The organism is Erwinia endophytica (assembly GCF_009295515.1).
GTDB lineage: Bacteria > Pseudomonadota > Gammaproteobacteria > Enterobacterales > Enterobacteriaceae > Erwinia > Erwinia endophytica.
Genome location: NZ_RQVV01000053.1, coordinates 1 through 115343, shown reverse-complemented (window position 1 = coordinate 115343; position 115343 = coordinate 1). Strand labels below are relative to the sequence as shown.

At 52.2% G+C, this 115343-nt stretch carries 101 protein-coding genes, 1 tRNA gene, 3 pseudogenes and 1 riboswitch (1 of these 106 running past the window's edge); of the genes and pseudogenes, 47 read left to right on the top strand and 58 right to left on the bottom strand.

The annotated features are described in order from the left end of the window. The 6 genes from EH228_RS15210 to wbaP form a co-directional block, all read right to left on the bottom strand. Positions 1–883, bottom strand: the 5' portion of a protein-coding gene (locus EH228_RS15210; RefSeq protein WP_152322468.1) for an EpsG family protein. 242 nt of this gene lie to the left of the window's left edge; 883 of the gene's 1125 nt are visible here — the first part of the coding sequence; it begins with the start codon at positions 881–883; its stop codon lies beyond the left edge, outside the window. A 42-nt stretch (positions 884–925) separates the two neighbouring features. After that, on the bottom strand, positions 926–1825 hold the full coding sequence (locus EH228_RS15205) for a glycosyltransferase family 2 protein (RefSeq protein WP_152322467.1): 900 nt from the start codon (positions 1823–1825) through the stop codon (positions 926–928). Between the two features lie 105 nt (positions 1826–1930). Next, positions 1931–4114, bottom strand: a complete 2184-nt coding sequence (wzc, locus tag EH228_RS15200; protein ID WP_152322466.1) for a tyrosine-protein kinase Wzc — start codon at positions 4112–4114, stop codon at positions 1931–1933. Between the two features lie 12 nt (positions 4115–4126). Continuing rightward, complete coding sequence (locus EH228_RS15195; protein WP_152322699.1) at positions 4127–4561, bottom strand: arsenate reductase/protein-tyrosine-phosphatase family protein; 435 nt, start codon at positions 4559–4561, stop codon at positions 4127–4129. A gap of 15 nt (positions 4562–4576) precedes the next feature. Beyond that, positions 4577–5710 (bottom strand): polysaccharide export protein, encoded by a 1134-nt coding sequence (locus EH228_RS15190; RefSeq protein ID WP_152322465.1) that lies wholly within the window; start codon positions 5708–5710, stop codon positions 4577–4579. 279 nt (positions 5711–5989) lie between these two features. Continuing rightward, positions 5990–7423, bottom strand: a complete 1434-nt coding sequence (gene wbaP, locus EH228_RS15185) for an undecaprenyl-phosphate galactose phosphotransferase WbaP (protein WP_152322464.1) — start codon at positions 7421–7423, stop codon at positions 5990–5992. A 916-nt stretch (positions 7424–8339) separates the two neighbouring features. On the opposite strand from wbaP, the gene EH228_RS15180 reads away from it, so the two are divergent. Further along, a complete protein-coding gene (locus EH228_RS15180; RefSeq protein ID WP_152322463.1) occupies positions 8340–9920 on the top strand; it encodes a TerC family protein in 1581 nt (526 codons plus the stop codon). 21 nt (positions 9921–9941) lie between these two features. On the opposite strand, the gene asmA is transcribed toward EH228_RS15180, so the two are convergent. The 3 genes from asmA to udk form a co-directional block, all read right to left on the bottom strand. Further along, a complete protein-coding gene (gene asmA / locus EH228_RS15175) occupies positions 9942–11783 on the bottom strand; it encodes an outer membrane assembly protein AsmA (RefSeq protein ID WP_152322462.1) in 1842 nt (613 codons plus the stop codon). Positions 11784–11884: 101 nt separating this feature from the next. Beyond that, positions 11885–12466 (bottom strand): dCTP deaminase, encoded by a 582-nt coding sequence (dcd, locus tag EH228_RS15170; protein ID WP_152322461.1) that lies wholly within the window; start codon positions 12464–12466, stop codon positions 11885–11887. A 100-nt stretch (positions 12467–12566) separates the two neighbouring features. Beyond that, positions 12567–13208, bottom strand: a complete 642-nt coding sequence (gene udk / locus EH228_RS15165; RefSeq protein ID WP_152322460.1) for a uridine kinase — start codon at positions 13206–13208, stop codon at positions 12567–12569. A 197-nt stretch (positions 13209–13405) separates the two neighbouring features. Between udk and EH228_RS15160 the strand changes: the two genes are divergently transcribed. Beyond that, positions 13406–14035 (top strand): phosphatase PAP2 family protein, encoded by a 630-nt coding sequence (locus EH228_RS15160; protein WP_240116305.1) that lies wholly within the window; start codon positions 13406–13408, stop codon positions 14033–14035. A gap of 187 nt (positions 14036–14222) precedes the next feature. Further along, on the top strand, positions 14223–15575 hold the full coding sequence (gene yegD / locus EH228_RS15155; protein WP_152322459.1) for a molecular chaperone: 1353 nt from the start codon (positions 14223–14225) through the stop codon (positions 15573–15575). Here yegD and EH228_RS15150 read toward each other — a convergent pair. Beyond that, positions 15572–16563: pseudogene (locus tag EH228_RS15150) on the bottom strand (sugar kinase). The gene yegD and the pseudogene EH228_RS15150 overlap by 4 nt on opposite strands. A 10-nt stretch (positions 16564–16573) precedes the next feature. Further along, the gene (locus EH228_RS15145; RefSeq protein WP_152322458.1) at positions 16574–17407 is read right to left on the bottom strand and encodes a DeoR/GlpR family DNA-binding transcription regulator; all 834 of its coding nucleotides are present in this window, start codon (positions 17405–17407) and stop codon (positions 16574–16576) included. A 337-nt stretch (positions 17408–17744) separates the two neighbouring features. Here EH228_RS15145 and EH228_RS15140 point away from each other — a divergent pair, with 337 nt between their 5' ends. The 4 genes from EH228_RS15140 to EH228_RS15125 are packed head-to-tail and all read left to right on the top strand — an operon-like array spanning position 17745 to position 21788. Beyond that, complete coding sequence (locus tag EH228_RS15140; RefSeq protein WP_152322457.1) at positions 17745–18599, top strand: tagatose bisphosphate family class II aldolase; 855 nt, start codon at positions 17745–17747, stop codon at positions 18597–18599. Positions 18600–18609: 10 nt separating this feature from the next. Beyond that, positions 18610–19524, top strand: coding sequence for a 1-phosphofructokinase (gene pfkB, locus EH228_RS15135; RefSeq protein ID WP_152322456.1), 915 nt, complete (start codon positions 18610–18612; stop codon positions 19522–19524). 22 nt (positions 19525–19546) lie between these two features. Next, positions 19547–20995: a PTS fructose transporter subunit IIC gene (locus tag EH228_RS15130; RefSeq protein ID WP_152322455.1), complete on the top strand. Its 1449-nt coding sequence runs from the start codon at positions 19547–19549 to the stop codon at positions 20993–20995. Beyond that, positions 20982–21788 (top strand): HPr family phosphocarrier protein, encoded by an 807-nt coding sequence (locus tag EH228_RS15125; RefSeq protein ID WP_152322454.1) that lies wholly within the window; start codon positions 20982–20984, stop codon positions 21786–21788. Before EH228_RS15130 ends, EH228_RS15125 begins: the two co-directional genes overlap by 14 nt. A 91-nt stretch (positions 21789–21879) precedes the next feature. Here EH228_RS15125 and EH228_RS15120 read toward each other — a convergent pair whose 3' ends face one another. After that, a complete protein-coding gene (locus EH228_RS15120; RefSeq protein WP_152322453.1) occupies positions 21880–22842 on the bottom strand; it encodes an aldo/keto reductase in 963 nt (320 codons plus the stop codon). A gap of 244 nt (positions 22843–23086) precedes the next feature. Here EH228_RS15120 and EH228_RS15115 point away from each other — a divergent pair, with 244 nt between their 5' ends. From EH228_RS15115 to EH228_RS15060, 12 genes are all read left to right on the top strand, one after another. Further along, complete coding sequence (locus EH228_RS15115) at positions 23087–24325, top strand: MdtA/MuxA family multidrug efflux RND transporter periplasmic adaptor subunit (RefSeq protein WP_152322452.1); 1239 nt, start codon at positions 23087–23089, stop codon at positions 24323–24325. Then, positions 24325–27444: an MdtB/MuxB family multidrug efflux RND transporter permease subunit gene (locus tag EH228_RS15110; RefSeq protein WP_152322451.1), complete on the top strand. Its 3120-nt coding sequence runs from the start codon at positions 24325–24327 to the stop codon at positions 27442–27444. The genes EH228_RS15115 and EH228_RS15110 overlap by 1 nt, the downstream gene beginning before the upstream one ends. Next, on the top strand, positions 27441–30518 hold the full coding sequence (gene mdtC, locus EH228_RS15105; protein ID WP_152322450.1) for a multidrug efflux RND transporter permease subunit MdtC: 3078 nt from the start codon (positions 27441–27443) through the stop codon (positions 30516–30518). The genes EH228_RS15110 and mdtC overlap by 4 nt, the downstream gene beginning before the upstream one ends. 49 nt (positions 30519–30567) lie before the next feature. Further along, the gene (gene mdtD, locus EH228_RS15100; protein ID WP_152322449.1) at positions 30568–31977 is read left to right on the top strand and encodes a multidrug transporter subunit MdtD; all 1410 of its coding nucleotides are present in this window, start codon (positions 30568–30570) and stop codon (positions 31975–31977) included. Continuing rightward, complete coding sequence (gene baeS, locus EH228_RS15095) at positions 31977–33362, top strand: envelope stress sensor histidine kinase BaeS (RefSeq protein ID WP_152322448.1); 1386 nt, start codon at positions 31977–31979, stop codon at positions 33360–33362. The genes mdtD and baeS overlap by 1 nt, the downstream gene beginning before the upstream one ends. Before the next feature lie 41 nt (positions 33363–33403). After that, entirely contained in the window at positions 33404–34111 is a 708-nt protein-coding gene (gene baeR, locus EH228_RS15090) for an envelope stress response regulator BaeR (protein ID WP_152322697.1), read from the top strand. A 229-nt stretch (positions 34112–34340) separates the two neighbouring features. After that, entirely contained in the window at positions 34341–35723 is a 1383-nt protein-coding gene (trhP, locus tag EH228_RS15085) for a prephenate-dependent tRNA uridine(34) hydroxylase TrhP (protein WP_152322447.1), read from the top strand. Between the two features lie 346 nt (positions 35724–36069). Continuing rightward, positions 36070–37284: a D-mannonate dehydratase ManD gene (gene manD / locus EH228_RS15080; RefSeq protein WP_152322446.1), complete on the top strand. Its 1215-nt coding sequence runs from the start codon at positions 36070–36072 to the stop codon at positions 37282–37284. Positions 37285–37294: 10 nt separating this feature from the next. Continuing rightward, entirely contained in the window at positions 37295–38302 is a 1008-nt protein-coding gene (locus EH228_RS15075) for a Zn-dependent oxidoreductase (protein WP_152322445.1), read from the top strand. A 75-nt stretch (positions 38303–38377) separates the two neighbouring features. Then, positions 38378–39661 (top strand): MFS transporter, encoded by a 1284-nt coding sequence (locus tag EH228_RS15070; protein ID WP_152322444.1) that lies wholly within the window; start codon positions 38378–38380, stop codon positions 39659–39661. A 55-nt stretch (positions 39662–39716) separates the two neighbouring features. Beyond that, positions 39717–41189, top strand: a complete 1473-nt coding sequence (locus tag EH228_RS15065) for a mannitol dehydrogenase family protein (RefSeq protein WP_152322443.1) — start codon at positions 39717–39719, stop codon at positions 41187–41189. A gap of 103 nt (positions 41190–41292) precedes the next feature. Continuing rightward, positions 41293–41982, top strand: coding sequence for a GntR family transcriptional regulator (locus tag EH228_RS15060; RefSeq protein WP_152322442.1), 690 nt, complete (start codon positions 41293–41295; stop codon positions 41980–41982). 90 nt (positions 41983–42072) lie between these two features. Here the strand turns inward: EH228_RS15060 and EH228_RS15055 are convergent, their stop codons facing one another. The 7 genes from EH228_RS15055 to EH228_RS15025 form a co-directional block, all read right to left on the bottom strand. Beyond that, positions 42073–44151, bottom strand: coding sequence for an FUSC family protein (locus EH228_RS15055; RefSeq protein WP_152322441.1), 2079 nt, complete (start codon positions 44149–44151; stop codon positions 42073–42075). Between the two features lie 234 nt (positions 44152–44385). Beyond that, positions 44386–45438, bottom strand: a complete 1053-nt coding sequence (fbaB, locus tag EH228_RS15050; RefSeq protein ID WP_152322440.1) for a class I fructose-bisphosphate aldolase — start codon at positions 45436–45438, stop codon at positions 44386–44388. 146 nt (positions 45439–45584) lie between these two features. Then, on the bottom strand, positions 45585–46385 hold the full coding sequence (gene thiD / locus EH228_RS15045) for a bifunctional hydroxymethylpyrimidine kinase/phosphomethylpyrimidine kinase (RefSeq protein ID WP_152322439.1): 801 nt from the start codon (positions 46383–46385) through the stop codon (positions 45585–45587). Further along, positions 46382–47176 (bottom strand): hydroxyethylthiazole kinase, encoded by a 795-nt coding sequence (gene thiM / locus EH228_RS15040; protein WP_152322438.1) that lies wholly within the window; start codon positions 47174–47176, stop codon positions 46382–46384. The genes thiD and thiM overlap by 4 nt, the downstream gene beginning before the upstream one ends. 32 nt (positions 47177–47208) lie before the next feature. Beyond that, a riboswitch (TPP riboswitch) is annotated at positions 47209–47311 on the bottom strand. 63 nt (positions 47312–47374) lie between these two features. Beyond that, entirely contained in the window at positions 47375–48589 is a 1215-nt protein-coding gene (locus tag EH228_RS15035) for an MFS transporter (protein WP_152322437.1), read from the bottom strand. Beyond that, on the bottom strand, positions 48579–49463 hold the full coding sequence (locus EH228_RS15030) for an NAD(P)-dependent oxidoreductase (RefSeq protein ID WP_152322436.1): 885 nt from the start codon (positions 49461–49463) through the stop codon (positions 48579–48581). The genes EH228_RS15035 and EH228_RS15030 overlap by 11 nt, the downstream gene beginning before the upstream one ends. 192 nt (positions 49464–49655) lie before the next feature. Beyond that, a complete protein-coding gene (locus EH228_RS15025) occupies positions 49656–50288 on the bottom strand; it encodes a TetR/AcrR family transcriptional regulator (RefSeq protein WP_193323358.1) in 633 nt (210 codons plus the stop codon). A gap of 269 nt (positions 50289–50557) precedes the next feature. Here EH228_RS15025 and EH228_RS15020 point away from each other — a divergent pair, with 269 nt between their 5' ends. Further along, a complete protein-coding gene (locus EH228_RS15020) occupies positions 50558–50815 on the top strand; it encodes a hypothetical protein (RefSeq protein ID WP_152322435.1) in 258 nt (85 codons plus the stop codon). A 125-nt stretch (positions 50816–50940) separates the two neighbouring features. On the opposite strand, the gene apbC is transcribed toward EH228_RS15020, so the two are convergent. Continuing rightward, positions 50941–52053 (bottom strand): iron-sulfur cluster carrier protein ApbC, encoded by a 1113-nt coding sequence (apbC, locus tag EH228_RS15015; protein ID WP_152322434.1) that lies wholly within the window; start codon positions 52051–52053, stop codon positions 50941–50943. A gap of 171 nt (positions 52054–52224) precedes the next feature. Here apbC and metG point away from each other — a divergent pair, with 171 nt between their 5' ends. The 6 genes from metG to sanA all read left to right on the top strand — a co-directional run bounded on the left by metG (position 52225) and on the right by sanA (position 59395). Then, complete coding sequence (gene metG, locus EH228_RS15010) at positions 52225–54261, top strand: methionine--tRNA ligase (protein WP_152322433.1); 2037 nt, start codon at positions 52225–52227, stop codon at positions 54259–54261. A 171-nt stretch (positions 54262–54432) separates the two neighbouring features. Next, positions 54433–54831 carry a CidA/LrgA family protein gene (locus tag EH228_RS15005; RefSeq protein WP_152322432.1) on the top strand — a complete coding sequence of 133 codons (399 nt, stop codon included), beginning with the start codon at positions 54433–54435 and terminating at the stop codon, positions 54829–54831. Continuing rightward, positions 54824–55516, top strand: coding sequence for a CidB/LrgB family autolysis modulator (locus EH228_RS15000; RefSeq protein ID WP_152322431.1), 693 nt, complete (start codon positions 54824–54826; stop codon positions 55514–55516). The genes EH228_RS15005 and EH228_RS15000 overlap by 8 nt, the downstream gene beginning before the upstream one ends. Before the next feature lie 153 nt (positions 55517–55669). After that, positions 55670–56554: a cytidine deaminase gene (gene cdd / locus EH228_RS14995; RefSeq protein ID WP_152322430.1), complete on the top strand. Its 885-nt coding sequence runs from the start codon at positions 55670–55672 to the stop codon at positions 56552–56554. A 119-nt stretch (positions 56555–56673) separates the two neighbouring features. Next, positions 56674–58371: an NAD-dependent malic enzyme gene (locus tag EH228_RS14990; protein WP_152322429.1), complete on the top strand. Its 1698-nt coding sequence runs from the start codon at positions 56674–56676 to the stop codon at positions 58369–58371. 193 nt (positions 58372–58564) lie between these two features. Beyond that, positions 58565–59395 carry an outer membrane permeability protein SanA gene (gene sanA, locus EH228_RS14985; RefSeq protein WP_152322428.1) on the top strand — a complete coding sequence of 277 codons (831 nt, stop codon included), beginning with the start codon at positions 58565–58567 and terminating at the stop codon, positions 59393–59395. A gap of 90 nt (positions 59396–59485) precedes the next feature. Here sanA and yeiB read toward each other — a convergent pair whose 3' ends face one another. Together yeiB and folE are read right to left on the bottom strand one after the other, a co-directional pair. After that, complete coding sequence (yeiB, locus tag EH228_RS14980) at positions 59486–60643, bottom strand: DUF418 domain-containing protein YeiB (protein ID WP_152322427.1); 1158 nt, start codon at positions 60641–60643, stop codon at positions 59486–59488. A gap of 14 nt (positions 60644–60657) precedes the next feature. Next, positions 60658–61323 carry a GTP cyclohydrolase I FolE gene (folE, locus tag EH228_RS14975; RefSeq protein ID WP_152322426.1) on the bottom strand — a complete coding sequence of 222 codons (666 nt, stop codon included), beginning with the start codon at positions 61321–61323 and terminating at the stop codon, positions 60658–60660. A gap of 334 nt (positions 61324–61657) precedes the next feature. Between folE and ptrR the strand changes: the two genes are divergently transcribed. The 3 genes and pseudogenes from ptrR (at position 61658) to fghA (ending at position 63636) form a co-directional block, all read left to right on the top strand. After that, entirely contained in the window at positions 61658–62551 is an 894-nt protein-coding gene (gene ptrR / locus EH228_RS14970) for a putrescine utilization regulator PtrR (RefSeq protein WP_152322425.1), read from the top strand. Positions 62552–62661: 110 nt separating this feature from the next. Beyond that, positions 62662–62781: pseudogene (locus EH228_RS14965) on the top strand (S-(hydroxymethyl)glutathione dehydrogenase); the annotation flags it as partial. A 12-nt stretch (positions 62782–62793) separates the two neighbouring features. Continuing rightward, a complete protein-coding gene (fghA, locus tag EH228_RS14960; RefSeq protein WP_152322423.1) occupies positions 62794–63636 on the top strand; it encodes an S-formylglutathione hydrolase in 843 nt (280 codons plus the stop codon). Positions 63637–63785: 149 nt separating this feature from the next. Here the strand turns inward: fghA and EH228_RS14955 are convergent, their stop codons facing one another. The 4 genes from EH228_RS14955 to yieE form a co-directional block, all read right to left on the bottom strand. Continuing rightward, positions 63786–64574 carry an ABC transporter ATP-binding protein gene (locus EH228_RS14955; RefSeq protein WP_152322422.1) on the bottom strand — a complete coding sequence of 263 codons (789 nt, stop codon included), beginning with the start codon at positions 64572–64574 and terminating at the stop codon, positions 63786–63788. Continuing rightward, positions 64571–65653, bottom strand: a complete 1083-nt coding sequence (locus tag EH228_RS14950; RefSeq protein ID WP_420841468.1) for a FecCD family ABC transporter permease — start codon at positions 65651–65653, stop codon at positions 64571–64573. The genes EH228_RS14955 and EH228_RS14950 overlap by 4 nt, the downstream gene beginning before the upstream one ends. Positions 65654–65806: 153 nt before the next feature. Further along, a complete protein-coding gene (locus EH228_RS14945; RefSeq protein WP_152322421.1) occupies positions 65807–67276 on the bottom strand; it encodes an amino acid permease in 1470 nt (489 codons plus the stop codon). Between the two features lie 156 nt (positions 67277–67432). After that, positions 67433–68299, bottom strand: a complete 867-nt coding sequence (gene yieE, locus EH228_RS14940; RefSeq protein ID WP_152322420.1) for a DNA-binding transcriptional regulator YeiE — start codon at positions 68297–68299, stop codon at positions 67433–67435. A 264-nt stretch (positions 68300–68563) separates the two neighbouring features. Here yieE and nfo point away from each other — a divergent pair, with 264 nt between their 5' ends. Beyond that, the gene (gene nfo, locus EH228_RS14935) at positions 68564–69424 is read left to right on the top strand and encodes a deoxyribonuclease IV (RefSeq protein WP_152322419.1); all 861 of its coding nucleotides are present in this window, start codon (positions 68564–68566) and stop codon (positions 69422–69424) included. 418 nt (positions 69425–69842) lie between these two features. Then, on the top strand, positions 69843–70322 hold the full coding sequence (locus EH228_RS14930; protein ID WP_152322694.1) for a hypothetical protein: 480 nt from the start codon (positions 69843–69845) through the stop codon (positions 70320–70322). A 121-nt stretch (positions 70323–70443) separates the two neighbouring features. Here the strand turns inward: EH228_RS14930 and fruA are convergent, their stop codons facing one another. From fruA to EH228_RS14910, 4 genes are all read right to left on the bottom strand, one after another. Then, positions 70444–72141: a PTS fructose transporter subunit IIBC gene (gene fruA / locus EH228_RS14925; protein ID WP_152322418.1), complete on the bottom strand. Its 1698-nt coding sequence runs from the start codon at positions 72139–72141 to the stop codon at positions 70444–70446. A 15-nt stretch (positions 72142–72156) separates the two neighbouring features. Next, positions 72157–73095: a 1-phosphofructokinase gene (fruK, locus tag EH228_RS14920; protein ID WP_152322417.1), complete on the bottom strand. Its 939-nt coding sequence runs from the start codon at positions 73093–73095 to the stop codon at positions 72157–72159. Continuing rightward, a complete protein-coding gene (gene fruB, locus EH228_RS14915; protein WP_152322416.1) occupies positions 73092–74225 on the bottom strand; it encodes a fused PTS fructose transporter subunit IIA/HPr protein in 1134 nt (377 codons plus the stop codon). Before fruB ends, fruK begins: the two co-directional genes overlap by 4 nt. Before the next feature lie 295 nt (positions 74226–74520). Then, on the bottom strand, positions 74521–74784 hold the full coding sequence (locus tag EH228_RS14910) for a YkgJ family cysteine cluster protein (protein ID WP_152322415.1): 264 nt from the start codon (positions 74782–74784) through the stop codon (positions 74521–74523). A gap of 190 nt (positions 74785–74974) precedes the next feature. Here EH228_RS14910 and yeiP point away from each other — a divergent pair, with 190 nt between their 5' ends. Continuing rightward, a complete protein-coding gene (gene yeiP, locus EH228_RS14905) occupies positions 74975–75547 on the top strand; it encodes an elongation factor P-like protein YeiP (protein WP_152322414.1) in 573 nt (190 codons plus the stop codon). 74 nt (positions 75548–75621) lie between these two features. On the opposite strand, the gene EH228_RS14900 is transcribed toward yeiP, so the two are convergent. Next, positions 75622–75918, bottom strand: coding sequence for a hypothetical protein (locus EH228_RS14900; RefSeq protein WP_152322413.1), 297 nt, complete (start codon positions 75916–75918; stop codon positions 75622–75624). A gap of 305 nt (positions 75919–76223) precedes the next feature. Between EH228_RS14900 and EH228_RS14895 the strand changes: the two genes are divergently transcribed. The 6 genes from EH228_RS14895 (at position 76224) to yejF (ending at position 84001) form a co-directional block, all read left to right on the top strand. Continuing rightward, positions 76224–76931 (top strand): phosphatase PAP2 family protein, encoded by a 708-nt coding sequence (locus EH228_RS14895; RefSeq protein ID WP_152322412.1) that lies wholly within the window; start codon positions 76224–76226, stop codon positions 76929–76931. A gap of 708 nt (positions 76932–77639) precedes the next feature. Continuing rightward, a complete protein-coding gene (mepS, locus tag EH228_RS14890; RefSeq protein WP_152322411.1) occupies positions 77640–78212 on the top strand; it encodes a bifunctional murein DD-endopeptidase/murein LD-carboxypeptidase in 573 nt (190 codons plus the stop codon). A 270-nt stretch (positions 78213–78482) separates the two neighbouring features. Next, entirely contained in the window at positions 78483–80291 is a 1809-nt protein-coding gene (locus EH228_RS14885; protein WP_152322410.1) for an extracellular solute-binding protein, read from the top strand. Between the two features lie 10 nt (positions 80292–80301). Next, the gene (locus EH228_RS14880) at positions 80302–81393 is read left to right on the top strand and encodes a microcin C ABC transporter permease YejB (protein ID WP_152322409.1); all 1092 of its coding nucleotides are present in this window, start codon (positions 80302–80304) and stop codon (positions 81391–81393) included. After that, a complete protein-coding gene (locus EH228_RS14875) occupies positions 81393–82418 on the top strand; it encodes a microcin C ABC transporter permease (RefSeq protein WP_152322408.1) in 1026 nt (341 codons plus the stop codon). The genes EH228_RS14880 and EH228_RS14875 overlap by 1 nt, the downstream gene beginning before the upstream one ends. Next, positions 82418–84001, top strand: a complete 1584-nt coding sequence (yejF, locus tag EH228_RS14870) for a microcin C ABC transporter ATP-binding protein YejF (RefSeq protein WP_152322407.1) — start codon at positions 82418–82420, stop codon at positions 83999–84001. The genes EH228_RS14875 and yejF overlap by 1 nt, the downstream gene beginning before the upstream one ends. 22 nt (positions 84002–84023) lie before the next feature. On the opposite strand, the gene EH228_RS14865 is transcribed toward yejF, so the two are convergent. The 3 genes from EH228_RS14865 to rsuA all read right to left on the bottom strand — a co-directional run bounded on the left by EH228_RS14865 (position 84024) and on the right by rsuA (position 86767). Beyond that, positions 84024–84365 (bottom strand): YejG family protein, encoded by a 342-nt coding sequence (locus EH228_RS14865; protein WP_152322406.1) that lies wholly within the window; start codon positions 84363–84365, stop codon positions 84024–84026. A 289-nt stretch (positions 84366–84654) separates the two neighbouring features. Beyond that, the gene (locus EH228_RS14860; RefSeq protein ID WP_152322405.1) at positions 84655–85854 is read right to left on the bottom strand and encodes a Bcr/CflA family multidrug efflux MFS transporter; all 1200 of its coding nucleotides are present in this window, start codon (positions 85852–85854) and stop codon (positions 84655–84657) included. A 211-nt stretch (positions 85855–86065) separates the two neighbouring features. Beyond that, the gene (gene rsuA / locus EH228_RS14855) at positions 86066–86767 is read right to left on the bottom strand and encodes a 16S rRNA pseudouridine(516) synthase RsuA (protein ID WP_152322404.1); all 702 of its coding nucleotides are present in this window, start codon (positions 86765–86767) and stop codon (positions 86066–86068) included. Positions 86768–87129: 362 nt separating this feature from the next. Here rsuA and radD point away from each other — a divergent pair, with 362 nt between their 5' ends. Beyond that, entirely contained in the window at positions 87130–88896 is a 1767-nt protein-coding gene (gene radD, locus EH228_RS14850; protein ID WP_152322403.1) for a DNA repair helicase RadD, read from the top strand. A gap of 127 nt (positions 88897–89023) precedes the next feature. Further along, the gene (gene rplY, locus EH228_RS14845; protein ID WP_152322402.1) at positions 89024–89308 is read left to right on the top strand and encodes a 50S ribosomal protein L25; all 285 of its coding nucleotides are present in this window, start codon (positions 89024–89026) and stop codon (positions 89306–89308) included. A gap of 118 nt (positions 89309–89426) precedes the next feature. Here the strand turns inward: rplY and EH228_RS14840 are convergent, their stop codons facing one another. Continuing rightward, a complete protein-coding gene (locus tag EH228_RS14840; RefSeq protein WP_240116304.1) occupies positions 89427–90662 on the bottom strand; it encodes an MFS transporter in 1236 nt (411 codons plus the stop codon). 255 nt (positions 90663–90917) lie between these two features. Between EH228_RS14840 and EH228_RS14835 the strand changes: the two genes are divergently transcribed. After that, positions 90918–91376 carry a type II toxin-antitoxin system RatA family toxin gene (locus EH228_RS14835; RefSeq protein ID WP_152322401.1) on the top strand — a complete coding sequence of 153 codons (459 nt, stop codon included), beginning with the start codon at positions 90918–90920 and terminating at the stop codon, positions 91374–91376. A gap of 53 nt (positions 91377–91429) precedes the next feature. Here EH228_RS14835 and yejK read toward each other — a convergent pair whose 3' ends face one another. After that, positions 91430–92437, bottom strand: a complete 1008-nt coding sequence (yejK, locus tag EH228_RS14830; protein ID WP_152322400.1) for a nucleoid-associated protein YejK — start codon at positions 92435–92437, stop codon at positions 91430–91432. A gap of 162 nt (positions 92438–92599) precedes the next feature. Here yejK and EH228_RS14825 point away from each other — a divergent pair, with 162 nt between their 5' ends. From EH228_RS14825 to EH228_RS14800, 6 genes are all read left to right on the top strand, one after another. Beyond that, entirely contained in the window at positions 92600–92827 is a 228-nt protein-coding gene (locus tag EH228_RS14825) for a YejL family protein (RefSeq protein WP_152322399.1), read from the top strand. A 21-nt stretch (positions 92828–92848) separates the two neighbouring features. Then, on the top strand, positions 92849–94600 hold the full coding sequence (gene yejM, locus EH228_RS14820) for an LPS biosynthesis-modulating metalloenzyme YejM (RefSeq protein ID WP_152322398.1): 1752 nt from the start codon (positions 92849–92851) through the stop codon (positions 94598–94600). Positions 94601–94684: 84 nt separating this feature from the next. Continuing rightward, positions 94685–94761, top strand: a tRNA-Pro gene (locus EH228_RS14815). 577 nt (positions 94762–95338) lie between these two features. Further along, complete coding sequence (locus EH228_RS14810) at positions 95339–96055, top strand: hypothetical protein (RefSeq protein ID WP_152322397.1); 717 nt, start codon at positions 95339–95341, stop codon at positions 96053–96055. Positions 96056–96058: 3 nt separating this feature from the next. Then, complete coding sequence (locus tag EH228_RS20750; protein ID WP_152322396.1) at positions 96059–96247, top strand: hypothetical protein; 189 nt, start codon at positions 96059–96061, stop codon at positions 96245–96247. An 11-nt stretch (positions 96248–96258) separates the two neighbouring features. Next, the gene (locus tag EH228_RS14800) at positions 96259–96738 is read left to right on the top strand and encodes an Hcp family type VI secretion system effector (RefSeq protein WP_152322395.1); all 480 of its coding nucleotides are present in this window, start codon (positions 96259–96261) and stop codon (positions 96736–96738) included. Positions 96739–96774: 36 nt separating this feature from the next. Here the strand turns inward: EH228_RS14800 and EH228_RS14795 are convergent, their stop codons facing one another. From EH228_RS14795 to EH228_RS14690, 22 genes and pseudogenes are all read right to left on the bottom strand, one after another. After that, positions 96775–98985 (bottom strand): prophage tail fiber N-terminal domain-containing protein, encoded by a 2211-nt coding sequence (locus EH228_RS14795; protein ID WP_152322394.1) that lies wholly within the window; start codon positions 98983–98985, stop codon positions 96775–96777. A gap of 275 nt (positions 98986–99260) precedes the next feature. After that, entirely contained in the window at positions 99261–99809 is a 549-nt protein-coding gene (locus tag EH228_RS14790; protein ID WP_152322393.1) for a tail fiber assembly protein, read from the bottom strand. Between the two features lie 15 nt (positions 99810–99824). Further along, positions 99825–100898 carry a phage tail protein gene (locus tag EH228_RS14785; protein WP_152322392.1) on the bottom strand — a complete coding sequence of 358 codons (1074 nt, stop codon included), beginning with the start codon at positions 100896–100898 and terminating at the stop codon, positions 99825–99827. 3 nt (positions 100899–100901) lie between these two features. Then, complete coding sequence (locus EH228_RS14780) at positions 100902–101450, bottom strand: phage tail protein I (RefSeq protein ID WP_152322391.1); 549 nt, start codon at positions 101448–101450, stop codon at positions 100902–100904. Position 101451: 1 nt separating this feature from the next. Further along, positions 101452–102354, bottom strand: a complete 903-nt coding sequence (locus tag EH228_RS14775) for a baseplate assembly protein (protein ID WP_152322390.1) — start codon at positions 102352–102354, stop codon at positions 101452–101454. Between the two features lie 3 nt (positions 102355–102357). Further along, positions 102358–102693: a GPW/gp25 family protein gene (locus EH228_RS14770; RefSeq protein WP_152322389.1), complete on the bottom strand. Its 336-nt coding sequence runs from the start codon at positions 102691–102693 to the stop codon at positions 102358–102360. Between the two features lie 9 nt (positions 102694–102702). Further along, positions 102703–103770, bottom strand: a complete 1068-nt coding sequence (locus tag EH228_RS14765; protein ID WP_152322388.1) for a contractile injection system protein, VgrG/Pvc8 family — start codon at positions 103768–103770, stop codon at positions 102703–102705. Position 103771: 1 nt separating this feature from the next. Further along, complete coding sequence (locus EH228_RS14760) at positions 103772–103987, bottom strand: tail protein X (RefSeq protein ID WP_152322387.1); 216 nt, start codon at positions 103985–103987, stop codon at positions 103772–103774. Next, a complete protein-coding gene (locus EH228_RS14755) occupies positions 103962–104420 on the bottom strand; it encodes a phage tail protein (RefSeq protein ID WP_240116303.1) in 459 nt (152 codons plus the stop codon). Before EH228_RS14755 ends, EH228_RS14760 begins: the two co-directional genes overlap by 26 nt. A gap of 5 nt (positions 104421–104425) precedes the next feature. Further along, a complete protein-coding gene (locus EH228_RS14750; protein WP_152322385.1) occupies positions 104426–106081 on the bottom strand; it encodes a hypothetical protein in 1656 nt (551 codons plus the stop codon). An 81-nt stretch (positions 106082–106162) separates the two neighbouring features. Continuing rightward, positions 106163–106480: a phage tail assembly protein gene (locus tag EH228_RS14745; protein ID WP_152322384.1), complete on the bottom strand. Its 318-nt coding sequence runs from the start codon at positions 106478–106480 to the stop codon at positions 106163–106165. A 40-nt stretch (positions 106481–106520) separates the two neighbouring features. After that, positions 106521–107027 carry a phage major tail tube protein gene (locus EH228_RS14740; RefSeq protein WP_152322383.1) on the bottom strand — a complete coding sequence of 169 codons (507 nt, stop codon included), beginning with the start codon at positions 107025–107027 and terminating at the stop codon, positions 106521–106523. Next, positions 107024–108478, bottom strand: coding sequence for a phage tail sheath family protein (locus EH228_RS14735; RefSeq protein WP_152322382.1), 1455 nt, complete (start codon positions 108476–108478; stop codon positions 107024–107026). Before EH228_RS14735 ends, EH228_RS14740 begins: the two co-directional genes overlap by 4 nt. Positions 108479–108547: 69 nt before the next feature. Beyond that, positions 108548–109108 (bottom strand): phage baseplate assembly protein V, encoded by a 561-nt coding sequence (locus EH228_RS14730; protein WP_152322381.1) that lies wholly within the window; start codon positions 109106–109108, stop codon positions 108548–108550. Continuing rightward, entirely contained in the window at positions 109101–109655 is a 555-nt protein-coding gene (locus EH228_RS14725; protein WP_152322380.1) for a hypothetical protein, read from the bottom strand. The genes EH228_RS14730 and EH228_RS14725 overlap by 8 nt, the downstream gene beginning before the upstream one ends. Positions 109656–109666: 11 nt before the next feature. Further along, on the bottom strand, positions 109667–110326 hold the full coding sequence (locus EH228_RS14720) for a hypothetical protein (RefSeq protein ID WP_152322379.1): 660 nt from the start codon (positions 110324–110326) through the stop codon (positions 109667–109669). A 3-nt stretch (positions 110327–110329) separates the two neighbouring features. After that, complete coding sequence (locus EH228_RS14715) at positions 110330–110689, bottom strand: head-tail joining protein (RefSeq protein ID WP_152322378.1); 360 nt, start codon at positions 110687–110689, stop codon at positions 110330–110332. Positions 110690–110691: 2 nt separating this feature from the next. Next, positions 110692–111069, bottom strand: coding sequence for a DNA-packaging protein FI (gene gpFI, locus EH228_RS14710; protein WP_152322377.1), 378 nt, complete (start codon positions 111067–111069; stop codon positions 110692–110694). Positions 111070–111126: 57 nt separating this feature from the next. After that, entirely contained in the window at positions 111127–112158 is a 1032-nt protein-coding gene (locus EH228_RS14705) for a major capsid protein (RefSeq protein ID WP_152322376.1), read from the bottom strand. A 54-nt stretch (positions 112159–112212) separates the two neighbouring features. Next, positions 112213–112536, bottom strand: coding sequence for a head decoration protein (locus EH228_RS14700; protein WP_152322375.1), 324 nt, complete (start codon positions 112534–112536; stop codon positions 112213–112215). Positions 112537–112546: 10 nt separating this feature from the next. Continuing rightward, the gene (locus EH228_RS14695) at positions 112547–113845 is read right to left on the bottom strand and encodes a S49 family peptidase (protein ID WP_193323357.1); all 1299 of its coding nucleotides are present in this window, start codon (positions 113843–113845) and stop codon (positions 112547–112549) included. Continuing rightward, positions 113835–114623 (bottom strand): annotated as a pseudogene (locus EH228_RS14690) (phage portal protein); the annotation flags it as partial. The pseudogene EH228_RS14690 and the gene EH228_RS14695, both read right to left, overlap by 11 nt. Between the last annotated feature and the right edge of the window lie 720 nt (positions 114624–115343).

Sequence of the window (115343 nt, the reverse complement as noted above, 5' to 3'; positions counted from 1 at the left end):
AATAGGCAATAAGCAATATATACGCCAGCCGATCTTTAGGTTCAATCGTTTTACGGAAATAAACCTGAGTAAAAAAGGCGATAAAGGCAATGTTCTTCAGGTTAGCCAGACCAAATACCGGGGAAGCCACGTCGAAATTGGTTCCGCTGTACCCCATAGCCCTGTCACCAAGCGATGGAACAATCCCCAGCGAGTCAAGAAACAGCTTTTTCCCACCGATCAACCCTAATGGAATAGCCGCAATCACCATCGCTACACCAAAGTACTTACGTTCTTTCAGGAACAGAAATGGCGTCACAATTAATAAAGCGTAACCGGTTGAGTGCGACTGGCTGCTCAACAGCAGAAAAATTATCGCCAACAGATACTTTCTGCCCGCAGCAGTGCAGATACACGCCACGGCAAAAGCACTCGACAACCCAAAACGGATCTGATTCATATCCTTGTTGATAAACAGATGGGCTGAATACAGGCACAGCGAACATAAAATCAACGGAGAATATTTTTTATAAATAAAGGCGTTAGTTGTTACCGCGATAAAAGCCACGAACAACAGAAAATAGTAACTCTGGTGAGTGAACCAACCCAGCACCCAGGCCAGGAGCATAAACAGGTTTTCGTAACGATAAACATCCGCTACCGTCGCATAACCTTCCATGCTGGTCTGTCTGGAGAAATCGTGGAAAAAACCAAGGTACTGCCAGTCATCTATCCCTGATCCCGGTCCTCGCATACCGGCAAAAAGGATCAGAATAACGGTCCCGATAAAAAAGAAATAGGTAATGACACATCGATTTTTCGGCTGTGTTAACTGGTTAATCGAGGCCAGTTCAAAGATACAAAAAACGAGCAGCGTATAGCTTATTATCCAGTATATGGCCATTCTTTTCCCCGCGAGGCTAGTTTTCTTGCATGAAAACTAACGCTATTTACCACTTAATCGCTCTCTGACCTTATCCTTAAGACGATTGATAAAATAGGTACGATTATCTTTATTTGTTAAGAAAAAATAACGGATAAAGCTGACGCCCGCTTGCAGTGATTTCCCATCCATTTTATAGCGCAACGGCAATTTATACGCTTTGTAGGTATTGATATCGCGCTGAGTCAAATGAGGTTTCATCTTCTCTAACCAGAAGAAGGAATATTTCACTGATTCGCCTTTGTGTTTGGAACCGAATGAGGAAACCAGGTGGTAATTCGCCAGTGGCTGGGCAATCATCACAAATTCGTAGCCTTTTTTATCGGCCCGGATACAAAAGTCATAATCCTGATGGCGGATATATTGTGGATCGAACTTGATGTCTTCCGCATATTCACGCTTCAACACAATGGTACTGGTCTGGATAAAACCATAGCAGCCAAACAGGTATTCAGCGACACTTTCGTTGCGTGAGAGCGCCCGCATTGGCATCACTTTCAGAAAGCGGCCATCCTGAATAATATTCACCTGGCTGAAAATGATGGTTTTTTCTTTCCCCTGCGCGTCCAGTTCACGGATAGTTTTCAGCGATTCCTGTAGCTTCTCTGGGTGCCATTCATCATCAGCATCAAGAAAACAGATGTAATCGCCCGTCGCCAGGTCAATCCCTTTATTTCGGGCTGCAGATCCAAATAGCTTTTCTTGCGAAAGGACCAATTGAATCTTCAGTTGGGGATAGTTCTTCACCACTTCAGCTAGTCGTTCAGCATCCGCGGACTTATCATCAATAATGATCACTTCAAAATGCTGATAAGTCTGCGCAGCTACACAATCCAGGGTCGTCACGATAGATTCGGATGCATTATATGCGGGAATGACAATTGAGAAGAAAATATCCTTCATTACCAAATACCTTCGTTGCGTCCAGATAAAATCACCTGGAAAATCCAAACCGCAGAAAAGACAACCCGAAACCTAAGTCTCTGACAAATGTTTCGGGCGACTTATTTAGCTTTTCACATCCGATTTATAACCATAACTGTAATAGTCATAGCCATAGCCATAAGCATTGGCGGCTTTACGCACCACCGCGTTAAGGATCACCCCTTTAACCTCAATACCATTCTGTGCAAAGCGGCGATAGCTGATTTCAATTTCACGCAACGTGTTGGTTTCAAAGCGAGCGACCATCAGAGAAGTGCCAGCCAGTTTACCAATAATAGACGCATCCGTTACCGCGAGGATCGGTGGGGTATCAATCAAGACCAGGTCATAGTTCTTACTCGCCCATTCCAGCAACTCGTTCATGCGCTTATGCATCAACAACTCAGACGGGTTCGGAGGCACCTGACCACGCGAAATAAAGTCAAAACCATAAGCACCTTGTTGCAGCATCTCTGTACCGAAAGGCTTTTTACCTGACAGCACATCGGATAGCCCCACTTTATTACTGGCGCCCAGCAACTCATGGGTGTAACCACGACGCATATCCCCATCGATAAACAGAACTTTCTGACCCGCGTGGGCGACCAGTGCCGCCAGGTTAGAACAGATAAATGTTTTACCAATGCCGGGGCTGGCGCCGGTAATCATCAGAATATTATTTTTCGCTTCCATCATTGCGAAGTGCAGACTGGTACGCAAGCTGCGGATTGCTTCAACAGCCAAATCTGTCGGGTTGCCTAACGACAACAACGTGTTGTGCGGATCAACTTTTATCTGTGTTCCCCGCCGGGACAACGCTTCGACATCCCGCTTACGCTGCCATTCAGATAAAGGCACCGTGGCATACACATTGATACCCTGTTCTTCCAACTGATCCGGACGGTCAATACCGTGGTGGAACAGCGCTTTAACCAGGACATAGCCCACTGAGACCACTAAACCCAACATCAGGCTGGCAACGATCACCAGCAATTTCTTCGGTGCCACTGGCGCCGCGGCGGTCGCAGCATGGTCGACAATGCGCACATTCCCCACGGTGCTGGCTTTGCTGATACTCAGTTCCTGCTGACGGTTCAGCAATTGCATGTAGATTTCCTGACCAGCCTGTACGTCACGGGTCAGACGTACGATGTCCTGCTGAGTCTGCGGCATCTGAGCAATTTTCTGGTTCAACCGTTTTTGTTCATCTTCCAGCGTCTGACGTTTTTCCAATAACGCCCGGTAGGTCGGGTGGTCTTTGGTGAACAACTGCGATACTTCAGCTTCACGGAAGGTCAGTTCGTTTAACTGGCTCTGGATGCTGACGGATGAATCCAGCGCGGATTTAGCTTCCAGTGATAAATCCACGGAGTCATTTTTACGGCGATAAACATTCAGCTTGTCTTCAGCTGCGTCCAACTTCTCACGTACTTGCGGCAATTGCACTTTCAGGAACTGCAGACTTTTCTGCGCTTCAGCTGATTTACGGTCAATATTCTGGGCAACATAATTGTTGATAATCTGGTCCAGCACCGTGCTGATCTGCACAGGGTCTTCACCCAGATAGGTCAGCCCTAATACCCCGGTATCTTTCCCTTTGTCGGCAACCGTCAAATTATTGGTCACCATGCCGATAGCCTGCAGCTCGCTAAGTTTAGTCACCGTAAAATCCGTACCGGGATTAGCTTGCTGAATACTTTTAACCAGCATGGTCACGCCATTATGGCTTTCCAACTGGCCAACTTTACCTTTAAATAACGTTTTACCATTCTTGCTGACGGTGTAACTGTCAGGACCATTCACTTCCAACTGCAGTACCGGTTTTTCCCAGTTAGCAGGCAAACTCAGTTGAGAAATGTCCACCTGTCCGGGCTTGTGCCCCATCAAACGGGACAAGCCTTTACCAATAACCGGCAAATAGTTCTGCTGCACCAACGCATCCAGACCAAGATCATGCACCGTCTTACCGATGACCAGACGCGATGTCACAATTTCCACTTCAGTCGCGGACATCGGCTGAGCGCTTGATATCATCTGGGTCAGGTCATTCAGAACCGTATTGGAATTTTTATCTTCCACCTGCACCATGGCATCTGCACTGTAAATCGGCGTGGCGAACAGGCTGTAGAGGGTCCCCAACAACATAAATAACGCCGTGACCGCCACAATAACCCAACGATGATCGACCAGTTGTCCCACAATATGAGCCAGGTCCCACCCGGTTGACTCCTCTCCCGGCGATGACGGTGCCTTACTTTTTATATTCATGAATAATCCCAACTATCGGCTTAAGGCGTTGACCCATTTCTGGGCAGCGTTTTCGAGTAATCCGTACGTGGCTTCATAGGCATCGCGGCTTTTCTTATAGGGATCCGCTATTTCCTGTTGGTTGAGCCAGTGGCCAAATAACATGGTCTTGCCACTCACGGAGGGGTTGATGCGGTTAACCATCCCGACATGTTTTTTCTCCATGACCAGGATCAAGTCGTAATCCCGGCACATGCCAGAGGTTAATTGACGGGCGACATGTCCATCCAGCGATAGTCCATGTTCACGGGCAACGAGACTTGCCGTGTCATCAGCTGCATGGTCCACCATCGCCTGTAATCCAGCTGAGGCGATTTTCTTATTCGGCAGCGCCAATTTGAGCAACCGCTCCCCGGTTGGGGAGCGACAAATATTGCCGACGCAGACCACTAAGATTGAATTAATCATCATGTGCTCCGGTGCTTACCATTTATGATAAATGTTAGCGGTTTCGCTAGACTGGTAGACACTGCTGATGGTTGGGAGCAACTGCGCCACCACACGACTCCAACGGGTCAATGGCGTCGAGGTGACATACACGATGTCATAAGGCTGCAATTGGAACTCGGAAGCCATCACCATCGCTGAAGCATCTTTGGTATTCAACTGATAGATATTGGCAATCTTCGCGCGATTAGATCCTCTTACTGGACGGATGACAAATACGCCAGTCGCATCAGAAGTGGTCTGATCCATTCCTTGCGAACTCCCCAGTGCTTCAGCCAGCGTCATACCACTGCGATCCATCCTCAGCGTTGCCTGCTGTTTTACTTCACCCATCACGAACACTTTCAGATTGTCGTTACGTGGGACATAAAGAATATCACCGGGGTACAGCAAATGGTTCTGCGTGAGATCGCCATTCTGTAACAGAGCTTGCAGAGAAATCGGAATCTCATGACCATTATGGGTCAGCACGACATTACGCCAGTCGGCGTTAGCCGTCAGTCCCCCCGCAGCGTTCACGGCATCAAGGATAGTCAGGGGAACATTGGTGATCGGCTGCTGGCCGGAGGTCGTCACTTCACCGGTCACGTACGCCTTTTGTGATTTGAAGGAGGCAACGCTGACATCAACCTGCGGACTCTCGATGTACTGCGCCAGACGCCTGGCAATCTCGTTACGCACTTCCTGGACCGTGCGTCCTGCCACCCGAACCTGGCCAATATAAGGATAGAAAATAGTGCCATCTGAATGAACCCAGTTACCTGTATCGCTGGCACTGCGGTATTGCCCCGCTGGCGTGGTTAATTCCGGGTGATCCCAGACGGTAACGGTTAATACATCACCGATGCCGATCCGATACTCATAGCTTTGCAGTTCAGTCTGTAATTGCAGGTTAGGCCGCGCCACTACGGGTCTGGGACTCATTTGCTCTACCAGGCCTGGAGTCATGGGATAAACATTGACGTACTTATCAATATCGAAATTGCTATCCTGCTGCTTGATAACATCCTTTCCACTGGTTGAAAGCTTTGAACCGGGCACCACTGTACATCCAGAAAGGAGTGTCGCCGTTATCAACAAGGGTAATACTTTCGTTTTGATTGTAATCATCTATATCATCGCTATCAGTAAATTGATTGATAGTGGCGAGTCCGCCGCAGTGTAGCGTCATGCAAAAGTAATAAAATGAATCACATGTTCAGGCTCTGTTACTGTCGGTCATTATTTTAAACTCCCCCTCTTTTTTATGCCTTGCCGCTTCGATCACACTGATGCTTAGCATACGTCAAAAAAAGTTTGTTTAGCACGTTAGTCAATGACAGTTAACAGTCAAAAGACACCAGGACTACCGGTACGCAAGCGTACCGGCACAACGGAAAATCGCCTCTGTCAGTAAGCACCATCACGCCGCAAAACAACGCCAATTGTTTTGAACAGGATGGCGATATCGTTCCACAAAGACCAGTTTTTTACATACCAGGAGTCAAAGTAGACGCGTGTTTCATAATCCACATCATTGCGGCCACTCACCTGCCACAGGCCGGTCATTCCCGGTTTAGCCATGAAGTAGTAATCCACATCACCGGCATAACGCTCCAACTCATCTTCAATGACCGGACGCGGACCAACCAGACTCATCTCTCCGCGTACCACATTCCACAACTGTGGCAGTTCGTCAAGACTGGTTTTACGAATAAAGTGACCAATCCGTGTAATGCGAGGATCGTTTTTTAATTTGAAATCTTTATCCCACTCTGCCCGGGCCACCGGGTCAGTTCGCAGGACTTCTTCCAGCACTTCTTTCGAATTTACCACCATTGAACGGAACTTCAGGCACTTAAATTTACGTCCGTTAAGACCGACTCGTTCGTGACCATAGATTGGGCTGCCACCATCCCGGGAAACCATAAAGACCAGCACCAACAGCGCAGGCATCAGCATGATGATAATGCTCAGCGCGCCGATAAGATCAAAGGCCCTTTTAGCAAAGCGAGAGGTACGTTTGGCCAGGTTATTGCTTACCCTGAGAATCATCACCTCATGACTGAAAATATAAGCCATATCAGTGCCATAAAGCGGCACACCACGCAACGAAGGTACCACGGAAACGGAGCGACAGTGATGTTTTGCCAGATTCTTCAGCCAAAAATCACGGTGTCGGCTTTGCTCATACTCCACCGCCACAATAAACTGCGTATCACTGTTGACCAACTGCCATAAAGCGTCCTCTTCGCGAATGACCGGTATGCCAAACAGTGCCGGAGCCGGAGTCATCCCATCCACGTCGTAGAAGGCGACCACATCAAACCCCATCACTTCTTCGCTCTGCAACGCCATATAGGCTTCTTCTGCATTTTTACCGCTACCGATAATGATCGACTGACGCTTCCACAGGCCATAGTGATTGAGAATACGTTTAACGATGGCACGACCAACCGGAATAAATCCCAATGCCAGCAGCCAGGTCAATACCCAAATCCAGCGAGAAAACTCCCATTTTGACAAGGCTGTAATAGCCAGATCGATGACGGAAAATATCAGAATAATTCTTAATACTTCCTTAAGTTCAAACCAGAATGGTTTGCGGTAAGTATAGTGGCGTAGATGGATCCAGAACCATCCAATACAAATAATTGAGAGGATAATATGTGTCGCAATTCTTAAATGCAGATCCTGACTCGGAATATCCCCCATCAGGTTACCCGGAAATGCATTCATTAATAAAACCGCAACAAACAAAGAAGCATTAAAAAATATCAGATCTGAAAGTGCCAGAGACAGTTTTATTAGCGGCCCTTTAAAGGTAAATTCTATATCGCGCATAGTTAACTCTTAATTTTTCCTGCGAAAGCCTGTGATTTATTAATTCCGCCACTGAAAATAATTGCGTATTTTCTCACCACATCATTTATTATACAGGATATGCATTTACGCATCGTACCGGAAAGTTATCCTGACAGGTGATGTGATAATGAGAATTAACAGGAAACATCAACAACCATGTGGCGAAAAATGTAACCCTACGGGTTAATTTCAAACGATTCTGACACGCTACCGCCCCTGGCTTGTAGCTGCCAATGTGCTGTATCACGAAACCTTCACCTTGTCGGTTATATCCTGTCTTCTCCAGACAACAGATAATGTATTAGCCGTTCAGAACAATCCGTCAGTCGGACGGGAAAGACATAGTCATGCTAATCATTACATTAACACCAACATTTACTAACATGTTGCTATACTAGTTATTACTGGCATGTTTACAAGAGTCAGCTCTCAACCACACTGTTTTTTAGGATTAAGACTACCTCCCACCCCAGTCAATACCGTATAAATCGTCTTTTTCTTACAGATAAATTTCAGAATAATTCGACATAAAAATAAGAATTATCCTGAACATTCTTTCTTCATTCTCCAGGTATCACCCGCTTTACCCAGATCCCTGTACGAATAATCTTGAAAAAATGTAAAGATATTGCCCGTATTTTGTTCAGGTAATTACAAATGCCGATTATCCCATGTTGGCTATACCTAAAATAATTCCAGTTACAGGGCAAAAACCCCCCGCTTATGGGCAAGTACTGACTCAGCTCAGTGGCTGGCCTGCATCGTGTGCCAACACGTCTGTGACCTGGAGCATGATGAATAAATCTGCCTGTGGGTGAAGCTTCGGGGATTATTTGTTGAATCACGCCAGATTCATTATCATGGAAACTCCTGCAACCTTTAGGGCGAGTGAGTGATGTTCGCATGGATCGTTGATCCGTCAATCTGGGCTGGGCTGGTCACCCTGATCGTTATAGAGCTGGTGCTGGGTATTGATAACCTTGTGTTTATCGCCATCCTGGCAGAGAAACTCCCACCGTCACTGCGCGACAGGGCCCGTATTACCGGGTTGTTACTGGCCCTGGTGATGCGTCTGCTGCTGCTGGCCTCTATCTCCTGGCTTTCTTCCTTAACCGCCCCCCTTTTCACCGTTGTCGGCCACCCTTTCAGTGCGCGTGATCTCATTATGCTGCTCGGCGGCGGCTTTTTGTTATTCAAAGCGACGATGGAATTGAACGAACGACTTGAAGGAAAAGACGAGGATCAACATCCACAAAAGCGTGGTGCTAAATTCTGGCCGGTCGTCGCGCAAATAGTGGTCCTGGATGCGGTATTCTCTCTGGACTCAGTGATTACGGCTGTTGGGATGGTGGATCACCTTGCGGTCATGATGGCGGCGGTGATTATCGCCATCCTGCTGATGCTCCTGGCCAGCAAACCATTAACCCGCTTTGTGAATGAACATCCGACCATTGTCATTCTCTGTCTCAGCTTCCTGCTGATGATTGGCTTCAGCCTGGTGGCGGATGGTTTTGGCTATTCAATCCCCAAAGGCTATCTGTACGCGGCCATTGGCTTCTCAGTCATTATTGAAGCGCTGAATCAGCTGGCGCAATTTAACCGCCGCCGTTTTCTTTCAGCAAAATCGCCATTGCGTAAGCGTACCGCTGAAGCGGTGCTGCGTTTACTGCGTGGCAGCCATGAACATGCTGAACTGGATGCCGAAACCGCCTCACTGGTGGCTGACAACGCTGAGAGCCACGCCGTCTTTAATAAGCAAGAACGGATGATGATTGCCCGGGTACTGAATATGGGTCAGCGTACCGTCAGCAGTATCATGACCTCACGACATGACATTGAACATCTTGACCTGAGCGAACCCGCGGAAAAGATCATGGCGCGGCTGGATAGCAATCAACATACACGATTGGTGGTGACGGAAAATAATGGCGATCCGCTGGGGGTGGTGCATGTCATCGATTTATTGCAGCAGGTGTTACACGGCGACAGTCTGGATATTCGTGCCCTGATCCGTCAGCCACTGGTGTTCCCGGAGCAACTTACCCTGCTCCCGGCCCTTGAGCAATTTCGTACGGCACGTACCCATTTCGCTTTTGTGGTAGATGAATTTGGATCGATGGAAGGTGTGGTGACGTTAAGTGACGTGATGGAAACCATCGCAGGCAACCTGCCAAATGAAGGTGAAACAGTCGACCCACGCTACGATATTCAACAGAACATTGATGGCAGTTGGACTGCGAATGGCCATATGCCCTTGGAAGATTTAGTCATGTATGTGCCACTGCCGCTGGATGAAAAGCGCGAATTCCACACTCTGGCGGGATTACTGATGGAACATATGCAGCGGGTGCCGCAGAAAGACGATGAGATTCAGATCAGTGATTATCTGTTCCGCACACTGCAAGTGGAAAGCCACAGGATACAGAAGGTGCAGATTATCCCACTGCAGGTGACAGAAGCGGATGACGCGGTTTAACAACCGCGTCTGAGTGCGCCCCTACAGCTCCTTAATCAACTTCTGTACTGAGTTGTTTTTGTTGCTGTTCTGATTGTGCTCAGACCACGTTTTCAACCGCTTCTTCGCTTCATTCTGCAATTGCTGACGCAACAGGTGATCAACCTGTAACGAATATTTCAGCCCAGACCACGGCCCATAAATACGCAAGGGCACCGGCGTTTGCTGCAAACGGCTAACCAGCTCGCTGTCACCCTGCCAGCCCCCGGTCACCGTCACGCCAAACGTAACATCCGCCTGCTGCTCCGCCAGGTTAATACTGCCCTTGCCGCTATAATTCAGCATCGAAGACTGCCCCTGCAAATCATCAAAAGTGAGTTGACCGTTATTCAGCGTCACACCACCTTTAATCTGTTGCAGATTACTGTTCGCTTCTGGTTTTGACGGCCCGTGAACCCGGTTACTACTCCGCTCCACCGCCCGTTGGATCATCTGCTGGAAATCCAGTTCAGCCAACTGAGCATTGGCCAGACTCACCTGCGTACTGCCGTTCCAACTCCGCTTGAAGGACGGCACTGTCAGCCCGGTACCGCTGAAATCGCCGGTCAGTGAAAGTTCGCCACTTAAAGACGGTGGCAAATCAAAAGCCTTTAACAGCGGCGCGACTGCAATATCTTGCAGCGATGCCTGCAACGCAACCCGTGTTTGTGGTCCCCGGACATCAACCGTTCCTGGCAGAGAGAAATGCCCCTTTCCAGCCTGACCGGTCAGCGTCGCCAGCGTTAACAGACCATTCTTACTACTGGCATCCAATGCTACCTGCTCTAAATCCATCCCGCGCCAGCGCATCTTGTCCACCGCCAACGTCAGATTGCCATCCAGCACATTCAGCGGAGAATCAGCGTTATTACGCGCAACAGGTTGTGAAATCACCGGTCCAGGCCCGGAACGCTGAACCTCCTCGCCTGGCGTGCTACTATCGCCTCCAATATTGAGGCCAAACAGTGAATCCATATCTAACATCGGCGCATGCAGATTAAATGTGAGTTTGGGACGGTCCGCCAACGTGCCGCTCGCACTGCCCTCTAACTGGCTGTTATTAGCGCTTACCTCCATGTTCTTCAGGCTGAAGCTCTGCCCATCACTGTGCCAGTCAGCCTGCATTTTCGCTTGCCCTTTCAAACCACTTTTGGGTAAATCCGCACCGGCCAGTTGATAATCAAACTGATTGATTGCCGCAGAGATCTGCTGAGGATAGCGACTAAGATCCGCATCGGCATTAAGGCTCACCAGCAGTTCGCGCTGATTACGACTGATGCGGCTGCTCAGTTCAATATGCGCCTGACGCCGCTTATGTTGTGAAAGTTGTAAGTTCAGATCGCGAATGTTTAACTGCTCGCCATTGCTCTGTTGCCAAATCAACAGGCTGTCCACCACATGCAAATCATCAATGTCAAACTTCCATCCCCGACTGATTTCCGACGGGGAAGAATCCGCCGGCCCGACCGGTGCGCCGACGGAACGCTGCGCTTCACTGTCCGGCGTCAGACGGATCACCGCATCTTTTAACATCACCTGTTTAACCGCTAACTGGTGTGAAAATAAAGGAAGAAGTTTGACATCCAGCCGCATATTGCTGGCCGTGACCACCGGCTGGGGCGCGCCTGGTGCGGTCAGGGTTATTTGACCCGACAAAATACTGAGCTGCGGCCAGACGTGCCAACGGAGATCGCCATTCAGCGCCAGGCGGTAACCACTGCGCTGCTGAACCTGCTGAGCCATGTAAGCGCGAAAATCATTGGGATCGACCAGCAATACCAACGCGGTCATTCCAGCTACAATTACCACCAGCAAAATCGCCAGCGTGGTAATGACTCTTCTCATGCCTTCCCCTTATATACCCGTCATACTTCAAATTGCTGGTACATTGGCTACACGTCCCCATGCGCTGGCCCGCGTGAGTCTGGCTGCCCAATAAAAACCGACTAATCTTTATCGATCCGGCTGGCGTCTGCGCCCTGCTGCCCTTTATATTTAGCGTCTTGCCGACGATTATAAGGCCGGGCGGCCGGGCCGGAAAGCGGTTCAAAACTGAGCGCACCAATCAGCATACCCGGACGCAACGCCAGCGGCAGTTTACCTGAATTGTAGAACTCCAACACAATCCGTCCCTGCCAACCTGGATCGATACGGTGCGCGGTAACATGCACCATCAAGCCCAAACGCGCTAACGATGACCGGCCATCCAGCCAGCCGACCAGGTTATCCGGTAACGTTACCGACTCAAAAGTGACGGCCAACGCCAGTTCCCCTGGATGCAGGAAAAAAGCGTCGCCCTCGTCCAACACAATCTCGTCACTCATTACACGATCAAGCGCAGCGCTGACTTCAGCCTTCGGACCGCTCAAGTCGATAAACGCCGCCGTATGACCACGAAAAGTTCTGAACAGATTGCCCAACCGCACATCGACAGTAGCGCCGTTGATACGTTCTACCGGGGGGCGGGGGGAGATATCAAGCTGACCGTTATCAAGCCAGGCTTCAATATCGCGATCGCATAATCTCATCGGTGGATACTCCATAATAAATCAAAGTGAGCTGTCGGGGCCTGAGGTCAGGTCCTGGTGCCCTGCACGTCCTGCGCAGAGACTATCGGCTAACATAAAACTATTCGAAAAATTGATTGATTTTCGCCTTCAGAATATCAATCGCGATACGATTTTTACCCCCGCGCGGCACAATGATGTCGGCATATTGTTTGGAAGGTTCAATAAACTGTAAGAACATCGGGCGGACCGTCTTCTGATACTGAGCCATCACCGAATCCATCGAACGGCCTCGTTCATTCACATCACGCTTCATCCGGCGCATCAGGCAAATATCCAGCGGGGTGTCGACAAAAATCGAAAAATTCATTTCCTGACGCAAACTCGCATCGGTCAGCAGCAGGATCCCTTCCAGGATAATCACTTTCTTCGGTTTCAGGCGGACGGTTTGCGCCGTGCGGGTATGTTCCACATAACTGTACACCGGCAAATCTATCGCCAGCCCTGCCTTTAACATCTGCAGATGTTGCAACAGTAAATTATGGTCCATCGCGCTGGGGTGGTCGTAGTTCGTTTTAACCCGTTCATCCATAGTCAGGTGACTTTGATCTTTGTAATACGCATCCTCGGGGATAACACCAATATTTTCGTCGCCCACCCGTTCGCGCACTTCACGATACAGAGTACTGGCGATAAGACTTTTTCCCGAGGCGGAGGCGCCCGCAATACCTACGATGACGCACTGATGTGACTTATCAGTCATAAATTAAAGACCTGGTTACGGATTGTCTGAGACAATGGAGAGGATGATTCGGGCATAATTATAAGGATTTCGCGGGGTTGATGCCAGTGAAATGCAACGGAAAGCTTTTCAGACTTTACCGTTATACGACCGGATGAATGAAGGTTAAACTGATGTTAATCAGGCCAAGTCCACATAGTGAGTTATAAGGAATAAAGGTGTCCTGGCATATTTTGCATATTTTGACCTACTTTGGCGACAGCATGCTCCTTATCCCCACGGCGGTGATTATGGCTATCCTGATCACCTGGAAAAACAGTGACCGCCGTGCTGTCTGGTATTGGATGTTGGCATTCTGCGCCGCAGGCGTGATCGTCAGCTTGTCTAAAATAGCCTTTCTTGGCTTTGGTATTGGCAGTTCCCGCTTTAACTTTACTGGCATCAGTGGACACAGCGCGATGTCTGCCACCCTCTGGCCGGTGATGTTATGGCTGCTCAGTGGCCGTCTCTCCGGTTTCTGGCGGGCTTTTTCTGTGGGTTTCGGCTATCTGATCCCACTGATGGTCGGCATGTCACGGCTGATCCTCAATTATCACTCTGAAAGCGAAGTGATCAGCGGGCTGTTTCTCGGATTCACGCTGAGTACGGCTTTCCTGGTCAGTCAACGTCGCGCCGAGCTAAAAGGCTTCTCCATTGGGCAATTATGCATTGTACTGTTGCTGCCGCTGCTGCTGATAAGTGACGGACGTACCGCCACCACACAACAGTTTTTACAGCGGTTATCCGTGCAAATTGCCGGAATCGATCACGCCTGGACACGCGCTGAATTACTGAAAGTGAGCCAGTGATCCCCCGGTTTCGCCTGCTGAAGAGAGCCGGTAAGCAGCCAACCCTGGGGCAATTAATTTACTGCCAATATGCCAGGTGGGCTATATCAGGTTGTGCTATCCCCTGGCCCCGTTGCCGCGAATTATTGCTCTCTTACCCCAGTTGAGCTAAAGTCAGCGCCTTTTTTCATCGTTCGCTGGGGGAAATATGTTCATCGGCTTTGATTACGGCACGGCAAACTGCTCGGTAGCCATAATGCGTGAAGGCGTACCAACGCTGCTGCCATTGGAAAACGGTTCCAGACTATTGCCCTCAATGTTGTGTGCCCCAACGCGCGACGCCGTCAGCGAATGGCTGTTCCGTCACCATCAGGTCCCCACACCCGATGCGGATACGCAGGCTCTCCTGCGCCGGGCCATCACCCTTAACCGCGAAGAAGATATTGTTGTCACGCCAGCCAGTGTGCAATTCGGTCTGACTTCACTGGCCCAGTATATAGCTGACCCGGAAGAGGTCTGGTTCGTCAAATCGCCGAAATCCTTCCTCGGCGCTAACGGGCTGAAACCACAACAGGTCGCTTTCTTTGAAGATCTGGTTTGCGCCATGATGCTGCATATCCGCCAGACCGCCGAACAGCAATCGCATGACAGTATCACGCAGGCTGTGATTGGCCGGCCAGTCAACTTCCAGGGATTGGGCGGCGATGAAGCCAACCGTCAGGCTGTGGGTATTCTGGACCGAGCCGCCAAACGTGCCGGATTTAAAACGGTGGAATTCCAGTTCGAACCCGTCGCCGCCGGGCTGGACTTTGAAGCGACGCTACAGGCGGAAACTCGCGTATTGGTGGTGGATATCGGCGGGGGAACCACCGATTGCTCAATGTTGCTGATGGGCCCGCAATGGCATGATAAACCTGACCGTAACGGCAGTCTGCTGGGTCACAGCGGCTGCCGCGTTGGCGGCAACGATCTGGATATCATGCTGGCCTTTAAACAACTGATGCCGCTGTTGGGCTTGGGCGGCTCAACGGAGAAAGGCACCGCCCTGCCCTCGCTGCCATGGTGGAACGCGGTAGCGATCAACGATGTTCCGGCGCAGAGTGACTTCTACTCAACGACCAGCCGTAAACTGATTCAGGATCTGATCCGCGATGGACAGGAAACAACAAAAGTGAAACGCCTGCTGAAAGTCTGGCAGCAACGCCTGAGCTACCGCCTGGTTCGTGCGGCGGAAGAGAGCAAAATCGCCCTCTCAGAGCAACCACAAACCATTGCTGACCTGCATTTTATTGAGCCATCGCTGGGAACAACAATCACCGTCGATTCATTGCAAGCCGCAATTATGCAGCCGCTGGAAAAGATCCAACAGCAGGTCAAACTGGCGTTGGAGACGAGTGGAACGCAACCGGAGGTTATCTATCTGACCGGCGGCAGCGCTCGCTCGCCGCTCCTGCGTCAAGCGTTACAACAGCAATTACCGAATATTCCGCTCACCAGCGGCGATGACTTTGGTTCCGTCACCGCCGGTCTGGCCCGCTGGGCACAGGTAATATTCCGCTAAGCACCATCAGCCGTACTTCCCGAACAGTCGGTATGTGCTGTGCGGTTTGCCGCTGCCATAAAAGCTCTAATTTCCGCCAGCGTGGACGTTCCCTCCATCGGACCCCGTGCCGAAATCGCCAGCGACCCGCTGGCATTCGCGTGGGCCAGCGCATCCGACTCACTTTTCCCAGCCAGTAGCAGACTGACAAAAGTCGCGCCGAAACAGTCCCCGGCACCGGTGGGATCCACCACCCGTACCGAATATCCTGGTATATGGCACTCTGCTGTCTGGCTGTAATAGCTGGCACCGCGCTGGCCACGCTTAATGACTATATGGTGGATCCCCCTCGCCAGCAGGCTCGCAACAATCTGCTGCTCATCCGCGACTGGCTTAGCCCAAAATAATCCAGCTCGCCGTCGCTTGGCAGAAAAATATCGGTGTAATCCAGTATGTATTCAAAAGCCTGGGACATTTCCGGAATATTTAGCATTTCCTTGCGAATGTTGGGATCGAATGACACCGTACCACCGTGGCTTTTAATGATGCTGATAGCTTTTCGCGTAGCATCGATCAGCCGAAACGAGAACAGCGACGACCCCATAATATGCAGATGGCTGCACTGACGCAGCAGATCCTCATTGAGATGCTCGCGACTCAGTAAGCCGCAGGCACTGTTGTGTATATTGAAGATAAAGTCACGCTGCTGCTGACTGCGATAGCTGACAAACGCACTACCGGTTATCGCTTTTTGCAGAACGGAAATACCGCTGATGTTCACGCCATCACGTGCCAGACGGGTAATATTCATTTCTCCAAAGGCATCGTTGCCAACACAGCTGAAGAGCATCGAGTTAAACCCCAGTCTGGCCACCTGATCGGCAAAGATAGCCGGGGCGCCGCTGGGATAAGGTCCCCAAAATTCACCGGGCGTTGAAAATCCCTGGTTTTCCTTTTTTGCCAGAAACTCGACAAGCAACTCGCCAATGGCACAGATGGTCACACTCATACATTTTCCTTCACCTTGCCGGATGCCGTCCCGGGTTAATCCAGGTCAAACATTCGTTATTGGTGTAACTATTTGATAAACCCGCATCAGTAAAACGGCTGTGATATTCAGCGGCGACCATTTGCGGCGTTATCACCGCAGACATATTTTTCAGTTTCCCCACCGGATGGCGACTTTCGCTATATACCGGACGTCTGGCAACTATTGCCACGCAGTACCTGCACAACCGCACCGCTTCACTAAGTAACAAAGCCGATGGTTCACTGGTCACATTCAGTGTGCCGTCTTCGCTGATATGGTCCACCATCAGCACACAGTGGGAAGGACGATATTGCCGCAGCGACTGCACCGCCAGCTCGCCTGTTAGCCTCTGCTCTCCCTGTTCCAGTACGCCCCCCAGCACCACCACCTGGCCATCCACATAGTCACGGGCCGGAGGCACATGGGCCAGATCGTTGACGACGAGGCTGAGTCCGCGATACTCACCGAGAAAAGGGATCGCCTTGCGCATGATGCTGCCTGCCCCCAGAAACACTATCTCTTCATCGCCAAGCTGCCGGGCAAGCTGTTTTGCCAGCTCTGACTCGATAGCGCTAGTCACCTGGGACACAGGCTGGACGTCCTGGCCGATGCCCAGTCCGGCTGGCTGAGCAGTGTAAATAGCGCCACCGAAACTACGTTTCAGATATCCCTGCTGCTCCAGATAGTTCAGATCGCTGCGAATGGTCACCCCGGAAACGTCCAGCATGTCGGCCAAATCATCCACTTTAATTTCACCGTTTTTACGCACAATCTCAGCAATATCCAGACGTCTTTTCAGCAGGCTGGTAGAGGGTTTTGACACAACATCACCTTTAACTTGTATAGATAGAGGGAAAGACTTCCCGGCGTTAATTTTCATTTTTAAATGAACACCAGGCCATGTCAATCCATCATCTACTCTCATCATCCAGCACCTGAAAAAACACCAATAAGTTCAGTAAATCACCGATAAACCCACCTCTTTATTAACTTATAAAAAAAATAAAAATCCATTAAACATGTTTCATTTATTAAAAATAAAAATAATTTGCAGCCATCATCACGTTTATCTCCTGGTAACTGCGTTAACTTACTTTCAAAATGAAACTTAAGTTCAATATAAAACTTTAATTTTAAAAGATAGCCATGCAGGAGAAAGTATGTACATCATTTCCAGTAAAAACATGCTGCAAAAGGCCCAGCGCCAGGGATATGCCGTTCCGGCCTTTAATATTCATAACCTTGAGACGTTACAAGTTGTGGTGGAAACCGCTGCTGAAATGCGATCGCCATTGATCGTAGCGGGTACCCCGGGTACGTTCAGCTATGCCGGAACCCGTAACATTGTTGCCATCGCCAGTGAGCTGGCATGCAGCTACAACCTGCCGCTGGCAGTTCATCTCGATCATCATGAAAAAATCGCCGATATCGAAATGAAAGTACTCGCGGGTATACGCTCGGTAATGATCGATGGTTCCCATTTCGCCTTTGAGGAAAACGTGTCGCTGGTCAGCGAAGTCGTTAATTTCTGCCATCGCTATGATGTCAGCGTGGAAGCTGAGCTGGGGCGTTTGGGTGGCGTGGAGGACGATCTGGTCGTGGATGATAAAGATGCGCATTATACCCATCCTCTGCAAGCGCGTGATTTCGTCGCCCGCACCGGTATTGACTCGCTGGCTGTTGCCATTGGTACTGCACATGGCTTGTATACCGCCGAACCCAAACTGGATTTTGACCGTCTGGCCGAAATAAGAAATCAGGTGGATATTCCACTGGTGTTACATGGCGCTTCAGGTCTGCCGGAAAGCGATATTCGCCGCGCCATCAATCTTGGTATTTGCAAGGTCAATGTTGCCACTGAGCTGAAAATCGCCTTCTCCGATGCGCTTAAACACTACTTCGCAGACAACCCGCAAGCCAACGATCCCCGCCACTATATGCAACCGGCCAAACAGGCCATGAAAGAAGTCGTACGCAGGATCATCTCCGTCTGCGGCTGTGAAGGTCAACAGTAAGGAGACGACTGTGATTTATACCCTTACCCTCAACACCGCCATCGATATGAATATTTTCAGCGCCCCCCTCCATCCGCAGGTGGTGAACCGTGCTCACCGCACGGAGTACTGCCCGAACGGCAAAGGCGTGAATGTCGCACTGGTGCTGCAACACTTTGCCAAACCCGCCCATGTGCTGGGCATCTTTGGTGGTTTTACCGGGCATTACATTGTTCAGGAATTGAAAAAGAAAAAACTGGCTGTCACTCCAGCCTGGGTTAACGCCCCCACCCGTATCAACGTGTTTATTAATGATGGTGAGAATGAGTTCAAGCTACTTAATCCGGGCACGTTTATTGATGACGATTGCAAGCAACAGGTCATCGATCAACTAGAGCGATTAACAGACGCGGATTGCCTGGTCATCAGCGGCAGCCTGCCACCCGGCATTGAAAGTCGTTTTTATGCGGAAATTCTGACGCTGTGCCAGGCGCAAAACATCCCCGTGATCCTGGATATCAGCGACCCCTCGCTCAAAGACATGCTGACATTCAAGCCGCTGCTGATCAAACCCAATAACGATGAGGTCGCTGCCATATTTGGCCTGCCGGTTACCAATCACCATCAGGCGAAAACAGCGATGCAGGCAATGCATGCCCTTGGGGCACAGAACATCCTGCTGACGCTTGGCGCCGACGGAATGTATTTTTCCGATGGCCAAAACGACTGGTTCTGCACGGCCCCGAAAATTGAACTGGTCAGCTCGGCCTGCGCGGGTGACGCGGCGCTGGGCGCTTTCCTCAGTGTCTGGTTGTCGGGCGGTAGTGTGGAACAGGCCATGAAACTGGCCAGCGCGACTGGCGCTGATGTGGCAAGCTCGGCGGGACTGGGAAGACTCGCCAACATTCCGGACCTGTTGTTGCAGGTTCAAACAGAAAAACGGTAAGAACAAACTAAAGGGTCTGCATATGAAAAAGATAATAGCGGTAACCGGGTGCCCTACCGGCATTGCCCACACTTATATGGCGGAAGAGGCGCTAAAACACGCAGCAAAAAAAATCGGCGTAGAAATTAAGGTGGAAACCAATGGCGCGGCGGGGGTGGAAAACGCCATTACTCCTGCAGATTTGCAGGATATTTCCGGCGTGATTATTGCGGCGGATAAAGATGTCAATACCAGTAGATTCAATGGCCTGCCTGTGTTGGAAGTCCCGGTAAAAGACGCTTTGCACCATTCTGCTGAATTGATCAATAAAGTTCTCAACGGAGAAGCACCGATACGTAAAGGTGAAAAAGACCTCACAATGACGAAGGCATCAACGGAATCTGTCGGACGACAACTCTATAAGCACCTGATGAGCGGCGTTTCCAATATGCTACCGTTTGTTGTCGCCGGAGGGGTATTAATTGCCCTTTCTTTCCTGTGGGGTATCTATTCCGCTGATCCGCAATCGGCAGAATATAATGCCATCGCGGCGATGTTGATGAACATTGGTCAACAAGCGTTTTCAATTATGGTCCCGGTGTTCACGGCATATATTGCCTGGTCGGTTGCGGGAAGATCCGGCATGGTGGCTGGGTTTGTGGGTGGGCTGATGGCGAACGCCACCGGCGCAGGGTTCCTGGGCGGCATCATTGCCGGTTTTGCCGCCGGGTATCTGATGCTGTGGGTAAAACAGCGACTGGCAGGATTACCGCGCCAGTACGAAGGGCTGAAGTCGATATTCATCATGCCGCTGATTGGTGTTCTGGCCATCGGCATACTGATGGCACTCCTTGGCCAGCCAGTCGCCGCCATCAACAACGGAATGATGAATTGGCTCGTTTCGTTGCAGGAAGCGAACCCAATCCTGCTGGGGATCGTGGTCGGGGCAATGTGCTCCTTCGATTTCGGCGGTCCGGTTAACAAAGCCGCCTACGTCACGGGCACACTGCTGCTCGGTCAGGGCAACTATTTCTTTATGGCTGGGGTGTCTGCCGCCTGTATCACGCCACCGCTGGTTATCGCGCTGGCCACCACTTTCTTCCCCAAAGGCTTCAATGAAGAGGAACGCACCGCCGGAATGGTGAACTATATTCTGGGCTGTACCCATATCACTGAAGGAGCCATCCCATTTGCCGCCAAAGATCCTCTGCGCGTGATTCCAATGATGATGATTGCCTCGTCGGTTTCGGCGGTGTTCAGCTATCTCCTGCAGATTCAGGTTCCCGCCCCGCACGGCGGATTTCTGATCCTGCCGCTGGTCAGCAAACCGTTGGCATGGGTGCTGTGTATACTTGCCGGTTCAGTTTGCGGCGCGTTGATGCTGGGCTGCTGGCGACTTTGGCAAAAGCGCCAGCAACTGGCCACTGCAGAGGCAGAGGCAGAGGCAGACAAGGTTAACATCGCTCAGGGAGGTCAGAATGCAGCTCTGTGAGCATGATATTACCCTGAAAGATTGCTGGCATGATAAAGATGCGGCGCTCCGTCTGGTTGCTGGAGAACTGGTCCAGGCGGGATACACCACGCAGGACTATCTTGCGGGTATGCAGGCGCGTGAGGCGCAAATTTCCACCTATCTCGGCAACGGTATCGCCATTCCGCATGGTACGCCGGAGACCCGCGACGCCGTCATCCAAACCGGCGTAAAGGTGATGGTATTTCGTCAAGGGGTGGACTGGGGAGACGGAAACATTGCCCGGGTCGTGGTGGGGATCGCCGCCCGTTCCAATGAGCACCTGAATATTCTGCGCCAACTGACCCACGCGCTGGCGGATGACAGCGTACCGGAGGCGATTAACCATGCGCAGACCCCAGCCGACATTCTGACCCTCTTAACCGGGCTGCACAGGCAGAGCGAAGAGGAAACCGTGGTATCGGATGATGCTGAGCAGGCAATATTTACGATCCACAATGCTCATGGACTGCACGCCCGACCAGCTGCTGAGTTGGTAAAGAGGGTTAAACAGTTTGACAGCACCATAACCGTTGAGAATCTTGATGCTGGCTCAACCGCCGTTGATGCCAAAAGTTTGATGCGCGTTATTTCTCTTGGCGTCAAACACGGCCAGCGGTTGCGGTTTTCAGCCCGAGGTCAGGATGCGGTCAGCGCACTGACAATGATTGGAGAAATGATCGATAAAGGGCTGGGTGAAGGGCTGGCTTCATCACCCGAACCCCCTTCGCAACCGGACGTGAAGCGCAACTGGTTTTCGAGATTGTTTAGCTGACAATACGCGCTCAGAGGATCTCACTCTGAGCGTAATCAGGGAACTTACCGGGCGCAGCGACGCTCAACGTTCAGTCAGGCTGGCATTAATCTCAGTAACGACTGGCTTCCGACAGTTCACGAATATCCGCATCGCTAAGCTGCAGCGTGACGGCTTTGGTCAGCTCGTCAAGCTGGGCCAGCGAGGTCACACTCACAATCGGCGCGGTAATGCCTGGGCGGGCCATTTCCCAGGCCAGCGTAACCTGAGTTGGCGTGGCGTTATGCGCTGCAGCGACTTTATCCAATGCGGCCAAAATGTTCAGCCCGCGCGGATTCAGGTATTTCTGCACCACGCCATCGCCACGCTGACTTTTGCTGGCATCTTCCGGCTTGCGGTATTTACCGCTGAGGAAACCGCTGGCAAGAGAATAATAGTTAATCACCCCCAGCCCATGGTTTTGCGCGACCTTCTCCAGCCCACTCTCGTACCCTTCACGATCATAGAGATTATATTCCGGTTGCAGCGTTTCATAACGGGCCAACCCATTATCCTTACTGACTTTCAGCGCTTCATCCAGGCGACTGGCGGAATAGTTAGATGCGCCAATGGCCCGTACTTTTCCTTCTTTGATTAACGCATCAAAAGTCTGCAGCGTATCCTGTAACGGCGTATCACTGTCGTCGCGGTGGGCCTGGTACAGGTCAATATAATCAGTTTGCAGACGACGCAACGAATCCTCCACTGACTGGCGGATATAAGCCGGAGCCAAACCGGTTTTCCCCTCCCCCATATCCATACCCACTTTGGTTGCCAGCACGATTTTGTCGCGCTTGCCGCTTTGTTGCAGCCAGTTGCCGATGATAGTTTCGGATTCCCCGCCTTGATTTCCCGGCGCCCAACGCGAGTACACATCCGCCGTATCAATGAAATACAGCCCGTTCTCAACCAATGCGTCCAGCAAAGAGAAAGAGGTTTTCTGGTCGATTGTCCAGCCAAAGACATTGCCGCCGAAGGTCAGCTTAGGGACATTAATGCCAGTACGGCCCAGCGAACGATGTTCTGATTGACTCATGATCACACTCCTGAAGATGAAAGGATTTCCGCATGACTACCAGCTTAGCAAAGCTGGGATAAAACTGTTTCGTTGATTTGTGGCAAAAGATTTTCAGATTACGACCCCTTACAAGGCTTGAACGGTTATCCTTATTTCCTTCACTTTTACCGCCGTTAAACTCGCTAAACTAATAATATTAAGGGGCGTTCTTTATTGCCCCTGGTGGACAACACGCATTGCTACCGGAGAACGAATAACAACAATGAACCGCCAACGCCGTTTTCGTAAGATTGTATTCATCGTTGTAGCGACAGTGCTTGCTGTCGGTGGCTGGTATGGCTATAGCCGCCACAATGCGACAGTCTCGCCGACCACCGCAAGCGCTCAACCTCACGCGGCAGGTGTCAGGAAAAATGGCGAGCGCCGGGGAGGAAGTGGTGCGCTGGCCCCCGTGCAGGCAATCGCAGCCGTTCGCCAAAACGTTCCGCACTATCTTTCCGGGCTGGGAACCGTCACCGCAGCGAATACCGTCACCCTGCGCAGCCGGGTCGACGGCAATCTGGTAGCATTACACTTCATGGAAGGGCAGGAAGTACAGGCCGGCCAGTTGCTGGCAGAAATCGATCCCCGACCTTATCAGGTCGCGCTGATTCAGGCTCAGGGGCAATTGGCCAAAGACCAGGCCACACTGGAAAATGCCCGCCGTGATCTGGCCCGCTATGAAAAACTGGCTAAAACCAATCTGGTCTCCCAGCAGGAAATTGATAACCAACGTTCACTGGTGAACGAAACACTGGGCACCATTAAAATGGATGAAGGCAGTGTCGCCAGCGCCCAGTTGAACCTGACATACAGCCGCGTCACCTCCCCTATTTCCGGGCGTGTCGGCCTGAGGCAGACGGATACCGGCAACTATATCACCAGCAGCGACAGCATTGTGGTTATCACCCAAACTCATCCTATCGACCTGGTGTTCAGCCTGCCGGAAAACGACATCGGCACCCTTCTCAACGCACAGAAAACCGGTCAACCCATTCCTGTGGAGGCCTGGGACCGCAACAATAAAACGCTGCTAACCCACGGCACCCTGCTCAGTATGGATAACCAGATTGACAGCACCACCGGGATGGTGAAACTGAAAGCCCGCTTCAGCAACAGTGATAACCTGCTGTTTCCTAATCAATTCGTTAACGCCCGGTTGCAAGTCAGCACTCAGCAGGATGCCATTGTCATTCCAGCGGCAGCCTTGCAAATGGGCAACGAAGGCCATTTTGTCTGGGTGGTGAACGAAGACCATAAAGTCAGTAAAAAACAGGTTAGCACCGGGCTACAGGACAGCGAGAAAGTGGTGATTACCGCCGGTCTGGATGTTGGTGAACGCGTCGTCACCGACGGTATTGACCGTCTGACTGAAGGCGCGACAGTCGACGTTGTCGATCCGCTGTCCTCCTCATCGGTCTCCGGTGAAAATATCCCGCCCGCGAAAGGAAGCCGCTCCTGATGCAGGTCATGCCCCCCAGTACCAACGGCGGGCCTTCCCGCCAGTTTATTCTTCGTCCGGTAGCCACCACTCTGTTGATGCTGGCGATCCTGCTGGCCGGGATAATCGGTTACCGAGTCTTACCTGTTTCGGCCCTGCCGGAAGTGGACTATCCCACCATTCAGGTGGTGACCCTCTATCCCGGTGCCAGCCCGGATGTGATGACGTCAGCCATTACCGCGCCACTGGAGCGCCAGTTCGGTCAGATGTCCGGGCTGAAACAGATGTCCTCACAAAGCGCTGGCGGGGCCTCAGTCGTTACGTTGCAGTTCCAGCTGAGTTTGCCGCTGGATGTCGCTGAACAGGAAGTGCAGGCCGCGATTAACGCCGCAACTAACCTGCTGCCCTTGGATCTACCTAACCCGCCGGTTTACAGCAAAGTCAACCCCGCCGATCCGCCGATCATGACCCTGGCCGTCACCACCACCAGCATGCCGCTGACCCAGGTACAGGACATGATCGAAACGCGTGTGGCACAGAAAATATCACAGGTTTCCGGCGTCGGGCTGGTGACATTATCAGGCGGCCAGCGTCCGGCGGTCAGAGTTAAGCTCAACGCACAGGCTCTGGCCGCGCTCGGGCTGGACAGTGAAACCGTGCGTAATGCCATCAGCAATGCCAACGTCAATTCAGCGAAAGGCAGTTTAGACGGCCCGCAACGTGCTATCACCCTCTCAGCCAATGACCAGATGAAATCGGCCGAGGATTACCGCCAGTTAATCGTTTCTTATCAGAATGGTTCACCCGTTCGTCTGGGAGACGTCGCCACTATCGAACAGGGTGCAGAGAACCGTTGGCTGGGCGCCTGGGCTAACCGCCAGCCCGCCATCGTCCTGAATATACAGCGCCAGCCCGGCGCCAATATCATTGCCACCGCCGACAACATCCGCAAGATGCTGCCAGGCCTGACCGCCACGCTGCCAAAATCGGTGGATGTGCAGATTCTGACCGACCGCACGACCAACATCCGCGCCTCAGTGCATGATGTGCAGTTCGAGCTGGTGTTGTCCATGTCGCTGGTGGTGATGATTATCTACCTGTTCCTGCACAATGTTCCGGCGACCATCATTCCCGCCGTAGCCGTCCCGCTGTCGCTGATTGGCACTTTTGCGGTGATTTATTTTCTCGGATTTTCAATCAACAATCTGACGCTGATGGCGCTGACTATCGCCACGGGGTTCGTGGTCGACGATGCCATCGTGGTTATCGAAAATATCTCACGCTATATCGAAAAAGGTGAGCGACCGATGGCCGCGGCACTGAAAGGTGCCGGAGAAATTGGTTTTACTATCATCTCTCTCACTTTCTCGCTGATTGCAGTCCTGATCCCGTTGCTGTTTATGGGGGATATTGTCGGCAGACTGTTCCGTGAATTTGCCGTCACGCTGGCGGTGTCGATCCTGATTTCCGCTGTCGTCTCGCTGACACTGACGCCGATGATGTGCGCACGAATGTTGAGCACGGAATCATTACGCCAACAAAACCGTTTCTCCCGCGCCAGTGAGGCAATGTTTGAGCGGGTCATCGCCCGCTATGGTCGTTTACTGAGCAAGGTATTGAAACACCCATGGTGGACTCTTGGCGTGGCGCTGGGTACCCTGGTCATCACCGTACTACTGTGGATAATCATTCCCAAGGGCTTCTTCCCGTTGCAGGATAACGGCATTATTCAGGGCACCATGCAAGCGCCGCAATCGGTCTCTTACGCCAACATGACACAGCGTCAGCAGGAAGTGGCCGCGATCATTCTGCAAGATCCGGCAGTACAAAGCCTGAGCTCATTTATTGGCGTGGACGGCACGAATCCGGCGCTCAACAGCGGCAGACTACAAATCAATCTGAAGCCGCTAAGCGAGCGGGATGACCGCATTCCGCAAGTGATCAAGCGTCTGCAGCATCAGGTGGAGCGGCTTCCCGGCATCCATCTTTATCTGCAACCGGTACAGGATCTGACCATCGATACCACCGCCAGCCGCACCCAATATCAGTTCACCCTGCAAGCGGGATCACCCGATACGCTGACTCTGTGGGTACCACGACTGCTCAATGCGCTGGCGAAGTTACCGATGCTACAGGATGTCAGCAGCGACTGGCAGGATCAGGGGTTGGAAGCCTTTATCCGGGTCGATCGCGATAATGCCAGCCGCCTGGGGATCAGCATGGCGGATGTCGATAACGCACTGTACAACGCCTTCGGCCAACGACTGATTTCGACGATTTACACTCAATCCAATCAGTATCGCGTGGTGCTGGAGAATGAGACCGCGACCACCCCTGGGCTGGACGCGCTACAGACTATTCGCCTGAGCAGCAGTAGCGGGGGCATGGTGCCGCTCAGCGCCATTGCGACGGTGGAACAACGCCACGCCGCCCTGAGTATTAACCATCTGGATCAGTTCCCATCCACCACCTTCTCGTTCAATGTCAGCGACGGTTACTCACTGGAACAAGCGGTCAATGCCATCACCGAAGCCGAACAGAATCTGGCCATGCCGTCAGAGATAATCACTCAGTTCCAGGGCAGCACGCTGGCCTTCCAGGCTGCGCTGTCCAGCACCGTCTGGCTGATCGTCGCGGCGATAGTCGCCATGTATATTGTGCTGGGAATATTGTATGAAAGCTTTATCCATCCAATAACCATTCTTTCCACATTGCCTACCGCAGGGGTTGGGGCACTGCTGGCGCTGATACTCAGCGGCAGCCAACTGGATGTGATCGCCATTATCGGTATCATCCTGCTTATCGGTATCGTCAAGAAAAACGCCATCATGATGATCGACTTCGCGCTGGCCGCCGAGCGGGAACAAGGCATGGCGCCTGATACCGCTATCTATCAGGCCTGTTTGCTACGTTTCCGCCCGATACTGATGACCACCCTGGCCGCCCTGCTCGGCGCGCTGCCGCTGATGCTCAGCAACGGCGTCGGCGCTGAACTACGCCGTCCACTGGGCATCGCGATGGTCGGCGGTCTGTTGGTCAGCCAGCTACTGACGTTGTTCACCACACCGGTGATTTACCTGTTGTTTGACCGCCTGGCACACGCGGCCCGCCGCCGCTTCAGGCAGGAGAACAAACAGTGAAATTTTTCGCGCTGTTTATCCATCGTCCGGTGGCGACCATCCTGCTGACGCTCGCCATTGTGCTGGCCGGTATACTTGGCTTCCGGTTGCTGCCAGTCGCGCCACTGCCGGAGGTGGATATCCCGGTTATCTTGATCTCGGCTTCGCTGCCGGGCGCCTCGCCGGAAACCATGGCCTCCTCTGTCGCCACGCCGCTGGAACGCTCTCTGGGCCGCATTGCCGGTGTGACGGAGATGACCTCCAGCAGCTCACTCGGCAGCACACGCATTATTCTGGTGTTTGATTACGACCGGGATATCAACGGTGCGGCGCGAGACGTACAAGGCGCGATTAACGCCGCCCAAAGTTTACTGCCCAGCGGCATGCCCAGTCGCCCAACCTGGCGCAAAGTCAATCCGTCCGATGCGCCGATCATGATAATGACCCTGACCTCGGACACCTGGTCCCAGGGGCAGCTGTATGACTATGCCTCCACCCAGTTAGCGCAAAAACTGTCGCAAATCGATGGCGTCGGCGATGTCACCCTCGGTGGCAGCTCGCTACCGGCGGTACGGGTAGCGTTGAACCCAACAGCACTGTTTAATCAGGGGGTGTCGCTGGACGCTGTCCGTCAGGCGATATCCAACGCTAACCAGCGCCGACCACAGGGTGCGATAGAAGACCGCGACCAGCGCTGGCAGTTGAAAACCAACGATGAATTGCAAACCGCCGCAGACTATCTGCCGCTGGTGGTACATTACAACAACGGTTCCCCAGTCCGCCTGCAAGATGTGGCGACCGTGAGCGACTCGGTGCAGGATGTACGCAATGCCGGCATGGCGAATGCCAGACCGGCCATCCTGATGCTCATTCGTAAGTTGCCGGAAGCGAATATCATCGATACGGTGGACCGTATCCGTGCGGAAGTGCCGGAACTGAGAAAAAGTATGCCAGCCTCTATCCATCTGAATATTGCTCAGGATCGTTCACCGACCATCCGTGCCTCACTGGTGGAAGTGGAACAGTCGCTGATGATTTCCGTCGGTCTGGTGGTGTTGGTGGTGTTGCTTTTTCTACGCTCCGCGCGTGCCACGTTGATCCCGGCCGTAGCCGTTCCGGTTTCGCTGATCGGCACCTTCGCCGCCATGTACCTGTGCGGCTTCAGCCTTAATACCCTCTCGCTGATGGCGCTGACGGTCGCCACGGGCTTCGTGGTTGATGACGCCATCGTGGTGCTGGAAAATATCTCTCGTCACGTAGAAGCCGGTATGAAGCCGTTGCAGGCCTCATTGCAGGGCGTACGCGAGGTGGGCTTTACCGTGCTGTCGATGAGTCTGTCGCTGATAGCGGTTTTCCTGCCGCTGATGCTGCTCGGCGGTCTGATTGGCCGTTTTTTCAAAGAGTTCGCCCTCACCCTCTCGGTATCCATCGCCATTTCGCTGTTCATCTCGGTGACACTGACGCCAATGATGTGCGCCCGCCTGCTAAAAACGCCCCCGGCAAAGCGTGACCCGCCCCGGCTAAAGGGCATCGGTAAACGACTGGCGGCCGTGCAACAACACTATGGCCGATCACTGGACTGGGTACTGAATCACGCGCGCTGGGTACTGATGGTGCTGTTTGCCACCATTGGTCTGACTATCTACCTGTATATTACCCTGCCGAAAACCTTGCTGCCCGAACAGGATACCGGGCGACTGATGGGCTTTATTCAGGCCGACCAGAGTATCTCGTTCAAGGCGATGCGCGGCAAACTGGAAGATTTTATGAAGATTGTCCGTGATGACCCGGCGGTCGACAGCGTAGTTGGTTTTACCGGCGGTTCACGATCCACTAATAGCGGTTCTATGTTTATCTCGCTGAAACCACTGAGCGAACGCCGTGAAAATGCCCAGCACGTAATGGCCCGGTTGCGCATCAAACTGGCGAAAGAACCTGGAGCCAATCTTTATCTCCAGGCGGTACAGGATATGCGCACCGGCGGACGCGAGTCCAATGCCAGTTATCAGTACACGCTGTTGTCAGACAGCCTTGACGACCTGAGGCGCTGGGAACCGAAAATCCGCCAGGCCTTTAGCACCCTGCCGGAACTGGCGGATGTTAACTCCGATCAACAGGACAAGGGTGCGGAAATGGCGCTGATCTATGATCGTCAAAGCATGGCGCGGTTGGGCATCAAGGTGTCGGATGTCAATAACCTACTGAACAACGCTTTCGGGCAGCGACAGATATCCACTATCTACCAACCACTTAACCAGTACAAAGTGGTGATGGAGGTTGACCCGCGCTACACCCAGGACGTCAGCTCGCTGGATTTGATGTACGTTATCAATAATGACGGCAAGGCCATTCCCCTGTCGTACTTTGCGCAGTGGCAACCGGCCAATGCACCGCTGTCGGTCAACCATCAGGGGCTGTCGGCGGCGTCCACCCTTTCATTTAACCTGCCGGAAGGCGTCTCGCTGTCACAGGCTGCCGCGGCGATTGACCGTAGCATGGTTGCCCTGGGCGTACCCAACACCGTGCGCGGCAGCTTTGCCGGTACCGCACATCTTTTCCAGCAAAACCAGAGTAACCAACTGTGGCTGATTGTGGCGGCTATCGCTACCGTGTATATCGTGTTGGGGATACTGTATGAAAGTTATGTTCATCCGTTGACCATCCTTTCCACCCTGCCATCCGCAGGCGTGGGAGCGTTACTGGCGTTGTGGCTTTTTTCCACGCCTTTCAGCCTGATCGCATTAATCGGCATCCTGCTATTAGTAGGCATTGTAAAAAAGAACGCTATTATGATGGTAGATTTTGCGCTGGAAGCCCAACGAACCCGCAATCTCACTGCCCGTGACGCCATATTCCAGGCCAGCCTGTTGCGTTTCAGGCCAATTATGATGACCACGCTGGCCGCCCTGTTTGGTGCCCTGCCGCTGGCGCTAACCTCCGGTGACGGCGCTGAACTGCGTCAGCCGCTGGGGATAACCATCATCGGCGGTCTGGTGATGAGCCAACTGTTAACACTGTACACCACGCCGGTGGTTTATCTGTATATGGATAAACTGCGACGAAAGCCCACGTCCACACGAGTCCACGTGGAATGATGGCGTATGACGGGGATATTTGATCATTAACTCAGGAATGCTCTAATCAATGAATACGCTGTCCCCAGGCGTGCGCTGGCAACTGTGGATTGTTGCCTGCGGATTTTTTATGCAATCGCTGGATACCACCATCGTCAACACGGCCCTGCCCGCCATAGCGACGAGTTTGAATGAAAACCCGCTGCATATGCACTCGGTGGTGGTGTCTTATGTATTGACCGTCGCGGTGATGCTGCCAGTCAGCGGCTGGCTGGCGGACAGGTTGGGTGTGCGCGACATATTCACCAGCGCCATTGTTCTGTTCAGCGTAGGGTCGTTGTTTTGTGCCATGGCGACCACCCTGGACCAGTTAGTGATTGCCCGCGTATTACAAGGGGTAGGCGGTGCGATGATGGTGCCGGTTGGTCGCCTGACGGTGATGAAGCTGGTGCCGCGTGAACAGTATATGGCGGCAATGACCTTTGTCACCTTGCCCGGTCAGGTCGGTCCCCTGCTGGGTCCGGCGCTTGGCGGTATTCTGGTGCAATACGCCAGTTGGCACTGGATCTTTCTGATTAACCTGCCGGTCGGCCTGATTGGCGCAACCGCCACGTTGAGGTTGATGTCCAATTTCCGGTTGCCGCCGCGACGGTTTGATTTTATCGGCTTTGTCCTGCTGGCCGTCGGAATGGCTACCCTGACTCTGGCGCTTGATGGACAACGCGGGTTGGGGATTTCGCCATTGATGCTGTGCCTGTTTATTCTGACTGGCCTCTTCTCTCTGTTGTTTTATCTGCTGCACGCCCGCCACAACGAGCACGCCCTGTTCAGTCTGAAATTGTTTGATAACCGCCTCTACGCTATCGGCCTGCTGGGCAGTTTTACCGGTCGTATCGGCAGTGGAATGTTGCCGTTTATGGTGCCGATTTTCCTGCAGGTTGGCCTGGGGTTCCCCCCTTTTCACGCCGGACTGATGATGATCCCGATGGTGCTGGGCAATATGGGCATGAAACGTATCGTGGTACAAATCGTTAACCGCTTCGGTTACCGCAACGTGCTGGTCGGCGCCACGATAAGTCTCAGCCTGGTGGCGCTGCTGTTCCCGGCCGTCACGCTGATGAAGTGGGAAAGACTGCTGCCTGTGGTGCTGTTCTTGCTGGGTATGGTTAATGCCATCCGCTTTTCGGCGATGAATACCCTGACACTGAAAGAACTCCCGGACTCGCTGGCCAGCAGCGGCAACAGTTTGTTGTCGATAATTATGCAACTGTCGATGAGTATCGGCGTCACGATTGTCGGGCTGCTGCTCGGCGCTTTTGGTCATCCGTCGGCGGCTGCCAGCCCATTGGCGCAGCAGACCTTTATTTATACCTGGCTGTGCATGGCCGTGGTGATAATCCTGCCTGCGCTGGTGTTCTGGCATGTGCCGCCTGACGTCAGCAAAAATGTGGTGTTGGACCGCCGCCGGAGGAACTCCTGATGTTGGCGAAGTTGCGGATCGGTATTACCGTTAAGCTGTTTGCGGCCATATTTTCCACCTGCATGCTGGTGCTGGGCACCATGCACTGGGGGGTGCGCTTCAGCTTTGAGCACAGCTTTATCGATTACATTAAAAAAGGTAACGAGCAGCGTCTGATGATGCTCAGCGATGCGCTGGCCGAGCAATACGAGCAACACGGAAACTGGGAATTCCTGCGTCATAACAACCAGTTGGTTTTCCAGATCATGCGCTCGCTGGAGCAGAACCCCGACACCAACAACCAGTTTCCGCCACATGGTTGGCGCACCCCATTCTGGATTATTGACCAGCAATATCACGTCATGATCGGCCCTCGCGCCCCCATCCCGCTGGAAAGCTACCGCAGCAAAATCACCACCCAAGACGGACATATCGTTGGCTGGGTTGTGGGTTCTCCGCCGGAGCGATTAACCCGCAGCGCGGATATCAACTTCGATCAGCAGCAAAAACGCACCAGCTGGATTATCGTCGGCCTGGCCATGCTACTGGCCGCGCTGGTCACCGGGCTGATGTCACGCGGTCTGCTGGCGCCGGTCAAACGCCTGATCGAGGGGACTCACCGCCTTGCCGCTGGCGATTTCACCAGCCGCGTACAGGCCAACAGCCGCGATGAACTGGGCCATCTGGGGCAGGACTTTAACCGTCTGGCCAGTACACTGGAAAAAAACGAAAGAATGCGTCGGGAATTTATGGCGGATATCTCACATGAACTCAGAACCCCGCTGGCGATCCTGCGCGGAGAGCTGGAAGCACTCCAGGACGGCGTGCGTAAATTAACGCCGGAGTCGATCATCTCCCTGTTGGGAGAAGTCAATACATTGACCAAACTGGTTGATGATGTGCACCAACTGTCGCTCTCAGATGAAGGCGCGCTGGCCTACCGCAAAAGCGCCACCGACCTGGTGCCGCTACTGGAGCTGACGGCAGCCAACTTCAACAGCCGTTATCAGCAGCACAATCTGGTGTTGATACTGAAACTTCCGGCACAGGCGCCGTTATTTGGCGACCCGGACCGCCTGATACAACTGTTGAGTAACTTGATGGAAAACAGCCTGCGCTATACCGATGCGGGGGGAAGTCTGACAGTAACGTTGGTATCACAACCTGCTCAGCAGATCCTTTATTTCGACGATACCGCGCCCGGCATTACCGACGAGCAACGCGAACAAATTTTCGAACGATTTTTTCGCGCGGAAAGTTCGCGTAACCGGGCCAGTGGCGGATCGGGGCTGGGTCTGGCCATTTGCCAGAATATTGTCGAGGCGCACGATGGCCGCATCAAAGCCGAGCACTCCGCTGCCGGCGGCCTGAGAATTACGATACACTTGCCCAGCCAAAAAAACTAATGAGAGAATCTTCTCTCACTCAGCAGATACCAATAAGCATGATGACCCAGGAAAACAATACTCCCTTGATCTTAGTGGTTGAAGATGAACCGAAACTCGGTCAGTTGCTGGTGGATTATCTCCAGGCGGCCAATTACCGAACCCACCACCTGTTGCGTGGAGACGAGGTGCTGGCATGGATTAAACAGACGCCGCCTGACCTGGTCTTGCTGGATCTGATGTTGCCAGGTCTGGATGGTTTATCCGTCAGTCGTGAAATTCGCCGCTTCTCCGAACTGCCGATTATCATGGTCACTGCCAAAACGGAAGAGATTGACCGCCTGCTGGGGCTGGAGATCGGCGCCGATGATTATATCTGCAAACCCTTCAGCCCACGGGAAGTCGTGGCGCGCGTCAAAACCATCCTCAGGCGTTGCCAACGCACGCAGGAAAAAGCGCAAGAAGTTTCCTCTCTGGTGGTGGATGACGGTCGTTTTCAAGCCAGCTGGCAAGGCTCCCTCCTCGATCTGACCCCGGCGGAATTCCGCCTGCTGAAAACCCTGGCGCAGGAACCGGGTAAAGTCTTTTCACGCGAGATGTTGCTCAATCATCTGTACGATGACTATCGCGTGGTGACTGACCGTACGATTGACAGTCATATCAAGAATTTGCGCCGCAAGTTGGAAGCGCTCGATGCCGACCAGCCCTTTATCCGCGCGGTATACGGCATGGGTTATCGCTGGGAAGCCGATGTCTGCAAATTGATTTAGCGCAATTTACATTCCTCACGCCAGCTTTTACAATTCTTGCCATCCGCAAGGTCGCTTCCCCGATGGCCTTGCAACCTTTCCCCTGCGGATTTCTGTCCATTGTACGGCGGCAACAGTGTTATCCCGACAAGCTCACTCAGCTAAGTGAACGAGGTTGACGCTGGCAGCTCACACCGCGATGGTCTTGAAAGGCAGTGGGGATTCTGACCTGACATCAGACTGAGATATTATGTTTAAACCGGAATTGCTTTCTCCGGCTGGCACACTAAAAAACATGCGCTACGCCTTCGCGTATGGCGCAGATGCGGTTTATGCCGGCCAGCCCCGTTACAGCTTGCGTGTACGCAATAATGAATTCAACCACCAGAATCTGGCGATCGGCATCAATGAAGCCCACGCGCTGGGGAAAAAATTCTACGTGGTGGTGAACATCGCTCCGCACAACGCCAAGCTGAAAACATTTATTCGCGATCTGGAACCCGTGGTAGCAATGGGACCCGACGCGTTGATCATGTCCGATCCTGGGCTGATTATGCTGGTGCGGGAAGCCTTCCCGCAAATGGATGTGCATCTGTCGGTACAGGCCAATGCCGTTAACTGGGCGACGGTAAAATTTTGGCAAAAAATGGGCCTGACCCGGGTGATCCTCTCCCGCGAATTGTCCCTGGAGGAGATCGCTGAAATCCGCCAGCAAGTGCCAGACATCGAGCTGGAAATTTTCGTCCATGGTGCCTTATGTATGGCCTATTCTGGTCGCTGTCTGCTTTCCGGTTATATCAACAAACGCGACCCAAACCAGGGGACCTGCACGAACGCCTGCCGCTGGGAATACAAGGTTCAGGAAGGAAAGCAGGACGAACTGGGACAGATAGTCCATCAGTATCAGCCGATCCCGGTGAAAAACATCGAGCCGACGTTAGGTGAAGGCCAGCCAACCGATAAAGTCTTTCTGATTGAGGAGTCAATGCGTCCGGGTGAATATATGACCGCCTTTGAGGATGAACACGGCACCTATATCATGAACTCCAAAGACTTACGCGCTGTAGCACACGTGGGCCGACTGACTCAAATGGGCGTTCACTCGCTGAAGATTGAAGGCCGTACCAAATCACACTACTACTGCGCCCGGACCGCCCAGGTTTATCGTCGTGCTATTGATGATGCCGCCGCCGGAAAACCCTTCGATGAATCATTGCTGACGACCCTGGAAGGGCTGGCCCATCGGGGCTATACCGAAGGTTTCCTGCGCCGCCATACTCATGACAGCTACCAGAATTACCAACATAGTTTTTCCGCCTCTGACCGCCAGCAGTTTGTCGGCGAATTCACTGGCGAGCGGCGTGGCGACATGGCGCAAGTTGAAGTGAAAAACAAATTCTGCGTTGGCGACAGCCTGGAACTGATGACCCCGGCAGGCAATATCAATTTCCACCTGGAAAGGATGGAAAACAATAAACAGCAGCCTGTGGACGTCGCGCCAGGTAATGGTCATATTGTCTGGATCCCAGTGCCGGAAGAGCTCGACCTTGCTTTTGCCCTGCTAATGCGTAACTTCGCCGATGCGCCAGTCAGTCAACCAGCATCAACCATTCATTCGGAAAAAATCACCTAAGATAATTTTCTTAGAATTCGATCACACAACACTGAGCATTTCCCGACTACAATGGACGCGCTTAAGATGACTCATTAAAAACAGCGAATTGTTCTCGAACCACCACCTTGGCCCACCCGGCTCCCCCGAGTGGGCCTTTTCTTTATCATCGTCACTTTATTCCCTTCTCTCCCTGCATTTCTTGCCTTTTCTTCACCTCAATGCCGCCTGAATACATTATCTCACCCACATCCGAACAACACGTCACTCAACTGTGATCACTGTCGAACATTCATCACAATCAACTTGTATGGTAGTACGTCAATGCGTATTTTTTTCAGCATTGTATGATCAAAAGGCCATCTGGATGAAAATTGTAAAAGCTGAAGTCTTCGTTACCTGCCCTGGCAGGAATTTTGTTACCGTCAAAATCACCACCGATGAAGGGTTGACCGGCATTGGCGATGCCACGCTGAATGGCCGTGAACTGCCGGTGGCTTCCTACCTGAAAGATCACCTCTGTCCGCAACTGATTGGCCGTAACGCCCATCAGATTGAGGATATCTGGCAATACTTCTACAAAGGCGCTTACTGGCGTCGTGGCCCGGTCACCATGTCGGCTATCTCCGCCATCGATCAGGCGCTGTGGGACATCAAAGGTAAAGCGGCCAACATGCCGGTTTATCAGTTGCTGGGCGGCGCATCGCGCACGGGTGTCATGGTGTACTGCCATACCACCGGCCACAGTATTGACGAAGTGCTGGACGACTACGCAAAACACAAAGAACTGGGCTTTAAAGCCATCCGTGCTCAATGTGGCGTGCCGGGGATGAAAACCACTTATGGCATGGCGAAAGGCAAAGGTCAGGCTTATGAACCCGCCACCAAAGGCGACTGGCCGGAAGAACAGTTGTGGTCAACGGAAAAATACCTCGACTTTACCCCCAGGCTGTTTGCCGCTATCCGTGACAAATTTGGTTTTAACGAACATCTGCTGCACGACATGCACCACCGTCTGACGCCTGTTGAAGCGGCTCGCTTCGGCAAAAGCGTCGAAGACTATCGCCTGTTCTGGATGGAAGACCCAACCCCAGCCGAGAACCAGGAGTGCTTCCGCCTGATCCGCCAACACACGGTTACCCCGATCGCCGTCGGTGAAGTGTTCAACAGTATCTGGGATTGTAAGCAGCTGATTGAAGAACAACTGATCGACTACATCCGCACCACCATTACCCATGCAGGCGGCATTACGGGAATGCGCCGTATTGCTGATTTTGCCTCGCTTTATCAGGTACGCACCGGTTCACACGGGCCTTCAGACCTGTCGCCAATCTGCATGGCGGCCGCGCTGCATTTTGACCTGTGGGTACCGAATTTTGGCGTCCAGGAATACATGGGCTATTCCGAAAAGATGATGGAAGTATTCCAGCCAAACTGGACCTTCGATAACGGTTATATGCACCCAGGCGACAAACCCGGCCTGGGTATCGAGTTTGATGAAAAAGTGGCAGCCCGCTATCCGTATGAAGCAGCGTATCTGCCGGTTGCACGTCTGGAAGACGGCACCTTGTGGAATTGGTAAGGAGGCAAAAATGAAAAGTGTGGTCATAGAACGCCCCGGTGAGCTGGTACTGCAACCACGACCGGAACTGACCCCCGCTAAAGGGGAAGTCAGGGTTAAAGTAAAATACGCCAGTATCTGCGGTTCCGACGTGCATATCTGGCACGGACATAACCCTTTTGCCCGCTACCCAAGAGTTATCGGTCATGAGTTTTTTGGGGTGATCGACGCGGTAGGCAGCGATGTCGACCGTAACAGAATTGGCGAACGCGTGGCGGTCGATCCGGTGGTCAGTTGCGGCCACTGCTACCCCTGTTCTGTTGGTCGTCCCAATGTCTGTAGCGAACTGCAGGTGATCGGCGTACATCGTGACGGCGGCTTCAGTGAATATGCCGTCGCCCCGGCAGCCAATGCTTATCGTCTGCCAGACAGCATTCCCGATAAACTGGCCAGCCTGGTGGAACCCTTCACCATCGCCGCCAACATCACAGCCTTCCTCCAGCCGCAACCCAATGATGTGGCACTGATTTACGGCGCCGGACCGATGGGGCTCACCGCCATACAGGTGCTGAAAGGCGTGTATAAAGTCCGCAAGGTGATCGTTGCTGACCGTCTGCCGGAGCGACTGGCGATGGCGACGGAAAACGGTGCTGATGTGGTGCTGAATAACAGCGACATCCCGCTGGCAACTCAGCTTGAGGGCGAAAAACCGACGCTGATTATTGATGCCGCCTGCCATCCGGCCATTCTGGCGGAAGCGGCGGCACTGGCTTCCCCGGCGGGACGGATTGGCTTACTTGGTTTCTCTGGCGAGCCCTGTACGGTCACGCAACAAAGCCTGACCAGTAAAGAGCTGTCGCTGTTTACTTCCCGGCTCAACAGCCATCGCTTCCCGCTGGTCATTAACTGGATGGAACAGGGACTTATCCAGCCAGACAAACTGGTGACGCATTACTTCCCGCTGAGCGAAATCGAACAGGCCATGACCCTGTTTGAAAAGGATCCGCGCAACTGTTGCAAAGTCATTTTGGCTGTATGACGCCAGACGGTCGGTGTGGGGCATCGCTCCCCACCGGCACAGATACCCTACGACTATAAATATAATGGAGTCATCATGTTTAAAAACCTCCGCTGGATTATCGTACTGCTACTGTTCCTGGTCTATATGATCAATTACCTCGATCGTGTGGCCCTTTCCCTGACCGTACCGATGATTGAAAAAGATCTGATGCTGAATGCTGAGCAGTTCGGCCTGATATTCGGCAGCTTTTTCTTCGGTTACGCACTGTTTAACTTTATAGGTGGCCTCGCCACCGACAAATTTGGTCCAACACTGGTACTGGGGGTGGCTGTCGGCCTGTGGTCGCTGTTCTGTGGCTTCACTGCGCTGGCAACGGGCTTTTGGTCAATGCTGATTTTACGTGTGATGTTCGGCATGGCGGAAGGCCCGATCTGTTCCTCGGCCAACAAAGCCATTAATGGCTGGTTTCCCAAGAAACAAGCGGCGACGGCAATGGGTTTTCTCAGTGCCGGTTCGCCACTGGGCGGCGCAGTTGCCGGCCCGATCATTGGTTATCTGTCCCTCGCGTTCGGCTGGCGTCCGGCTTTCGTTATCATCTGCACCATCGGCATCGTGTGGATGGTCGCCTGGTTTCTGATCGCGGCGGATAACCCTCTGAAGAGTCTTCGCGTTAGCGAAGAAGAGCGCCTGTTGGTGGCGAAGCTGAAAGAAGAACAGACCACGCCGGATGAAGAGCTGGCTCAGTCTGAACACGGCCTTGGCTTCTATCTGCGCCAGCCGATTATCCTGGTCACCGCCTTCGCCTTCTTTTGCTACAACTACATTCTGTTCTTCTTCCTGAGCTGGTTTCCGGCCTACCTGGTGCAGGCGCATAACCTCGATATCAAGTCGATGAGTATGACCACGATGATCCCGTGGATCGTCGGCTTTGTCGGTCTGGCGCTGGGAGGCTGGATCTCAGATAAAATCTTCAACATCACCGGTAAGTTGCTGCTTTCAAGAAAAATTGTCCTGGTCGTCTCACTGCTGGCCGCTGCTATTTGCGTGGCGTTGGCAGGCTCAGTGCAAGGGGTTTATCCAGCCGTCACCCTGATGTCAGTATCAATTTTCTTCCTGTACATCACTGGCGCCATTTACTGGGCGATTATTCAGGATGTGGTGCATAAGAGCCGTGTGGGCGGGATCAGCGGCTTTATCCACCTGATTGGCAGTATTTCCGGCATTATCGGCCCGGTAGTCACGGGTTACATTGTGCATCACACCGGCAAATTCGACAGTGCCTTCATCCTCGCGGGCGTGGTGGCCGCTCTCGGCGCGCTCCTGGTGCTGTTGGTGATTAAAAGCCCGAAGCAAAGCGTTAACCCCGTTTCCATCTAATTCTCATCGGGCATGCTGCGGCATGCCCACCGTTATCTAGCTATAAGGATTAATTATGTTATCCGTTGATCTGCTGCCTGAAGGCACTCTGCTCCCGTGCTATGATCGAAAAGCTCTGCGTACCCGTATTGTCCATATTGGTTTTGGTGCATTTCACCGCGCCCATCAGGCGGTTTGTGCCGATATTCTGGCATCCGAACACGGTAGCGACTGGGGCTACTGTGAGTGTGAGATCAACAAAAACAACAAGGGTGATTTAATTAAAGCGCTGCGCCAGCAGGACCGGCTATACAGCGTCACTGAAATGGCAGATGACGGATTGAGCACCCGAGTGGTCGGCGTCGTCAATGAGGCGCTCTGCCGCAGCATTGATGGCATCGAAAAAATCATCGACGCCATGTGCCAACCCGAGGTGGCCATTATCTCCATGACCGTGACCGAGAAAGGCTATTGCTATCAGCCTTCAACGGGGCAACTGATGCTCGACCACCCCGCCATCGTGCACGATTTAGCCCATCCCGAGGATCCTGAATCCGTACCGGGCCTGATTCTGGCCGCCATCAAGCGCCGTCGTGCCAACGGACTGCCTGCTTTCAGCGTGATGTCCTGCGATAACATGCCTGAAAATGGTCACGTTACACGTAACGTTATTGTGCAACTGGCACAGCAGCAGGATCCCGAACTGGCCCGCTATATTCAGCAGCACATTACCTTCCCTTCCACCATGGTGGACCGCATCGTGCCCGCCATGACTGAGCAGGCTTTTGCCTCGTTGAGCGAGAAACTGGGCTGCACGGATCCAGTTGGCGTTGAATGCGAACCCTTTTTCCAGTGGGTGATTGAGGATAATTTCGTTAACGGGCGCCCTGCCTGGGAAAAAGCAGGCGCCGAACTGGTGGCTGACGTACTGCCTTTTGAAGAGATGAAACTGCGTATGCTGAACGGAAGCCATTCGTTCCTCGCTTACCTTGGCTATCTGGCCGGTTATGAGCATATCAGTGACTGTATGGACGATATTCACTTCCAGCAGGCGTCATACAAGTTAATGCTGGACGAACAGGCTCCCACTCTGCATACCAAAAACGTCGATCTGACGGCCTATGCCGATTCGCTGATCGCCCGCTACAAAAACCGGGCAGTCAGGCACCGTACTTATCAGATTGCTACCGACGGCACGCAAAAACTGCCGCAGCGCTGGCTGGACAGTATCCGCTGGCATCTGAACAACGGCAGCAATTTTGATCTGTTGGCGCTCGGGGTCGCAGGCTGGATGCGCTACGTCAGCGGCGTGGATGAACAGGGGAATACCATTGTGATTAACGATCCACTGCATCAAGAAATTGCCCGTCTGGTCAATTCAAGCCGTGACGGTGACGAACGGATCAATGCTTTGCTGTCGCTGAAAGCGGTCTTTGCCGACGATCTGCCCGGGAATACGCGGTTCCGCGAATCTGTCACTCATTACTATCAGTTGTTGCACAAAATCGGTGCCAAAGACGCGGTTAAACAGGTTAACGGCATTCGGTAAGCGTTCAGGCGCAAAAAGGCTGGCGCTGGAGCATCAGGCTGATTAGACTGATATAATCCAGCGTCAGGCTATTGACGTATCACACCAAAATGAATCTTATCGCATGTCGATTTCATACACTATTACCGCGAGCGAACCCGTCAATCAGCAGATTTATCGTTTTCTGCGTCAGGATATTGTGACCTGTGCTATCCCTCCCGGTTCACTGCTGTCGGAAAAGGAGGTTTCAACCCGCTTTAATGTCTCCCGTCAGCCGGTACGCGAAGCCTTTATTAAACTGGCCGAAGCCAGTCTGGTCCAGGTATTACCACAACGCGGTACCTTCGTGTGTAAAATTTCCGCCCGGCGCGTCGCCGATGGTCGTTTTATTCGCGAAGCAGTGGAAATCGCTGTCGTTCGTCGGGCGGCAAATGAGGCCACTCCGTCAGCATTGGCGCTGATTGAACACAATTTACAGTTACAAAAAATGGCGGCTGAACGTCATGACAGCCGGGGATTCCTGCTACTGGACGATGAATTTCATCGCCTGATTGCGCAGAGTATCAACTGTGAGCTGGCCTGGGAAACCGTGGAAAACATCAAAGCGACAATGGACCGGGTGCGCTTTCTGACCCTGAGTAAAGTCTCACCGCCAGAAAATCTGATCCAGCAACATGAAGAAATCTATAACGCGCTGGTGGCACACAACGCCGATGCCGCTGAAAAGGCGATGCGTCAACATCTACAAGAGATAATATTCTCCATTACCCCCATCACCGAACAAAACAGCGAGTGGTTTGAAAAAACGCCGTGAAGGCGACCACAGCCATACTGAGCTCATGTGGAGAAATAATAGTGCCCCCTGTGGCTCAGACCGCCGTGATCGCCTTGCCTGTCAGGTTGGTCAGACAGGCAAGGCGCTCCCCTCCCTGGCAAGCAGTCGTTCTGGCCAGCGTTGCGTCGGATAAAGCGTCATGCGGAGGTTAAACAGATAAAACAGCGGCGGGAACAGCGTGATATCCGTGCGACATATCGCTTCTGTTCTTATCAGCAAGTCATCCAGCGTATCCAGTAAAGACTGTGGTGGCTCGCGACGAAGGTCCTTCAAGCGTTTTTTGAAATACTGGTTGATTTCAGACATCAATGCATCCGTCTCAAGCTGATGCTGCCGGAGGACTTGTTCATGCCGGGCATAGAAATCATAGCAGTTTACCCCCAGCCAGATTTCGGTAATCAAATTACCGCCCAGCGCCACGTCTGGCATTGGGTCCACTTTGTTACGCGGCAGAATAATATTGATTTTATCAACCATGCTGGCGACATATTGCTGACGCGACAGCAATGACGAGGCATTGATCTTGATCTCATCCGTGAACTGCAACAATTCTTTTATGCCTCTGCGCAACACGCGTCTGGCGGTCCAGGAAGGTCTCTTATTGCGAATAATCGCGGTGACCACCACCGCCAGGACGATGCCCACAATGGTCGAAATTGACGCATTAATAATGGATAACAAGTCGGGTTTGAGGTCATGCGTCATGCCAATAAAACCCGGGATCTGGGTAGAAATGATCAACCCAATGAAATTGGTGGATGGATTCGCAATAATCAACCCCAACGCCAACAAGCCCGGAGCCAGACAAATAATCAACGATTCAAAGGTTGTGGTCAGCGGAATAAGCAGGCCGACATACAGTACGCTGATAATAATCGCTATCACCACCCCCTTTAAAAAAATCTTCATCGACGCAATCGGGCTATCAAGCGCCGCAAAGAAGGAACACACCACCGCCGCTATCATCGGCGCCGTCGCGCCATCTTTCCATCCGGTACCAATCCAGAACAGGCAGCCCATCATGGTGGCGGTAAACGCGGTAAACGCTGAAAGTAAAATAAGTCCTTTGTCCGCATGTTTTTTGATCAACTTTACCTTGCCGCGTTTTTTTTCCGGCCCCAGTTGGCTGACCCGTTCCCGTGCGCCAAAAAAAGACTCAGTAATGCGAATAAAGTTGAGCAAGCGTTCCATCAATCCCATCAACAACAATCCCTCTTCCGCATTCATTTCATTGCGGGCATACAGCGCTTTGATCCGTTCCTGCGAAAGCTGAATATCCTGCTGGATCCCCTGCGCATTGCCGCTTTGTTCCGGGCTGTTCAGCCAGACGAGAAAATGGCTGAAGGACTCGGCCACAAAATCGGGAAAAGTGATCCCCTGCTCAGCCAACAGACTCAAACGTTTCTCAATCGCCGTCAATGTAGGGATCAGGTAAGACAGATGCTGATACTGCGCACTCACCAGCCGAATGAGTTTGCGCGCGGAATCCCCTTCATAGACGCAGTGCGTGATTAGCACTTCGACCGTCACCGGATAGTTAGCCATCTGTACCAGAATATGCTCTCTCTCGGGCGAAGGCGTTTTAGTATCAAAGGTGAGCAGCTCATTCATCAGCTTCTTCGCACTTTCGAACCAGTTACTGACGCTATTTTCCAACAAATTGCGCATTCTGACGGGAAAAACCAGCATATGAATCAGACTGGAACAAATAATAGCGACGGTGATCTCTTCGATACGGGAGATGACGGTATAGGTTATCGACAGTGGCGTGGTGACATCCGCAAAGCCCATAATCGCCGCGCTGTAACCTGCCAGCATGAAGACATAGCTTTTCGGGGTTCTATCATGCAACGAGAGATACAAACAAAAAGCAACCCACAGCGAAATACACAGGCAAAACAACACCGGGTGCGTAACGGTGACAGGATAAATCAGGAAAGTAAAAATGCCCCCCAGTACCGTACCAAAAAAGCGAAACACCGCTTTTGACAACGTGGAGGCCGAATATAATTGAGAAATCACATAGACTGAAACCATCGACCAGGCTGGTTTATCGAGGTTCAGTTTCAGGGCAATGTATAACGCTAAAAATGCCGCAACACAGGTTTTAATGGCGAACAGCAACGCATTTTTGGATAACCACTTCATGTAGACTCAACAATTCACCAAAACATAAAGCCCTATTTTATCTCGTTCGATTCGGCGAAAGGACGGTTTACTGGAAGATAGATTGTAACAAAATAATCACGCAGCGGGAAAGTATGCTCTCTAGCGAATATGGCTATGCAAGAGAAAATGAACCGACAACGTCGCGGTAAAGGGGCCCCCGCCCCTTCAGAAAACTCACCAGCAGAGCCAGAAATAACCGGTAAACGTCAGTAATTACGCAATGGTCACGTCTTTAGCCAGATAAACGTCCTGTACGGCATTGATCAGCGCCACACCATCCTTCATCGCTTTCTTGAAGGCTTTGCGCCCCAGGATCAATCCCATGCCGCCCGCTCGTTTGTTAATAACCGCCGTACGCACAGATTCCGCCATGTCGGTTGCCCCAGCGGATGCGCCCCCCGAGTTGATCAGCCCCGCGCGCCCCATATAACAGTTAGCCAGTTGATAACGCACCAGATCGATCGGGTTATCGCTGGTGAGTTTGCTGTAGACACGTTCATCAGTGGAACCGAATTTCACGGCGGTATACCCACCGTTATTCTCCGCCATTTTCTGCTTGACGATATCCGCCCCGATAGTGGCCGCCAGATGATTAGCCTGACCGGTCAAATCAGCGCTGGCATGATAATCCACACCGTCTTTTTTGAAGGCGTTATTACGCAAATAGGCCCACAACACGGTCACCATCCCCAGTTCATGCGCACGCTCGAAAGCGGCGGAAATTTCTTCCAACTGACGCCGTGACTGTTCCGAACCAAAGTAAATCGTGGCACCAACCGCGACCGCCCCCAGATTAAACGCCTGCTCCACACTGGCGTACAGCGTCTGGTCATACTGAGTCGGATAGCTCAGCGTCTCGTTATGGTTCAGCTTGACCATAAACGGAATACGGTGCGCATAGCGACGTGAAACCGCGGCCAACACGCCATAGGTTGAAGCCACACAGTTACATCCTGCCTCGATCGCCAGCTCCACAATATTTTTCGGATCGAAATAGAGCGGGTTAGCGGCAAACGACGCGCCAGCAGAGTGCTCAACGCCCTGATCCACCGGCAAAATGGAAAGATAACCGGTGCCTGCCAGACGGCCGGTGTTATATAGCGTCTGCATGTTACGCAGCACAGCAGGCGGACGATTATTATCGATCATCACCCGATCGACATAATCCGCGCCCGGTAAATAGAGGCTATCCGCCGGAATAGTCAGGCAGCGATGTTGCAAAAGGGTGTCAGCTTCTTTTCCTAATAACTGTACGATGTCCGTCATGTTAACTCCTGTTTGAAAGGTTGCGGGGCCAACGGCCCTGCAGTGGTTAAAACCTGAACTCAAACAGCGTGGACCCATAACCTGATTTAATGCAAATTGCTGACTCCATTTTTCAGAACGATCCAGAGAAAAATTTCACAAAAACCTCACCACCAACGATAAAAATGATGTACCGGGCCATGCCCTGAGCCGACTTTCAACGAATCTGCCTGTTCCAGCGCGCCCTGCAACCATTGCTTCGCGGCCTGTATCGTAGTCAACCAGTTAGTGTGACGCGGACGCAACGCCGCCAGGGCCGCGGAAAGCGTACATCCCGTGCCGTGGGTATTTTGGGTGGCAATGCGCGGCGCCGTAAAGCGTTGCTCATACTCACGGGTGAACAACCAGTCAGGGCTTTCGTCATCGCTGAGGTGCCCCCCTTTGATCAGTACGGCCTGGCATCCCAGTTCCAGCAGTTTCCGTCCCTGAGAGCACATCTCGTCCTCATTGCATGCCATAGCGCATTCCAGCAACGCTGCCGCTTCCGGTAAATTTGGCGTAATCAGGGAAACCTGCGGCAGCAATTGTTGCCGCAAGGTGTCGACGGCCTGTGGCGACAGCAACGGATCGCCGCTTTTAGCCAGCATCACCGTATCCAGTACCACCCAGGGAATGGCGGCTGATTGCAGTCTGTCCGCCACCACCTGCACAATATCACTCTCACTGAGCATGCCGATTTTAACACTGTCGATACGCACATCGCTCAACACCGAAGCCAGTTGGGCCGCCACAAAATCCGGCTCAACCCGGCAGACCGACTGCACGCCATGAGTATTCTGCGCCACCAGTGCGGTGATGACACTGGCACCATAAGCGCCGAGCGCCGAGAAAGTTTTAAGATCAGCCTGGATACCCGCGCCACCACTCGGATCAGTGCCCGCGATGGTCAGGGCATTAATCCGCTTCATACCAACGCCTCCGTATCCAGATGATACAACTGGTCCAGCATCAGCGAGGCAAAACTTCCCGGTCCTGCCGCTAAGGCGGCGGCCCTCTCTCCGGCCAGACTCATCACCCGGCAGGCGCTGGCGACATGCGTTAATTTATCGCCCGGCAGCGCAGCGAACCCAGCCACCACCGCCGACAACGCGCAACCGGTTCCCACCACTCGGGTCATCAGGGACGCGCCACCAGGGATCGCCAGCAGTTGCTTCCCGTCGGTGACATAGTCCACTTCTCCGGTCACGGCCACCACCGCGCCACTGGTTTGCGCCAGCAGGCAGGCGGCCTCCAGCGAGGCTGAGGAATCATGCAGGCTGTCAACGCCGCGTCCGGCGACGGCCTGACGGGCCAGGGCCATGATTTCGGAAGCGTTGCCACGAATAGCCGCTGGGCGGTAATCCAGCAGACGCCGACAAAAATCACTGCGAAACGTCAGCCCTCCCACCGCAACCGGATCGAGCGTCCACGGACGCCCTGCGTTATTTGCCGCCTGTACTGCAAGTCGCATCGCTTCGCTGCGCGCCCGGGTTAACGTACCGACATTGATCAGCACGCTATCGGCAATAGCACTGAACTCCGCCGCTTCCTGTGGTTCAATCACCATCGCCGGAGACGCGCCAAGCGCCAGCAAAACATTTGCGGTAAACGTCTGCACCACATCATTGGTCAGACAGTGCACCAACGGTGCATTATTGCGAAAAAGTGTGAGTGAAATAGCGGCCTGATGGGCCGTGAAGAGTTGAGGTTGGATGATCATAACGCTCCCAACCGGCGATCAAGAAGGCGATGCGCTCCGGCATCTGACTTCCCTACGCTGGCATTATCCAGTTCAGGTTCAGCGGGTATTTCTCAGCTGTTTCTTTGGAAAGAAACGGCACCCCGAGTCATTGAGATTGAATCTCTTTACCTTTGCCAGCTTAGGGAAAGTGCCATGCTGATGCAAGCTCGTCCGCACTCAGCTATCAGGTTGTTGCCGTCTTTTGCCCTTAAACTCACTGAAAAAAAACAGCAGTGCCAGCGTGCCGAATGCGGCGCCAAGGGCAGACGTCGTTCGCCAGCCATAATGAGCATATACCCAGCCTCCAGATGCGGATCCTATTGCACCGCCGGCAAAGAATGTCGCCATATACAGACCGTTAAGTCTGCCCCGGATCGTTGGCGAAAGGCTGAAGATAACACGCTGGCCCAGCACCAGATTGGCCGATACGCCAAAATCCAGCATTATCGCAGCCAGAGTCAGCAGCGCCAGTGAGTGCAGTGAACCATGCTCGCCATGCTGCATAAGCATGAATGAAGCAATCACCAAAAACATGGCACACCCCGTAGCGCCTCTAATCCAGCCTCTGTCAGCCAGACGGCCCGCTAAAGGCGCGGCGATGGCGCCAGCGACCCCGGCCAGTGAAAATAATGCGATACCGGTTTGCGACAGCCTGAAGTCAGGCCCGGACAGTAACAATGGAACCGTTGTCCAGAACAGGCTGAATGCGCCAAACAGGCAGGCGTGATAGAACGACCGACGCTGTAACGGTGCCGTGGTACGCATTAACTGATACATCGACACCAGCATTTCACGGTATCCGGTGTTGACTGAAACCTGGCGAGGGGGTAAGACCCGATGGAGTAGCAGCGCCAGCCCCAACATGGCAACAAATGACACAAAGAAAACCATACGCCAGTTGCTAAATTCAGTGATTAAACTGGCCACCGGTCGCGCCAGCATAATACCCAGCATCAGTCCGCTCATCACGTTTCCCACCACCCGCCCACGCATCGCGTCAGGCGCCAAATGAGCGGCATAGGGGACTAAAATTTGCACGGTGACCGATCCCAGCCCAATCAACAGGGAGGCGATTAAAAAGGGGACAGAAGATGTCGCCAGGCCAGAGATAAGTAAGCCAACGGCGCTGAATAAGAGTACTGAAATGGCCAGCCGCTTGTTCTCGAAATAATCAGCCAGCGGAACAATTAACAGTAAGCCGCTACCATATCCCACTTGTGTCAGCGTCACGATCAGTCCTGCTGCCGATATTGATAGCCCCAGATCTTTGCTTATCGCCCCCACCAACGGTTGGGCGTAATAAATATTGGCAGCAATCAAACCGGTGGCCACCGCCAACAACCATAGCAGCCACTTAGGGGATGACGGAGAACGCGGGTCACTACTGGTCATTTTGCCCTGCCCGACGCGCTGAAACACGTGCCAACGCCGCCCAGTCCAACTGACCTTCATGGTGGGCAAGACTATCAAGATGCTGGTCCCGCAGTACACTGGCGATGGGCATCGGCACATTCGCCTGCGCCCCAGCCTCAAGGCCCAGACTGACATCTTTCAGGCCCAGTGACAGCTTGAATCCGGCTGGTTCGAAGGTCTCCGCCGCAATCGCCCCGCCATATCCCTTGTAAACCGGCGCAGCAAACACGGTCGAGGTTATCAGGTCAATAAAATCGGCTTTCTCTGCACCGTAGCCTTGCGCCAATGCCACCGCTTCCCCCATGGAGCCGATAGCACTGGCTATCATGAAATTCACCGCCAGCTTAACCACATTGGCTTGCGCCGGTTTATCGCCAAAATACCATGTCTTCTGACCAAGGATATCCAATAGCGGCTGGACCTCTTGTAAGGTAGCAGTATCACCTGCGGCAAGAATGTTGAGCTGACCCGCTTCAGCCACATTGACACGTCCCAGGACCGGCCCGGCAATATAACGCAGCCCCTTATCCCGGTGGATCTGCGTCAACTCATCGGCAAAGGCCACTGCAATGGTGGCCATGTTGAGGTGAATAGCGCCCCGGCTCATGCCCTCCAGTCCCCCTCCATCAATCATCACCGCACGGGTAGCATGGTCATCGGCCAGCATTGAGATAACAATATCTGCCCCTTTGACCGCCTCTAAAGGGGTCAGCGCGACCTGTCCGCCCAGCTCAGCCAGTGATGTAGCGGCTTCCGCTGATCGGTTCCAGAGACGTAAGCGGTAACCGGCTTTGATGAGGTTTGCCGCCATCGGTTTCCCCATCGTCCCCAGCCCCAGAAAGGCAATTTTCATAGAAAAACCTATTGATTAATAAAAGAAATAATCTTTTCTGTCACCTGACAGACTCTGGCCCTGATAAAGTGAAGGCGGATAATCGTTATCCGGTCAGGATGGGCGGCGCCAACCATTTTGGATTAATTCATTTCCAATATAATGAAAAAATTCAAACCAGTCAGCTTTCATTTAGCTCAGGACAAGGCTTAATCAATCCAAAAGTTTCATGGCAGTCTGCACGACAGCTATCATCTCTTCACGTGTACGACCGGCTTTGCCCAAAACACGCAACCCCTGAACCAGGGCCAGCATCAGTCGGGCCGTAACGCCGGGCTCAACAGCGATATTTATTGAACCATCCTGTTGCCCGGCGCAGATTATCCTGGTCAGCTGTTGTTCATGGTGCTTCATTATCGCCGCCACTTCCCGCGCCATCTCGGCATCGGTACTGGCCAGCTCAACCGCTCCCACAATAACCAGGCAGCCTTTTCGCCCCTCATCCGCACAGGATGATTCAGCATAAAATTTCAGTACCCGAAACAGCTTGTCCCGTCCACTTTCAGCATCATTGGACATATCCGTCAGTTGATGGCGGCGGATAATCAGGTATCGCTCAAAAGCCGCTTTAAACAGCTGGCGCTTGCTGTGGAACGCTTTATAGAGACTCCCCGCCGAAAGTTGCAGCGCCTGCGACAGCGAGGCAATTGATGCTGCATGATAGCCATGTTCACGAAAATAAAGGATGGCCCGATCCAGCGCGGTATCAACATTGAACTCTCGCGGACGTCCGCGTTCACGTGGGTGAGCAGAGGCGTCTAATTTTGTGGTATTTATACGCTTCATATCAGACAACATTCCTTTATTATCAATAATATAATATTATTATTTTTTATTAGAAAAACAGCCTTTTTCGGTATAATTCAGGGGTCAGGGCAAAACGACAGTCCGTTTTTGAACCTCGCCGGTGCGGTCACTCGCCAGAGTGATACTCGCAGTCGTTGCCATCGTTACCCCCCGGCGGGTGTTTCCTGCGGCAACTTTTTGCTACAGTCAAAAAATTCGTCACCCGGACCCCATTCAGTCCGCATAAGAGGCAGCCAACGGAAAGTGAGATGACCAGACCGCTTAATGAACAGTATGGGATCAGCGTCGCCGCCTTGCAGATGCTGCAATACCTGAAGCAAATTGCGCGCGGCGACCGCACATTCACCCTCCAGGATACCGTACTCAACAGCCGCTGTAACGTGACGCCGCCAGATAACTTTTCCCTGCTGGATCAACTATTTGACGCCGGGAAAATTGACTATGAGTATCGGGGGACCGGCATTGGCGGCGAAAGACACGTAAAACCGGTCTGGGGAGATAACTGAAATTAATCCGCCCTTTCACTGCAACCGACCAGCCATTTTGCGCATCGTGTTTCTCGCCTCACACAAGGCAAATAAACGCGGATGCCTGATTGACGTTAACTAACGACAAATCACGCGGGGTATCCCTAGATCGCGCGAAAAGCGATATCGTCGGGGATCACCTCGCCCTGCCAAAACAGCTGTGCGGCAACCCGTCCAGCCAGTTGACGATACATCGCCGTAAACTCGCTCTGCGGACGCCGAATCACCGTAGGCTGGCCATCATCCAAATCTTCGCGCAGCGTAATATGCAACGGCAGCTGACTGAGCAAGGTGGTGTGATACTGCTCCGCCAGCTTATCAGCCCCGCCAGAACCGAAAATCGGCTCGTGATGGCCACAATGGCTACAGATGTGCATGCTCATGTTTTCCACCACGCCCAGCACCGGCACATTGACCTTCTCAAACATCACGATACCTTTGCGCGCATCAATCAGTGCTATATCCTGCGGCGTGGTCACCACTATCGCCGCGGTGACCGGCACATTTTGCGCCAGGGTCAGTTGGATATCTCCCGTTCCAGGGGGCATATCCAGCACCAGATAATCCAGTTCAGGCCACAGCGTTTCATTCAGCAATTGCATCAACGCCTTACTGGCCATCGGTCCACGCCACACCATCGCATTGTCCTCGGTCACCAGGTAACCGATAGAGTTAGTCGCCAGCCCGTGTGCCATGATCGGCGCCATGTGCTTCCCATCCGGCGAGGAGGGTCGCTCATCCCGCGTGCCAAGCATCTCCGGGATAGAAGGACCATAAATATCGGCATCCAGCAGCCCGACCTGCGCCCCTTCGGCCGCCAGCGCCAGCGCCAGGTTAACGGCGGTGCTTGATTTACCCACCCCGCCTTTCCCTGAACTGACCGCAATGATGTTCTTTACGCCATGCACACCGGGATTATTTTTCACCCGTTTCAATGTGGCGATAGCATGAGTCAGCCGCCAGTTGATAGCAGAGGCGCGAGTCAGACGTAGCAACTCAGCGCTAACGCTTTCCTTCAGCGCCTCGAATCCGCTGTTCCAGGCAAATGGCATCACCAACTCAATATGCAGCGTATTGTCCATCAGCGCACAATGGTGCAGCGCCTTTAGCGTCGTGAGATTATGTGTTAGCGTCGGATGCTCAAAGGTGGTCAAAATACCCATCACCCGCGCGCGCAGCGATGCCGGTGTGTGTTGCTCCTGGGACGGTGACATCATCCCGACTCCTTTTTCATGGTTGATACTGATTATCAGAGCATATCAGATGTGACAGCGCCTGATGCTGACCACCAGCAAAAAACGGCGGTCACCGTGCGGGATTGTTTACGCAGGGAGGGCCTTTCGGTTACCATCTAAGCCCCTTTTTAAACAGGTATAGCAAGTCCCACTATGACTCAAGTCGCGAAAAAAATAATGGTAACGTGCGCTCTGCCGTACGCCAACGGTCCCATCCATCTCGGCCACATGCTCGAGCATATCCAGGCAGATATTTGGGTTCGTTACCAGCGAATGCGCGGCAACCAGGTTTACTTCATCTGTGCTGACGATGCCCACGGTACGCCGATCATGCTGAAAGCTCAGCAACTGGGCATTACGCCGGAGCAGATGATTGCCGAAATGAGTCAGGAACATCAGGCCGATTTTGCTGGTTTTGACATCAGCTACGACAACTATCACTCTACGCACAGCGCGGAGAACCGTGAACTGTCTGAGCTGATTTACACCCGTTTAAAAGAAAACGGCTTCATCAAGAACCGCCGTATTTCACAACTGTACGATCCGGAAAAAGGCATGTTCCTGCCTGACCGTTTTGTGAAAGGAACCTGTCCGAAGTGTAAATCTGCGGATCAGTACGGCGATAACTGTGAAGTCTGCGGCGCAACCTACAGTCCGACCGAGTTAATCTCGCCGAAGTCGGTGGTATCCGGCGCCACGCCGGTCATGCGTGACTCTGAGCATTTCTTCTTTGATCTACCGGAATTCAGCGCCATGTTACAGGCGTGGACCCGCTCCGGCGCACTGCAGGAGCAGGTCGCCAACAAAATGCAGGAGTGGTTTGAATCCGGCCTGCAACAGTGGGATATCTCCCGCGATGCGCCGTACTTCGGCTTTGAAATTCCAGGGGCGCCGGGAAAATACTTCTACGTCTGGCTGGATGCGCCAATCGGCTACATGGGCTCATTCAAAAACCTGTGCGACAAACGCGGCGATATCGATTTCGATGCTTTCTGGCAGAAAGACTCTACTGCTGACCTGTATCACTTTATCGGTAAAGACATTGTCTATTTCCACAGTCTGTTCTGGCCAGCCATGCTGGAAGGCAGTAACTTCCGTAAACCCACCAATCTGTTTGTGCACGGTTATGTGACGGTCAATGGCGCGAAAATGTCAAAATCGCGCGGTACGTTCATCAAGGCCAGCACCTGGTTGCAGCATCTGGATGCCGACAGTCTGCGTTACTACTATGCGGCCAAACTGTCCTCACGTATCGATGATATCGACCTGAATCTGGAAGATTTCGTACAACGCGTGAATGCCGACATCGTCAACAAAGTGGTGAACCTGGCGTCCCGTAATGCCGGTTTTATCAATAAACGTTTTGACGGCCAACTGTCCAGCGACCTGGCTGACCCGGCGTTATACAAAACCTTCACCGATGCCTCCGACAGCATTGCGGAAGCCTGGCAGAGTCGCGAGTTCAGCCGCGCCATTCGTGAGATCATGGCGCTGGCCGATGTGGCTAACCGCTATGTTGATGAACAGGCCCCCTGGGTGGTGGCGAAACAGGAAGGCCGCGATGCCGACTTGCAGGCAATCTGTTCGATGGGGATCAACCTGTTCCGCGTGTTAATGACCTGGCTGAAGCCGGTTTTGCCGTCGTTGAGTCAACGCTGCGAAACCTTTTTGAACCAGGAACTGAGCTGGGACGGGATTCAGCAGCCACTGCTGGGCCACCGCATTTCAGCCTTCAAAGCCCTGTACAATCGCATCGAAATGGACAAAGTGAATGCGCTGATAGCGACATCTAAAGAAGACGCGGCAGCGGCGGCTACCCCATCAGTATTAACCGGCCCACTGGCAGACGCACCACTACAGGAAACCATTAATTTTGAAGACTTCGCGAAAGTGGACATGCGTATTGCGCTGATCCAGAACGCCGAATTCGTCGAAGGTTCCGACAAGTTGCTGCGCCTGACCCTGGATCTGGGCGGTGAAACCCGCCATGTTTTCTCTGGAATTCGTGCCGCCTATCCGGACCCGGCAGTGTTGATCGGCCGACTGACGGTGATGGTGGCAAACCTGGCACCGCGCAAAATGCGCTTTGGTGTCTCCGAAGGCATGGTGATGGCGGCTGGCCCTGGCGGTAAAGATATCTTCCTGCTCAGCCCGGACAGCGGCGCACAGCCTGGTATGCAGGTCAAATAATCTTCATGCAACAGGGGCGGAATCCCCCCGCCCTTGTCGTGTTTTTTGCCGGTACAGTTGATGCGTCCCATGTTAATGCCAGCCTTCTTTGAATAGCCAATCTGTTTAAGCCCTGATAGCAGTCTTATTGCTTTTATCGTATGATTAACGTTATAAAACCAGGAGCTTATCATGCGTAGCGCGCTCTCCGTGGGCTGGCGAATTCTTCGCGCCTTTATCATCATTTACCTTTGTCTGTATGCCGGAACTGTCGTGTCCACCCTGCTGCCGGTCGCCATTCCAGGCAGCATCATCGGCATGCTAATCCTGTTTACTTTACTGGCTTTGCAACTGCTCCCGGTAGACTGGGTAAAACCTGGCAGTACACTGTTAATCCGCTATATGGGTCTGCTGTTTGTGCCCATTAGCGTAGGGATCATGAGCTACACCGATATCCTCAGTGCGCAATTTGGTCCGATTGTGGTGTCCGTGGTGGTGAGTACCTTTGTGGTACTGGTGACTGTTGGGCTGGCCTCACACAAACTGCACAGCAGAGTGCCGTCACCGCCCCCAGGAGCCACCGATGAGTGATATGTGGTGGTCGCTGCCGCTGACTGTGGCGGTATTTTTCGCCGCTCGCTGGCTTGCCGCACGGGTGAAAATATCGCTGGTAAATCCGCTATTGCTTTCAATGGTGGTGATTATCCCGTTGCTACTGCTGATCCACATGCCTTACGCACGTTATTTTCAGGGAAGCGCGGTGCTTAACCAGTTTCTACAGCCTTCTGTGGTGGCGCTGGCGATTCCCCTCTATGAACAAATGCACCAGATCCGCGCGCGCTGGAAATCGATCATTGGCGTCTGCTTTATAGGCAGCATGACCGCAATGATTTCCGGCACCGCGATTGCCTTGTGGATGGGCGCGACACCACAAATTGCCGCAACGATCATGCCCAAGTCAGTCACCACCCCGATTGCCATGGCGGTATCGGCCACATTAGGCGGCATCCCGGCAATCAGTGCCATCTGTGTGTTAATTGCCGGGGTTCTGGGCGCAGTCTTCGGTCATATGATATTGAATATACTGAAAATCCATGGCAAGCCTTCACGCGGTCTGGCGATCGGTAACGCTTCTCATGCTCTGGGAACCGCACGCTGTGCTGAGCTGGACTATCAGGAAGGAGCTTACAGCTCGCTGGCGCTGGTGGTCTGCGGGATTATCACCTCGCTGCTGGCACCTTTCCTGTTCCCGTTGATCATGCGTCTCTGGGGCTAAAATAGCCGCTCTCCTTTCAGAGGATATATTTAGTACAACTCACATGTTTTTCTGACTTATTTCATAACTTACATTATTACCGTGATTAAAATCACATACAAGACGGTAGCAACTCGCCATCATAGATGGCCGACCCGGTGAGAGAGGCCCGCTATGCATCCACGTTTCCAGAGCGCATTGACTGCGCTATACCCCCAGCTTCAGACCGCGCTTCAGCCGATTTTAGCGGATCCACATTTTCCGGCTTTTCTCACTCCGGAGCAGGTGACATCGCTTAAAAACCAGACCGGCATGAACGTGCGTGAACTGGCCTTCGCCCTGTTGCCATTAGCCGCCTCCTGTGCGCTCACGCCTCTTTCCAACTTTAACGTTGGCGCGCTGGCTCTCGGTAAAAGCGGCCATCTCTGGTTCGGCGCCAACATGGAATTCAGCGGCGCAACCATGCAGCAAACGGTGCACGCTGAGCAAAGCGCCATTACCCATGCCTGGTTGCGCGGCGAAACAGCGCTGGAAGCTATCACGGTCAACTACACACCATGCGGTCATTGTCGCCAGTTTATGAACGAGCTGAACAGCGGGACCGCACTGACAATTCATTTACCCGGACGAGAACCGTCCTCTCTGGCTGATTATCTGCCGGATGCGTTTGGTCCACGTGATCTGGCAATCCAGACGCTGTTGCTCGACCCTGTCGATCATGGTCTGACGATCAAGGGCGATCCGCTCTCACAGGCGGCGCTGCAAGCCGCGAACCGCAGCTATGCGCCGTATTCCCAGGCTCTGAGCGGTGTGGCGTTACAAACTCACGACGGCGCGATTTTTGCCGGTAGTTATGCAGAAAATGCCGCGTTCAATCCCAGTCTGCCACCGTTACAGGCGGCCCTGATCCTGTTGAATCTTTCCGGTCGTGATGTGTTGCAGATCCAGCGCGCGGTGCTGGCGGAAGCGCCCGATGCCAAACTGGTCCAGCGGCAGGCCACCCTCGCCACGTTACAAGCGCTTGGCTGTGGCTCTATCACGACTATTCCGCTGATTTAAATCCTTCAATTACACGAACTTCACAGCTTTTGTTATTCACTATTAACAAAAGCTGTACTTTCGGATGAATTATTTTAGGATTGGCTCACACTATCCCGCGTCGAATGAGTATTGATTGCATGGAACTCGAATACGAAAGTAAACGGCCGCTTTATATCCCTTATGCCGGCCCTATTTTACTGGAATTCCCGTTGCTAAATAAGGGCAGCGCGTTTTCGGTTGAAGAGCGCAATGAATTTAACCTCCGGGGACTGTTGCCGGAAGCAGTGGAAACCATCGAAGAGCAGGCGCAACGCGCATGGCGACAGTTCCAGGATTTCAAAAGCGATATCGACAAACACATTTACCTGCGCAACATTCAGGACACCAACGAAACCCTGTTTTATCGTCTGCTGGATAACCATCTCGAAGAGATGATGCCGATTATCTATACCCCGACCGTCGGCGCCGCCTGCGAGCACTTCTCTGAAATCTATCGCCGCGCCCGCGGGGTGTTTATCGCCTACCCCAACCGCGGCAACATCGAAGACATGCTGCAAAACGCCACTAAGCAGAACGTAAAAGTGATCGTGGTAACCGATGGGGAACGTATTCTCGGCCTCGGTGACCAGGGGATCGGCGGCATGGGCATTCCTATCGGTAAGCTCTCGCTGTACACCGCCTGTGGCGGCATCAGTCCAGCCTATACGCTGCCGGTGGTACTGGACGTCGGTACCAACAATCAGCAACTGCTGAACGACCCGTTATATATGGGCTGGCGTCATCCTCGAATCACTGGCGAAGAATACGACAATTTCATTCACGAATTTATTCAGGCGGTGAAGAGCCGCTGGCCACATGTACTGCTGCAATTTGAAGACTTCGCGCAGAAAAACGCTATGCCGCTACTGGAACGCTATCGCGATGAAGTGTGCTGCTTCAATGATGATATTCAGGGCACCGCCGCGGTCACACTGGGGACGCTGATTGCCGCCAGTCAGGCGGCCGGTAGCACCCTGAGTGAGCAGAAAGTGGTCTTCCTTGGCGCGGGTTCGGCAGGTTGCGGCATCGCAGAGCAGATCATCGCCCAGATGAAATCCGAAGGTCTGAGCGACAATGAAGCCCGCGCACGCGTGTTTATGGTCGATCGTTTTGGTCTGCTGACCGACAAGCTGCCGAACCTGCTTAGCTTCCAGAGCAAGCTGGTGCAGCCAGGCGAAAACCTGAGCGACTGGGATTCAACCTCCGATTCGCTGTCGCTGCTGGATGTGGTGCGTAATGTGCATCCGGACATCCTGATTGGTGTTTCCGGCCAACCGGGGCTGTTTAGCGAAGAAATTATCCGCGAGATGCATAAACATTGCGCGCGTCCTATCGTGATGCCGCTCTCCAACCCGACGTCTCGTGTGGAAGCGACGCCGCAGGATATTCTGGCCTGGACCGACGGCACCGCGCTGGTTGCCACCGGCAGCCCGTTTCCGCCGGTGTCATGGCAGGGTAAAATCTATCCTATCGCCCAGTGCAACAACTCCTATATTTTCCCGGGTATTGGCCTGGGAGTGATTGCGTCTGGCGCCACCCGCGTGACTGACAGTATGTTGATGGCGGCCAGCCGGGCGCTGGCAGAGTGTTCACCGCTGGTTAACGATGGTGATGGCCCGGTGCTGCCTGAAGTGAAAGACATCCAGGGCGTGTCGAAAGTGATCGCCATGGCGGTCGGTAAAGCCGCCCAACTGGCTGGCGTGGCCGTAGTGACCTCTGAAGATGTGCTGTCCCAGGCCATTGCTGCCAACTTTTGGGTACCGCAGTATCGTCACTACCGCCGGACGTCTATCTGATGATAGTGGGCGGTATACGCCCACTATACTGAAGCTTATTGCCGGGTATTTCCGTTCCCGGCAGCCCTTTCCGTACTGTATCCCCTACGTATTGTGCGGAAGGCCACCATCCAGTGCAGTGTCTCTTGCTTCACCTCGCTGGGTAAAGTAGCCTTGAACCACCTTTTTTTGCTAAGTCTGAGCATCGTCCGGCATGGTAAAACGCTTGATTTATGGACTGATTATCATCTGTGTCGTGATGATAACCACCGCACTCGGCCTGGATCGCTGGATCAGCATCAAAAGCGCCCCTTACATCTACGATAACTTAAAATCGCTGCCGCACCGCCAGGTTGGCGTCGTGTTGGGTACTGCGAAATATTACCGCACCGGCGTTATTAATCAGTATTACCTGTACCGAATACAAGGCGCACTCAATGCCTACAACAGCGGTAAGGTTAACTACCTGCTGCTCAGTGGCGATAACGCCCAACAAAGCTACAACGAGCCAATGACCATGCGTCGCGATCTGATGGCCGCAGGCGTCCCGGCCTCGGATATCGTGCTCGACTATGCCGGATTCCGCACACTGGATTCCATCGTCCGTACCCGGAAAGTGTTCGATACCAATGACTTCATCATTATCACTCAGCGCTTTCATTGTGAACGCGCGCTGTTTATCGCTCTGCACATGGGGATCCAGGCGCAGTGCTATGCCGTACCTTCCCCGAAAAATATACTGAGTGTCCGCGTACGCGAAGTGGGCGCCCGTCTTGGGGCGCTGGCCGATCTCTATCTGATGAAGCGTGAACCCCGTTTCCTTGGGCCGATGGTGCCAATCCCGGCACAGCATGAGATACCGGAAAATGCGCAAAGCTATCCCGCCGTCACACCGGAACAATTGCTGGAACTGCAGCAAAAGATATCCTCTGCCCCGGGCAATACGCCACATCAACCTGCGTCAACGCACTCACCGAATGCGCAGAAAACCACACCGTCTGCCCCGCCACACTCACCAGAATGGGGGAGTCACGCTGATAAGTAACGTCTGTATTTTTCAGCGAAGGCTCCGATGGCTTTTTCGTGAAGTGCCACAGAGTGGAAGATGCGAAGTAAAGGCATCACCGAATCATCTTCAGGAAGGGCTTTTTTTCAGGGGCTGGCCGCCGACTGATACCGTCAGCTTACGCCAGAGCCATTCGAACGGCCCCTGAGAAAAATAGTGCAGCCACAGCAGCGAGAACAGGATGTTGATCAACCAAACCAGTGGCACCACCGCCAACAATTGCAGCCGATCAAGCTGATTGAACCATCCCAACCGGTTAAACAACGTGGTACAAACCAGCGTTTGCAGCAAGTAGTTCGTCAGTGCCATCCTCCCCACACAACGGATGGCATACGTGATTTTCAGGCGGGAAAGCATCGGCCAGTAACCGAAGCATAACGCGGCATACCCCACTGCCTGCAGCGGCGCCCCCAGCTCTCGCGGCACCTGCAGAAAGAAACCCGCCCAGCGAAAATCCCAGCCCGTTATCCACTGTAGATAAATACCCGGTATTTGAATAAGCCATGCCGAGCCAATCAACAACAGCGCGCTACGGCGGTAATGTGCCTGGCTCCAGCTCCCGCGTAACCAGCCGTTGCGCATCAACGCGGCGCCCGTCATCATCAATCCGGCTAACTGCCAGCCGTATTGCACCGCCAGTGACAGCAAGTCTGAAGAAAGCATCCCCAGGCGCTTTAAGTCGGCTTCCCAACCACCGTGAATTTTCCAGAAGGTTTCATACTGCACTGCGGCGACGGAAGGTTGCCACGCACTACCGGCCTGGGGTCCCGAGGCCATACCCAGCACGAGCAACGAGCAACTGCCGAGTACATACAGCATCACGCCACTCTTCAACAGTTGCGGGGTCGCGTCGATATCGCGGATCATCCGCCAGACCACCAGCCCGATCAGGCCGTAATCCAGTAAAATGTCGCCATCCCAAAAAAACACACTGTGAATAAAACCAAACAACACTAATCCACTCAGCCGCGCCTGTAACCAGCGTTTACCACGCGGCAAGAGCATGTGCAGTCCACCGCCGAACAACAAGGCAAACAAGGCGAGAAATTTAATTTGGGCAAACAAATCAACCATCGCCCAGGTCCAGGCGTCATGCCGTGACGGCAGGCCATGCCAGGCGGGATTGAGATAGGCTGCGCCAGGCAGCCCAAAGGACACTATATTAAGCAGCAGGATCCCCAGAATGGCGAGACCCCGGATAAAATCCAGCGGGTGAATACGCGACATTCTGGCAACAGGCACTAATTGTGACGGACCGCGCGCAAGAACTCCTGACGGGTATTCTGGCTCGATTTGAACAGCCCCCCCAGCGAGGTGGTGGTGGTGGCGCTGGTCGCATCACGGATACCGCGCGCTTTCACGCAGTAGTGAACCGCATCAATTGAAACGGCCACATTGTTAGTACCGAGCAAGGTCTGCAGTGCCACAAGGATCTGCTGGGTCAGACGTTCCTGCACCTGTGGACGTGATGCGAAAAACTGCACGATACGGTTGATCTTCGACAGCCCAATCACACTATCTTTCGGGATATAAGCCACCGTGGCTTTACCATCGATAATCACAAAGTGATGTTCACAGGTACTGGTCAGGGTGATATCACGCACCGTGACCATTTCATCCACCTTCATCTTGTTCTCAATGACGGTGATTTTCGGAAAGTTGGCGTAATCCAGCCCTGAAAAGACCTCATTAACGTACATTTTTGCAATGCGGTGCGGCGTCTCAGCCAGACTGTCGTCTTCCAGATCGAGATTCAGCAGTTGCATAATTTCGGTCATATGCTCGGCAATCAGACGCTTACGGGTTTCGTCATCCATGTCACGCGCAGGCGAACGTAACGGGGTTTCCAGTCCACGGGCAAGCAGTGCCTCGTGCACAAGTACGGCTTCCTGACTTAACGTAGCCATGGCGATGTCTTCTCCAGCAGGTGTCTCGGAGGCCCTGAAAAGGACCGGCATAAATTCTGAGGCGGTATTTTGGTACACAATGCGCCGTTAATCCAGTGAATCAATTTAAACGTCCCTGAAACCATTTCATGTACCCACAGGTCTCATCGTCGCCCCGCGAAAACGCCTGAGTCTGACGCGTCAAACACCGCATACGCACAAGTATACGCGGATCCTTAACATGAATGAGCGAATGCCGCCTGTTGCAACGGGAAAGTGTTGCCAGTCTCTTTCCTGAAGATTAAACTCACAAAAAGTGAATAACAGATAATAAGTTGATGACGATAAGAGAACAATGGATTTAACCCAACTGAAAATGTTCTGCCTGGTGGCCAGGACGGGTTCGTTGGCCCGGGCCGCAGAGGTCCTGCATCGCGTGCCGTCCAACCTGACCACCCGTCTGCGTCAGTTGGAACAGGAATTAGGCGCTGATCTGTTTATCCGTGAAAAACAACGTCTGCGGCTGTCGCCGGTCGGCCATAATTTTCTTTGCTATGCTCAGCGGATTCTGGCGCTGAGTGAAGAAGCGCTGAATATGACCCTCAATGGCGAACCCAGTGGCAATTTTGCCCTGGGAGCGATGGAGAGTACGGCGGCGACCCGCCTGCCGGGACTCCTGTCGGCTTATCATCAGCGTTATCCCAACGTCGCCTTGTCGTTAATCACCGGCACGTCCGGTGAGATTATTGAGCGTGTACGAGAAGGTACGCTGTCTGCCGCGCTGGCCGATGGTCCAGTTAACCTCAGTGAGTTGAACAGTTGCAAAGCATTTGCCGAACGGATGGTGCTGGTTTCCAGTCCCAAACACCCTGCTATTCTGCAACCGGCAGATGCGGCGAACGACACGCTTTTTGCCTTTAAACCGAGTTGCTCTTACCGTCTGCGCTTTGAAAACTGGTTCCGTAACGCAGGCTTGCAGCCCGGTACTTTTATGGAAATTCAGTCGTACCACACCATGCTGGCCTGCGTTGCCAGCGGGGCTGGGGTGGCCTTGCTGCCGGAGTCGGTGCTCGACCCGCTGCCCGCGGCAGAGCAGGTCCAACGGCATCCGTTACCGGCTGAAATCAGCGATACCGCCACCTTTCTGGTCTGGCGTCGCGATGCCTTCACGCCGAATGTGGAAGCATTAAAATACCTGATCATTGAGCAATTCGACGCTGTCCCTGACCCGGAGGAAATTCAACCATAATTAATGCCTGTCGCCCTTGTGTTAAATCGCAGCGGATGATCAGGCGTTATATGGCCACAACTGGCCGGCATAACGGCAACGTGCGATATGACAAATATATACAGAGGGTCGGTGAATTCCCATTAAACGATTTCATCACCCACACCATGCCGCAGGAAGTGATGAACCGGGCCTTTGCGCTGATGCATAAAGGTACGGCAATCCATTCCGTGGCGCTTTTCAACACATAATCAGGAGGATCGATGGCATCCACTCTGGAATTACTGGAAGAACATCGTTTGTTTGGCGGCAGACAGCAGCGTTACCGCCACCAGTCTGCAACGCTGAATTGTGTCATGACATTCAGCATTTTCCTGCCGGAGACCAACCGTTCTCTCCCGCCGCCAGTGGTGTTTTTCCTCGCCGGGCTGACGTGTACCGATGAAAACTTTTCCATTAAATCCGGCGCACAACGCGTGGCGGCGGAGTTGGGCCTGGCGCTGGTGATGCCCGATACCAGTCCGCGTGGCGAAGAGGTGGCTAACGATGACGCCTACGATCTCGGCCAGGGCGCGGGATTCTATCTGAATGCTACCCAGGCGCCGTGGAAACAACATTTTCGCCTGTACGATTATCTGAATGAGGAATTGCCCGACCTGATCGCCAAACATTTCCAGGTCGGTGATCGCCAGGCGATAATGGGACACTCGATGGGGGGGCATGGCGCCATTATGCTTGGCTTGCGTAATCCGCAGAAATTCACCTCAATCTCTGCCTTTGCGCCGATTGTAAACCCGACAGAAGTGCCATGGGGACAGAAAGCCTTCAGCGCCTATCTGGGCGAAAACCGCGAGACCTGGCGTGAGTACGACAGTTGCTGGTTGATGCGCCAGACGACAGCCAGCATCCCCATGCTGATTGACCAGGGCGATAACGATCAGTTTCTCACCGAACAGTTGCAACCCGAGCGACTGGCTGCCATCGCCAGCGAGAAAGGCTATCCGTTAACCGTACGCATCCAGCCTGGCTATGATCACAGTTACTTCTTTATCGCCAGTTTTGTGGAAGACCATTTGCGTTTCCATGCACAGCATCTGCTGACATAATCAGTCTGTTGCCACTCAGGCGCTCCCGCTATCGGAGCGCCTTTTTTATGATGAAACGCGGAGTGATACCACATTCATCCCCCATCCTACACATCCGAACCGTACAATGGGGACGTGGGAGCACATCGCTTTTCCTTCCGGTTAAACCGTCAGAAGATGGGGTCGGTAACCAGCCCGTCAATCAGTACCTGCGGGGTACCCTGCGAACAGCGTTCAATACGGCCTTTCACACCATAGACCCGCGCCAGGCTCGCTGGGGTGATCACCTCTTCCGGCAAGCCATCAGCAATTAACTCGCCGTTTTGCAACATTAATACGTGCTCGCCATGGCGCAGAGCGATATTAATGTCGTGCACCACGACCACGGTGATAATATTGCGCTTGCGGGTTTCACGTCGCACTAAATCCATGACGTGAAATTGATAATTTAAATCCAGCGCACTTAACGGTTCATCAAGTAATAACAATTCGGGACGGCGAATTAACGATTGCGCCAGACCGACCAATTGCTTCTGGCCGCCGGAAAGTTGATCGAGGTAACTCAGCGCCAGATGCGAGATCCCCAGTTGCTCCAGCAACGCCATCACTTCCGCCTCGCTGGCGGCGCTGCTGCGCCCACCGGAGGCACGTTGCGCCACAATAATCGATTCCAGCACATGCAAATGCACCCCGGCAGGCAACGATTGTGGCAGATAAACCACTTTTTCCGCCCGACGGGCAAACGGCTGCGCCATCAGCTCATGACCGTTTAGCCACAATTCACCCTGCGCGCGGTTTAATCCGGCCAGCGAACGCAGCAACGTGGATTTGCCACAACCATTTGGCCCCAGCAACACCGTTATTTTACCGCGAGGCAACAGCGGGACATTGAGGTTACTGATGATGTTGCGTTTCGGATAACCGGCACGGAATCCGCTGATTTTCAGTCCGTCCATCAGACACTCCCCCGGTGGCGCAGAATAATGCTCAGGAAGAACGGTACGCCGACCAGCGAGGTGACAATGCCCACCGGAATTATCACTCCCGGCACCAGGTTTTTCGACACCACCGAAGCCAGCGACAGCACCAACGCCCCCGTCAGAGCACTGGCAGGCAGATAGAAACGGTGATCTTCACCAAATACCAGACGGGAAATATGTGGCGCCACCAGTCCGATAAAACCAATCGGGCCGACAAAGGCCACCGCCAGTGCAGAAAGGATACTGATGCGCAGCAGCGTTCCCAGACGTAGACGTCGCACATCAATGCCAAAGCTCACCGCCCGGTCTTCACCCAGACGCAGCGCAGTCAGCTTCCATGAGCTCATCAACGAGAAAGGAATAAGGATAACAAAGGCCAGCGTCAGTACGCCCAGTTTCGGCCATGAAGCCCGCGCCAGACTGCCCATCGTCCAGAACACCAGTCCCTGCAGGGTATCTTCACTGGCAATAAACTGCATCATTGAAACCAGCGCGTTAAAGGTAAACACCAGCGCGATACCGAACAGCACGACACCGGAGCTCGCCACTCGCGTCCAGCGTGTCACACCGTCCAGCATTAACGCGGCAAACAACGCAAAGATAAAGGCGTTAGCCGAGATAAACCACTGATCGGGAATACCGGGGATCCCAATGCCCAGCACAATGGCCAGCGCCGCGCCGAAAGCAGCGGCAGAAGAGACACCAAGCGTAAACGGACTGGCCAGGGGATTATTGAGGATGGTCTGCATTTCCGCACCAGCCAGCCCAAGGGACAACCCCACCACCACCGCCATCAGCGCATAGGGCAAACGGATATCCCAGACAATGACCCGCGTGCCGGCATCAACGCTGTCCGGAGACAGCAATGCATGCCACAACGTGGGGAGTGACAGCCCCGCCGGCCCCAGGGTGAAATCCAACAGCAACGAGGCAAGAATAACCAGCACCAACAGGGCGATAATCAGCATACGCTGACGAAGCAACTGATGATAATGGCCCATCACGCTTTTGTTTTGCTGTTGAGCGATATATTGTTCGCTGTCGTGGCTCACACTCATTTTCATACCTGGAAAGAGGGAAAAGTTACGGCGCTAACATTAAAGCAAATGATAATAGTTATCAGTAATATTTGTAAGTAATTATTACCCTGGCAGGGTCATAAAAGGCACGGGATCCGCGCCTTAAATCACTGGCCATGCACATTACCGATGCTATTCCTTAAACGCCGGGAACCTCATATCACGGTACTTCACAAAGCGCGTCCTCTTGCTCAATTTATAGCCAAACCAGATAATCAGGAACAACGGCAGGCCAATATAAGTCGCGACCACGCCGTACCAGTCGATGCGATCGACAAGGAATGCCTGATAGTTTTGCCCCAGGGTAATAAGCAGACACAACACAAAGGCGAAAATCGGTCCCAGCGGAAAGAACGCGGAGCAGTATGGCAGGTCGGCCAGATCCCGTCCCTGCTTAATATAACCACGGCGGAAACGATAATGGCTGATGGCGATCCCCAGCCAGGCGATGAACCCACTCATCCCGGAGGTATTCAGCAGCCACAGATACACCTGCTGGTTACCAAACATCGAGGTTAAAAAACACAACGCGGCCACCACCGTGGTGGCATACAACGCGTTACGCGGCACTCCACCTTTTGACAACTGGCCAAAGATGCGCGGTGCTTTCCCTTCACGCGCCAGAGTAAACAGCATCCGGGTGGACGCGTACATGCCAGAATTACCGGCAGACAGTACCGCGGTCAAAATGACTGCATTCATCACCGCCGCCGCCGAGAGCAAGCCAGCATGCTGGAAGACCAGCGTGAACGGACTGACACTGATATCTTTGACGTTGTTCCGCAACAGATCAGGATCGGTATACGGAATGATCAGGCTGATAACCAAAATCGCCAGTACATAGAACAGCAGAATACGCCAGAACACCTGACGTATCGAACGCGGGATATTTTTAGTCGGGTCGGCGGATTCACCGGCCGCAATACCGACCAGTTCAGTTCCCTGGAAGGAGAACCCCACGATCATCGCCACCCCAATCATCGCGGAAAATCCCCCGGAAAAAGGCGCATCGCCGATATGCCAGTTCGCCCAGCCCGCTACTGGCTGAGTACCGCGTAGAATGCCAAAGATCATCATCATGCCGACGATAATAAAGATAACGACGGTAACGACTTTAATCAGCGAGAACCAGTATTCCGCTTCGCCAAACCCTTTTACCGACAGGAAATTCAGCAAAAAGATCACCCCGAGGAATAGCGCGCTCCAAATCCAGCCTGGTGTGTCCGGAAACCAGTAACTCATCACCAATTGTGAAGCCACCAGGTCAACAGCGATGGTTATCGCCCAGTTGTACCAATAGTTCCAGCCCAGCGCGAAACCAAAGCCCTCTTCCACGTAGTTTGAACCGTAGGTGGAAAATGAACCTGAAACCGGCATAAAGGCCGCCAGTTCACCCAAACTGGTCATCAGGAAATAAACCATCAGACCAATCAGGATATAAGACAACAGGGCCCCTCCGGGCCCCGCCTGAGAAATCGACGCCCCTGACGCAACAAATAAACCGGTTCCAATGGATCCACCAATGGCAATCATCGTCAGATGACGCGCCGTTAACTCACGCCGTAACGCAGGTTGTTGTGTTATTTTTTTATCCTTAACCATCTTAAAATGCTGTGCTCTGGCTGAAATGAGGCGCGATTGTAGCAAACTCTCTCGCCAACGATAGTCATTCCCCCTTGTTATAAGATTGCTTCATAATCGCTGGGGAATTATTAGCTTTGCCTGATTTTGCCGCAGGATCAAAGCCCCCCACCCGGCCTATTCGGTGCAATAGCTCATAAAACGCAGCAGCGCTTTTGAAAGGTGTTTCTGGCGATGGTGAATGCGATACAGAGTCCGCTTGAGTTTTGGCAGCGGTAACGGGACTTCTTGCAATGTACCGACCATCAGTTGCTCCTCAATAACCCGTCGTGAAAGACAACTGATCCCCATACCGTGACGGACCGCGTGCTTGATAGCTTCAGAGTTGCCCAGTTCCAATGCCAGGCGGAACTGGGGCAGGTGCGAAAGTAGTAGATAATCGACTATTTCCCGGGTGCCCGAACCGTGTTCACGCAAAATCCATGGCGCCACAGAGAGACTTTCCCGTGTTATCGGGTGGTGAAAAATTTCGGCTTCTGGCGCGGCAAACACCACCAGTTCGTCCTCCAGCCACGGTTCGCTGATTAAATCGGTCATATGACACGGCCCCTCGATCAAACCAATATCGACACGAAAATCAGCCACCGCGTTGATCACCTCCCGGCTGTTGCCAACACTTAACTCCAGCGGTAAATCAGGATAATCCCGGCGCCATTTCGCCATCATCCCCGGTAGCAAATAGTTACCAATAGTGCTGCTGGCAAACACCCGCAGCGCGCCATTATCTTCGCGGAACAATTGTTCGATTTCTGTCGCTTGCTCCAGCAACGCCACCGCGCGCGGGTAAAGCAGCCGGCCATGTTCATTGACCACCAGTCGTTTGCCAACCCGCTCAAAAAGTTGCACACCGAGTTGACCTTCCAAATCCGCCAACGCAGCGCTGACTGCCGACTGCGACAAAGCCAGCACCAGAGAAGCCTGGGTGGTGGATCTACTTTTCAGCACCTCGCGAAACACTTCAAGTTGCCGCAATGTAATATGCATTGCCATTCCTCACCCCACTATCGCTTCGCAAAAAATCCATCCCCATCATTCCCCTGGTTACAGGTACGTTGGCGGTGTTCAGCCAGCTCAACATTTCCCCTGATACTCTCATCGCGCTTTCACTTGCCGTATAATTGATCTTTTATGCCAGTCGCCGGTGCCAGCAAGCTCAGGCTCCCTCATTTGATAACATGATTTCCTGTCATTTCCGGTTATTATTGCCTACAAGTATCCTTTAATGCAGACCCCAACAGGAGAAATGGCATGAAATATATTGGTGCCCACGTCAGTGCGGCGGGTGGCGTGGATCAGGCAGTGCTCCGCGCACACGAACTGGAAGCCACCGCTTTTGCCCTTTTTACCAAGAACCAACGGCAGTGGCGCGCGGCTCCGCTAACGGATGAAGCGATCTCTGACTTTCGTTCTGCCTGCGAACAATATCACTATCACCCGGCGCAAATCCTGCCGCATGACAGCTATCTGATCAACCTGGGCCATCCGGTAGAGGATGCGCTGGCGAAATCGCGTGAAGCCTTTATTGATGAGATGAGCCGCTGTCAGCAACTTGGCCTGACGCTGCTGAACTTCCATCCGGGAAGTCACCTGCATCAGATTGAAGAAACGGCCTGCCTGAAACGTATTGCCGAGTCGATCAATATCGCGCTGGATAAAACCACGGGGGTCACCGCAGTGATTGAAAACACTGCCGGTCAGGGCAGCAATCTTGGATTCCGTTTTGAACATCTGGCCGCCATCATTGACGGTGTGGAAGATAAATCCCGTGTCGGCGTCTGTATCGATACCTGCCACGCCTTTGCCGGGGGTTACGATCTGCGTACCGAAGAGGCCTGCGTAAAAACGTTCACTGAATTTGAACGAGTCGTCGGTTTTGACTATCTACGCGGTATGCATCTGAACGACGCGAAAAGCGAATTTGCCAGCCGAGTTGATCGTCACAGCAGTCTGGGTGAAGGCAACATCGGTAAAACGGCATTCAGCTGGATAATGAAAGACAGCCGTTTTGACGGTATCCCGATGATTCTGGAAACCACTAATCCGGATATCTGGAAAGATGAAATAGCCTGGCTGAAGTCAGAACAACGCCGCGCCCTGATAACCGGGTAAAGCACCTCTTCACAATACTTGCCAGACAACCCAGTTGCATGGCTGTTGCTTCCCCCTTTCCCCCGGTCATCGTGTTTATTGCTGCGACTGGGGATGCTCTCCCCTGTGACCTGCAACGTTATGCCCCCGGATGATGTAAAACACAGGTAATTTTCTTTACACGCCAACAAAAAAACCTTACCAAAACAATTAATCAACAAAATAAAACCAATCAACTACACACAGAAACATAAATTCAACTTTAAGCGTTAAAAATTAAATTGCTATGTCAATCAGGTTTATTTCCGGTTTATCCAACGCTCTTTATTATTGTCCTCAGTCTCTGTTACTCATTCCCCGAAGTTTTTCTAAAAGAGATACTTAAATGCTTAAAATGTCAGGCAGAATTTTATGTTCTCTCGCATTACTGGCAACAGCAATGGCAGCGACAGGAAGTTACGCGAGTGAAATAAATTTATATTCAGTAAATACAGGTTCGTTTGTCTACCATTTAACAGGCAATAAAGGCCAATACAACGAACTATTTAATAACCAGTTTTTTTCAGTTGAACGTAAATTCTCTGAAGACTCCAAATACAGTGTGCTGGTCGGTACGCTGAAAAACAGTTTTGACGACCGTTGCCTGTCGCTGGCCCTGAGAAGAGACTGGTATGAAAGCAATAATTCAAACTGGGTTTTCAAAGGGGTTTATGGTTATACCGGAGAATTCTTCTTTAAATCATTCAGCCACTGTGGTGACAGTGGAACGTATAATACCGCCAGAAAATGGACCGGTGTCGGATTTTCACCTTATCTCTATAATGCGGTGCAATATAATTTTACCCGTTATGTCGGCGTCGAAGCCGGGATCATCCTCCCTTCAGTATTCGCCATGAGTGTACAATGGAGTTTCAGATAATGAGCATGGCACAAGGGCAGGTACGGGAATAATTTCGCTAACTGTATTCAGTCGTTCATTACACCGGATACCTGCCCCGCTTGTCACAACCTGGTTACAGGCTGCTTCGTTACTGCCATCATCAGACTTGCGTTAATTCAACTTCCGGACGTTTCAGAATCGCATAGGACAAACCAGCCACAAGGGTCCCGACAATGATCGCCATCAGATACCCCAGCACAGGGGTGATTGCTCCCGGAATGAGCAGCACAAACAGACCACCATGCGGCGCCATCAGTTTAGCCCCTACCGCCATGGAAATTGCGCCAGTCAGTGCGCCGCCGATGATGCAACAAGGCAACACACGCATCGGGTCACGAGCGGCAAACGGAATTGCCCCTTCAGAGATGAAGCACAGCCCCAGGACCAACGCCGCTTTCCCCCCTTCCTGCTGACCTTTGTTGAATTTCTTGTGGGCCACCAATGTCGCCAGCCCCATCGCCAACGGCGGCACCATCCCCGCGGCCATGATAGCGGCCATGGGCGCGTAAGCCTGGGAGCTCAGTAAGCCAACACCGAACGCATAAGCCACTTTATTCACCGGGCCCCCCATATCAGTACACATCATACCGCCAAGGACCGCGCCCAGCAGGATAGCATTCGCAGTCCCCATGTTAGCCAGCCAGTGAGTCAGGCCTTCCATGATTTTGGCTACTGGTGTGCCAACCACATAAATCATCAGCAGACCGGTTATCAAACTGGCCACCAACGGAATGATCAATATGGGTTTCAACGCTTCCATACTTTGCGGCAGTTTAAGCTTCGAACTGAGTAATTTAGCTGCATAACCGGCGATAAAACCGGCGATAATACCGCCGAGGAACCCCGCGTTGACACTGGTGGCGAGCATCCCGCCGATCAGCCCAGGAGTCAGACCTGGACGGTCGGCAATTGAGAAAGCAATAAAACCAGCCAGTACCGGAACCATCAGCGCGAAGGCGCTATCGCCGCCAATCTTCATCAGCGCTGCGGCCAGCGACCCCTGTTCTTTAAACGCAGTGATCCCAAAAGCGAAAGAGAGCGCGATGCTCAGCCCTCCTGCTACCACCATTGGCAGCATGTATGACACCCCCGTCAACAGATGACGGTAAGCTCCGGCGCTTTCTTCTTTCTTATCTTCGCCCTGGGCTGCCTGACTACCGCCTTTCGGTTGGTACGGTCTGGCTTCTGCGACGGCCTTATCCAGCTCTTGAGCGGTTTTCTTCAACGCCAGACTGGTCGAGGTACGATACATCAGCTTACCGGCGAACTTGGTCAGATCCACTTCAATGTCCGCCGCCACGATAACCAGATCGGCCGCCGCGACGTCTTCCGGCGAGAGGGGGTTTCCTGCCCCAACCGACCCACGCGTTTCCACTTTCACCCACCAACCGCGTTTTTTCGCTTCGGTATCGATAGCTTCTGCCGCCATAAAGGTGTGCGCCACCCCCGTCGGGCAGGCAGTCACCGCGACGATACGTTTCGGGCCGTTACCCACATCAGCCGGTGCGCCCACTGAGGAAGCCGCCGGCGCATGCCAGATTTTCGCCCCACTCTGTGCCTGCTCCAGCACAGCTTCCGGCTGGCGCAGCAATTGTTCAATATCGGCCAGATAGATAGCTTTGCCATCCAGCGCGCTGTCAGCGGGAATATGTTTCCCGGCCACAATTATCTGGTCAGCGTCGGCCAGGTTTTCTGTCAGCGTCAGCCCTTTAGCGGCCGCCGCAGCGGTAGTGATATTTTTTGCCAGATAGCCTGTTGCCAGTCCCAGCGAAGAATCCATTATCAGCAGCGTTTTCATTATGCTCTCCTGCTGTCAGTTAAAAGGTTGTAAGTCGACCCGCGCCATCATCGCGGCCAACTGGGTACGATCACTCACGCCAACGTTGCTCTGACTGACGGCCAGGGCCGCCACAGCGGTTGCCAGACGTAGTGTATGTTCACTGGACTCACGCATCAGCAAGCCATAGATCAGCCCGCCAACCATGGAATCTCCAGCGCCGACCGTGCTCACCACTTCACACGCTGGTGGCCTGGCTATCCATTCGCCTGAGGCATTCACCCACAGCGCGCCTTCCGCCCCCAGAGAGATAACCACATGAGCAATGCCCTGCTCACGCAGTAAATGGGCGGCCTCAATCACATCCTGCAAGGTAGGCAGTTTGCGGCCGGCCCATATTTCCAGCTCGCGACGATTGGGTTTAACCAGCCATGGCGCGGCTTTCAAACCTGCCACCAATGCTTCACGGCTACTGTCAAAGATGATGCATGGGCAGTGCGTGCGCAGCGCACTCATCCATTCGGTAAAAGCATCAGGGTTGACCCCGGCAGGCAAGCTGCCACTGACGCAAACCATATCGAACTGGCCCAGCCAACTGAGGGAGTCAGTAGTAAAACGTTCCCAGTCCTGCTGCGTGACACTAAAGCCGGAAAAATTCAGGTCGGTCACTTCACCATCTTTTTCGGTTAGCTTGACGTTGATACGCGTCCGTCCGTCCACGACCTGGAAGCGGTTGGCAATACCCAAATCGCTGAACAGGTACTGGAAACCATCCTGATTCTCTTTGCCAAGAAAACCACCGACGGTGACATCAATACCCAGGTCTTTCAGTACCTTGGCAACATTGATGCCTTTACCGGCGGCGTGCAAACCGGTCGTTTTGACCAGGTTGACTTCGCCCCGTTCGATCTCCGCAGTATAACCGACCAGATCATAAGCCGGGTTCAGAGTAATAGTCGCGACGCGCCTGCTCATGCCACCCCCTCGCCGAGACCGGCCGAAATCGCTTCACCAATAGCGTCCAACGCCGCTCGCGCATCTGCACCGCTGGCGGTAAAACGCAGCCGGTGGCCTTTCTTCACCCCTAACGCCACGACTTTCATCAGGCTACGACCATTAGCAGGTTTACCACTGCCATCGAGATTGGTGACAGTAACCTCGCAGTTAAACTGTTTGATAACGCTGACCAGCGCAGTGCCAGGACGAGCATGCAAGCCATGTTCATTGCGGATAGTAAACTCGGCGGTCAGCAGGTCAGTCTGCTCAGACACCTCGCTGGTCAGCAACGCCAGAATACCGGCGGCATCAGCACTTAGCAGGCGCTCAGCTTGCTGTTTGTAAAGCAGATCGCTCAGATAATTCAGCACGTTCAGCGGTTGGTCATCAGTAACCGCAACGGTTATCAACAGTGCGGCTTTCTCACCGTCCACTTCAAATGGCGTTGCGCTACGACTGACCGCCACGGCACTGCTGAGATTGCCTTCAATACTGTCGCTCAACCAGATACCCTGACCAAGATTCAGCGGTCGGGAAGCGATGACCTTACTGACAAAACTGGCATCAACCGCCCCTGCCTGCTGCAGACGACCGGCGTTCAGCGCCTGTAACGTCATCAGATCATTGGCAGCAACGTCAGTGGCAATCAACGAAATATCAAATTTGAACTCAGCCCCCTGCTTTTCGCCCATCAGCAGACTGCGTAGCGTTTCTGCTGAGTCAGCACTTTTCAACTGCTCCGTCACACTGTCATCACTCAGTACATGGGTCAGTTGGCGCAGCAAGGCGAGATGTTCGTCAGATTTCGCCGCGATGCCAATCACCACATAAGCCATCTGATCATCCCCCCAGGCCACGCCTTGCGGAAACTGGTAGACCTGAACACCAGTTTTTAACACCAGATCACGGGTATCGGTAGTACCATGCGGAATAGCGATACCATTGCCGAGCCAGGTCGTGGTTTGCTGCTCACGGGCCAACATACCGTTAATGTAGCCTTCCTCAACGTTACCGGCGGAAGTCAGGGCCGCGGCAACCTGGCGGATGGCGTCTTCTTTATTTCCGGCAATCGAACCGGGATGAATGGCGGACAATTCAAGCTGGAACATAGTTATCCTCGCTGCTAATTTGAATCGTTTCAGCTAATTTGATAAAAAAAACGTATTCCATGAGTAAAACAGCCGCACAGAACACGCTGAAACGTTTCAACTATTTTGATGCTGTTAGCCTAATCATGGCAAGTTATACTGTTAACGACGTAGTGGATTTTTGAAGTTACGCACACTTTCTTAGGTCTTTACGCAAAAAGGTGCGTCATCCGCAGTGAGTGCTGAAGTCTTGCTGACATGGCTGTAACATGCGGACGTTTTGGGAGGTTGGATTATTTGCCCATGTGCGTTGAGATCATTGGCTGAACGGCGCGGTAAGTCTCTCCAGTTCCAGCAGCCAGGTCATCGCCTCATCACGGTGGCTATGACACATCTCTGGCCCCGGTTGCAATCCGGCGCATACCGCAGGCCGCAACGGTGAAGAGAATATCTTACAGCGCTGTTGCTCATCCAGGTGAATGCAGGGAGTGTTAGCGGGTTTCCCATCAGGCATACCTGGGATAGGGCTGGAAATTGAAGGCGCGATACAGCAGGCCCCACATTCAGGACGGCACACCATATTCACCTCCTCGTTCAAAGGACGCGACAATAGCAGGCGTTAGCAAAGAATACTATCCTTACTGCTGACCCGTCATGGGCAATGTTGCGCGTCTTTCTTCCTGCCTGAGCGGGTCAGTACTTGCCTGAATCTGTTAGCCAGAGTAAGTTGTCGCGATAATTTTCTATGACCCGTTTATTGAGACTTAATCATGCCAAAAGCAAATGAAATTAAAAAAGGGATGGCCATCAGCTTCAATGGTAAGCTGCTATTAGTCAAAGATATTGATATCCAAAGCCCCAGCGCCCGTGGTGCGGCAACGCTTTACAAGATGCGCTTCACTGACATCCGTACGGGTCTGAAAGTGGAAGAACGCTTCAAAGGAGACGATATCATTGAGACGATCTCACTGAGCCGCCGTCAGGTCACCTTCTCTTATATAGATGGCGACGAATACGTCTTTATGGATGACGAAGATTACACACCATACGTGTTCAAAAAAGAGCAAATAGAAGAAGAACTGCTCTTTATTCCGGAAGGCGGCATCCCGGGAATCCAGGTACTGACGATGGATGGTCAGATCCTGGCCCTTGAGCTGCCGCAAACACTGGATATGGAAATTGTCGAAACCACTCCCGGTATTAAAGGCGCTTCCGCCAGTGCCCGCACCAAACCCGCCACGATGAGCACCGGCCTGGTTATCCAGGTACCAGAATATCTGAGCAACGGCGACAAAATCCGTATTCACATTGCCGAGCGTCGCTATATGGGACGCGCCGAGTAGCCCGGATGAAAAATACCGGCGGCGACACTCTGCGCTACCGGTATCGTTATGCCCGGTCATAAATATGGCCGCCGCTAATTATAACTGACGGTTATGACTCCCTGTTGCTGTTGCTCATCCAGCCAGAGAACGTCTGACCGCCCCATATTGGCCGGGATGATACTACTGCCCAGAGTGGAAACGATGCTCTGCACATTACCGTCTCGACTACAGGATACAGTGAACTGATTCTGTTGCTGATTGATATTGCAAATAGATTCAGTCAGTGTTCCCTGGACTTCAATCCGACCAGAAGAGGTATCCGCTGCCAACGTACTATTCGTCCATGAGGTGAAAAGCATCACAACCACTGCTGATTTATTGCCATTCATAAAAACCTCATTAATTAATTGTGCTTTATTAACGTAGTCGCTGATGGCGAATTTTGTGTTGGCTGATGAAGATTTTTTCGCTATAACCAGAAAATTTTTGCGGTTTGCGCAGAATAAAGGTCAGGATAGAGGCCCTGATTAAGTCTAATCAACTGCATTTAGCACAGCGCCCTCCCCATTCCGGCTAAAGATTGCAACCACCTGAAACATTTTACAAAATTCTTTATTTAAACTTCATTTACGTTCTTGCGTATAACTCGTGTATAAAGTGCTTTATTACTTTCTTAACTTATCCTTAAGAGATCATGACCATTAAACGTCTACTGAGCATTTTACTACTGAATGCGTTGGGTCTGGCCCTGTTTTTCTCCTGGTATCTCCCTGACAATCATGGGTTCTGGTTCAATATTGATAAAACGGTTTTCTACTGGTTTAACGAGCGACTGGTCAGCAATAAAGCCCTGTTATGGGGGATTGCTATCACCAACTTCCGTCTGTTTGATGGTGTTTCATTATTAGCGATGGGTACGCTTTACCTCTTTTTCTGGCGGCGCGAAACGCCACGAGGTCGCCGCCGAATGTTTGCTATCGGCATTACAATGCTGTTAAGCGCGGTGGTGCTCAATCAGTTAGGGCATTTAATTCCGGTGTCACATCCAAGCCCGACTAAATACTTCCCGAACGTTAATCACGTCACCGCACTGACGGGGATTCCAACTAAAGATGCGTCTGCCGACAGTTTTCCTGGCGACCACGGCATGATGCTGATGATTTTTGCCTGCTTTATGCTGCGCTATTTTACCCGCCGGGCCTTTTTGATAGCCGTGGCTATTGTGCTGGTGTTCGCTTCTCCACGCATCATGATTGGCGCACACTGGCTCACCGATGTGGTCGTGGGCTCTCTCTCTCTCGTACTGGTGGGGATGAGCTGGTGGTTAATGACCCCATGCAACGATTATTTAGTGAACGCGTTATATCGTCATCTACCGGGTAGATATAAACCCGTTAACTAATAGCGTTATTTAATCGCCATAGAATACACTCGTCATACTTCAGGTTGCAGGCAGACTGGCGTTGTTCAGTCACCTGCATCACCGCTGGGATAAGTGATCGCGATATCGTCACTTGCCGCACAATTCGGCCCGGCAACCTTTATCTTTCTGATCGTTTGCGCCAACGTTGTTCAAAAACGCATCTGGCGTTTGATCCTGAACTTAAATTATTTCGCGATAGCAATAAAAAGCGTAATGTATGCTCTTCTTGTCGTCCGACAGGTATCCTTAGCAAACTAATTAGATCTATTGCAAATATTTCATTTTGATTCCAATTTCAACGTAATAATCTCAACACCATAATTTATATAGAAAAAAATTTCAAAAAAAACCTGATGAATAAAATTTCATACTATTTCCACCCTTCCCCTCGCGCTTTTCCCATCATTGCTGATAAAACGTCTACTTTATGACCTTCCTGTTTTTCATCATAAAATCCTATCAAAAAGTCGTTAAAACCCCTCGCCATGCGGCTTGTTATCAGGTAATCTCACTAACGATTAGGCTGAATCAGTAAAATTATTTCTGGAATTCACCCTTAAACTGTGCACTATGACACATTTTAACGATTCAGGAATTGTCTTACTCTACCGCGCTAATTAATCTCATTTCGTTTCGCAATTCATCTGACGACATCGTCGTTAAGGACTTCAAGGGATCACAAACACAATGGTCAAATCTCAGCCGATTTTGAGATATATATGGCGGGTGATGCCCGCAGTTACATTAGTGACCTTATTGTCAGCCTGTAGCTCAACGAATAACCGTAATGCACAAACTGATACGCATGCAGTTAAAGGTAAAAATGGTTTTTTACTGCAAGCGTCTCAGGATGAATTCGAGCAACTGGTCCAGAACGTGGATATTAAGTCGCGCCTGATGGAGCAGTATTCGAGCTGGAAAGGTGTTCGTTACCGTCTTGGTGGTACCAGCAAACGCGGCATTGATTGTTCAGCGTTTGTACAGACCACCTTCCGTGAGCAGTTTGGTCTGGACCTTCCTCGTTCAACTTATGAACAGGAAGATACAGGAAAAAGCATCCAACGTAACAAGTTGCGTCCGGGTGATTTAGTGCTGTTCCGTGCGGGTTCTACTGGCCGTCATGTTGGTATTTATCTTGGTAACGATAACTTTGTTCATGCTTCTACCAGTAATGGAGTGATGATTTCTAATCTGAACGAAGCTTACTGGAAAAATCGCTACCGTGATGCGCGTCGGGTATTGAACCGGACACAAAGCTGATTTCAGTCTCCTGGAGTCTGTGAAACGAGAGAAAAACGCTGCCCTGGCAGCGTTTTTTGTATGAATCCTTCCCCCCGGCAACGTTATCTGTTCTGGCTCCTTGTACCCTTTCCCAACTTATTGAATACTCCCAACATGCAGGCAATCGCAAAGCCACGATTCTCTGCTTCATTGTCTGAAAGCGTAAAGAACTCGCCTCACGCATTGCCGTGGCCTTAAACCTGCTTTACGCTTGGGATCGCATGTTGGTTTTCGGAGTCGAATAACATAATGATATTGCGCTGGTTTGTCCTGATTGTCTGCTGTTTTACCGTTCCAGCGGTATTGGCTGAGAAAATTAATGAGAGTTACGCCTTTGCCCAGCTTGGTGAACCAAAGTATGCCACCGATTTTACTCATTATGATTATGCTGATCCGGCTGCGCCGAAGGGGGGCGACATCACGCTCTCGGCAATTGGGACATTTGATAACTTCAACCGCTTCGCCTCACGTGGCAACCCAGGCGTAGGTACGGATACACTGTATGACAGCCTGTTTGTCAATTCAGATGATGAAGTTGGCAGTTATTATCCACTGATCGCGGAGTTTGCCCGTTATCCCGACAGCTTTCGCTGGGCGGAAATCACGCTTAATTCGCGAGCGCGCTTCCAGGATGGCACCCCAATGACTGCCGACGATGTGGCTTTTACCTTTAATAAATTCATGACCGAAGGCGTACCGCAATTTCGGGTCTTTTATAAAGGTGTCACCGCCAGGGCGATTTCCCGGCTCACCGTACGCTTTGAACAACCTACGGCTGATCGCGATAAGATGCTGTCGTTGTTCACTCTGCCGATATTCCCGGAAAAGTTCTGGAAACACCACAATCTGTCGGAACCATTGTCTTCACCGCCGCCCGCCAGCGGTCCCTGGCGCATCACCCGCTATAAAGTCGGCCAGTCCATTACCTATTCACGGGTGAAAGATTACTGGGCGGCGAATTTACCCGTAAACAAAGGACGCTTTAATTTCAATAGCATTCGCTACGATTATTATCTGGATGACAATATCGCCTTTGAAGCCTTTAAAGCGGGTGCGTTTGATTTTCGTTCTGAGGGTTCAGCTAAAAAATGGGCGACGCAATATCAGGGGAAGAATTTCGAAAATCATTTTATCGTGAAGGATGAACAGCCGAATACCGTGGCAACCGCCAGTAACTGGCTGGCATTCAACGTGCAAAATCCCCTGTTCAGCGACCGCCGGGTACGTGAAGCGATTTCACTGACGTTTGATTTTGAATGGATGAACAAAACGCTATTTTACGGCGCTTACAGACGGGCCAGCAGCTATTTCCAAAACACAGAATATGCCGCACGAGGTTATCCGGATGCGAAAGAGCTGGAGATCCTCGCGCCCTTCAAAGGGAAAATCCCGGATGAGGTGTTCTCACAAATTTATCAGCCTTCCCATACCGATGGCAGTGGTTATAATCGACAGAATCTGCTCAAGGCGCTGGATTTAATGAAGCAGGCAGGCTGGGAACTGAAAAATCAACAACTGACCAATGTCAAAACCGGTGCCACTTTCAGTGCCGAAATAATGCTGCGCAGCGGCGGCAACGATCAGTGGGTACTGCCTTTCCAACACAACCTGGCCCGTATCGGGATCAAACTGAATATCCGTCAGATCGACAGCTCACAATACCTGGCTCGCCTGCGTAAAAGCGATTTTGATATGGTGGTGTCGCCTTATCCGGCCATGCCTTTCCCAGACAGCAATCTACAATTTTACTGGGCAACCGCGTATATCAACTCCAGCTATAACCGCCCTCATGTTTCCAATCCGGTGGTCGACGCGTTGATTAACCAAATCAATCAGCATCAGGGCGATAAAAACGCATTGCTGCCGTTGGGACGCGCCCTTGACCGGGTGCTACTGTGGAATTATTACATGATCCCGATGTGGTATAACGCTAACAGCCGCTATGCCTGGTGGCATAAATTTTCCATGCCAACCACGCGTCCAGCCTATGCTTTAGGCTTCGACAGTTGGTGGTACGATGTCAACAAAGCCGCGCAGTTGCCGGCCCAACGTCGTTAAGGAGTCTGGTTTGGGCGCTTACCTGCTACGCAGACTGTTACTGATAATCCCTACCCTGTGGGCCATTATCACCATCAATTTTTTTATTGTGCAAATAGCCCCCGGCGGCCCGGTCGACCAGGCGCTGGCAAACATTGAGTTCGGCCAGACGACCGGTATGCCGGGCAGTGGAGGGGCGGGGCAGACACTGGGTCGCAACCCATTGAATAGCTCACCAGGTGACAGCCAGTATCGTGGCTCTCGTGGGCTGGATCCCGAGGTGGTGGCCGAAATAACCAAACGCTACGGCTTCGATAAACCGCTGTACCAACGCTATTTCACCATGCTATGGAACTACCTGCGTTTTGATTTTGGCAACAGTCTGTTCCGCAGTAGCTCAGTTATCCAGTTGATCAAAGCGAGCTTGCCCGTTTCAATATCGCTTGGCCTGTGGAGTACGCTGATTATCTATCTGGTGTCGATCCCGCTGGGGATCAAAAAAGCGATACGCAATGGCAGTGCTTTTGACATCTGGAGCAGCACGATCATTATTGTCGGCTACGCCATTCCGGCATTCCTGTTCGCGACGCTGCTGATCGTCCTGTTTGCCGGCGGCAGCTATCTGGACTGGTTCCCGCTGCGGGGGCTGGTCTCAGCCCAGTTCGACACGCTGCCCTGGTACAGCAAAATTATCGACTACCTGTGGCATATCACCCTGCCCGTTACCGCGACAGTAATTGGGGGCTTTGCCACACTGACCATGCTGACTAAAAACGCCTTTATGGATGAGATCCGCAAACAATACGTGGTGACCGCCCGCGCCAAGGGACTGGACGAGCATAAAATCCTCTATCGTCATGTATTCCGCAACGCGATGCTGCTGGTGATTGCCGGCTTTCCCGCCACCTTTATCAGTATGTTCTTTACCGGCTCGCTGTTGATTGAAGTGATGTTCTCACTGAACGGCCTTGGCCTGTTGGGCTACGACGCCACTATCCAGCGCGATTATCCGGTGATGTTCGGCACCCTGTATATCTTCACCCTGATTGGCCTGCTGCTGAATATCCTCAGCGATATTACCTACACGCTGGTCGATCCGCGTATTGATTTTGAGGCACGCTGATGAGCCGTTTAAGCCCTACCAATCAGGCCCGCTGGGCACGATTCCGCCACAACCGCCGTGGCTACTGGTCGCTGTGGATTTTTGCTGTGTTGTTTATTCTGTGCCTCGGCTCAGAACTGCTGGCGAATGACAAACCGTTACTGGTGCATTACCAGGGCCGCACCTTCTTCCCACTGCTGGTTAATTATAGTGAATCAGACTTCGACGGTCCGCTGGCAACCGCGGCTGATTATCAGGATCCCTGGCTGAAATCGCGTATAGAACAGCATGGCTGGGCAATCTGGGCGCCGATCCGCTTTGGGGACGGTACCATCAACTTCGCCTCCAGTGTCCCCTTCCCTTCGCCGCCTTCAGCCCAAAACTGGCTGGGAACGGATGCCAATGGCGGCGATGTGCTGGCAAGATTACTGTACGGCACCCGTATTTCGCTGCTATTCGGTTTGATGCTGACCCTGATCTCCAGCGTGATTGGGGTGATTGTCGGCGCCTGCCAGGGTTATTACGGTGGTCGGATTGATTTATGGGGACAGCGCTTTATCGAAGTCTGGTCCGGGATGCCGACACTGTTTCTGATAATCCTGCTGTCGAGTGTTATCCAGCCTGGATTCTGGTGGCTACTGGTGATCACCGTGCTGTTCGGCTGGATGCAATTGGTGGGTGTGGTCAGGGCTGAGTTCTTGCGTGCCCGTAACTTTGACTATATCCGCGCCGCGCAGGCACTGGGCGTCAGCGATGGTAAAATCATGTCACGACATATGTTACCCAATGCGATGGTGGCAACGCTGACTTACCTGCCGTTTATTCTTTGCGGCTCGATAACCACGCTGACGTCCCTGGATTTCCTCGGTTTTGGTTTACCGATCGGTTCCCCTTCCCTTGGTGAACTGCTGTTGCAAGGCAAAAATAACCTGCAGGCACCGTGGCTGGGGATCACCGCATTCCTCTCGTTGGCGATCTTATTGTCGCTGTTGATTTTTATCGGTGAGGCGGTACGTGACGCCTTCGATCCCAGTAAGGTGTACTGATGTCGCTGCTGACGGTTAAAAATTTAAGCATTGCTTTCCGCCAGGCGGACGTGGAGAGCCAGGTGGTGGATAATCTCTCACTGTCGGTGGATGCAGGTGAAACCCTGGCGCTGGTAGGAGAATCAGGATCAGGAAAAAGCGTCACCGCGTTGTCGATGATGCGTCTGCTACCCACCCCACCGGTCATTTATCCGCAGGGTGAGATCCTGTTCGCCGGTCAGGATGTGCTGAAGGCTGATGAACGAACCCTGCGCGGATTGCGGGGTAACCGCATGGCAATGATTTTCCAGGAGCCGATGGTATCGCTTAACCCACTGCATTCCATCGAAAAGCAGTTATATGAGGTACTTTCCCTGCATCGTGGAATGCGTAAAGAAGCGGCACGCGCAGAGATACTCAGTTGTCTGGATCGTGTGGGGATCCGCCAGGCTGACAAGCGCCTGAATGACTTCCCCCACCAACTCTCCGGTGGCGAGCGCCAGCGCATCATGATAGCCATGGCGCTGCTGACCCAGCCGGAACTGCTGATCGCCGACGAACCCACCACCGCGCTGGATGTCACCGTACAGGCACAAATTCTACTGCTGCTGAAAGAACTGAAGCAGGAGATGAATATGGGCCTGCTGTTTATCACGCACAATCTTAATATCGTCCGCCAGTTAGCGGATAATGTCATCGTGATGCGTAACGGCCAGGGCGTGGAGCGCAATGCGACTCAGCAACTGTTCAACACCCCTCAGCATCCCTACACGCGAATGTTGTTGGATTCGGAGCCTGAAGGCCACCCTAATCCAGTGGATAACGAGGCGCCGCTTTTACTGCGAGTCGAACAATTAACGGTCTCCTTCCCAATCAAAAAAGGCCTGATGCGGAGGATAACCGGTTATCACCATGCGTTGAAATCGCTGAGCTTTACGCTGCGTCCGGGGGAGAGTCTGGGCCTGGTGGGTGAATCCGGTTCGGGCAAAAGTACCACCGGACTGGCCTTACTGCGCCTGCTCGAATCACAGGGCGAAATCTGGTTCGCCGGGCAGCCGCTGCACCAGTGGGAGCGCCGCCAAATGTTACCGGTTCGCCGCCAGCTACAGGTCGTCTTTCAGGACCCAAATTCCGCAATGAATCCCCGGCTGACCGTGCTACAAATTATTGCGGAAGGGCTTCAGGTCCATCACCCAGAACTGACGCCACAACAGCGGGAAGAGAAAGTGATCGCGGCGATGCGCGAAGTGGGGCTCGATCCCGCAACCCGCAACCGCTACCCTGCTGAGTTTTCTGGCGGTCAGCGCCAGCGTGTGGCAATTGCCCGGGCGGTTATCCTGCAACCACAGTTAATCATCCTTGATGAACCGACCTCGGCTCTGGATCGCTCGGTGCAAAAACAGATCCTCACCTTGCTGAAAAAACTTCAGCAGGATCACCGCTTAGCCTACATTTTTATCAGCCATGACCTGCAAGTGGTGCGCGCGTTGTGCCATCAGGTGGTCGTACTGCGCCAGGGAGAAGTGGTGGAACAGGGAGATTGCGAGGAGATATTTACCACCCCGAAACAGGCCTACACCCGGCAATTGCTGGCACTGCGATAACAGCGCCGCTGCCCGGTAACGATCAGGCAGAAGCGTCGTTGAACGGCTCGGCGATGCCGACGCCAAAGTTTTTCAGCCGACAAATGGTGGCGCTCTCATCGTGACGGGCAACAAACAGGCAAGGCTCCCCTCCCCATTCCAGTACCGAGCTATCGAGTTGAATTTCCGTCAACGCGTCTTTGATCATCTGCATCACCTCCCACGCCTGCTGACCGTGATGGCTGAGCAGGCTGAGTCCCACCAGATCATCATCCGCCGCGACGTTACTGAGTAACAACGGCTCCACACTCACCCTGGAGCTCTCCCCGCCCCAACGATAGTTTTGCGGTAAACGATGTACCACTGAATGTTGTAATGAATTCACCTGTATTCCCCAGTTCAGTATCGAAAGCCTGCCCTGACAACAGACGCGACTGGCTTCAGAGCAATTATTCAACCGCCTGGCGTACTATTTTCAGCCATTGTGCTACTATTTTTGAGAGGTAACTCTCAATTTAACATTATATTTACCGCGTTAGCGAGATGATAACAACCATTATTGTTGCTAAATGGTAATTTTCCATCAAGTTATTTTCACATAGTGGCAACAGTAATGTCCGGGAAGGGAAAAGAGCAGGATCACTCATTAAAGAACGGTCCTGCTCCCGGAAGGTTTAAAGTGCCGAGCTCTGACGTGGACGAGTGGCGTAGATAAACAGCAGTATGGAAAACGTCGCACAGACAAAGATTGAGCCAACCATCGGCCAGGCGCTATTAAACGATAAGGTGGAAAGCAACGCGCCAACCAGTGCGCCTACACCAAAACGCAGCGTTCCCGCCAATGATGAGGCCGTACCGGCCATGTGAGGGAATTCTTCAAGGATCACCGCCATCGCGTTCGACGAGACCATCGACACACAACCAATAAACATCGCCACCCCAAACACTAACGGCAAAAATCCGAGATTAAACAGACTGACCACGACCATCCATATCGCCATAGTAAACTGTACCAACAAGCCAAAACGGAACATCGCCAGCGGACCGAAACGACGTACTGAGCGACTGTTAATCAGCGTCATCAGGAACAAAAACACCACGTTAAGGGCAAAATAATACCCAAAATCCTGCGGCGAAATGTGGTTCAGTTCGATATAAACAAACGGCCCGGCATTGAGAAATGAGAACAGACCGGCAAAAGAGAAACCGCTCGCCAGCATATAGCTGAACACGCGCTTATGGCGGAACAATGACAGAAAGTTCCTCAGGGTCGTGCGCAGATGAAACTTCTGCCGTTTATCCACCGGCAGCGTCTCCCTGATCTGCGTCACTACCAGAGCTGTCGTGACCACCGCTGCGATTGAAATGGTCCAGAATATTGCGTGCCAGCTCCACAGCAACAGCAACCAGCCGCCAACAATCGGCGCCATCAGCGGTGCGACAGTGGTCACCAGCATCACGAATGACATCATGCGAGAAAACTCTTCTTGCGAGTAACTGTCGCGCATCAAAGCGCTGATTACCACACTGCCCGCCGCTGCCGACAACCCGTGTAACAAGCGCATAAAGATCAACTGGTCGATGGTTTGCGCCATCGCACAAGCGGCAGCAGCCACCGCGAAAATCATCGTTCCCAACGCAATCACCGGTTTGCGGCCGAAACTGTCAGCCAGTGGACCATAAACCAGTTGGCCCAGCGCAAACCCCAGGATGTAGATATTCAGCGTCATCTGCACGCTACCAGCCGAAACACCAAATTCGTGGGCAATTTGCGGAAGAGCAGGCAAATACATGTCAATCGACAGCGGCATGAGCATGGCCAGCAGACCCAGGATCACCACCAGCCCTGCCGACGAATTTTTTTCCTTATGCACCCTCATTACTGCTCCTCTGTTCATTATTATATTTGTCATGCTTCAAACTGCGGGCGAGTTAACTGCATGAGCGTACCCCAGCCAGTAACTGAGTCAGTCCCGGGAAATTTATTAGCTCGCTGGCTGCGTGATTTTGCCTGATGCCCTCACCTGGTTGAGGGCAGAGCAATGCGGTGCAAAAACATCAGGCGTTCTTGCTCCGCCACGCGGATTATTTGAGGTATACGCTGGCGATCTCGTCTTCCGTCAGCGCACGGTATTCACCCGGTGCCAAATCATCATCCAGCATGATGTCGCCAATACGTTCACGATGTAGCGCCAGCACGTGGTTACCGACTGCGGCAAACATACGTTTGACCTGATGATAGCGCCCTTCGCTGATGGTTAAGCGCACCTGACATTCGCTGATCTGCTCCAGGCTGGCTGGCCTGGTGAGATCTTTTTCATTATGTAGTTGTACGCCCACGGCAAACTGCTCCGCAGTATCGTCCGCTACCGGCGACGCCAGGGTGACCAGATAGGTTTTTTCACAGTGGTGACGTGGAGAAGTCATACGATGCGACCACTGACCATCGTCAGTCATCAGCACCAGCCCGGTGGTATCAATATCCAGCCGCCCCGCCGCATGCAATTTATAGGCGGCGGGCTCTTCAAGAAAGTACAACACGGTTGGATGATCCGGATCGTCGGTAGAACAGACATAGCCTTGTGGCTTATTCAGCATGAAGTAACGCGGCCCCAGTTGCAGTTGCAACGCGTTACCGTCGTATTCCACTACGTTTTCCGGGTTCAGCTTAAACGAGCCGTCCCGCACTACTTCCCCATCAACCGTGACTTTACGTGCTCGCAGCTCACGAGTGGCAATCGCCCGGCTGACTTCCAGTTGCTGAGACAAAAATTTATCAAGTCGCATTAAATCCGCACTGCCTGTTTACAAGAAGAAAGAAATTGACGTCCCCAACAACGGAACGTTTGAAGAAAATAAATCGATAGATCCGTCATACTGCCTACTACGGGGCAAAACGCCAATACGGTGTCGATCCTTGCAGACACCGGCCCTATGGGATCAGGCTAAATCGCCGCCCCGCGAACCCGTCGCCAAAGGCTGATTGACGTTACCGTCTGGGAACCTCGCAACCAACACACCGGCAACGTGCAGCATGGGAGATAGCCCTTGCAGTATATCGGGAGTTACCGTTCAGGCACAGGGGCTAACGCGCGCGAAGCAGACTTTCGTGGCATAATGCGCTTTTACGCCCACATTTCCTGAAACTCATGTCGTTTACTCTGCGTCCCTATCAGCAGGAAGCGGTTGATGCCACACTCCGCTACTTTCGTCGTTCCCGGCAGCCTGCAGTCATTGTTCTCCCTACCGGTGCGGGCAAAAGCCTGGTCATCGCCGAACTGGCAAGGCTGGCGCGTGGACGGGTGCTGGTACTGGCCCACGTTAAAGAACTGGTAGCGCAAAACCACAGCAAATATCAGGCTTACGGACTGGAGGCGGATATCTTTGCCGCCGGGTTACAGCGCAAAGAGAGCCACAGCAAAGTGGTGTTTGGCAGCGTACAATCGGTGGCTCGTAATCTGTCGCAATTCGACAGCGAATTCACCTTATTGATTGTGGATGAGTGTCATCGTATCAGCGATGCCGACGACAGCCAGTATCAGCAAATCCTCAGCTACTTGCGTCTGCGGAATCCTCAGTTACGGCTGCTGGGACTGACAGCCACCCCCTATCGTCTGGGCAAAGGCTGGATTTATCAGTTTCACTACCACGGCATGGTTCGGGGCGATGCGAGTACACTGTTCCGCGACTGTATTTATGAGCTGCCGCTACGCTATATGATCAAACACGGCTTCCTGGTGCCCCCCGAAAGACTGGATATGCCCGTGGTTCAGTATGATTTTAGCCGTTTGGGCGTACAACAAAACGGTTTGTTCAGTGAGGCAGACCTTAACCGTGAGCTAAAACAGCAACAGCGCATCACGCCACACATCATCCAGCAAATCGTTGAGTTTGCACAGGATCGCCTGGGTGTAATGATTTTCGCCGCAACCGTTGCGCATGCGAAAGAAATTCTCGGGTTGCTGCCGAACAGCAAAGCCTTAATCAGTGCGGAAACCCCGGCGACTGAGCGCGATACCCTGATTACCGCCTTCAAAGCCCGTCAACTGCGTTATATGGTCAATGTGGCGGTACTGACGACCGGCTTTGATGCGCCACACGTCGATTTGATCGCCATCCTGCGCCCGACTGAATCCGTCAGCCTTTACCAGCAAATTGTCGGCCGTGGACTCCGGCTTTATCCCGGTAAAACTCACTGCCTGATCCTCGACTATGCCGGTAACCCACATGATATTTTCACCCCGGAAGTCGGTTCGCCAAAGGGAAAAAGCGACAATAAACCGGTGCAGGTCTTCTGCCCTTCATGCGGATTCGCCAACACATTTTGGGGGAAAACGGCTGAAGACGGCACAGTCATTGAACATTTTGGTCGCCGGTGTCAAGGCATACTGGAGGATGACGACGGCGAACGTGAACAGTGTGATTTTCGCTTCCGTAGCAAAAACTGCCCACATTGTCATGCCGAAAATGATATTGCGGCCCGCCAGTGTCACCAATGTAATGGGGTGTTGGTTGATCCAGACGATATGCTGAAGGCCGCGCTGAAACTGAAAAACGCCCTGGTGCTGCGCTGTGCGGCGATGGTGCTGGAACACGGGACAGATGAAAAAGGTGAGTGGCTGAAAGCACGTTATTATGACGAAGACGCCACGGAAGTCAGCGAACGTTTCCGTCTGAGTACTCCTGCGCAACGTACCGCTTTTGAGCTGGTTTTTTTGCGCCCACACCAACGCGCCCCTGGAATAGCACTGGGCTGGAAATGTGCTGCTGACATCGTCGCGCTACAACCTTTATTGCGTCATCCCGACTTTATCGTGGCGCGAAAACAACGCCATTACTGGCAGATCCGCGAAAAAGTGTTCGATTATCAGGGACGTTACCGCCGGGCAAATCAACTTCACCACCCTGGAGAGTAATTTATTACGTTGCCTGGTTGCCTGACATTGGGCTATAATACGCGCCGCTTCTGCGCCCGCAGGAGCTGAAACGCTAACCTGTTGCTGGGTCGCCTGTAGCAGGATGATAACTTGAAGAGACTGAACAATGTTCACTATCAATGCAGTAGAACGTAAAGAGCAGGGTAAGGGTGCGAGCCGCCGCCTGCGTACAGCTAACAAATTCCCCGCCATCATTTATGGCGGTAAAGATGCAGCTGTTGCCATCGAACTGGATCATGACTCAGTGATGAACTTGCAGACTAAACCAGGGTTTTATACCGAAGTGTTGACTCTGGTTGTCGACGGCAAAGAAACCAAAGTAAAAGTACAGGCTGTTCAGCGTCACCCGTTCAAGCCAAAACTGAACCACATCGATTTCGTTCGCGCTTAATTGCCCGTCTGGATCTGGTGCAAGAAACATCGCTGAACATCGCGCTGTAGACTGTTGAGAACCCCACTATTAAGTGGGGTTTTCTTTTAATGGGTGAATAGCGAGCGATGCACGGCTGTCACAGCGATTTCATCTGCGCCGTGTCGCTAAGCTGTCGGATAGCCGGAACCAGGCTTGTTACGCCCGTCGCGGTTAAAACAGCAACGGCACAGGCCAGCAACACTGGCTGGCTACCGAAATGTATCGCCAGAGGACCGGCTGCCAGTTCACCGAAAGGGATAGCCACAAACGATCCCATCGCATCCCAGGCGTAAACGCGCGCGAGTTTATCAGCAGGAATATGCGTTTGCAGATAATGCGCCCAGACGACGCCAAATTGCCCGAACCCCACTCCCGCAAGAAAAAAAGCCCCCATCAGCATCGGCGTGGAAAAATCCATCCCCAGCAATAAAGCAGGCAGGGCGCAAAGTGCGACAAGGATGACGCCAATCAACATATCGCGCCGTGGTCGCCAGCGTAACGCGATAAAGGATCCGGCTATCAGCCCCATGCTCTGCGCCGCGACACTCATCCCCCAACCGGTTCGTCCAATTGAGGCATCCGCCACCACTGGCCCGAGGACCATTACCACGCCGCTGAAAGCCGCGTTCACCACGGTAAACTGAACAACTACTGACCAGACCCAGGCGCGTGCAATAAACTCTTTCCAGCCGTCCCGCAGTTCCTGAAGGATATGGATACGTGGCGTTGCAGTTTCTGCGGCATCAATCCGCAGACAGAAATAAAAAGGCGCAGAGACAGCAAACCCCAGCGCATCAACAACCAGTCCCCACCCCGGCCCGAGCGCGCCAACCAGTATTCCTCCCAATGAAGCCCCTGCCACCGTTCCGGCATAAACACCCAGTTGGATAAAAGCGTTGGCCTGCCTGAGATGTTGTGCCGGTACAGTTTGTGGAACAAGAGCCGAAGAAGCGGGTAAGGCAATCCCGGCGGCGGCACCATTAATCGTACCGAGGATCATCAGCCCAATGATCGTGGCCGAACCATCCAATACCCACCAGGCTACCATCCCCTGAGACAGTGCGGCTATCAGAGAGGAACAGAGCAGCACTTTATTGCGCGAATAGCGATCAGCCAACACGCCGCCCAATAATAAAAAGGCGACATTAAACACAGAGCGGGAGGCCACAACCATGCCCAAATCGGCTGCCGAACCGCCAATATCCAGCACAGCAAAGGCCAGGGCGATCGGCGCGATTGCATTGCCGGATACGGTGAGAATACGGGCTAAAAACAGGTTCCTGAATGGCGCGAAATACCCGACATGTCTGGCATGACCGACGGTGGCATTCACACTCTTTTCTCCTCGCGGCACTGACGGTTATTTTTATTGTTTAACGCCATGCGGCCTGTGCATTGTTGTAACGCCCGGATTGCCATTTCGCGTCTCCTTACCGAAAAGTCAGATGGCATGTGCCTGTTTAAGGTATTTTTTGGTTTATCCTGTAGCAGATCTTTATTTCAGCAATGCTGTGAAAAACAGCACCATTTTTAGCCGGGCTGTCGGCAGGCACGCTGAAGTGTCCAACGGGATTTGATAAGGCACAATATGACCTCCTTCGAAAAAACCATGCTGGTTAATTTCAGCCAGAGCCAGATGTATAATCTGGTCGCCAATGTCGCCGCTTATCCGGAGTTTCTGCCCTGGTGTCAGGAAGTTGAGATCCTTGCCTGCCAACCCGACAGTAAGATGGTGCGCATCGGCGTTCGCCACCCGCTGTTTCCCCAGCTTAATCTCACTACTCGCGCCACCTTCCATCCCGACAGCTCACTGTATTTACAGCAGTTGTCGGGATCATTTCTGGCGGCTTTCGAAGGGCACTGGCAATTTACCCACGCAACTACGGCACCAGACCTTCCCCCACAGTGTTGGGTTACCATTACGGTCCGTTACCGCTTTTCAAACCCATTGCTGAAGTTAGCTCTCTCACCATTTTTCGCGTTGCTGGTACGGATGCTGCCCGAACTGTTTATTCAGCGAGCTGAACACCTTTATGCTCAGCACTGATTCTTGCGCGGCTTCCCTGTTCAGGAAGCAACAACAGGTTCTTTTTCTGGCTGTTATTTACCGCTACTGCTACGACGCTGCAATTGATCACGCAAGTTTGGCGGCGTCCCTTTAATAGTGAGCGTATCGGTGACTGGATCCCAGAAAATCCGCTCCCCCAACAGCATCGCGTCAAAATTGATGGTCAATCCTCCCCCACTGCCGGCGAATTTTGTCAATTGACGTAGCGTACTGCGATCGGCCGGAAAACGTTCTTCCAACGCGTAATCCTGCTCTTGAGTAAAAGCCTGGAAGGTTTTCTCACCAATCGGGGCCAGTTCTTCAGACAATCCCTGCAGTTCAATCTCTTCACCCGCCTGCAACTGTTCGTTACAATAGCTATAAACCTGCTGGCGATAATTTTGTCGCTCGTGTTTATCGAGACTGGCCTCAGAGCAATAGTCATCGACCGCCTGCAACAATCCTTTATTCTGTGCTTTGGTATCCAGCCCGCCACTGGCACCGAGGAAATCCATAAAGAAGTCTGCCACTTTGCGCCCGACACGACCACGCAGGAAGGTTAAATAGCGGGTTGAAGCCGGATTGGTTTCCCATTCGGTTAGATCGATACGGGCCACAATATCAGCATGATTAATATCAAGATAGTGCGTACTGCTGATATCCAGCTCTTCATTGACACGCATACTGTTCTGACTGTTGAGAACAGCAATCAGCAGATACTCCACCGCCAGGTAGCGGTAGTGACCAAACAGCACGATACCGCCGTCGGCAAAAGTGTATTTGGCCAATTCATCACGCAGACGTCCGGTGGCGGCGCGGCTGAATGCCAGAAAATCATCCTCACCTTTCCGGCAGTTACGCAGCGCATCGGCCAGCTCGCTCCCTTCATTAAACAGACCGTAAGCCTTGTTCTTTGCACTGTAAACGCGGTGTAACTCTTCCATCATCGCCGTGACCGGCCCGTTGACCGGCAATAAAGACTCACGCAGCACCAGTTCCAGCGTCTGTTCATCACGCTTGATCATCTGATGAAGGGCAATCTGGTCGATATCCAGACTCATGGTAGACTCTCCTTAAGATTTAACCCAGTCGCGTATTCAATCACCGAGCGTCACCGCGATCAACAGGCAACAACATTAACCAATGCCCGGAGATAAAAGTGCAGAAAAAATCACGGGATTACGGTAAGATACCGCCCTTTAATACTCAACAAATTCGACGTTATGCCACAATCATCCCGTTACAGTGACGAGCGCGTGGAGAAACTCCTCGCCGACATGGTCAGCATTCTTGAAAAAGATCAGACCCCGACCGATCTTTCCCTGATGGTTCTGGGAAATATGGTAACTAACTTAATCAATAGCAGCGTGGCGCCGACTCTGCGCCGTTCGCTGGCACGTTCATTTGCCGAAGCGCTCCAAAGCTCGGTACATGAAGATAAAGCCCATTAATGTGATGATTCTGACTCTGTTATGGTAACAAATCGGCAGCGCTACCGTGAAAAAGTCTCCCAGATGATTAGCTGGGGGCACTGGTTCGCCCTGTTTAACATTATCTTTGCTTTCATTCTGGGTAGCCGTTACCTGTTCGTCGCCGACTGGCCGGCATCGCTGGCTGGGCGGATTTATGCCTTTAGCAGTTGGATTGGCCATTTCAGTTTCCTTGTCTTCTCCGCCTACCTGTTGATCATTTTTCCATTAACCTTTGTGGTGATGTCGCAACGGCTGCTGCGTTTCCTTTCAGCCATTATTGCCACTATCGGTCTGACACTGATCATCGTCGACAGCACGGTGTTTAATCGCTTTCACCTGCACCTTAATCCCGTGGTCTGGGATCTGGTGGTTAATCCCGATCAAAGTGAAATGGCACGTGACTGGCAGTTAATGTTTATCTGTGTGCCAACCATTTTCCTGGTCGAAATGCTGTTTGCGACCTGGAGTTGGCAAAAACTGCGCAGCCTGAATCGGCGCAGTTTTGGTAAACCGCTGGCGGTGTTGTTTATCGTGGCATTCTGTACCAGTCACGTAATGTATATTTGGGCCGATGCGAACTTCTATCGCCCAATCACTATGCAGCGTTCTAACCTGCCTCTCTCCTACCCTATGACTGCACGCCGCTTCCTTGAAAAGCATGGTCTGCTGGATGCACAAGAATATCAACGCAGACTGGTGCAGCAGGGAAATCCGGAAGCCGTGTCGGTAGCTTATCCGCTCAACGCCATCACTTTTCGTGATCGCGGAACACGTAACAATCTGCTGGTGATAACCGTAGATGGGCTGAACGACGCGACACTGCCGAAGTTTTTACCAAACCTGGCACAGTTCGCCAGTAAGAATGTCAGCTTTAATCAGCACTTCAGCGCAGGCAGTCAGGCTGACAGCGGTTTGTTTGGGTTGTTTTATGGTATATCGCCAAACTACATGGATGGTGTGCTTTCAGCCCGCATTCCCTCTGCGCTGGTTGATGCACTGAATAAGCAAGGCTATCAATTCGGCTTGTTCGCTTCAGACGGTTTCGCTTCACCGCTGTACCGTCAGGCACTGCTTGCCGACTTCTCGCTCCCGGCCTCACACAGCCAGTCTAATGCGCAGACCACCGCCCAGTGGCAACACTGGCTGGAAGGACAGAAGGACAGCGGATCGCCATGGTTCTCTTATCTTTCACTGGCGGGAATTGATGAAGCGGATAGTTCGCCGAAAGCGATTGCCCGCCATTACCCGCGTAATGCCGCAGATGCGGATCAACAGATCCAGACCGTGCTGACGACCCTACAGGAAAAAGAACTGTTGGATAAAACGGTGGTAGTGATCACCGCACAACACGGCGTCGCACTGGACGGTAATACCAGCATGGGCAATCGTGCCAATCTGCATGTACCGCTGATTATCCACTGGCCGGGCACGCCTGCTCAGCAAGTTAATAAGCTGACCAACCATCAGGATGTGATGACCACACTGATGCAACGTTTGCTGCACGTCAGTACTCCGGCCTCCGACTATTCTCAGGGTGAGGACCTTTTCGCCGCTCAACGGCGTCATGACTGGGTCGCCAGCAGTAACGATCGACAATTGGTTATCATCACCCCTGGGTTAACGCTGGCGCTGGACAATAACGGTAACTATACCGCCTGGGACAGTAAAGGTCGCCGTATGAAGGATCATAAACCACAGCTGGCGCTGTTGTTGCAGGTGTTGACCGAGGAAAAACGCTTTATTGCTAACTGAGTAGACATTGCTTAATTTCATAGCAGTCAACACGTTAGATGCTTGCAATCGTCGCGAATTTGCGTAGTATTAGCTCCCACGTATCGGCACGTAGCGCAGCCTGGTAGCGCACGGTCATGGGGTGTCCGGGGTCGGAGGTTCAAATCCTCTCGTGCCGACCAAAAAAACCTTTAAAAAGCAGCCTCTTACGGCTGCTTTTTTTATTGCTGAAATTCGTAGGGGGAGAAACTAGGGAGAAACCAGGGAGAAACCCCCGCGCAAACTATCAATAAGTTACGTGTTGTACACCGCTGATTAACGGTCATTGTGTCCGGGGTTTTAGTGAGGTGATGGTAGGGAATAAATGCTGGTGGAGGGGTATGGATAGACGAAAAAAAACCCGGCGCTATGGCCGGGTCCTGGTGTTGTATTGTAACGAATTAATTACATAAATATCAAAGTGGAGATGGTGATCCAGATTGCGAGGGAGCCGGAAAAAATCACCAACCAGGTGTTTTTACTCGTCCATTTCATGCGGTCGCTCCTTATGCGTGATTAAAATAACCACAACATTCGCGGTAATCCAATCGGCACTATCGATCAATGAGTTACAATTGATCGTTTATACAGATCAATACGCATAACTCATTGAATTAATTTATATAAATTCCATATTGGCTGATTTTTAGAGCTGGTGCATTGACACTGGCAGCGAGTCAGGGGCAAACTGGATTAATGGACTAATTCTAGGGATGGGTTATGTATTATAGTGATTCAATTATTACCTCTATCCAGGCTGATCGTATACTGGCTTTAAAGCTTGAGGATGCGCTCAAAGGCGTAAAAGATAGTGTTATTTCAAATATTAAACAGATGGGGGATGGAGCCACAAGAGCATCTTATTATCTGTCTTGTTTTACAGATAATTATCAGGACGTATGCACAAAACTAAAACATGAAGATGCAAGATTCCTTCTCGGTATAGCCCAATTAGTAAAAGATCGAAATATTATTTTCGAAATGATTAAAATATATATAGAAATAAACTTTAAAAACAAAAAAGAAGGACGCATTCAAAACATTATCAGAAAACTTGTGAACGCTGGTGTTCATATATCTTCATCAACCTTTACTAACAGGCTGTTAGTTATTGCTATAGCCACTGCTATTTGCCAAAGCTATAGTTTTAGCGCCATTGTGAATGAGCGTATAAGTAGAACTAAAGGAATAGCTATTAAGGCGGGGGTTACTGCTGCTGCATTTTCTTTAGGTCTATATGGTTTGGTGCAGGATGCTGCTAATAGCGCTGATGCATTAAAGAAATATAATGTTTTTTATTACAATGCATTATATGAAAAAAATCTTGAAATGATGTATTTTTTAATTGAGCCTGTCATTTCAAAAAACCCTTATTTAAACCCCATGCTTATTTCGGATGATGAATTAGTTGATTTAATTACTAGGTTAGTTAGGTGATTTATGAATTTTTTTACAAAGTGGCTTAAGGAAGAATTAATAATATTCTTATGGGGCGGCGGAGTTGTATTATCTATTATTGTTTTTGGTGTATTTGCCGTCTCTTACTTTCCAGACATTGCAATAAATTTAATAGGGATATTTATTGTTTTAATTATTTTATTTCATGTTTTCATATGGCGTAAATTATAAAGGATATTGATATGTCTAACCCAGCACATTTATGGTTAAAGGATGAAAATGGATCACCAATTACAGGCTCCTGTCTAATGCCAGACAGACTAGGCTCTATTGAGTTGCGTTCTGTTAATCATCATATCTGGATACCTACGGACAGCAACACAGGAAAACTAACCGGGACAAGGCTTCATACCCCGATAAAAGTATTAAAAGAATTCGACAAAACGACGCCTTTACTTTTTAGAGCACTTTGTGAAGGAAGGAAATTAATGCAAGCTACATTGAAAATGTATCGGATCAATGAAGCTGGTAAAGAAGTAGAGTATTTTAATATTGATATGGAAAACGTAAAAATTACTGCAATTACCCCAAACTTACATCAAAGCGGCATGACCAGTACGCACCTTGAAGATATTGAGTTACGTTATGAAGCCATTACATGGAAATATACAGACGGGAATATAATATATAAGGATAGTTGGAACGAGCGCGCGTGTGCATAACAATATACCCGGCCAGAGCGCCGGGTTTTTTAACCGTCAGCTATCGCTAATAGTGATGTACTTAAGCTCACCATTAACGTAAATGGGGATCTTTCCATCTGTGAACGTTGTCCGGATCATCAGCATGCCACCATCGAACCCCAGCCCCGCCCAGCCCGCCGACAGTGAAAATTTTGGCAGTGCGTCTCTGAGTCCGTCAAGCGCTGCAATTTCATCATCAGTAAGTGATTCTCCTTTGAAATCAAAATAGGCACACTGTCCTGTTTCAAATCGCGATTTTCCCGTCGTTTCGAGTTGTACATTTGCTGACTGTACGTAATTTCGCAATTGCACATAAATATTGATATCTGACGCATAGTCGGCTTTAAATTTCACGTCAGCAACAGGACACGCTCCCTCACCTGACCAGCTAACCAGTACCCTTTCTGCGTCGTCTTTATTCTGCATCCTGATAATACATTTTCCGCCGCCATGTCGTGTATCGTTCACAACGTGGCTTTCGGTGACAGTATCCCAGTGCGTCGTTCCTGTAATGATTAATTCAGATGTGTCACCCGTTGTGCCAGCGTGGACTTTGCCAACATAAACCCACTTCGTATTGGCTGATCCATTACTGATCCGGTTATGAGAATGCAGCACGTCATAAGTGAGTGAGCCGTGAAACTGCGCCCCGTAGTTTTCAAGTCGCAAATAGCCACGCTCAAAACGCGACAGCCAGTCTGTTTTATCCACATCATTGTGCGTAACGGTAGAGCCACTTTGTAAATTGAGTTGTGAAATAATGGCGCGGCAGTAGGTCAGATTTAACGGATTCGTGCAGGCTTCGACAGATAATCCTTCTATCATCATCTGACCGCATGACAAATCTCCAGGGTATTCGCTTTTTTCAATCCAGCCGTTGTAAATAAATGACTGAGTTGCACGTTGAATATCAAAAACAGGCTCTGTCGTACACGACTGCATATTAAAATTAGTCAGTTCTATCGCTGTGACGTGATCCCAGTTTCCGTAAACAGTATTTGACCAGTTAGTATAAAGCACACTTGCGTGACACATTGACGCATAAAACTGATCTAATTTGGTATCAAGCGTGTCAATCAGTGAAATTGCACGGCCACCTAAATTCAGAAATCTTAAATTAGTTCCGCGAAAATAAGTCCCCGCCGTACAGGAATTACTGTAAAACTCCTTTGTGTTGGCAGTAACATCATATTCCCCGTCAATAATTAAATTAGATATTTCCGTATATCGGGCATTGACACTGAACATTACGCCAGTTGTTTTATTTGATACGATTGTTGTAGATGGGAAATACCCAAAATTCACCTGAGCACCGGTTAATCTGAATCGGCTGTAATATTTTGATGAAATATCAACATTATCAACGCGAAATTTTCCAGCGGGAAAACGAATTCCCAGCGCCGGGTTATTTTTCTGCGAATAATTGAACATTGCAATCACTGCTGCAGAACAGTCAACATCCCCACCCTCTGTCGCGCCAAAATGCGAAACATTGAGATTGTTATCATCATCAGTCACACGCTGCCAGTGCCATCCTTCACCCGCTGCAATCGTTCCGCCATCGTCAGTCGCAGCAACGAGAAAACCGGTAAAATCCCCGCCACCGTAATCCGTTCCGTCATGCCAGCCCCTGAGCCGCCAGCGTTGGCCATCAGCAACTGGCGCTGTTGTGCGGAGTTCGTCGAATGACTGAGCTCGGGCCGCCGCCAGCGCCTCATCCCTTGCGGCGGCGGCTAATATTGCGGCAGTTTCTGCGGTTGATGCCTCCTGGCTTGCGGTCTCAGCCGCAACAACCGCCTGGGTTTTCTCTTCTGCAGCGGCTGTCGCCGCCGCCTCGCTGGCCTGGCCGGATGTTTTTGCCAGTGCTGCGGCAACCATCGAATCATCAGCAAGGGATTTTACTGAGTTAAACACCACTTTATCACTGTAAAAATCATCTGCATTAATCAGGTAATCATTCAGTGATGCTGCAGGGCCATCCTCCTCCACTGTGATCCGTCCCAGCACTTCAGGGCGAACATTTCCCGGCCACACGACCGTTACTGTGTAGCCGCCGGGTAGCAGCTGCAGTGCGTATCTTCCATCTGCGGCAGTTGTCGCCGTTGTTACTGACTGATTCAGAACGCCGGCGGAATTACGATGGGCAGTGATAACAATGCGCGCGCCCGACACAGCCCGCCCGCCGGGATCGTTAAGGACACCGCTTATTTCAATAGTTTCAGACATTTATATAATTCCGGGGTGATTAATCACTTTAAACGATCAATATTCAAATATTGATCGCTTTTTAAAGTTATCTTTACCGCGCTGTTACACGTATTTTCCGACGAAACCGGAGGGAAATATGTTGTTTTTTAAAATTAAACACTGTGACGATTGCGGAAAGAGGCTGGGACTGGCTGAACGCCTGAGTTCGCCGGATAAAGAACTATGTACATCCTGTTATTTTCATCTCGTTGAATCGACAAGAGGAAAACATTTCACTCCCGCCGGGGAGAGCTCTACTCCGGCAGATCCGGCCAGACCACAGCAGACGGCACCGATAAATCAAGCTCGATAAGATCAATACGGTAATTTTGCCACGCCAGCAGGCGCGCCCGCTGTTCTTCTGTTGCGCGCCCCAACTCGACAGCATCGCGTAGCGGATCAATGACGACTGTTGCCGCGGCAATTCTTGTTGTTCTTTCCTGCTCGGCCTGTTCAATCAACTCCGCTTCAGTATAGACACGCTGACTAATGGCCTCTGATTCGCTATCAAAAACCCACTGCCCGCCGGGCGGTGGTAACGTGAAATCATCCGGCACAGTAGACATTTCAGCAACATAAAATGAAAGCGGGAATAACGTAGACGCGTCATAGCTGGCAGAATTAATCAGGTTATTTTCATCAAAAACGATTTTTAACGTTTCTGCCTGAAATATTTTCTGTAATTCGTACCAGTCGTTCCCATCGCTATCAGCTATAAACATGACATTATGACTGCTCTGTAATGCCGTTTCTTCTTCATTTAAATCATTACGAATAGAAAAAGGTCCATATGCATTAATCATTTATTTAAATACCTTTTATACATAGGATACTGTATACCATGTACCGCCAACCGCTTTTTGTAGTGGTCGCAGGCGGATCCAGTAATTAGATGAGCCATAATCAGCCCATGAGCTCATAACTCCACCGGTTAGACGCTCAGTATTACTACGTTCCTGAAATTCTGATGAACTGCCTAACCGGATATCCTGCACACAATTAGCATACGCCCAGTTTATTGCACTGTTGTAAGCATTGTTATACGCGTTGTTATATGCATCATTAGCTTTCGCAGCTATCCACTCATTAAGATAACCGCCCCATACGGAGCCATAGACATTTCCGTCCGCCGCTAACCAACTGGCGCCGCTGCCTGTAAGCAGTCTTCCGACCGTAGTAAAATCTTCATCAGTAAAAACTTTACCAGTTGACCATTGCACATACAGTGGACGTTTTTCATTCCAGCCCCCGTTGGGGTCTCCGTCTGCTGTGAGTAATAGATAATAATTCTCGCCGTCAAAACGCCAAAAAAAACTTTTGTTATTTGCAATAATTCTAAAATTATTTACGACATTCGACCAGACTTCACCCTTTATTTCTCCCCCTGTAATGGGGTAGGCGTTCAGGTTAGCCCTGGCGGCATTCGCATCATTCACGTCAGATAAATTAGCATCCTGCCGCAAAAAAATTCCGTCACCGGTGGCCACTTTCAGCGTGATGTTCTCAGTGTCAGAAACCAGCAACCGAAACGTCAGATTAACAGCCACGCCGCTGCTGGGTTTTTCGATTGCGGCACAGTTGGAGATAGCAAATAACACACCATCGGATGTTAATAACCCAATTTCGCGGACCACGAAACCACCAACGGCGGACGGCAGGACCAGTTGCGCCATTATCTGGTTTTCCTGCTCCGGCGAAACTTTGAGCGATGTTATTTCCCCGCGGTATGTTTCATTAACCAGCGCGGTTCGGGTCGCATCGGGAACCTGCTCAACCCCGCCGCCATCCCCTACTGCGAAATGGGTTAGCTCCAGCGCCACACCTGCGGCCACTGCTGCGGCCTCAGCCGCTTTGCCTGCATCGGTTAAAACTACATAATATTGTTCAGCCATTTTTTATCCCGCCGGTATGTCAATATCGATATTCATCGTGACCGCGCCGCCGATATACATTGCGCCCGATCCGCCAACCTCGGCCATTACATCGATCACCGTCAGCCAGCTGCGTAAATTTTTAGCGCCATCCACCTGACGCCTGATCCTGCTGTACAGCTCATCACTAACCGCCTCGTCGCTGTAGACCTCAATCCGGAACGTGTACGGATCGCCCTTTGGGGTTTCCTGCCACCACTCGATCACGGTCGTCGGATAACCCACTGAACTAAGCGCCCGCCTCACCGCCCCCGCGGTACCGCGGTGTTGATGAACATACGGCGAATCTTTAATAACCTGGCGCTTTTGTGCGTCTGTCCATCCCGGATCCCAGTAATCAACCGCATATTCCCACGCCAGCCAGGGCAGCAACTGCGCCGGACAGGTGGCTGCGTTTTTTGCCTGGCGCGCGGCGTCAGTTTCTAGCGCAATGACTGGCTCTGCGGTCGCCTGCTCCAGCGCCCGTTCGCTCAACAGGGTATTTGGCGGCAGAATTGATCTGAATGTGGCCATATTATTCAGACCTCGTTATGTTGATTGCCGTACACCACGGCGCCCCACCGGTAATGGCCTCAATATCCGCTGTCGGACTCGTCAGGCGCACGCGTGTCACCCCGGTCTGCTGCAGCGCGGCATAAATTGCTGACAGCGGCACCACGGTATTAATGCGATGGGCCAGTTCTGTGTAGGATGTACACGCATCAATTGCGCTTTGCAAAACGGTATCCGCATCCGGCCCATCCGGGATTTCCAGAGTTGCCGTAACCGCATATTGCACCAGCGTAGCCGTCTGGACTGTTACATAGTCTGTTAATGGGCGCGTTTCGTCAGCGCTCAGCGCGTCAGCAACGGTTTTTACCAGACTGTCCGTCGCCTGGCCATCGCCAGTGCGCGATAACACATAAACATCAACATAACCCGGTTTACCGTGTGTATCAGGACCGTATGCCTCAGCATCGAGGATATCTGAATCAGCTGATTTTGCATGATAGCGATATGAATTACGGGCGCCGGCAGTATTGAGTTGTGCCCAGGACAGCTGGATCCGCTCCCTGAGCGCATCATCATCCTCAAGCACCGCCTCAACGGGCGGGACGGCATCCTCATCAGCTGGCGTGATAACGAGCCGCTCAACGTTGAACGCCGCGCCCACCTGATCCAGATCATTACCAGTGGCGCTCGCCAGCAGTACCGCCCGCACAGCATCATTAATACGCTGAAATGCGAGGGTTAGCTGATATGCGCTGGCCTCACCCTGTTTATATGCCGGATCCGACTCCACCAGCGCATCAAAATCAGCATCAAGTTCACGCAGTCGCGTCAGCCAGTCGCTGAAAATAGTTGCAGAGGACGGGGAGTAAATGGCATCAGGTACAGCAAGATTAGAAAGATTAATTACATCGTAACTTGATGACATAAATCAGATTTTCACTCCATCAATGGTAACCACTTCGTTCCCTTCGCTACTGACACCCTCTATTGACAGGACAAAAACACCATCCCCATCGCGGGCTACATTGACAGTATTCACTGTTAGGCGCGGTTCCCATTTAGCTAATGCCGAGGCCGTGGCTGCAATGATTTTTAGTTTCGTCAATCCATCCTGCGGCCGGTCAACGAGATCAGGGAGATCACTTCCGTAGTCACGCAACATGACACGGGAGCCAACCGGCGTGGTCAGAATATCGACGACCGACTGGCGAAGATGTGCGCGACCCGACAGGCGCTGGCCCGTCTTTCTGTCTGTTCCGTTCATAATTATCCGTTAGCTAAAATAAGCCGGCCCTTTTTTCGTTCCGGACTCTTTTTTGCTGATATCCAGCGCAAGACTCCATGAAAACGACAGACCGCGGGTTGTGAGAGAAAAACTCAGGGATTCAACCAGCCATTGCCGATCCTCCACCTCCCCAAACCCCGATGTAATGACACGACATTCCGCCGTCATTGGGATGTGTTCTGGCAGGCATGGACCCGTTAATGTCATACGTTTGCCATTGCGGGCCGCATTCGATTTACGCGATTTAGCCCCCCATTCAGCCGTAGATTTATTAAACTGCGTGTATGGGTTATAAATGGCGGGGCCGTCATGCTCTATTGAGACAGATTTTGTTTTACCATCTGCCTCATCAAAATAATTAACACCAATTTTATTAGATTTATCTCCGGACGTGTTTCCGTGGGAGCCGTCACTGTATGACCATGAGCTCAGCTGATCCGGCGTAATCGTTATGCTGCCGGTTTGTTTTCCCGATGCCGTAGTAGCGGTTCCCTGCTCAAGAAAAAGCCAGTAACCACCGGCGGGTTTACTGACAGCGTTATACGTGCGGGCCAGGCGGCTCATTAGATTTGCGTCAGATTCTGCCGTCTGATCAATGTGATCAATTTTAATCGCCGCCAGTTTTTCAGCGACGCGCGGAATAAGTCCGTTATCTGCCGCCACCGTTTTCACAATATCCCCCAGCGTCAGAGAGTCCCAACTGCGGGTTTTATGACTCTGTACGTTACCGGATTGTTTGCTGGCGTTCATGGGCGCCGCGGTGGCGTAAATCTCTACTTTACGCGGCGGTCCGCTGCTGCTGACGCCGCAGACCACGAACCAGCCCTTGTCCTGCAAATTACCGCCAAACCCCATCCCGAGCCTCAGCCGCGCACCTTTGGATGGGAGTTTTAGTGTTGGTGACGTTACCGATATTTTCAGCTCATCAGATTTTTGCGTTGCGCCCCCGAAATCCGTCAGCGTTATTTCGCTCATATATTTTTGCAGAATAGCCGTTATGTCTTTTCCCTCCGCCACAATGCTGAACGCGGGAGCGTAGCGGTTATCATCAGCCATTTTAATCCCATAGAGAATTAGAAGAAGTTGCGACAGTTGTTACAATGTCCGGCAATGTAATTTGCACGCCAGCAGGGTAAACAGCGCCGCGATCTGCCAGCCCGCTATTAGCGTCCAGAACGGTCAGCACGTTAGCGGCCAGATTGTCAGTGCCGTAATGATCAGCACAAATGGCGTCCAGGACGTCGCCATCACGGGTTTGATAGATCGTCGCCATAGTGTTTAATCGTCATTGTCCATGTCTTGTTACGATATCCGCCAGCCGGCAGAAATTTTGTTACCGTATCTGAAAAATCAGTGATCACCCACCAGCCCAGCACGTCACCATTCCCGCTAACCAGCTGCAGGGGCTGCGCCTGATCCGCTAAATCGTACAGGTCATCAACGGCGCCCACGCCATTTCTAAAAAAAGCGTGCGTCTCGCCATCAAATTTCACTGTGCGCGCGGCTTTTCCCGTGTACTGGAGCAGATCCTGTTTACCGATCCGCTCCTGATCAGGCCAGCGCCAGGACGCTTCGCGAGCCATCTGGTTGTACGCGGTAGTATCGACAGAAAAGGCAAAATCACCCAGCATCATCATTACGCGGGGTTCGGCGTTTTCTGTCGTTTCCGACTGACTGTCAGAACTCGCTGTAATTTCACCCAACATTACCATTACCAGTTATACCCAGTATCATAGAGAGAATTGCTGCCATCAAAAACGCTGGTGCTTTTAACCCGGTCGATCACCTCATTGGCGATCCCGCGGCCGTCAGCTGCATCAGCAACATTAATTTCAATATTGAACGAGTTACGACTGTTGTTAGTAAACTCCTGTTGCCCCACCCGCCCGCCTGCGCCGCTAAGTTGCTGCGCAAGCGCTGGCCAGCCGCCGATCACACCAGTGGAGTCGCCAGACGTATCATCCAGGCTGAACATGCCACCCGGTTTACCTGTGTAGCGCTCCATCTGTCGCGAAAATGCCTCTTCATCATCGCTAAAAAGCCCATGCGTATCGCTGTACGATTTTTTTACCCGTTCAACAAAATCAGGGTTGTCCCTGAGTTGCTGATCAAACCAGTCGCCAATCCCTTCGGACTGCGCCCGGTTGCGGGCAAAATCAACAGATCCGGTCTGACCCAGAAGTTTTAGAACATTTTTTTTATCCTCGTCTTCATCAGGCAGCAGCCATGATAATTTTTTCGCTAATGCAAAAATGACTTTACCGACATAAACAATGCCGTTACCAAATGCTAATGCGCCAGGATAAAGATCACTTTTAAGAAAACGGGTTATTTTCGATATTCCGCCGTTTCTGAACCACTCCGCCAGATCATCAGTCAGTTTTTTGATATCAGGCGACAGCTCATTACCCAACTGCCCGGATATCTCTGCAATTGCGGATGTTAAAACCAGCCGCAGATTGCTGAACGCGCGATTCCCCTCCATTGCGCCTGCGGCGCCCGCTTCCGTGATTAATGTGTAGCGCTTCTGCTCTTCCATCAGGTCGCGATAGCTTTTGCCTGACTGTTTAACAATCATTAATAATTTGCTGGCCTCACCGCCAAACAGTGCATCAAGGGCATAAGAGGCTTTGTCATCATCAACTGCGAGTGATTGTTCGATCACTTTGTTAAACATTTCCAGGCCACTCAGCCCAGCCAGATCCCCGGCTTTAAATCCCAGGGTGTCCATTGCGTCCTGCAGCGTATCGAGTTTGCCTGTTTCCCGATATTCGCCGACTTTATGCATAAACTCTTCAAACAGATCGCCAAAATTCTCGCCGTTCATGTCGTATTGTTTAGCTATCGCGTCCCAGGCGTTAAACGTTTCACTACTGACACCATAGCTGCGGGCCACCCCCACCCGCTCGGCAGTTTGCGCATTGATGGCGGCGGGAGAGATAAGGGCGCCCATTGCTCCCGCCACCAGGCCGCCGCCGCCGATGGCCAGACCAGGCCCCATCATGCCGCCCAACTGACCAACAACGCCCATACCACGGCGGAGCAATCCGGCGCCGCGACCTTTGAATCGCTCAAGCCGCTCGGTCCTTTTTAGCGCCCGGTTTAACTTCTCCTGCTCCGCTTCTGTCTTTTTGATCTCACGTGATACCCCGGCATAGTCCTTTTTAAGTGAGGCGACAGCCTGTCCGGCCAGTTTCGCTTTTTTGAGTTCAGCGGCCAGCCGGGTCTGCTCTTTAGTCAGTTTGTCGGACTGTTTACCGACATCCGCCAGGCCTTTTTTTAGTGATGCGGCAGACTGTTTCCAGCTCGCACTCAGATTGCCGCCGAACTGGATGGTCGCCTTAAGATTTTGATTTATTCCGCCCACGCTCTGCCTCCTCAATTTCCAGATTTACCAGTTGCTCCAGGGTGCCAATTGGCATGTCCAGATAATCGGAAAGGGAAAAATTTAATCGCCGCCCGAGGGTTCGGATGATTCTGAGGATATCGCCTTCGGTCGCTTCGCGGGCGGGAGCATAAAAACGTTAAACGCCTCCTCCATCTGAATATAATCAGCGGCGGTGAGTTTATAGAGATCCTGCTCGCTAATACCGCATAACGACGCAATCATCCGCGCTTCTTTTTCTTCCTCCGTGCCACGATCTTTTGCAAACAGGATGCGGTCACGGACAACCGGCTCGCGCATGCTGACTTCTGTCAGCACAACGTCACCCGTGATCGTAACTGGTGTATATAATTTGATAGTTTTGGTTTCGCCTGGGTACATGGATTTTTCTCACAAAAAAGCAGCCATCAGGCTGCGGGATTCAAACGCGAATTTTAGCGGCCAGGGTCGCCAGCTGATCGACGCCGTTAATCCGCCGCATAAACCGCTCGGTATCAATTTCCACCAGTTCAATGCCGTCCAGGTTTTTTTTGTAATAACTGACCGCAATATCAACGGTGGTAGCACTCTCGGCCAGGTTGCTGTTTCCGCGGGCATCCGGGGTAACGGAAAACACAAAACCCTCAACAACTTCAATGGTTCCCTGCACCGCGCCGTTACTGAGATAGCCCTGATAGGCGGTAAACATCGGTTTACTACCGCTGATAAAACCGAAACTCGACAGCATAGTGGTATCAAGACCATAGAATTTTATCTGACACGTCAGCGCCTCCATGCCATCATCAACCGGTGTTGGCGCATCCTGCGCGCCGGTTCTTAGATCGGTTTTTGTGATTGCAATCACTGGCGGCGTAAATTCATGCGCGCCCTGAATACGGACGCCATTTTGGAAAAACGTCCACCCCTTTTGTATGGATTTCCCACTCATGCCGCTAACTCCTCAAGTGCGTAATTGTTATTCACGCGCACCCGCAGGGAAATGCGCTCTGTCGGTGATTTAGGTCCGAAATCGTAATTTATGTAAAGCACGCCCGCGGCCATCGTTTCGACTGTATTCAGCTCTTCATCAAGCCATGCGGTGCCGCCAAATATGGCCCCAAGGGAGACAAGGGAGCGCATATAGGAGTTGATGGTTTCGATAATGTCGTCGGCGTTCTCTTTATCGAGTGGACGATCAACATATTCCATCATTGTTTGCTGAATGCTGTCTTCAATAACATCAGCAGTGCGGCGTACAGACTCAAAACGCCACTGCGTATCAGTTGCACACAGCCGGTTACCCCAGTGCCTGAATCCGTCGCGGCGGATGATTGTTGAAATGTTTTGCATGTTGAGCAAATTAGCGTCGCAGTTTTCCTCACCCAAAATAAACTCGTCAATCTGTTCAACACCCAGGATGTTGTAAATTTCCTGATTCGATTTACTCCACCACCAGCCATTCTCGTAATCAATGCGCGCCCTGAGACCCGCAGCAAATGCCGAGCAGGGGCGGTAAACCAGTTCGCCGGCGTCATTGCTGACCTGTGGTCGCGCGCGGAGTAATTCAGTGCGCGCACCGTATGACTGGCGACGTAAAACTACCTCCTGGAGCGTCGCCATTGATGCGCAATCAACATACGCGACCGCGCGGAGTTTTCCGGCCTGCGTCTCCAGCGCTTTACCCACCGCGTCATCCTCACTGAATCCGGGGGCTATCAGGATGCGGGGGTGGTATGAGGTAACCGATTTGCTTTTAGAAAGCGCGGTGATCCCCTTCAGGATTGCGGCGCGTTGCGTTGTCTCTGTGGCGCTTTCTTCAACACGTACAACAACTGTTAACGCGTTACGCTGATAGTTAATTTCCTCCAGAGCCTCGGCGAGAGTACCGTCCGATCCCAGTGCCGTGATCTGTGTCGTACCCACGACAGCCACCGGGGTATAGAGCGGGAACGGCTCATCGGCGCCGCCGGTCAACTGAACGTCAAACGCACTGACCACACCCTCTCCGCTTCCGGTGGCCACTACAGGACAATTAGCAATATTACTAACCACGGAAACAACATCGGCAGGCGTGGCAGTGATTGTACCGTCAGCATCACAACCCAGCGTGATTGACAGCACGCTGTCGGCCCAGGTTGCCGATGTGGCGATTGCTGCTGAATTGTCAGCAGGTGTGCCGCCCACAGCGGCAACGGAATAATTGTTACCCGCCGCGCCGGTTTCAGCTGTAAATGTGACAACGTTATCAAGAATTGGCGTTCCCGATGTTGCCGTTGCCGCGCTGCCGCTATTCACCGCCGGCGCGGTGCCTACCAGACCGATGATTGCGGTCTGGATTGTTGTTACCGCCACTGTGCCGGACGTTAATTCTATTGTTTCAACGCCGTGTAACTCAGACATATTGAACTCCGGATATAAAAACCCCCGCAATCGCGGGGGCTGTAATTTAGAATTTGAATTTTGTTGATACTACATGGGGCTAAGGGGTTCTCCGGTTATTGATCCGGTTTCGAAATGCGTATGTCCGTTATAGACCACTCGGATCCAGCTCATTTTGCCCTGCCAGTCTGATATTTCGCCGTCAGATGCAATATTGCCCTCGACATTCAGATTGCCGATTATTTCAACATTTCCGGTGATTTTATAACTGCCGCCATCAGCCAGGGTGATCGTCAGAGTGTGCGCGGCGCGGTTATAGCGGATCTCCGTCCCGTCACTGTATTTTGTAATGTGTTCACTGGTTGTGCCATCCGGCACGGGCATGGCCTCTGTGTTCCATCCGGGGAAAACACGACCGTTATTCAAATCTCCCCCCTCTGACAGCACGGTGACCGGATCACCGACTGCGGCGGGGTTATAATCAGACCGGTTCGCGCCGGTAAAACTTTGGCACAGCGGGAGCCAGGCGGTAACGATTTCACCCAGCTCAACCCGGCATTTGGGGATCCCCCCCTGTTTTACCGAATGAATAACACCCCGGCGAACTATATTTGCCAGCCGCCGCTGCAAATCGCCGACCACATCATCCATCAGAATCCGCCTCCCAAATCAGACGATAATCATCTACATGCTGCTGTCCGATGTCCGGCGCAATACCGAGCCAAGCCTGTTTAAGTGGTTGGCCAGTTGACGCAAACGGATCCTCACCAAACGCGGCATTTTGATTAAACGTAATCCGCCAGACCAGATAATCATCCATTCGTGGATCAAATTCGTCTTTAGTAGCGGCAATAAACGTGGCTGGCTCAACACCGGACAGGCCGAACTGCTGGCCGTTGATCCACTGCGTTAAATCTGCCGCGGCCGCGCGAAGGAATATCGCGGGTTTCTCATTTCCCGCGCCGGCAGCATCAACAACAACATACAGATCGCAGTCAAGCGTAACCTCAAGCTGGCCAGTGGTACCGCCGTTATCAGTCCACTCATTCAACTCAAAATACACGGCTGGCGTAACGAGCCCGGAGAATTTTGGCGCGTCTTTTTCCGGATAGGTATCCGCATCACGCACCCATGAAATGCGCTGCAGCGCGCCGATCACGGCTTCGTGATAACGCCCCATCATTAGAGGATCTGACATCGGTTCCCCCTTTAAACATCAATGCGGGCTTTGATGCGCCCACGCAGATCAGTTTCAAAATGATGCATAAAAATGTCCATGACCTCTGCAAACGCGTGATCTTCTATGTAATCCAGCATGGGGGCGTAAACATCAATCTCAGCCTCACGGGTCCGGCGGGTTTCAGGATCGCGGATAACAATCGTCCGGCGTCCCTCGCGCTTTGAGCGTGACACCTCGCCATTTTCATAGGTTTTTCCTGCCAGCATTGCCCCCCTGGGATCGAAACCGGGCGGGTTCTGTTTCCGGCGGCGGGCCTTTATAAAACGGCCAGTTGCCGGATCACGCTGGTCATGATGTGGCCGGATCCGCCCCCTGATTTTGCCTTTCAGATCTTTGACTTTTATCGCGTTCAGACCAAACCAGAGTTTTGCTGTATCCAGCTGAGATCCACGGGAGATACTGAACGACAGAATGCGCCGGCGTATCATCTGCAAACTGCGCGGGGCAAGGCCGCTTTTCAAATCAGCCATTGCCTTTTTCCTGAGCGTTGCAGCTGTACGCCGCAGCGCGCGGGAGTATGCGTTTCTGAACTGCTTCTGCGTTGCCCCCACTTTTTCAGCAATACGCCAGATAGCGCTGACATCAATATCAACCGGAAGATCCCGCCTTAACCTGCTTTCACGAGCCATGCGTTAACTCCAGGCATCAATATCATTTACCGGGCGCCCTGGCTTGCCATGGGCGAGTTTTACGGTCAGTGAATCGCCGTCCGGGCGACCAATCGCTGTGACATAAAACGCAACGCCGTGAATGTAAACCGCGTCGTGCTTTTTCAGCCCGGCGACTTCATCGGCATTACAAAACAACTCTGGTTGCGAGTTAACAACCTGGCCCCCAGCAATTTGCTGGATGGTGTCCTCATCATCAAAAATCACATTGATGGAACGCTGAACACCTCCGATCACTGCAACGACCCGCCCACCGAACGTATCCATTACAATTTTGTCAACCTCTGACATTGCCCGGTCAAAAATGTTATCAAAGGTGGCCACCGTCAATCCTCTTTTTGCGCGATACCGGCTTTTTCCAGCGCAGCAAGATCGTTAGGCGTAACCCGGACGTGCGTACCCGCCAGGGCAATTTCCACGCGTTCGTCGTTTGTCTCATGCGTTGCGTGCATGTGAGCGGTTTTTAACATCAGCACCCGGACCAGCCCTGTTGATGGTTTCCCCTCACTACCTGCATCACCCCCAGCGACGGCGCCCCCTTCGGTAGAATCACCATCGGTAGAACTGTCATCGGAATCGTTCAGTTCTTCTTCCGCTTCAGTAACACGCTGCTCAAGCTCTGCAATGGTGCCTGTTGTATCAATTTCACGACCCAGCAACTCACCCAACTCCAGTAAGCGGGCAATCAATTCATTTTTTGACATTGGTTTTTTCTCAATAATGGCCCCGGACGGGACCAGTTGAACGGATTACGCCAGGGGTTACGCCAGAGTGACGACAACAAACTCGTCCGGATCGGTCAGCAGCATAAGCGGCGCGGATTGCGTCATTGTGAATTCACGGGCCGGATCGCCGGTCTGGATCCAGTTTTTCGGGTACCGGCTGGATTTTGTGATACCTTCGCCTATTGCCTCAATATCCTGTATGCCGCCGTATGTGCGAATACCGCGAGCCTGATTGTTGCCCAGTACCATTGTGTAATCCGGGAGATAGTGGGTTTTTTGACCATCAACAATATGCTCGCCGGTATAGACGACAATAGCCATGTCCCCATACATTCCTTTGTATGAAACGGCCAGTCCCAAATCTTTGACCGCAGTTTCCAGCACAGAATTAGAACCGCGGCGAGTGTCCAGCTTGTCTTTTACCGATTTAAATGACCGGAACAGCGCCCACGCTTTGGGATCCATCACGCAGATATTAATGATGCCGCTGGCCGCCAGCGCGTATTTTTCGATGTCGTCGGTGGGATCAAAGGTGTCACGGTCCTGCGCAGTCCACGCTGCTGATCCGGCCTGGGTGATATTGTTTGCCGCGCTACGCTGCATATCCACCTCAACGGGCTCAAACTGCTCCCCGGTCATGATGTATTTGCCGTACAGCACCGCGTCAACAGCCTGGCGTTCCTCAACCTGCTGAATCGCCAGCTCTTCATCCTGCAAATTTTGGAGAAGAATTCGGCGGCGGCGATAGGCGGGATCGGTCAGTAGTTGCGGATCCTCGTCAGGCAGGCGCCGGATTGTCATCTGCGGATTGACTTCATGTTTGGGCTTAACATAACCCGGTTTAAACTGACGAGTCAGCCCGCCCCGCGAGCGGATCACCTCACCAGAGACTGTTGGGGATATGTAAAGTGCCATTTCAACATTGCCGGGTATCAATGCGAGGTTGACCAGTTCAGTGTCAAACTCATACATTTCACGAAAAAATAAACGCAGAAACAGCGGATCAAATTTAAATTTCTGGCGTGTTACCGCCAGGAGTTTACTGGTCGTATAAAGAGACGTGCTCATAAAAAAATCCCATAAAAAAAGGCCGCTTTTGCGGCCCTGTTAACAAGAGAGGGTTTACACAACGCTGCAGGACGTCCCCGCGAATGCGTTGCGCTGGACGTCTTCAGCGACATCCGCCGGCCAGACCAGATCTTCGATCCGGAATGTGCCGGTTTTGTAATACGTCAGCAACGTTTCTCCCCCCTCCAGCGCCAGGGCCAGAACCCCAACCGCCGTCCCGGCCGCCTGACCGTCCCAGGCCACCAGCGTTGATCCGCTGAGCATAAGTGGGGTAAGCGCTGGTGTTGCGGAACTAATGCCGGATGGCGCGACGGCGGTATGTGCCTGATCGCTACCCCCGAGGGGTTGGTGATACTCGAATGTTTCTTCATTGATCATGACTGAAATCCTAAATTGGTGTGTTCATAAGTTCATCAACATCCGATACAACACCGGCAGCGGCAGACACCGCCCCGGGCGCTTCGGCCATTAATGTGTCAAGGCTGGTTTCGCTCCGTGCCTGCGCGCTGAGCGGCGTTGCTGACATAATGCGGACTGCATTTTCCGGCGTCATGCCGGGTGTAGACGCCAGCGCCATAGCCTGGGACTCACGCCCTTTCGCCTCATCACAGCCGAGGATCCCCATAATCCGTTCGTTTTCCGCCAGCGCTGCCGCTTTCGCTATTGAATCAGCATCGATTGTGGTCGTGGCCGCAGTGGTTTCCTGATTTTCCTGGATGTTTTCAGCCCCTGCGGTGGTTGTTGTGGCGACCTGCGCCGGTAATGTCAGTGACATATTTACTCCGGTTTTTGATTTAGTATTAAGAAATTCCCGCATCACCTGCAGGGCGTCTGTGTTAATGACCAGCTCATCTGCCAGCCCGATGTCGATCGCCTCGCCGCCGCAATAAACAGCGGCCTCTGTATCGAGTACGGACTGCAGGCCGAGCCCGGTATACAACGAAACTTTTTCCGCAAACATCTGCCGCGTAGCGTCAATGCTGCTTTGTAGCTGCTGCCTGACCGATTTGGGCAGCGACTGGAACGGATTCCCGTCTGTTTTGTGTTTACCGCTGTATATCAGCGTGATCTCAACCCCCTCTGTTTCCAGCGCCCCACTGTAATTGCTGTGCGCCATCACAACACCAATTGAGCCCGTGCGGGCGGTTTGCGTAACCAGTCGCCGTGAACATGCACTGGCCAGTAACTGGCCCGCTGAGCAGCTCATATCGTTTGATAACGACCAGATCGGTTTATCGGTACGCAATCTGGCAATCATGTCAGCACAGTCAAACGCACCCGCGACCATGCCGCCAGGCGTGTCAAAATCCATCAGGATCCCGTCTACGCCGGGATCGCTGACAGCCTGCTCCAGCCGGGTCACAATCCCGTTGTAACCGGTCATGCCGCTGTAAGGGCGTAGTGATGATGAGCGGCTAACCAGTGTCCCGGAGACAGGCACTATCGCGATACGATCTTTGACCTGATAACTCCGGACGTTGACACCGGAACGATCAGGACCATCAAAGAGTGACAGCCCGTCGCTCATCTCGTTGCGTTCCAGGGTGGTCTGGCTGACTGTATCGATGATACGATCAGCCCCCAACTGGTAACCCAGGGCGCAAAAGAAAATCCGCGCATAGGCGGGTTCAAGCATTAACGGGGCGTTAAGCGCCATGCTGGCTATATGCGGCAGATTACGCTGCATTCTGTACCTCTTTATCATCCTGTTGTGACTGCTGCAGGCCGTTAGTAAACGCGGTGGCGGCCCAGGCTGGCGGTTGCAGACCGGCGGCGCGGCGCTCCATTGTCTCTCTGACCTGCTGTGCAAAAATATCCCGGTAATCATGACCGCGTTTTGCGCACTCAATTTCATACGTGCTGAGACCGGCCTCGATCAACATGACCGCCTCCTGCACCTCTTTCAACCCGTCGATCGCCATCCGGCCAGCGCCAATCCACTCGCAGTTCCCCCACGCACTGCGGGCCTCCTGCAATGAATATCTGGCGCGCTGCGGCAGACGGACAACACCGCGCACGATGGCCTCCTCCAGCCAGCACAAAAACATCTGACTGGCCAGCCGTGAGGCAATGAATTTTCGACGGCCCATGAAATAACACCAGGACTCATTAGCCGAGGCGCGGGCTGTGGAATAGGACATCTGTGAATAGTTGCGGGATAGCTGCTCGTAAGAGACTCCCAGCCCCGCAGCGATATAACGGAGCAGGGATTGCTCAAACGCGGAATAACCGTTATCCGTATCCTGCGCTGACTGCAGGTTTAACGTGTCGCCGGGGTAGAGATGGGGCACTTTTGCTCCGCCCATTTTGACCTGTGCGGCGCTGTAATACGCCACCATCTGACTGAGCATTTTTGTTACCGCCCCGCCATCTGCTGCGGCTTTCTCGTCAGATCCCAGAATAAATTCCATCGCCTTTTCTGAATCAAGCTCACTTTCGATGGTGGCGGCATACATCGCCTTTATGAAAAGATAAAAATAAATTTACATTATTAACAATTAGTTACATCGCATTACATCGAAGGAATTAGCAGAAATGCAATACACATTGCAATACACCGTCTTTGCATAGAAAAGACTGCTCTTACTTTACCTTTTTCTTTACCCCCTTGAGCCCAACCCCTTCTACAATTCCTTTAACGAACCCTGTTTCCCACTTCGATTCATCAGCGTAAATGTCCACTCTCGCCAGCATCCTGGTGATGTATCTCTGTCGCGGCAATCCTGGCGTAAATAATTTTATGGATGGGGTCCCGCTTTCGAAGATTACTGTTGCGGGTGAATTCGTCGCCAGCCATCACATGAAAGTTGCTGTATCAGTTGTAGTATCAGCTGCACTTAATTTATTAATTTCAGGCTGATAGATTCAATTACTAAACAACAACCAACCTCAGGAAATGCTCATATATGGCGACTTTTCGCGCGTCCTCCGACCCCCGGCTTAGCGATCTGGCTGGAAGGACCCGCAAAATAATTCCCTTCTCAATTATTACATCTGCACTGATTTTATCTGACACAAAAAAACCCGGACAGTGCCGGGACCTTCTGTGTTGTGCTGGTGAAAGGGTCATGACGAACGGCGGGTCCGCCATGCGGGTTTCCTGACGATGTGAACCATCCCGGTAATCCTGGAGACTAAACTCTTTGAGAGAGAGGTAAACAGGATGACTAAAAACACGCGTTTTT

What these genes read in the sequence shown, in the direction of transcription:
- EH228_RS15205 (WP_152322467.1), bottom strand. Translation starts at nt 1,825, where the DNA reads ATGAAGGATATTTTCTTCTCAATTGTCATTCCCGCATATAATGCATCC.
- wzc (WP_152322466.1), bottom strand. Translation starts at nt 4,114, where the DNA reads ATGAATATAAAAAGTAAGGCACCGTCATCGCCGGGAGAGGAGTCAACC.
- EH228_RS15195 (WP_152322699.1), bottom strand. Translation starts at nt 4,561, where the DNA reads ATGATTAATTCAATCTTAGTGGTCTGCGTCGGCAATATTTGTCGCTCC.
- EH228_RS15190 (WP_152322465.1), bottom strand. Translation starts at nt 5,710, where the DNA reads ATGATTACAATCAAAACGAAAGTATTACCCTTGTTGATAACGGCGACA.
- wbaP (WP_152322464.1), bottom strand. Translation starts at nt 7,423, where the DNA reads ATGCGCGATATAGAATTTACCTTTAAAGGGCCGCTAATAAAACTGTCT.
- EH228_RS15180 (WP_152322463.1), top strand. Translation starts at nt 8,340, where the DNA reads ATGTTCGCATGGATCGTTGATCCGTCAATCTGGGCTGGGCTGGTCACC.
- asmA (WP_152322462.1), bottom strand. Translation starts at nt 11,783, where the DNA reads ATGAGAAGAGTCATTACCACGCTGGCGATTTTGCTGGTGGTAATTGTA.
- dcd (WP_152322461.1), bottom strand. Translation starts at nt 12,466, where the DNA reads ATGAGATTATGCGATCGCGATATTGAAGCCTGGCTTGATAACGGTCAG.
- udk (WP_152322460.1), bottom strand. Translation starts at nt 13,208, where the DNA reads ATGACTGATAAGTCACATCAGTGCGTCATCGTAGGTATTGCGGGCGCC.
- yegD (WP_152322459.1), top strand. Translation starts at nt 14,223, where the DNA reads ATGTTCATCGGCTTTGATTACGGCACGGCAAACTGCTCGGTAGCCATA.
- EH228_RS15140 (WP_152322457.1), top strand. Translation starts at nt 17,745, where the DNA reads ATGTACATCATTTCCAGTAAAAACATGCTGCAAAAGGCCCAGCGCCAG.
- EH228_RS15130 (WP_152322455.1), top strand. Translation starts at nt 19,547, where the DNA reads ATGAAAAAGATAATAGCGGTAACCGGGTGCCCTACCGGCATTGCCCAC.
- EH228_RS15125 (WP_152322454.1), top strand. Translation starts at nt 20,982, where the DNA reads ATGCAGCTCTGTGAGCATGATATTACCCTGAAAGATTGCTGGCATGAT.
- EH228_RS15120 (WP_152322453.1), bottom strand. Translation starts at nt 22,842, where the DNA reads ATGAGTCAATCAGAACATCGTTCGCTGGGCCGTACTGGCATTAATGTC.
- EH228_RS15115 (WP_152322452.1), top strand. Translation starts at nt 23,087, where the DNA reads ATGAACCGCCAACGCCGTTTTCGTAAGATTGTATTCATCGTTGTAGCG.
- EH228_RS15110 (WP_152322451.1), top strand. Translation starts at nt 24,325, where the DNA reads ATGCAGGTCATGCCCCCCAGTACCAACGGCGGGCCTTCCCGCCAGTTT.
- mdtD (WP_152322449.1), top strand. Translation starts at nt 30,568, where the DNA reads ATGAATACGCTGTCCCCAGGCGTGCGCTGGCAACTGTGGATTGTTGCC.
- baeS (WP_152322448.1), top strand. Translation starts at nt 31,977, where the DNA reads ATGTTGGCGAAGTTGCGGATCGGTATTACCGTTAAGCTGTTTGCGGCC.
- baeR (WP_152322697.1), top strand. Translation starts at nt 33,404, where the DNA reads ATGACCCAGGAAAACAATACTCCCTTGATCTTAGTGGTTGAAGATGAA.
- trhP (WP_152322447.1), top strand. Translation starts at nt 34,341, where the DNA reads ATGTTTAAACCGGAATTGCTTTCTCCGGCTGGCACACTAAAAAACATG.
- manD (WP_152322446.1), top strand. Translation starts at nt 36,070, where the DNA reads ATGAAAATTGTAAAAGCTGAAGTCTTCGTTACCTGCCCTGGCAGGAAT.
- EH228_RS15075 (WP_152322445.1), top strand. Translation starts at nt 37,295, where the DNA reads ATGAAAAGTGTGGTCATAGAACGCCCCGGTGAGCTGGTACTGCAACCA.
- EH228_RS15070 (WP_152322444.1), top strand. Translation starts at nt 38,378, where the DNA reads ATGTTTAAAAACCTCCGCTGGATTATCGTACTGCTACTGTTCCTGGTC.
- EH228_RS15065 (WP_152322443.1), top strand. Translation starts at nt 39,717, where the DNA reads ATGTTATCCGTTGATCTGCTGCCTGAAGGCACTCTGCTCCCGTGCTAT.
- EH228_RS15060 (WP_152322442.1), top strand. Translation starts at nt 41,293, where the DNA reads ATGTCGATTTCATACACTATTACCGCGAGCGAACCCGTCAATCAGCAG.
- EH228_RS15055 (WP_152322441.1), bottom strand. Translation starts at nt 44,151, where the DNA reads ATGAAGTGGTTATCCAAAAATGCGTTGCTGTTCGCCATTAAAACCTGT.
- fbaB (WP_152322440.1), bottom strand. Translation starts at nt 45,438, where the DNA reads ATGACGGACATCGTACAGTTATTAGGAAAAGAAGCTGACACCCTTTTG.
- thiD (WP_152322439.1), bottom strand. Translation starts at nt 46,385, where the DNA reads ATGAAGCGGATTAATGCCCTGACCATCGCGGGCACTGATCCGAGTGGT.
- thiM (WP_152322438.1), bottom strand. Translation starts at nt 47,176, where the DNA reads ATGATCATCCAACCTCAACTCTTCACGGCCCATCAGGCCGCTATTTCA.
- EH228_RS15035 (WP_152322437.1), bottom strand. Translation starts at nt 48,589, where the DNA reads ATGACCAGTAGTGACCCGCGTTCTCCGTCATCCCCTAAGTGGCTGCTA.
- EH228_RS15030 (WP_152322436.1), bottom strand. Translation starts at nt 49,463, where the DNA reads ATGAAAATTGCCTTTCTGGGGCTGGGGACGATGGGGAAACCGATGGCG.
- EH228_RS15025 (WP_193323358.1), bottom strand. Translation starts at nt 50,288, where the DNA reads ATGAAGCGTATAAATACCACAAAATTAGACGCCTCTGCTCACCCACGT.
- EH228_RS15020 (WP_152322435.1), top strand. Translation starts at nt 50,558, where the DNA reads ATGACCAGACCGCTTAATGAACAGTATGGGATCAGCGTCGCCGCCTTG.
- apbC (WP_152322434.1), bottom strand. Translation starts at nt 52,053, where the DNA reads ATGATGTCACCGTCCCAGGAGCAACACACACCGGCATCGCTGCGCGCG.
- metG (WP_152322433.1), top strand. Translation starts at nt 52,225, where the DNA reads ATGACTCAAGTCGCGAAAAAAATAATGGTAACGTGCGCTCTGCCGTAC.
- EH228_RS15005 (WP_152322432.1), top strand. Translation starts at nt 54,433, where the DNA reads ATGCGTAGCGCGCTCTCCGTGGGCTGGCGAATTCTTCGCGCCTTTATC.
- EH228_RS15000 (WP_152322431.1), top strand. Translation starts at nt 54,824, where the DNA reads ATGAGTGATATGTGGTGGTCGCTGCCGCTGACTGTGGCGGTATTTTTC.
- cdd (WP_152322430.1), top strand. Translation starts at nt 55,670, where the DNA reads ATGCATCCACGTTTCCAGAGCGCATTGACTGCGCTATACCCCCAGCTT.
- EH228_RS14990 (WP_152322429.1), top strand. Translation starts at nt 56,674, where the DNA reads ATGGAACTCGAATACGAAAGTAAACGGCCGCTTTATATCCCTTATGCC.
- sanA (WP_152322428.1), top strand. Translation starts at nt 58,565, where the DNA reads ATGGTAAAACGCTTGATTTATGGACTGATTATCATCTGTGTCGTGATG.
- yeiB (WP_152322427.1), bottom strand. Translation starts at nt 60,643, where the DNA reads ATGTCGCGTATTCACCCGCTGGATTTTATCCGGGGTCTCGCCATTCTG.
- folE (WP_152322426.1), bottom strand. Translation starts at nt 61,323, where the DNA reads ATGGCTACGTTAAGTCAGGAAGCCGTACTTGTGCACGAGGCACTGCTT.
- ptrR (WP_152322425.1), top strand. Translation starts at nt 61,658, where the DNA reads ATGGATTTAACCCAACTGAAAATGTTCTGCCTGGTGGCCAGGACGGGT.
- fghA (WP_152322423.1), top strand. Translation starts at nt 62,794, where the DNA reads ATGGCATCCACTCTGGAATTACTGGAAGAACATCGTTTGTTTGGCGGC.
- EH228_RS14950 (WP_420841468.1), bottom strand. Translation starts at nt 65,653, where the DNA reads ATGAGTGTGAGCCACGACAGCGAACAATATATCGCTCAACAGCAAAAC.
- EH228_RS14945 (WP_152322421.1), bottom strand. Translation starts at nt 67,276, where the DNA reads ATGGTTAAGGATAAAAAAATAACACAACAACCTGCGTTACGGCGTGAG.
- yieE (WP_152322420.1), bottom strand. Translation starts at nt 68,299, where the DNA reads ATGCATATTACATTGCGGCAACTTGAAGTGTTTCGCGAGGTGCTGAAA.
- nfo (WP_152322419.1), top strand. Translation starts at nt 68,564, where the DNA reads ATGAAATATATTGGTGCCCACGTCAGTGCGGCGGGTGGCGTGGATCAG.
- EH228_RS14930 (WP_152322694.1), top strand. Translation starts at nt 69,843, where the DNA reads ATGGCAGCGACAGGAAGTTACGCGAGTGAAATAAATTTATATTCAGTA.
- fruA (WP_152322418.1), bottom strand. Translation starts at nt 72,141, where the DNA reads ATGAAAACGCTGCTGATAATGGATTCTTCGCTGGGACTGGCAACAGGC.
- fruK (WP_152322417.1), bottom strand. Translation starts at nt 73,095, where the DNA reads ATGAGCAGGCGCGTCGCGACTATTACTCTGAACCCGGCTTATGATCTG.
- fruB (WP_152322416.1), bottom strand. Translation starts at nt 74,225, where the DNA reads ATGTTCCAGCTTGAATTGTCCGCCATTCATCCCGGTTCGATTGCCGGA.
- EH228_RS14910 (WP_152322415.1), bottom strand. Translation starts at nt 74,784, where the DNA reads ATGGTGTGCCGTCCTGAATGTGGGGCCTGCTGTATCGCGCCTTCAATT.
- yeiP (WP_152322414.1), top strand. Translation starts at nt 74,975, where the DNA reads ATGCCAAAAGCAAATGAAATTAAAAAAGGGATGGCCATCAGCTTCAAT.
- EH228_RS14900 (WP_152322413.1), bottom strand. Translation starts at nt 75,918, where the DNA reads ATGAATGGCAATAAATCAGCAGTGGTTGTGATGCTTTTCACCTCATGG.
- EH228_RS14895 (WP_152322412.1), top strand. Translation starts at nt 76,224, where the DNA reads ATGACCATTAAACGTCTACTGAGCATTTTACTACTGAATGCGTTGGGT.
- mepS (WP_152322411.1), top strand. Translation starts at nt 77,640, where the DNA reads ATGGTCAAATCTCAGCCGATTTTGAGATATATATGGCGGGTGATGCCC.
- EH228_RS14885 (WP_152322410.1), top strand. Translation starts at nt 78,483, where the DNA reads ATGATATTGCGCTGGTTTGTCCTGATTGTCTGCTGTTTTACCGTTCCA.
- EH228_RS14875 (WP_152322408.1), top strand. Translation starts at nt 81,393, where the DNA reads ATGAGCCGTTTAAGCCCTACCAATCAGGCCCGCTGGGCACGATTCCGC.
- yejF (WP_152322407.1), top strand. Translation starts at nt 82,418, where the DNA reads ATGTCGCTGCTGACGGTTAAAAATTTAAGCATTGCTTTCCGCCAGGCG.
- rsuA (WP_152322404.1), bottom strand. Translation starts at nt 86,767, where the DNA reads ATGCGACTTGATAAATTTTTGTCTCAGCAACTGGAAGTCAGCCGGGCG.
- radD (WP_152322403.1), top strand. Translation starts at nt 87,130, where the DNA reads ATGTCGTTTACTCTGCGTCCCTATCAGCAGGAAGCGGTTGATGCCACA.
- rplY (WP_152322402.1), top strand. Translation starts at nt 89,024, where the DNA reads ATGTTCACTATCAATGCAGTAGAACGTAAAGAGCAGGGTAAGGGTGCG.
- EH228_RS14835 (WP_152322401.1), top strand. Translation starts at nt 90,918, where the DNA reads ATGACCTCCTTCGAAAAAACCATGCTGGTTAATTTCAGCCAGAGCCAG.
- yejK (WP_152322400.1), bottom strand. Translation starts at nt 92,437, where the DNA reads ATGAGTCTGGATATCGACCAGATTGCCCTTCATCAGATGATCAAGCGT.
- EH228_RS14825 (WP_152322399.1), top strand. Translation starts at nt 92,600, where the DNA reads ATGCCACAATCATCCCGTTACAGTGACGAGCGCGTGGAGAAACTCCTC.
- yejM (WP_152322398.1), top strand. Translation starts at nt 92,849, where the DNA reads ATGGTAACAAATCGGCAGCGCTACCGTGAAAAAGTCTCCCAGATGATT.
- EH228_RS14810 (WP_152322397.1), top strand. Translation starts at nt 95,339, where the DNA reads ATGTATTATAGTGATTCAATTATTACCTCTATCCAGGCTGATCGTATA.
- EH228_RS20750 (WP_152322396.1), top strand. Translation starts at nt 96,059, where the DNA reads ATGAATTTTTTTACAAAGTGGCTTAAGGAAGAATTAATAATATTCTTA.
- EH228_RS14800 (WP_152322395.1), top strand. Translation starts at nt 96,259, where the DNA reads ATGTCTAACCCAGCACATTTATGGTTAAAGGATGAAAATGGATCACCA.
- EH228_RS14795 (WP_152322394.1), bottom strand. Translation starts at nt 98,985, where the DNA reads ATGTCTGAAACTATTGAAATAAGCGGTGTCCTTAACGATCCCGGCGGG.
- EH228_RS14790 (WP_152322393.1), bottom strand. Translation starts at nt 99,809, where the DNA reads ATGATTAATGCATATGGACCTTTTTCTATTCGTAATGATTTAAATGAA.
- EH228_RS14785 (WP_152322392.1), bottom strand. Translation starts at nt 100,898, where the DNA reads ATGGCTGAACAATATTATGTAGTTTTAACCGATGCAGGCAAAGCGGCT.
- EH228_RS14780 (WP_152322391.1), bottom strand. Translation starts at nt 101,450, where the DNA reads ATGGCCACATTCAGATCAATTCTGCCGCCAAATACCCTGTTGAGCGAA.
- EH228_RS14775 (WP_152322390.1), bottom strand. Translation starts at nt 102,354, where the DNA reads ATGTCATCAAGTTACGATGTAATTAATCTTTCTAATCTTGCTGTACCT.
- EH228_RS14770 (WP_152322389.1), bottom strand. Translation starts at nt 102,693, where the DNA reads ATGAACGGAACAGACAGAAAGACGGGCCAGCGCCTGTCGGGTCGCGCA.
- EH228_RS14765 (WP_152322388.1), bottom strand. Translation starts at nt 103,770, where the DNA reads ATGGCTGATGATAACCGCTACGCTCCCGCGTTCAGCATTGTGGCGGAG.
- EH228_RS14760 (WP_152322387.1), bottom strand. Translation starts at nt 103,987, where the DNA reads ATGGCGACGATCTATCAAACCCGTGATGGCGACGTCCTGGACGCCATT.
- EH228_RS14755 (WP_240116303.1), bottom strand. Translation starts at nt 104,420, where the DNA reads ATGTTGGGTGAAATTACAGCGAGTTCTGACAGTCAGTCGGAAACGACA.
- EH228_RS14745 (WP_152322384.1), bottom strand. Translation starts at nt 106,480, where the DNA reads ATGTACCCAGGCGAAACCAAAACTATCAAATTATATACACCAGTTACG.
- EH228_RS14740 (WP_152322383.1), bottom strand. Translation starts at nt 107,027, where the DNA reads ATGAGTGGGAAATCCATACAAAAGGGGTGGACGTTTTTCCAAAATGGC.
- EH228_RS14735 (WP_152322382.1), bottom strand. Translation starts at nt 108,478, where the DNA reads ATGTCTGAGTTACACGGCGTTGAAACAATAGAATTAACGTCCGGCACA.
- EH228_RS14730 (WP_152322381.1), bottom strand. Translation starts at nt 109,108, where the DNA reads ATGGATGATGTGGTCGGCGATTTGCAGCGGCGGCTGGCAAATATAGTT.
- EH228_RS14725 (WP_152322380.1), bottom strand. Translation starts at nt 109,655, where the DNA reads ATGTCAGATCCTCTAATGATGGGGCGTTATCACGAAGCCGTGATCGGC.
- EH228_RS14720 (WP_152322379.1), bottom strand. Translation starts at nt 110,326, where the DNA reads ATGGCTCGTGAAAGCAGGTTAAGGCGGGATCTTCCGGTTGATATTGAT.
- gpFI (WP_152322377.1), bottom strand. Translation starts at nt 111,069, where the DNA reads ATGTCAAAAAATGAATTGATTGCCCGCTTACTGGAGTTGGGTGAGTTG.
- EH228_RS14705 (WP_152322376.1), bottom strand. Translation starts at nt 112,158, where the DNA reads ATGAGCACGTCTCTTTATACGACCAGTAAACTCCTGGCGGTAACACGC.
- EH228_RS14700 (WP_152322375.1), bottom strand. Translation starts at nt 112,536, where the DNA reads ATGATCAATGAAGAAACATTCGAGTATCACCAACCCCTCGGGGGTAGC.
- EH228_RS14695 (WP_193323357.1), bottom strand. Translation starts at nt 113,845, where the DNA reads ATGCAGCGTAATCTGCCGCATATAGCCAGCATGGCGCTTAACGCCCCG.